Annotated in this window: 112 protein-coding genes, 5 tRNA genes and 5 pseudogenes (2 of these 122 running past the window's edge); 77 read left to right on the top strand and 45 right to left on the bottom strand. The window is 68.0% G+C overall.

Annotation, left to right across the window (positions count from 1 at the left end):
* The 6 genes in view from ABFX50_RS11095 to ABFX50_RS11070 are tightly spaced (at most 56 nt apart) and all read left to right on the top strand, a layout consistent with a single transcriptional unit that may run on beyond the window.
* Positions 1-138: the 3' end of a response regulator transcription factor gene (locus tag ABFX50_RS11095; RefSeq protein ID WP_346145582.1), read on the top strand. It extends 546 nt beyond the left edge of the window; only the last 138 of its 684 coding nucleotides appear in the window; its start codon lies off the left edge, out of view; its stop codon occupies positions 136-138.
* A 6-nt stretch (positions 139-144) separates the two neighbouring features.
* Positions 145-1,767 (top strand): sensor histidine kinase, encoded by a 1,623-nt coding sequence (locus tag ABFX50_RS11090; protein ID WP_346145581.1) that lies wholly within the window; start codon positions 145-147, stop codon positions 1,765-1,767.
* On the top strand, positions 1,703-2,920 hold the full coding sequence (locus tag ABFX50_RS11085; protein WP_346145579.1) for a PIN-like domain-containing protein: 1,218 nt from the start codon (positions 1,703-1,705) through the stop codon (positions 2,918-2,920). The genes ABFX50_RS11090 and ABFX50_RS11085 overlap by 65 nt, the downstream gene beginning before the upstream one ends.
* A gap of 56 nt (positions 2,921-2,976) precedes the next feature.
* Entirely contained in the window at positions 2,977-5,496 is a 2,520-nt protein-coding gene (locus tag ABFX50_RS11080) for an ATP-binding protein (RefSeq protein WP_346145577.1), read from the top strand.
* The gene (locus ABFX50_RS11075) at positions 5,493-7,241 is read left to right on the top strand and encodes a DEAD/DEAH box helicase family protein (protein ID WP_346145575.1); all 1,749 of its coding nucleotides are present in this window, start codon (positions 5,493-5,495) and stop codon (positions 7,239-7,241) included. The genes ABFX50_RS11080 and ABFX50_RS11075 overlap by 4 nt, the downstream gene beginning before the upstream one ends.
* Before the next feature lie 12 nt (positions 7,242-7,253).
* Positions 7,254-7,847, top strand: a complete 594-nt coding sequence (locus ABFX50_RS11070) for a hypothetical protein (protein ID WP_346145573.1) — start codon at positions 7,254-7,256, stop codon at positions 7,845-7,847.
* An 8-nt stretch (positions 7,848-7,855) separates the two neighbouring features.
* On the opposite strand, the gene ABFX50_RS11065 is transcribed toward ABFX50_RS11070, so the two are convergent.
* Together ABFX50_RS11065 and ABFX50_RS11060 are read right to left on the bottom strand one after the other, a co-directional pair.
* A complete protein-coding gene (locus ABFX50_RS11065; protein ID WP_346145704.1) occupies positions 7,856-8,743 on the bottom strand; it encodes an IS5 family transposase in 888 nt (295 codons plus the stop codon).
* A gap of 127 nt (positions 8,744-8,870) precedes the next feature.
* On the bottom strand, positions 8,871-10,979 hold the full coding sequence (locus ABFX50_RS11060; RefSeq protein ID WP_346145571.1) for an ATP-binding protein: 2,109 nt from the start codon (positions 10,977-10,979) through the stop codon (positions 8,871-8,873).
* A 175-nt stretch (positions 10,980-11,154) separates the two neighbouring features.
* On the opposite strand from ABFX50_RS11060, the pseudogene ABFX50_RS51310 reads away from it, so the two are divergent.
* Positions 11,155-11,394 (top strand): annotated as a pseudogene (locus ABFX50_RS51310) (transposase); the annotation flags it as partial.
* Positions 11,395-11,416: 22 nt separating this feature from the next.
* On the opposite strand, the gene ABFX50_RS11055 reads toward ABFX50_RS51310, so the two are convergent.
* Positions 11,417-11,968: an NUDIX domain-containing protein gene (locus ABFX50_RS11055; RefSeq protein ID WP_346145569.1), complete on the bottom strand. Its 552-nt coding sequence runs from the start codon at positions 11,966-11,968 to the stop codon at positions 11,417-11,419.
* Entirely contained in the window at positions 11,937-13,106 is a 1,170-nt protein-coding gene (locus tag ABFX50_RS11050; protein ID WP_346145568.1) for an NsdA family TPR-like regulatory protein, read from the bottom strand. The genes ABFX50_RS11055 and ABFX50_RS11050 overlap by 32 nt, the downstream gene beginning before the upstream one ends.
* A gap of 470 nt (positions 13,107-13,576) precedes the next feature.
* On the opposite strand from ABFX50_RS11050, the gene ABFX50_RS11045 reads away from it, so the two are divergent.
* From ABFX50_RS11045 to ABFX50_RS10980, 14 genes and pseudogenes are all read left to right on the top strand, one after another.
* The gene (locus tag ABFX50_RS11045; protein ID WP_346145567.1) at positions 13,577-13,864 is read left to right on the top strand and encodes a hypothetical protein; all 288 of its coding nucleotides are present in this window, start codon (positions 13,577-13,579) and stop codon (positions 13,862-13,864) included.
* A gap of 385 nt (positions 13,865-14,249) precedes the next feature.
* Complete coding sequence (locus ABFX50_RS11040) at positions 14,250-14,756, top strand: hypothetical protein (RefSeq protein ID WP_346145565.1); 507 nt, start codon at positions 14,250-14,252, stop codon at positions 14,754-14,756.
* Entirely contained in the window at positions 14,750-15,574 is an 825-nt protein-coding gene (locus ABFX50_RS11035; RefSeq protein ID WP_346145563.1) for a hypothetical protein, read from the top strand. The genes ABFX50_RS11040 and ABFX50_RS11035 overlap by 7 nt, the downstream gene beginning before the upstream one ends.
* Before the next feature lie 78 nt (positions 15,575-15,652).
* Positions 15,653-16,213 (top strand): SAF domain-containing protein, encoded by a 561-nt coding sequence (locus tag ABFX50_RS11030; protein ID WP_346145561.1) that lies wholly within the window; start codon positions 15,653-15,655, stop codon positions 16,211-16,213.
* Positions 16,210-16,890 carry a CpaE/TadZ family protein gene (locus tag ABFX50_RS11025; RefSeq protein WP_346145559.1) on the top strand — a complete coding sequence of 227 codons (681 nt, stop codon included), beginning with the start codon at positions 16,210-16,212 and terminating at the stop codon, positions 16,888-16,890. The genes ABFX50_RS11030 and ABFX50_RS11025 overlap by 4 nt, the downstream gene beginning before the upstream one ends.
* On the top strand, positions 16,887-18,176 hold the full coding sequence (locus tag ABFX50_RS11020; protein ID WP_346145557.1) for a TadA family conjugal transfer-associated ATPase: 1,290 nt from the start codon (positions 16,887-16,889) through the stop codon (positions 18,174-18,176). The genes ABFX50_RS11025 and ABFX50_RS11020 overlap by 4 nt, the downstream gene beginning before the upstream one ends.
* The gene (locus ABFX50_RS11015; protein WP_346145555.1) at positions 18,173-19,003 is read left to right on the top strand and encodes a type II secretion system F family protein; all 831 of its coding nucleotides are present in this window, start codon (positions 18,173-18,175) and stop codon (positions 19,001-19,003) included. The genes ABFX50_RS11020 and ABFX50_RS11015 overlap by 4 nt, the downstream gene beginning before the upstream one ends.
* 1 nt (position 19,004) lies before the next feature.
* The gene (locus ABFX50_RS11010; protein ID WP_346145553.1) at positions 19,005-19,877 is read left to right on the top strand and encodes a type II secretion system F family protein; all 873 of its coding nucleotides are present in this window, start codon (positions 19,005-19,007) and stop codon (positions 19,875-19,877) included.
* A gap of 18 nt (positions 19,878-19,895) precedes the next feature.
* Complete coding sequence (locus ABFX50_RS11005) at positions 19,896-20,090, top strand: hypothetical protein (RefSeq protein ID WP_346145706.1); 195 nt, start codon at positions 19,896-19,898, stop codon at positions 20,088-20,090.
* Between the two features lie 20 nt (positions 20,091-20,110).
* Positions 20,111-20,458 (top strand): annotated as a pseudogene (locus ABFX50_RS11000) (TadE/TadG family type IV pilus assembly protein); the annotation flags it as partial.
* A gap of 14 nt (positions 20,459-20,472) precedes the next feature.
* The gene (locus ABFX50_RS10995; protein WP_346145551.1) at positions 20,473-20,880 is read left to right on the top strand and encodes a TadE/TadG family type IV pilus assembly protein; all 408 of its coding nucleotides are present in this window, start codon (positions 20,473-20,475) and stop codon (positions 20,878-20,880) included.
* On the top strand, positions 20,877-21,266 hold the full coding sequence (locus tag ABFX50_RS10990; protein WP_346145549.1) for a pilus assembly protein TadG-related protein: 390 nt from the start codon (positions 20,877-20,879) through the stop codon (positions 21,264-21,266). Before ABFX50_RS10995 ends, ABFX50_RS10990 begins: the two co-directional genes overlap by 4 nt.
* Entirely contained in the window at positions 21,263-23,671 is a 2,409-nt protein-coding gene (locus ABFX50_RS10985) for an AfsR/SARP family transcriptional regulator (RefSeq protein WP_346145547.1), read from the top strand. Before ABFX50_RS10990 ends, ABFX50_RS10985 begins: the two co-directional genes overlap by 4 nt.
* A 156-nt stretch (positions 23,672-23,827) precedes the next feature.
* Positions 23,828-25,525, top strand: a complete 1,698-nt coding sequence (locus tag ABFX50_RS10980; protein ID WP_346145545.1) for a recombinase family protein — start codon at positions 23,828-23,830, stop codon at positions 25,523-25,525.
* On the opposite strand, the gene ABFX50_RS51815 is transcribed toward ABFX50_RS10980, so the two are convergent.
* A complete protein-coding gene (locus tag ABFX50_RS51815; RefSeq protein WP_487047380.1) occupies positions 25,500-25,628 on the bottom strand; it encodes a ScoMcrA-related endonuclease in 129 nt (42 codons plus the stop codon). The two genes, ABFX50_RS10980 and ABFX50_RS51815, sit on opposite strands and share 26 nt — an antisense overlap.
* A 12-nt stretch (positions 25,629-25,640) precedes the next feature.
* Here ABFX50_RS51815 and ABFX50_RS10975 point away from each other — a divergent pair, with 12 nt between their 5' ends.
* Positions 25,641-26,534, top strand: coding sequence for a phosphorothioated DNA-binding restriction endonuclease (locus tag ABFX50_RS10975; RefSeq protein WP_346145543.1), 894 nt, complete (start codon positions 25,641-25,643; stop codon positions 26,532-26,534).
* Positions 26,535-26,613: 79 nt separating this feature from the next.
* Here ABFX50_RS10975 and ABFX50_RS10970 read toward each other — a convergent pair whose 3' ends face one another.
* Positions 26,614-27,171, bottom strand: coding sequence for a DUF6461 domain-containing protein (locus ABFX50_RS10970; protein ID WP_346145541.1), 558 nt, complete (start codon positions 27,169-27,171; stop codon positions 26,614-26,616).
* 89 nt (positions 27,172-27,260) lie between these two features.
* On the opposite strand from ABFX50_RS10970, the gene ABFX50_RS10965 reads away from it, so the two are divergent.
* Positions 27,261-27,725, top strand: coding sequence for a macro domain-containing protein (locus ABFX50_RS10965; RefSeq protein ID WP_346145539.1), 465 nt, complete (start codon positions 27,261-27,263; stop codon positions 27,723-27,725).
* Here ABFX50_RS10965 and ABFX50_RS10960 read toward each other — a convergent pair whose 3' ends face one another.
* On the bottom strand, positions 27,726-28,649 hold the full coding sequence (locus tag ABFX50_RS10960) for an HNH endonuclease (RefSeq protein WP_346145538.1): 924 nt from the start codon (positions 28,647-28,649) through the stop codon (positions 27,726-27,728).
* A 39-nt stretch (positions 28,650-28,688) separates the two neighbouring features.
* Positions 28,689-29,294, bottom strand: a complete 606-nt coding sequence (locus ABFX50_RS10955; RefSeq protein WP_346145536.1) for a class I SAM-dependent methyltransferase — start codon at positions 29,292-29,294, stop codon at positions 28,689-28,691.
* A gap of 374 nt (positions 29,295-29,668) precedes the next feature.
* Between ABFX50_RS10955 and ABFX50_RS10950 the strand changes: the two genes are divergently transcribed.
* The 9 genes from ABFX50_RS10950 to ABFX50_RS10910 all read left to right on the top strand — a co-directional run bounded on the left by ABFX50_RS10950 (position 29,669) and on the right by ABFX50_RS10910 (position 35,787).
* The gene (locus ABFX50_RS10950; RefSeq protein ID WP_346145534.1) at positions 29,669-29,818 is read left to right on the top strand and encodes a hypothetical protein; all 150 of its coding nucleotides are present in this window, start codon (positions 29,669-29,671) and stop codon (positions 29,816-29,818) included.
* A gap of 418 nt (positions 29,819-30,236) precedes the next feature.
* Positions 30,237-31,049, top strand: coding sequence for a hypothetical protein (locus tag ABFX50_RS10945; protein WP_346145532.1), 813 nt, complete (start codon positions 30,237-30,239; stop codon positions 31,047-31,049).
* A gap of 397 nt (positions 31,050-31,446) precedes the next feature.
* Positions 31,447-31,785, top strand: coding sequence for a hypothetical protein (locus tag ABFX50_RS10940; RefSeq protein WP_346145530.1), 339 nt, complete (start codon positions 31,447-31,449; stop codon positions 31,783-31,785).
* A gap of 72 nt (positions 31,786-31,857) precedes the next feature.
* Positions 31,858-32,214, top strand: coding sequence for a hypothetical protein (locus ABFX50_RS10935; RefSeq protein ID WP_346145528.1), 357 nt, complete (start codon positions 31,858-31,860; stop codon positions 32,212-32,214).
* 16 nt (positions 32,215-32,230) lie between these two features.
* Positions 32,231-32,653, top strand: a complete 423-nt coding sequence (locus ABFX50_RS10930; protein WP_346145526.1) for a hypothetical protein — start codon at positions 32,231-32,233, stop codon at positions 32,651-32,653.
* Complete coding sequence (locus tag ABFX50_RS10925; protein WP_346145525.1) at positions 32,650-32,949, top strand: DUF8033 domain-containing protein; 300 nt, start codon at positions 32,650-32,652, stop codon at positions 32,947-32,949. Before ABFX50_RS10930 ends, ABFX50_RS10925 begins: the two co-directional genes overlap by 4 nt.
* A gap of 6 nt (positions 32,950-32,955) precedes the next feature.
* Positions 32,956-33,252 carry a hypothetical protein gene (locus ABFX50_RS10920; protein ID WP_346145523.1) on the top strand — a complete coding sequence of 99 codons (297 nt, stop codon included), beginning with the start codon at positions 32,956-32,958 and terminating at the stop codon, positions 33,250-33,252.
* A gap of 77 nt (positions 33,253-33,329) precedes the next feature.
* On the top strand, positions 33,330-34,364 hold the full coding sequence (locus tag ABFX50_RS10915; RefSeq protein WP_346145521.1) for a DUF4192 domain-containing protein: 1,035 nt from the start codon (positions 33,330-33,332) through the stop codon (positions 34,362-34,364).
* A gap of 4 nt (positions 34,365-34,368) precedes the next feature.
* Positions 34,369-35,787, top strand: a complete 1,419-nt coding sequence (locus tag ABFX50_RS10910) for a YifB family Mg chelatase-like AAA ATPase (RefSeq protein WP_346145519.1) — start codon at positions 34,369-34,371, stop codon at positions 35,785-35,787.
* A 128-nt stretch (positions 35,788-35,915) separates the two neighbouring features.
* On the opposite strand, the gene ABFX50_RS10905 is transcribed toward ABFX50_RS10910, so the two are convergent.
* Positions 35,916-37,982, bottom strand: a complete 2,067-nt coding sequence (locus ABFX50_RS10905; RefSeq protein ID WP_346145516.1) for a Shedu anti-phage system protein SduA domain-containing protein — start codon at positions 37,980-37,982, stop codon at positions 35,916-35,918.
* 159 nt (positions 37,983-38,141) lie between these two features.
* Here ABFX50_RS10905 and ABFX50_RS10900 point away from each other — a divergent pair, with 159 nt between their 5' ends.
* The 5 genes from ABFX50_RS10900 to ABFX50_RS10880 all read left to right on the top strand — a co-directional run bounded on the left by ABFX50_RS10900 (position 38,142) and on the right by ABFX50_RS10880 (position 40,279).
* On the top strand, positions 38,142-38,390 hold the full coding sequence (locus tag ABFX50_RS10900; protein WP_346145514.1) for a hypothetical protein: 249 nt from the start codon (positions 38,142-38,144) through the stop codon (positions 38,388-38,390).
* 13 nt (positions 38,391-38,403) lie between these two features.
* Positions 38,404-38,541 carry a hypothetical protein gene (locus ABFX50_RS10895; RefSeq protein ID WP_346145512.1) on the top strand — a complete coding sequence of 46 codons (138 nt, stop codon included), beginning with the start codon at positions 38,404-38,406 and terminating at the stop codon, positions 38,539-38,541.
* Positions 38,538-39,059 carry a hypothetical protein gene (locus tag ABFX50_RS10890; protein WP_346145511.1) on the top strand — a complete coding sequence of 174 codons (522 nt, stop codon included), beginning with the start codon at positions 38,538-38,540 and terminating at the stop codon, positions 39,057-39,059. Before ABFX50_RS10895 ends, ABFX50_RS10890 begins: the two co-directional genes overlap by 4 nt.
* Positions 39,060-39,088: 29 nt before the next feature.
* Positions 39,089-39,601 (top strand): hypothetical protein, encoded by a 513-nt coding sequence (locus ABFX50_RS10885; RefSeq protein ID WP_346145509.1) that lies wholly within the window; start codon positions 39,089-39,091, stop codon positions 39,599-39,601.
* Positions 39,602-39,814: 213 nt separating this feature from the next.
* Positions 39,815-40,279: an ATP-binding protein gene (locus tag ABFX50_RS10880; RefSeq protein ID WP_346145508.1), complete on the top strand. Its 465-nt coding sequence runs from the start codon at positions 39,815-39,817 to the stop codon at positions 40,277-40,279.
* On the opposite strand, the gene ABFX50_RS10875 is transcribed toward ABFX50_RS10880, so the two are convergent.
* The 8 genes from ABFX50_RS10875 to ABFX50_RS10840 all read right to left on the bottom strand — a co-directional run bounded on the left by ABFX50_RS10875 (position 40,272) and on the right by ABFX50_RS10840 (position 46,513).
* Positions 40,272-40,347: transfer RNA gene (locus ABFX50_RS10875), tRNA-His, on the bottom strand. The two genes, ABFX50_RS10880 and ABFX50_RS10875, sit on opposite strands and share 8 nt — an antisense overlap.
* Before the next feature lie 2 nt (positions 40,348-40,349).
* A tRNA-Arg gene (locus ABFX50_RS10870) sits at positions 40,350-40,422 on the bottom strand.
* A gap of 4 nt (positions 40,423-40,426) precedes the next feature.
* Positions 40,427-40,499, bottom strand: a tRNA-Met gene (locus tag ABFX50_RS10865).
* A gap of 146 nt (positions 40,500-40,645) precedes the next feature.
* Positions 40,646-40,927, bottom strand: a complete 282-nt coding sequence (locus ABFX50_RS10860; RefSeq protein ID WP_346145507.1) for a hypothetical protein — start codon at positions 40,925-40,927, stop codon at positions 40,646-40,648.
* Between the two features lie 14 nt (positions 40,928-40,941).
* Complete coding sequence (locus tag ABFX50_RS10855; protein ID WP_346145506.1) at positions 40,942-41,880, bottom strand: ankyrin repeat domain-containing protein; 939 nt, start codon at positions 41,878-41,880, stop codon at positions 40,942-40,944.
* A gap of 69 nt (positions 41,881-41,949) precedes the next feature.
* Positions 41,950-43,287 (bottom strand): C40 family peptidase, encoded by a 1,338-nt coding sequence (locus ABFX50_RS10850; RefSeq protein WP_346145504.1) that lies wholly within the window; start codon positions 43,285-43,287, stop codon positions 41,950-41,952.
* On the bottom strand, positions 43,287-44,138 hold the full coding sequence (locus ABFX50_RS10845; RefSeq protein ID WP_346145502.1) for a replication-relaxation family protein: 852 nt from the start codon (positions 44,136-44,138) through the stop codon (positions 43,287-43,289). Before ABFX50_RS10845 ends, ABFX50_RS10850 begins: the two co-directional genes overlap by 1 nt.
* Positions 44,135-46,513, bottom strand: coding sequence for a type IV secretory system conjugative DNA transfer family protein (locus ABFX50_RS10840; protein ID WP_346145500.1), 2,379 nt, complete (start codon positions 46,511-46,513; stop codon positions 44,135-44,137). Before ABFX50_RS10840 ends, ABFX50_RS10845 begins: the two co-directional genes overlap by 4 nt.
* 32 nt (positions 46,514-46,545) lie before the next feature.
* Between ABFX50_RS10840 and ABFX50_RS10835 the strand changes: the two genes are divergently transcribed.
* The gene (locus tag ABFX50_RS10835) at positions 46,546-47,157 is read left to right on the top strand and encodes a nucleotidyltransferase domain-containing protein (protein WP_346145498.1); all 612 of its coding nucleotides are present in this window, start codon (positions 46,546-46,548) and stop codon (positions 47,155-47,157) included.
* Between the two features lie 177 nt (positions 47,158-47,334).
* Positions 47,335-48,159: a hypothetical protein gene (locus ABFX50_RS10830; RefSeq protein WP_346145496.1), complete on the top strand. Its 825-nt coding sequence runs from the start codon at positions 47,335-47,337 to the stop codon at positions 48,157-48,159.
* Here the strand turns inward: ABFX50_RS10830 and ABFX50_RS10825 are convergent.
* The 4 genes from ABFX50_RS10825 to ABFX50_RS10810 form a co-directional block, all read right to left on the bottom strand.
* The gene (locus ABFX50_RS10825) at positions 48,138-49,877 is read right to left on the bottom strand and encodes a VirB4 family type IV secretion system protein (RefSeq protein WP_346145494.1); all 1,740 of its coding nucleotides are present in this window, start codon (positions 49,875-49,877) and stop codon (positions 48,138-48,140) included. The genes ABFX50_RS10830 and ABFX50_RS10825 overlap by 22 nt on opposite strands.
* Positions 49,874-50,803 carry a PrgI family protein gene (locus ABFX50_RS10820; RefSeq protein ID WP_346145492.1) on the bottom strand — a complete coding sequence of 310 codons (930 nt, stop codon included), beginning with the start codon at positions 50,801-50,803 and terminating at the stop codon, positions 49,874-49,876. The genes ABFX50_RS10825 and ABFX50_RS10820 overlap by 4 nt, the downstream gene beginning before the upstream one ends.
* The gene (locus ABFX50_RS10815) at positions 50,800-52,284 is read right to left on the bottom strand and encodes a conjugal transfer protein TrbL family protein (RefSeq protein WP_346145490.1); all 1,485 of its coding nucleotides are present in this window, start codon (positions 52,282-52,284) and stop codon (positions 50,800-50,802) included. The genes ABFX50_RS10820 and ABFX50_RS10815 overlap by 4 nt, the downstream gene beginning before the upstream one ends.
* A gap of 134 nt (positions 52,285-52,418) precedes the next feature.
* Entirely contained in the window at positions 52,419-53,717 is a 1,299-nt protein-coding gene (locus tag ABFX50_RS10810; protein ID WP_346145488.1) for a sigma-70 RNA polymerase sigma factor region 4 domain-containing protein, read from the bottom strand.
* Between the two features lie 224 nt (positions 53,718-53,941).
* Here ABFX50_RS10810 and ABFX50_RS10805 point away from each other — a divergent pair, with 224 nt between their 5' ends.
* From ABFX50_RS10805 to ABFX50_RS51305, 4 genes and pseudogenes are all read left to right on the top strand, one after another.
* A complete protein-coding gene (locus ABFX50_RS10805; protein ID WP_346145486.1) occupies positions 53,942-54,445 on the top strand; it encodes an XF1762 family protein in 504 nt (167 codons plus the stop codon).
* Positions 54,442-55,287 carry a hypothetical protein gene (locus tag ABFX50_RS10800; protein WP_346145485.1) on the top strand — a complete coding sequence of 282 codons (846 nt, stop codon included), beginning with the start codon at positions 54,442-54,444 and terminating at the stop codon, positions 55,285-55,287. Before ABFX50_RS10805 ends, ABFX50_RS10800 begins: the two co-directional genes overlap by 4 nt.
* Positions 55,284-55,763, top strand: a complete 480-nt coding sequence (locus ABFX50_RS10795) for a VUT family protein (protein ID WP_346145483.1) — start codon at positions 55,284-55,286, stop codon at positions 55,761-55,763. Before ABFX50_RS10800 ends, ABFX50_RS10795 begins: the two co-directional genes overlap by 4 nt.
* Positions 55,760-56,446: pseudogene (locus tag ABFX50_RS51305) on the top strand (deazapurine DNA modification protein DpdA family protein); the annotation flags it as partial. The gene ABFX50_RS10795 and the pseudogene ABFX50_RS51305, both read left to right, overlap by 4 nt.
* A gap of 21 nt (positions 56,447-56,467) precedes the next feature.
* On the opposite strand, the gene ABFX50_RS10790 reads toward ABFX50_RS51305, so the two are convergent.
* Positions 56,468-57,151, bottom strand: a complete 684-nt coding sequence (locus ABFX50_RS10790; protein ID WP_346145481.1) for an HAD family hydrolase — start codon at positions 57,149-57,151, stop codon at positions 56,468-56,470.
* Positions 57,152-57,205: 54 nt separating this feature from the next.
* Between ABFX50_RS10790 and ABFX50_RS10785 the strand changes: the two genes are divergently transcribed.
* The 4 genes and pseudogenes from ABFX50_RS10785 to ABFX50_RS51300 form a co-directional block, all read left to right on the top strand.
* Positions 57,206-58,093 (top strand): DNA cytosine methyltransferase, encoded by an 888-nt coding sequence (locus tag ABFX50_RS10785; RefSeq protein ID WP_346145479.1) that lies wholly within the window; start codon positions 57,206-57,208, stop codon positions 58,091-58,093.
* Complete coding sequence (locus tag ABFX50_RS10780; RefSeq protein ID WP_346145477.1) at positions 58,090-58,326, top strand: WhiB family transcriptional regulator; 237 nt, start codon at positions 58,090-58,092, stop codon at positions 58,324-58,326. Before ABFX50_RS10785 ends, ABFX50_RS10780 begins: the two co-directional genes overlap by 4 nt.
* On the top strand, positions 58,317-58,589 hold the full coding sequence (locus tag ABFX50_RS10775) for a hypothetical protein (RefSeq protein WP_346145475.1): 273 nt from the start codon (positions 58,317-58,319) through the stop codon (positions 58,587-58,589). Before ABFX50_RS10780 ends, ABFX50_RS10775 begins: the two co-directional genes overlap by 10 nt.
* Positions 58,549-59,493, top strand: a pseudogene (locus ABFX50_RS51300) (recombinase family protein); the annotation flags it as partial. The gene ABFX50_RS10775 and the pseudogene ABFX50_RS51300, both read left to right, overlap by 41 nt.
* Before the next feature lie 872 nt (positions 59,494-60,365).
* On the opposite strand, the gene ABFX50_RS10765 reads toward ABFX50_RS51300, so the two are convergent.
* Positions 60,366-60,438, bottom strand: a tRNA-Arg gene (locus ABFX50_RS10765).
* A gap of 1,667 nt (positions 60,439-62,105) precedes the next feature.
* Here ABFX50_RS10765 and ABFX50_RS10760 point away from each other — a divergent pair.
* Positions 62,106-63,275, top strand: coding sequence for a D-alanyl-D-alanine carboxypeptidase family protein (locus ABFX50_RS10760; RefSeq protein WP_346145471.1), 1,170 nt, complete (start codon positions 62,106-62,108; stop codon positions 63,273-63,275).
* Position 63,276: 1 nt separating this feature from the next.
* Here ABFX50_RS10760 and mscL read toward each other — a convergent pair whose 3' ends face one another.
* Genes mscL through ABFX50_RS10745 form a run of 3 tightly spaced genes read right to left on the bottom strand, consistent with a single transcriptional unit; the run spans position 63,277 to position 65,138 of the window.
* Complete coding sequence (mscL, locus tag ABFX50_RS10755; protein ID WP_346145469.1) at positions 63,277-63,675, bottom strand: large conductance mechanosensitive channel protein MscL; 399 nt, start codon at positions 63,673-63,675, stop codon at positions 63,277-63,279.
* A gap of 29 nt (positions 63,676-63,704) precedes the next feature.
* On the bottom strand, positions 63,705-64,292 hold the full coding sequence (cpaB, locus tag ABFX50_RS10750) for a Flp pilus assembly protein CpaB (protein WP_346145467.1): 588 nt from the start codon (positions 64,290-64,292) through the stop codon (positions 63,705-63,707).
* A gap of 39 nt (positions 64,293-64,331) precedes the next feature.
* On the bottom strand, positions 64,332-65,138 hold the full coding sequence (locus ABFX50_RS10745; protein ID WP_346145465.1) for an S-methyl-5'-thioadenosine phosphorylase: 807 nt from the start codon (positions 65,136-65,138) through the stop codon (positions 64,332-64,334).
* A 164-nt stretch (positions 65,139-65,302) separates the two neighbouring features.
* On the opposite strand from ABFX50_RS10745, the gene ABFX50_RS10740 reads away from it, so the two are divergent.
* Positions 65,303-67,276, top strand: a complete 1,974-nt coding sequence (locus tag ABFX50_RS10740) for an MDR family MFS transporter (RefSeq protein WP_346145463.1) — start codon at positions 65,303-65,305, stop codon at positions 67,274-67,276.
* On the opposite strand, the gene ABFX50_RS10735 is transcribed toward ABFX50_RS10740, so the two are convergent.
* Positions 67,269-67,565, bottom strand: coding sequence for an FmdB family zinc ribbon protein (locus ABFX50_RS10735; protein WP_346145461.1), 297 nt, complete (start codon positions 67,563-67,565; stop codon positions 67,269-67,271). The genes ABFX50_RS10740 and ABFX50_RS10735 overlap by 8 nt on opposite strands.
* Before the next feature lie 66 nt (positions 67,566-67,631).
* Positions 67,632-69,137: a potassium/proton antiporter gene (locus ABFX50_RS10730; protein ID WP_346145459.1), complete on the bottom strand. Its 1,506-nt coding sequence runs from the start codon at positions 69,135-69,137 to the stop codon at positions 67,632-67,634.
* 84 nt (positions 69,138-69,221) lie between these two features.
* Here ABFX50_RS10730 and ABFX50_RS10725 point away from each other — a divergent pair, with 84 nt between their 5' ends.
* Entirely contained in the window at positions 69,222-70,172 is a 951-nt protein-coding gene (locus tag ABFX50_RS10725) for an LCP family protein (RefSeq protein WP_183654951.1), read from the top strand.
* Here ABFX50_RS10725 and ABFX50_RS10720 read toward each other — a convergent pair.
* Positions 70,147-70,734, bottom strand: coding sequence for a 5-formyltetrahydrofolate cyclo-ligase (locus tag ABFX50_RS10720; protein ID WP_346145457.1), 588 nt, complete (start codon positions 70,732-70,734; stop codon positions 70,147-70,149). The genes ABFX50_RS10725 and ABFX50_RS10720 overlap by 26 nt on opposite strands.
* 25 nt (positions 70,735-70,759) lie before the next feature.
* On the opposite strand from ABFX50_RS10720, the gene galU reads away from it, so the two are divergent.
* The 8 genes from galU to ABFX50_RS10680 all read left to right on the top strand — a co-directional run bounded on the left by galU (position 70,760) and on the right by ABFX50_RS10680 (position 76,620).
* Positions 70,760-71,662, top strand: a complete 903-nt coding sequence (gene galU / locus ABFX50_RS10715; RefSeq protein ID WP_346145455.1) for a UTP--glucose-1-phosphate uridylyltransferase GalU — start codon at positions 70,760-70,762, stop codon at positions 71,660-71,662.
* Complete coding sequence (glp, locus tag ABFX50_RS10710; RefSeq protein ID WP_346145702.1) at positions 71,649-72,836, top strand: molybdotransferase-like divisome protein Glp; 1,188 nt, start codon at positions 71,649-71,651, stop codon at positions 72,834-72,836. The genes galU and glp overlap by 14 nt, the downstream gene beginning before the upstream one ends.
* A complete protein-coding gene (gene moaC / locus ABFX50_RS10705; protein ID WP_346145453.1) occupies positions 72,833-73,303 on the top strand; it encodes a cyclic pyranopterin monophosphate synthase MoaC in 471 nt (156 codons plus the stop codon). Before glp ends, moaC begins: the two co-directional genes overlap by 4 nt.
* Entirely contained in the window at positions 73,300-73,776 is a 477-nt protein-coding gene (locus tag ABFX50_RS10700; protein ID WP_221241310.1) for a MogA/MoaB family molybdenum cofactor biosynthesis protein, read from the top strand. The genes moaC and ABFX50_RS10700 overlap by 4 nt, the downstream gene beginning before the upstream one ends.
* A gap of 51 nt (positions 73,777-73,827) precedes the next feature.
* Entirely contained in the window at positions 73,828-74,451 is a 624-nt protein-coding gene (locus ABFX50_RS10695) for a GNAT family N-acetyltransferase (protein ID WP_183654962.1), read from the top strand.
* 178 nt (positions 74,452-74,629) lie between these two features.
* Positions 74,630-75,256 carry a divisome protein SepX/GlpR gene (gene sepX / locus ABFX50_RS10690; protein WP_346145450.1) on the top strand — a complete coding sequence of 209 codons (627 nt, stop codon included), beginning with the start codon at positions 74,630-74,632 and terminating at the stop codon, positions 75,254-75,256.
* A gap of 54 nt (positions 75,257-75,310) precedes the next feature.
* A tRNA-Ala gene (locus tag ABFX50_RS10685) sits at positions 75,311-75,387 on the top strand.
* 342 nt (positions 75,388-75,729) lie between these two features.
* On the top strand, positions 75,730-76,620 hold the full coding sequence (locus ABFX50_RS10680; RefSeq protein ID WP_346145448.1) for a hypothetical protein: 891 nt from the start codon (positions 75,730-75,732) through the stop codon (positions 76,618-76,620).
* Positions 76,621-77,431: 811 nt separating this feature from the next.
* Here the strand turns inward: ABFX50_RS10680 and ABFX50_RS10675 are convergent.
* Positions 77,432-77,671, bottom strand: a complete 240-nt coding sequence (locus tag ABFX50_RS10675) for a hypothetical protein (RefSeq protein WP_346145446.1) — start codon at positions 77,669-77,671, stop codon at positions 77,432-77,434.
* Positions 77,672-77,941: 270 nt separating this feature from the next.
* Between ABFX50_RS10675 and ABFX50_RS10670 the strand changes: the two genes are divergently transcribed.
* Positions 77,942-79,453 (top strand): serine hydrolase domain-containing protein, encoded by a 1,512-nt coding sequence (locus ABFX50_RS10670; RefSeq protein WP_346145444.1) that lies wholly within the window; start codon positions 77,942-77,944, stop codon positions 79,451-79,453.
* 113 nt (positions 79,454-79,566) lie between these two features.
* Here the strand turns inward: ABFX50_RS10670 and ABFX50_RS10665 are convergent, their stop codons facing one another.
* Positions 79,567-79,725: a hypothetical protein gene (locus tag ABFX50_RS10665; RefSeq protein ID WP_183654975.1), complete on the bottom strand. Its 159-nt coding sequence runs from the start codon at positions 79,723-79,725 to the stop codon at positions 79,567-79,569.
* 17 nt (positions 79,726-79,742) lie between these two features.
* Complete coding sequence (locus ABFX50_RS10660; protein ID WP_346145442.1) at positions 79,743-80,315, bottom strand: dihydrofolate reductase family protein; 573 nt, start codon at positions 80,313-80,315, stop codon at positions 79,743-79,745.
* A gap of 72 nt (positions 80,316-80,387) precedes the next feature.
* Here ABFX50_RS10660 and ABFX50_RS10655 point away from each other — a divergent pair, with 72 nt between their 5' ends.
* From ABFX50_RS10655 to ABFX50_RS10645, 3 genes and pseudogenes are all read left to right on the top strand, one after another.
* Positions 80,388-80,960: a TetR family transcriptional regulator gene (locus tag ABFX50_RS10655; RefSeq protein WP_183654980.1), complete on the top strand. Its 573-nt coding sequence runs from the start codon at positions 80,388-80,390 to the stop codon at positions 80,958-80,960.
* 196 nt (positions 80,961-81,156) lie between these two features.
* Complete coding sequence (locus ABFX50_RS10650; RefSeq protein WP_346145440.1) at positions 81,157-81,765, top strand: TetR/AcrR family transcriptional regulator; 609 nt, start codon at positions 81,157-81,159, stop codon at positions 81,763-81,765.
* A gap of 49 nt (positions 81,766-81,814) precedes the next feature.
* Positions 81,815-81,880: pseudogene (locus ABFX50_RS10645) on the top strand (hypothetical protein); the annotation flags it as partial.
* Positions 81,881-81,903: 23 nt separating this feature from the next.
* On the opposite strand, the gene ABFX50_RS10640 reads toward ABFX50_RS10645, so the two are convergent.
* Entirely contained in the window at positions 81,904-82,473 is a 570-nt protein-coding gene (locus tag ABFX50_RS10640; protein ID WP_346145438.1) for an ankyrin repeat domain-containing protein, read from the bottom strand.
* 458 nt (positions 82,474-82,931) lie between these two features.
* On the opposite strand from ABFX50_RS10640, the gene ABFX50_RS10635 reads away from it, so the two are divergent.
* Positions 82,932-83,858, top strand: a complete 927-nt coding sequence (locus ABFX50_RS10635; protein ID WP_346145436.1) for an SMI1/KNR4 family protein — start codon at positions 82,932-82,934, stop codon at positions 83,856-83,858.
* Positions 83,859-84,005: 147 nt separating this feature from the next.
* On the top strand, positions 84,006-84,152 hold the full coding sequence (locus tag ABFX50_RS10630) for a hypothetical protein (protein WP_183654990.1): 147 nt from the start codon (positions 84,006-84,008) through the stop codon (positions 84,150-84,152).
* Between the two features lie 315 nt (positions 84,153-84,467).
* On the opposite strand, the gene ABFX50_RS10625 is transcribed toward ABFX50_RS10630, so the two are convergent.
* Together ABFX50_RS10625 and ABFX50_RS10620 are read right to left on the bottom strand one after the other, a co-directional pair.
* On the bottom strand, positions 84,468-85,391 hold the full coding sequence (locus ABFX50_RS10625) for a hypothetical protein (RefSeq protein WP_346145434.1): 924 nt from the start codon (positions 85,389-85,391) through the stop codon (positions 84,468-84,470).
* 26 nt (positions 85,392-85,417) lie between these two features.
* The gene (locus tag ABFX50_RS10620; RefSeq protein WP_346145432.1) at positions 85,418-86,221 is read right to left on the bottom strand and encodes a tetratricopeptide repeat protein; all 804 of its coding nucleotides are present in this window, start codon (positions 86,219-86,221) and stop codon (positions 85,418-85,420) included.
* 273 nt (positions 86,222-86,494) lie between these two features.
* On the opposite strand from ABFX50_RS10620, the gene ABFX50_RS51810 reads away from it, so the two are divergent.
* Both ABFX50_RS51810 and ABFX50_RS10615 read left to right on the top strand, forming a co-directional pair.
* Positions 86,495-86,584, top strand: coding sequence for a DUF7737 domain-containing protein (locus tag ABFX50_RS51810; protein ID WP_452464799.1), 90 nt, complete (start codon positions 86,495-86,497; stop codon positions 86,582-86,584).
* Between the two features lie 61 nt (positions 86,585-86,645).
* The gene (locus tag ABFX50_RS10615) at positions 86,646-87,623 is read left to right on the top strand and encodes a class I SAM-dependent methyltransferase (protein WP_346145430.1); all 978 of its coding nucleotides are present in this window, start codon (positions 86,646-86,648) and stop codon (positions 87,621-87,623) included.
* Here the strand turns inward: ABFX50_RS10615 and ABFX50_RS10610 are convergent.
* Positions 87,589-88,785 (bottom strand): FAD-dependent monooxygenase, encoded by a 1,197-nt coding sequence (locus ABFX50_RS10610; RefSeq protein WP_346145428.1) that lies wholly within the window; start codon positions 88,783-88,785, stop codon positions 87,589-87,591. The two genes, ABFX50_RS10615 and ABFX50_RS10610, sit on opposite strands and share 35 nt — an antisense overlap.
* Before the next feature lie 113 nt (positions 88,786-88,898).
* Between ABFX50_RS10610 and ABFX50_RS10605 the strand changes: the two genes are divergently transcribed.
* Complete coding sequence (locus ABFX50_RS10605; RefSeq protein ID WP_346145426.1) at positions 88,899-89,783, top strand: DMT family transporter; 885 nt, start codon at positions 88,899-88,901, stop codon at positions 89,781-89,783.
* Here ABFX50_RS10605 and ABFX50_RS10600 read toward each other — a convergent pair.
* Positions 89,760-90,338 carry a hypothetical protein gene (locus tag ABFX50_RS10600; protein WP_346145424.1) on the bottom strand — a complete coding sequence of 193 codons (579 nt, stop codon included), beginning with the start codon at positions 90,336-90,338 and terminating at the stop codon, positions 89,760-89,762. The genes ABFX50_RS10605 and ABFX50_RS10600 overlap by 24 nt on opposite strands.
* 187 nt (positions 90,339-90,525) lie before the next feature.
* On the opposite strand from ABFX50_RS10600, the gene ABFX50_RS10595 reads away from it, so the two are divergent.
* Positions 90,526-90,999: a hypothetical protein gene (locus tag ABFX50_RS10595; protein WP_183655008.1), complete on the top strand. Its 474-nt coding sequence runs from the start codon at positions 90,526-90,528 to the stop codon at positions 90,997-90,999.
* Entirely contained in the window at positions 90,986-91,639 is a 654-nt protein-coding gene (locus ABFX50_RS10590; RefSeq protein WP_346145421.1) for a class F sortase, read from the top strand. Before ABFX50_RS10595 ends, ABFX50_RS10590 begins: the two co-directional genes overlap by 14 nt.
* Here ABFX50_RS10590 and ABFX50_RS10585 read toward each other — a convergent pair.
* From ABFX50_RS10585 to ABFX50_RS10575, 3 genes are all read right to left on the bottom strand, one after another.
* A complete protein-coding gene (locus ABFX50_RS10585) occupies positions 91,599-92,576 on the bottom strand; it encodes an AI-2E family transporter (protein WP_346145419.1) in 978 nt (325 codons plus the stop codon). The genes ABFX50_RS10590 and ABFX50_RS10585 overlap by 41 nt on opposite strands.
* A 202-nt stretch (positions 92,577-92,778) precedes the next feature.
* Positions 92,779-93,951 (bottom strand): hypothetical protein, encoded by a 1,173-nt coding sequence (locus tag ABFX50_RS10580; protein ID WP_346145417.1) that lies wholly within the window; start codon positions 93,949-93,951, stop codon positions 92,779-92,781.
* A 114-nt stretch (positions 93,952-94,065) separates the two neighbouring features.
* Positions 94,066-95,673: a dolichyl-phosphate-mannose--protein mannosyltransferase gene (locus ABFX50_RS10575; protein ID WP_346145415.1), complete on the bottom strand. Its 1,608-nt coding sequence runs from the start codon at positions 95,671-95,673 to the stop codon at positions 94,066-94,068.
* Positions 95,674-95,751: 78 nt separating this feature from the next.
* On the opposite strand from ABFX50_RS10575, the gene rsmI reads away from it, so the two are divergent.
* Together rsmI and ABFX50_RS10565 are read left to right on the top strand one after the other, a co-directional pair.
* Positions 95,752-96,600, top strand: coding sequence for a 16S rRNA (cytidine(1402)-2'-O)-methyltransferase (rsmI, locus tag ABFX50_RS10570; protein ID WP_346145413.1), 849 nt, complete (start codon positions 95,752-95,754; stop codon positions 96,598-96,600).
* Positions 96,601-96,664: 64 nt separating this feature from the next.
* The gene (locus tag ABFX50_RS10565) at positions 96,665-98,167 is read left to right on the top strand and encodes a dolichyl-phosphate-mannose--protein mannosyltransferase (RefSeq protein WP_346145411.1); all 1,503 of its coding nucleotides are present in this window, start codon (positions 96,665-96,667) and stop codon (positions 98,165-98,167) included.
* Here the strand turns inward: ABFX50_RS10565 and ABFX50_RS10560 are convergent.
* The gene (locus ABFX50_RS10560) at positions 98,118-99,599 is read right to left on the bottom strand and encodes a hypothetical protein (protein ID WP_346145409.1); all 1,482 of its coding nucleotides are present in this window, start codon (positions 99,597-99,599) and stop codon (positions 98,118-98,120) included. The genes ABFX50_RS10565 and ABFX50_RS10560 overlap by 50 nt on opposite strands.
* A 314-nt stretch (positions 99,600-99,913) precedes the next feature.
* On the opposite strand from ABFX50_RS10560, the gene ABFX50_RS10555 reads away from it, so the two are divergent.
* Together ABFX50_RS10555 and metG are read left to right on the top strand one after the other, a co-directional pair.
* Positions 99,914-101,137: a glycosyltransferase gene (locus tag ABFX50_RS10555; protein ID WP_183655049.1), complete on the top strand. Its 1,224-nt coding sequence runs from the start codon at positions 99,914-99,916 to the stop codon at positions 101,135-101,137.
* Between the two features lie 45 nt (positions 101,138-101,182).
* Positions 101,183-102,721, top strand: a complete 1,539-nt coding sequence (gene metG / locus ABFX50_RS10550; RefSeq protein WP_346145407.1) for a methionine--tRNA ligase — start codon at positions 101,183-101,185, stop codon at positions 102,719-102,721.
* Here metG and ABFX50_RS10545 read toward each other — a convergent pair.
* Positions 102,718-104,034: a BTAD domain-containing putative transcriptional regulator gene (locus ABFX50_RS10545; RefSeq protein WP_346145405.1), complete on the bottom strand. Its 1,317-nt coding sequence runs from the start codon at positions 104,032-104,034 to the stop codon at positions 102,718-102,720. The two genes, metG and ABFX50_RS10545, sit on opposite strands and share 4 nt — an antisense overlap.
* A 31-nt stretch (positions 104,035-104,065) precedes the next feature.
* On the opposite strand from ABFX50_RS10545, the gene ABFX50_RS10540 reads away from it, so the two are divergent.
* Together ABFX50_RS10540 and ABFX50_RS10535 are read left to right on the top strand one after the other, a co-directional pair.
* Positions 104,066-104,923, top strand: coding sequence for a TatD family hydrolase (locus tag ABFX50_RS10540; protein WP_346145403.1), 858 nt, complete (start codon positions 104,066-104,068; stop codon positions 104,921-104,923).
* A gap of 34 nt (positions 104,924-104,957) precedes the next feature.
* Complete coding sequence (locus ABFX50_RS10535) at positions 104,958-105,878, top strand: resuscitation-promoting factor (RefSeq protein ID WP_346145401.1); 921 nt, start codon at positions 104,958-104,960, stop codon at positions 105,876-105,878.
* On the opposite strand, the gene ABFX50_RS10530 is transcribed toward ABFX50_RS10535, so the two are convergent.
* The gene (locus tag ABFX50_RS10530; RefSeq protein ID WP_346145399.1) at positions 105,871-106,731 is read right to left on the bottom strand and encodes a hypothetical protein; all 861 of its coding nucleotides are present in this window, start codon (positions 106,729-106,731) and stop codon (positions 105,871-105,873) included. The two genes, ABFX50_RS10535 and ABFX50_RS10530, sit on opposite strands and share 8 nt — an antisense overlap.
* Positions 106,728-108,245 carry a serine/threonine-protein kinase gene (locus ABFX50_RS10525; RefSeq protein WP_346145397.1) on the bottom strand — a complete coding sequence of 506 codons (1,518 nt, stop codon included), beginning with the start codon at positions 108,243-108,245 and terminating at the stop codon, positions 106,728-106,730. Before ABFX50_RS10525 ends, ABFX50_RS10530 begins: the two co-directional genes overlap by 4 nt.
* Before the next feature lie 59 nt (positions 108,246-108,304).
* Between ABFX50_RS10525 and rsmA the strand changes: the two genes are divergently transcribed.
* A complete protein-coding gene (gene rsmA, locus ABFX50_RS10520) occupies positions 108,305-109,171 on the top strand; it encodes a 16S rRNA (adenine(1518)-N(6)/adenine(1519)-N(6))-dimethyltransferase RsmA (RefSeq protein WP_346145395.1) in 867 nt (288 codons plus the stop codon).
* On the opposite strand, the gene ABFX50_RS10515 is transcribed toward rsmA, so the two are convergent.
* Positions 109,168-109,539 carry an ATP-binding cassette domain-containing protein gene (locus ABFX50_RS10515; protein WP_346145393.1) on the bottom strand — a complete coding sequence of 124 codons (372 nt, stop codon included), beginning with the start codon at positions 109,537-109,539 and terminating at the stop codon, positions 109,168-109,170. The two genes, rsmA and ABFX50_RS10515, sit on opposite strands and share 4 nt — an antisense overlap.
* A gap of 244 nt (positions 109,540-109,783) precedes the next feature.
* Here ABFX50_RS10515 and ABFX50_RS10510 point away from each other — a divergent pair, with 244 nt between their 5' ends.
* On the top strand, positions 109,784-110,412 hold the 5' portion of the coding sequence (locus tag ABFX50_RS10510) for an NlpC/P60 family protein (RefSeq protein ID WP_346145391.1). Its footprint extends 625 nt past the window's final position; 629 of the gene's 1,254 nt are visible here — the first part of the coding sequence; its start codon is at positions 109,784-109,786; its stop codon lies beyond the right edge, outside the window.

The following is a 110,412-nucleotide window of genomic DNA, read 5'->3' as shown; positions in this document are numbered from 1 at the left end:
ACCTGGGAGTCCTCGAGCCGCACCCTGGACACCCACATCGCGGCGTTACGGCACAAGCTCGGGCCTGCCGTGCTCATCCGCACGATCCACGGGGTCGGCTATCGGCTCCTGGCCGACCGGCCGGAGCCGACCGGCTGACCCGCCGTGCACCGTCGCCTGCTCGCCATCCTGGTGCCCCTCGCGGTGCTGCTCGTCGTGGCGCTCGGGGTGCCGCTCAGCGTCACCGTGGCCGAGCGGGAGATGCAGGAGACCTACGTCGACCGGCTCAACGACGTCGGCCGGTTCGCGTCGCTGGCCGAGACCGCGCTGTCCACCGGGCGGACCGAGGCGCTCCACCAGGAGCTGGCGCGCTACCGCGAGCTGTACGGCATCCCGGCCGCGGTGATCGACACATCAGGAACGGTGCTGCTCGGACCCGCCGGCGCGTACCAGGAGGCGGCGCGCGCCGAGCCGGCGCTGCCCCGGATCGTGACCGCGGCCCTGGCAGGGGCGAGGTCCGAACCGTCAGGGGAATGGGCGCCGTGGGACGACTCCGCACTCGTGGTCGCCGAGCCGGTGGGCCGGGACAGCGAGGTCGTCGGCGCCGTCGTGACGATCTCCGACCTGTCGAAGACACGCTGTCGCATCCTCGTGCGATGGGCCAGGCTCGCCGGGCTCGGACTGCTGCCGCTGATCGCGCTGGTGGCCGTCGCCTGGCCGGTGTCGGCGTGGGTGCTGCGACCGGTGCGGGAGCTGGACGCCGCGAGCTCGCGGATCTCACAGGGCGACCTCACCACCCGGGCGGACGCCGAGGCAGGCCCTGTCGAGCTGCGGCGACTGGCGGAGTCCTTTAACACCATGATGGACGCGGTCGAGAACGCCGTGCAGCGGCAGCGGGCGTTCGTGTCCGACGCGTCGCACCAGTTGCGCAACCCGCTGACCAGCCTCAGGCTGGCGGTGGAGAGCCTGGAACCGCACCTGCGCGCGGCCGGCGACGGGCGGCAGGTGTACGACGTCGCCGTCGACGAGCTGAAGGCGATGCAGCGGATGCTGAACTCGCTGCAGGCCAGTGCGCGGATGGAGAGCATTAGGACGACGTCGCCGGTGGATCTCGACGCGGTGCTGGCGACCCGGGTGGACCGGTGGCGGGCGTTGACGGCGACGGCCGGGCAGACACTGAGGGTCGACGTGCCGCCGGGACTGCGGCTGCTGGAGCCGTCGGGCGGACTGGGCAGCATCCTGGACGAACTGATCAGCAACGCGCTACGACTATCGGACGCGCAGGTGGTGGAGGTGACCGCCCGAGTCGTGCCGGGTGGCGCGGGCGCCGGACACGTCGGTGGTGTTTGCGCCGGGCACGGCGGTGGTGCGGAGGCCGGGCACGTCGGTGGTGTTTGCGTAGGACATGGCGGTGGTGCAGGTGACGGACGCGGCGACGCCTCCGCGGCCGGAGGTGTGGTCACGATCGCTGTCCGTGACGATGGCCAGGGGATGGACGCGTCCGAGCGGGCCCAGGCAATCCAGCGGTTCTGGCGGTCGCCGCGGCACCAGAACGTGTCAGGGACGGGACTGGGGCTGGCGATCTGCGCGGATCTGGTCGGGGCGGCAGGGGGCGAACTGCGCCTGGAGGACGGCCTGCCACGCCCGGACGGGTCCGGCCACGGCTTCGCCGCGGTGGTCGCGTTACCGGTCGTTCCACGGGTGGCATCGCCGTCGGCTGTGGATGCCCCATCAGGTCGGATTGGAGTTCGTGCGGGGCCGGGCTGGCGCTATCAAGGGGCGGATTGACGAACTAACTCGGGCGCCCCGGGAGGTGACAGAAGCCTTTGAGGCGGCATGGCGGCAGGTATCCGGTGCTACTTCGCGAGTAAAGAAGCTCCTGGAAGACTATGCAGGTAGTGAAGGTGCAGCTGAACTTGACGAGCTGATCACGAAAGAGGAGTTCACAGCACTGACAGACTCGTGGCGCTCCACGCTTCTCGCGAAGGCAAGGGGAATCAAAGACGAGGACGACTTCGGGGCGGCGACCTTCTCTGAAGGGTCGGACACCCTGCTCCCGCAGATTGCCGCATTGTTCGGGGACGCAATCGGCGAGCCGCCAAGTGAGTCGGAGTTAAAGGAGCGCGTTGAGCATGCCACGGCGTTCCGATTCCCCAACAAGGTCCCGCCTGGCTTTTCTGACCTGGGCAAAGGCACGGAGCTGTCCGCGGCCGGGGACTACCTCCTCTGGGAAGAGCTGATTCAACATGCCCGATCGCTTCCTGATGGAGCAAGGGTCATCCTTGCGTCGAGGGACGGCAAGGAGGACTGGTATCAAGCGGAGGGCTTCGGCAACAGTCAACGGCCTTGGCCTGACTTGATCGACGAGTTCGAGCGGCGGACAAATAGCCGGCTGCTCTTGGTCGGCCCGGCGGGATTCTATGCAGGAATCAGGGAGTTTCTAGGTGCTGAAATCGCGAGCAGCACGATCGACGAACTTAATCGGCCCGCTCCTCAGGACGAGGAGGAGCAACTCTTCGTCTCGCCCAAGGACCTGGCGGGCCAGGACCCGCCCGAGGAACTCGTCCTCGATGCCTACCGCTCTGCGGGATTGTCCAGCAACGCAATCCGGCAGGCACTAGGGCGCCCCTCCGACAGGCTCTTCCAATGGTGGCTGATCGGGACTACTCGTGATCTGGGGATACGGCCGACCAGGGAAGGGGAGCCACTCTTTGATCTTCAGGCGGTCCTGAAGCCCGAGGCGAAACCCGGTCCTGGCTGGCTCCGGGCTTCGGACATTGTTCGCAGCGGCGAATTCCCATACCTCTCGATGTTCATCGCGCCATGGTTTGCCTCGATCCTCCAGATCAGCCCGCAAGTAGATCGAACGATCCTGCTGCGGCTGGCGCACCGCCATGGCAGTGCTACGGGCTTTGGAGCACCTGACCAGGCCCCAACGTGACCTGACCTCTAGGTACGCACAGACAGACCGGCAATCCGCTCAAGTAATGGGAACTCATGGCGTACAAGCTGCTCGATATCACTCCCACACCAGAGGTCCTGGTGGCTCTGACCCGGACACCGATCTCTCCGCTCGATGCCCTCAGCGAATTGATCGACAACGCCATCGACTCGTTTCGCGCCGCAGAGATAGAGGGGCATCCGTCGCCGGTCAGGCATGTGATCATCGAGATTCCGGGATTGACCGCGGTAGATCGGGGAGAAGGCCTCATCCGTGTGCGGGACACCGGGCCAGGCTTGACTGCGGAGCAGATAGCCAACGCGATGCGCGCGGGGTTTACTTCCAAGAACCATTTCGACACCCTCGGCCTGTTTGGCATGGGCTTCAACATCGCGACAGGCAAGCTCGGCAGGATCACCCAGGTGATATCGGTGCGAGCGGGAGAAGACCAGGGCCTGCGGGTAACCCTTGACCTACCACGGCTGATCAAGGAGCGGAAGTTCGAGGTAACTGCAGAGGTTATCGATCGGCCGCCAGGGCTACAGCACGGCACCATTGTAGAGGTCCGCGGATGGTGGCCTCAGGGGGACGCCAATCACGGATTCATCCGCGAAGTAGCCAGGATGCCCAAGAAGACCTTGCGCGAGCGGTTGGGCCGTCGTTACGCAACGTTGTTGCGTGGTGCTGCCGAGGTCGGAATCAAGATGACAGTGAATGACGAGCTATGCCGGGGATTCGAGCACTGTGTCTGGTCCGAGGAACGATATGTCGAACGCGCAGGGCACGGAAGAATTCCGGCCAGGATCAGCTTCGATGAGGAGCTGACCCGTGCCCGCCGCTGCCTGAAGGATGGAGCCGACTTCAACGGAGAGGCTGTATGCCCTCGATGTGGAGGAAATGAAAGCAGATCAGTTGCCGAGCGGATTCACGGGTGGGTGGGCATCCAACGTTTTGATGATGCGACGCAGTTTGGCATCGATCTCATCAGAAATGGACGAGCAATTCGGACTGATGAGAAGGATGCATTCTTCACCTACCATGACGAGGTCAAAGGAACCGCTGAGCGTGAGTATCCGATCGACCAGCAATATGGCAGAATTGTTGGAGAGGTCCATCTAGACCACGTCCCCGTCGACTTTCAGAAGCAAAACTTCCAGATCTCGACCGAAGAGTGGATTACTGCACTTAGATTCCTGCGGGGTGACTCACTGCTGCCCAGTCAGTGGCCTGAAGGTATGTCAAATACGACTCCGATCTCCAGGCTATTCCAAGGGTATCGGAAGGTCCGAAACTTTGGTCGTGCCGACATGTATATGGGCATTTATGACGAGGTCAAACGCAAGGCAGTACGTATCGGCCGCGATGTCGAGGAAGCCTACTACAACAGGTTCCTCAACCGGCAAGAAGGATATTACGATGATGCCAAGTGGTGGGAGCTGGTAGAGACTGCCAACGAGCCACCTGTAGAGGATCTCCCGGAATGCGAGCAGTGCGGCTTCCAGAATATCCGTGGCGTCGAGAGCTGCGGCAATTGCTCGGCGATTTTCGCCGGCAAAAACTGTTTGCGAGCAGACTGCGGTGCCCTCATCCTGAGGAACGCGGATGTCTGCCCGGAATGCGGTGCAGATCAGAAGCCTCAGGTTATGTTCCCTTGGAAGTGCCCATTCTGCGACTCCAGCAACAACGCTGGAGTCGAAGAGTGCACGTCGTGCGGTCAGCGCGAAGGGGACCCTCACCCGGCCAGTGTGGCGATCCTGGAAACAGAAGCCCAGGATAATTCAGAACTCAGTGTCTCTGGGCTCTCAATCGTGCTCTGCAACGGGAAGAATTCCACGCCGCTCGATATCGTAGTCCGTAACATTCATCGCCAGATTCTCATTAGCTTCGGGCAGCCGGCAGTCCCCCTAGTGGTGGAGCGTGCAACTGGTCGGATGACTGTCTATCTGCATCTGGGGCACCCTCTATTCGCCAACGGCATCCGGCCGGCGTACCTTGTAGCGTCCGAGGCGGCGCAGTATGTATATAGCGTTCACCAGGATCTGGCTGGCCGCCCGGGGCACTCAATGGCCATCCTCACCTCCGACCTGCTTATGCAAGGATGGGGAGATCTGGTAGCCGAGAACGCCGAAACTGTTCGTCAAGCAATAAGGGCTCTGTTCTCCAATATTGTTGATCGGGTGGTCGATATTGGACACACAGAGGATTTTTACGAGGAGCTTGACCCCGGCCAACAGTCCGCTATGGCGACTGAGATGATCAGTGCCGATATAGACTTGGCTGAGCTGGGACGGCTCAAGACCGGCGGCTACCTCAAATACTGCTCCCCAGAGACATTGGCGGCCTTCTTTGGCCGCTATCCCTCCTCTTGGTTCGACGGCAATATATGGAGCGATCCATGGCCAACCGAACCTCAAGTCCCCCGGGTAGCCGCTGAAGCATTGCAGGCTGAGCTGAAGACTAAGTATTTGCGTTGCCTTGAGGACTGCGCTTCGTATCTACGCTATCAGCAGCCCGAGCGACTGCTCATTGTCCGAGCTCGGGCAGCGGCAGAGTTTCTCGGTGACAAGCTCGCATGACTCAGCGAATCGTCACCGATAGGCTGCTTGACGACACAGGGTGGCAGGCATTTGAGCGAGTTGTAGAACGCCTGCTGCTGGGACTCGGGTATGAATCGATCCAGCGCGTCGGGGCATCCGGAGATGGTGGTGCGGACGTTATCGGCACCCTGCATGGGCGTCGATGGCTTTTCCAGGCAAAACGCTGGGCCCAACCAGTTGGCGCTGCTGTAGTCGCAGAGACCATTGCGGCATGCCACCGCTATGAAGCAGATATTCCGGTACTGGTCAGCCTCAATGGCTTCGAACCGGTCGTGCGTGCACAGCAGCAGGAGCTTGCGACGCAGGGGCTGCTCCTGCAGCTCTGGGACCGGAAGACCCTCAGGCGTCAAGCGGAGCGTATCCCCGAAGCGGCGGCGGCAAAGCGGTTTCCAGAAAGGTACGAGCTGCGGTCTTACCAAGCGCAAGCTGTGGATCGGATCACTGCCGAGTTTGTCAACAGCTCTCGGAGTGCCCTGGTGTCTCTCGCTACGGGGCTGGGTAAGACGGTCGTTGCCGCCGAGTTCCATCGCCGGTTCAGTGCACTTCGGCCGGGAGCCCGCACTCTTGTCCTTGCCCATCGCAACGAGCTCGTGTACCAGTTGGAGCGGGCATTTTGGCCGATGCTCCCAAGTTCCATGTCCACCGGGGTGTGGAACGGACACGAGCGCCCCAATCCGGCCACACTCGGCGAGCTCGATATTGTCTTTGCCTGCGTTGATAGCGTGGCCACAGCCGTGAAGGCGGGTCGGGAGCTGCCGCCCTTCAACCTTGTCGTCGTTGATGAGTGCCATCACCTTGGAACTCGTGCATATGACGCGGTCCTGGGCGAACTCTCTGCAGGTGATGGTGGAGCCTTCCTGGTAGGGATGACTGCCACTCCATGGCGTCCGGATGGCACGGACCTCAGACGCTGGTTCGACTACCCAGTTGCCGATGTTGATCTCGTCAGAGGGCTGCGTGAGGGGTACCTCTCCAACGTCGATTACCGGATGTACACCGATAACATCGACTGGGAGGCACTCGCTCGAGGACTCTCCGTGGAGCTGCCCGCGCTGTCTCCTCGGGGCATCAACCGGACCTTGTTCATTGACGAGTGGGATGACGCCGTCGTTGAACGGCTCGCTCAGGTCTGGCGGGAGCAGAAGAACCCTCGTGGCATCGTCTTCTGCGGCACGATCGACCACGCCGAGCGTATGGCGGGGCGGATTAACGCGCTTGGCTTCACAGCTGCGGCCGTGATCGCGTCCAGGCGCAGCGACGGCAAGGCGATGGACATGCCGACGCGCAGCCGCGCGCTGTGGGACTTCGCTGATGGTCGCACTGGGATTGTCTGCGCAGTCGACATTCTGAACGAGGGAGTAGACGTACCTGACGTCAACATCGTTGTCTTTCAGAGAGTTACGCACAGTCGGCGCATCTTCGTCCAACAGCTTGGCCGGGGGCTGCGGCTCTCACCCGGCAAGGACCGCGTCATCGTCCTCGACTTCGTCTCTGACATCCGGCGATTCGCAGCGGGGCTGGACCTCCAAGAGAAGCTAGGCAACGCCGACGCTAACTCACCACGAATCCGGCTCGGCAGCAAGGTGACCTTCCTCAGAGCTGGGCGTGAGGATGTCCAGGGAGCGCAGTTCCTGCGCGAATGGCTGGGGGACGTGGAAGCCATTCAGGATGCCGGTGAAGACGCCCATATTCTGCGGTACCCTCCGAATCTCCCCTCTCGTTGACTGGAGACATAGGTGCCCCCCACCCAAGCTGATTCCCATGACGCCTGGAGCCGCCTCCGCCCTGACGCCGTGCAAGGCGTCAAAGACCTGCTCGCACAGCTCGAACGAAACGGGCCTACGCAAGACTTGATCGACGTCTACCTCTATAGCAAGCGGATCCTCGCCGAGGCGATGGAAGCGCGGATGTCTATCGAGCTGGGTGGAGGCTGCGAGACGTTCCATCAACTGCGCGAGAGACTCGCAGAGCTGATGCAGGAGCAGTTCGGGGGCAAGGTGCCGGAGGAGTATCTGGGCGTCCCGTTCGGTTCGCACCTCCACGAGAAGCTCTTCCTCTTGCTGCTGCAACGGCAGGGAGAAGAGGTCCCAGGAACCCTGATCCGGGTGGTCGCGGGTGACTCCGTACATACTGAGCGGCGGGTACGGGAGCTCCGAGAACTGGGATTGGATATTGAGACCGGCAAGATCGGTAATGTAGATACCTACAAGCTCAACTCACTGCACCTTGATACGTCCTTCATTCCTACCATCATCTTCAACACTGCTCGCAATAAGAAGCATCGCTTCATGAAGCAATCAGAATTGAAGAGGATTCTGGGCCTCGACTAGGCCGTGTTTCATAAGGCGCGGAGCCATCCGTTGATCGCGGCGATGGTGAGTGTGGCCTCGAAGCGGACGGCGAGCTTGTCATACCGCGTGGCCATGGCACGGTTCTGTTTGAGCTGGTTGATGCCGCATTCCACAGCATGACGCTGACGGTAGAGGGCGACATCGAAGGCGGGAGGCCGCCCGCCCGTGGAACCCTTCGCGCGCCGGTGAGCGTCCTGGTCGGCCTTGCTCGGGATGCACGCCTTGATCCCACGCCGGCGTAGATGGCCGCGGTTGGCCTTGCTGGTGTAGGCCTTGTCGGCCAGGACCCGATCGGGACGAGTCCGGGGCCGGCCGCCACCTGGTCGGCTGATGCGGATCTTGTTCAGCACGGGGATGAACTGCGGGCTGTCACCCCGCTGACCGGCCGTCACCAGCAGAGCCAGGGGTTTGCGGCCCTGTTCGCAGACCAGGTGTGTCTTGGTGCTCAGCCCACCGCGTGAACGGCCCAGCGCATGATCGTCCGGTTCGTTGTGCACCCCGCCGGGCGGTTCCTTCTGCAGGTGAGCGTCCCGGCGCGCCCCAGCGGCATGCTGATGGGCCCGGCTGATGGTGGAGTCCACACTCACCGTCCAGCCGATCTTCCCGGCGGCGTCCGCGTGCGCCTGCAACGCGGCCAGGATCTTCGCCCAGGTGCCATCACGCTGCCAGCGGCGGAACCGGCCATACACCGTCGACCAGGGCGCATAAAGCTCAGGCACGTCCCGCCACGGCGCGCCGGTCCGGATCCGCCACCGGATTGCGTCGATCAACTGCCGCCTGCTCCACTTCGGCGGACGACCGCGGCCCGAAGGCGCGGGTAACAGCGGCTCCAACGCTGCCCATTGCCCATCGGTCAGGTCGTGCCGCCTCGTCACCGCTACGCTGGCCACGAGGTCTCCGGTACTTGCTTCTTCTTGGTCGTTGAACCAACTACCGGAGACCTCGTCGTTTATCGATGACCGCCACGCCGCAAGCCCTCAAAGACCCTTTTGAAAACACGGCCTAGGCGTCCACATTGTCTCGATGGGTCTCTGTTGCCGTAGCTGGGTCGGGCAGGAGGCCATTTGCGGCGAGGGAACCTGAGTCGGCCGGGCGTAGTGACTCTGGAATGTAGCGCTCATAGCTGGCTACCAGGTGCTGGGTCACCCTTTCGTCAGTGGCCTCGTAGTTGAGTTGGCGCTGGAAGAACGACAACTTCCGCTCGGCGGCGTCGAGGATTTCGCCCCAGCTCTTCACCCACACGTCGTACTCAGGTTGATGGTCTGCGAGGCCATCCGGTCTACCCTGCTGCCTGATATCGCGGAGGATCTGGTCGTGGAACTCATAGGTGACCAAGTAGAAGCTCCACCTAGTCTTCGTTCCTCTGTACTGGGGATTGTCGATGATGGCGCGAGCGTAGGACTTGACCTGATCCAGCTCCTTCCTGCCGACGATCACGGAAGGGCGTTTTAGCTCGATCACGAGCCTCTCGGTGGAACGCTCGTCGCCGATGCCGCGGAACAAGACAATGTCGACTCTGCCGCTTCGGCCGTCTTCGCGTCGCACAGTGTTGAGCTGAGTCTCCAGAGCGGCGTCCTCTCCGAGGAGACCAAGGTGGGCTCTGAGAACTCCTGTCAGGCCGACCTCGGGACGCGCAAGGGTCCACTCCTCGCCGAACAGCCACAGGTTCTGGGAGATCATGGGGTGGAGCTCGTCGACCTCTTTGAGCTCTTCGCGAAGTTGATCGCTGGCGAAGATCTTCCGGAGGCCGCCGATGAAGTCGAGGCGATTGGCCACCGTCGCGGCGGCCCCGATGACGTCGGACAGCTCGGTGCGATCGAGAAGTCGGGCTAGGTTGCCGCGGTCCTCGTCGTTCAGGGACAAGACGCTGTTGAGGATTTTCTGGAGATCTCCAGGTCCGCGCTCCAAGGCGGAGCGGATGAGGTTGACGGACAATCTTCTCGCGGTGCCGCGCTGAGGGAGAGCGTTGCGTGCAACGGTGACCACGACGTCGAAGGTGCGACGCTCGACTTCCTGGGTCGGGCTCGGGTTGTCGGCCCCGTACGGATAGATCCCCTCATCCTTGAGCTGGCGGACGACCTGCGTCTCGATCTCCTTATTCCGCTCGCGTAGGTGATCCCGGATCGCCTTCGTCGCTGCGTCGAGGAGGGGACTATGCGTCATCGTCAGCATGTGGAGGTCGGCGATCGCTAGATCGTTGAAGCGATTTGAGCGCAAATACGGTGTGAAGCTGACCACGGTGTCGGTCCAGTCGTCGCCGTATTCGGTGAGTGCTATGCCGTCGGAGTTGCAGACAAGCATCTTGCGATCCGTCATCCGCTCCTTCCACTCCACGAAGGTGATGTAGGGAGCGGGAGAGTCCTGGGCGTACTCCTCGGGTAGCTCCAGGGGCAGATCCCGTGATGCTTCCATGATCTCGTCGGGGTTCAGGCGAACTCTGTCGTACTCGACCACGGCTTCTGGATAGGCCTTGAGATAGAACGCGAGCTTGGCGGTAAGGTTGGCGGCGGCGTCGCTCGCCTCCAGAGGACGAAGTCTCCTGTCGTCAGGTACTCGGATACGGACGGTCGTGCCGGGCCCAGCGGTAGTTGCGGTCGGCTCGCCCACATGCCACTTCGTCGCGCGGTGGACATCAGCGGTGATGTGGGTCGCGACCGGTTTGCCGTCTACGAGAGCAACGCTGTCCCAGACGAACTCGTTGCCGAGCGCGAAGACGTACAGACGCCCTTCCCCCAGTCGGCCATGGAGGATCCGCTTGTTTCCCGCGGTATGGGTCTTGGTCGCTTTCCAGGATGCGCCGTACTCCCTGAACGATTCACGTGCGCGTTTCGGGGTGATCCCATGGCCGTTGTCCGTCACCACGATCTCCGTGATGGCGCCGGTCTCATTGCGGCGCAGTTCCACGACGACCGATGTCGCATTGGCGTCGAGAGAGTTCCATACGAGCTCAGCTATCGCGGTGATTTTCTTCTTCTGCTCGAATTGAAGGATCTTGCGCTCGCCGACTTCCAGGAGGAGTTCTGTGGCATGTGGAGGCGACGGCGCAGGGACCGGAAGGGCATCGCTATCGGCTCTCTGTGCGGTGTCCGCGTGCGCATGCTGGTCGGTCATGCGCCCGACCGTACAGCTCGGGACGCTCATCGACCACACAGACACAAAGGTTGCCAATAATCGGATCTCATCACTTTGGTGCAGCAAGGGAGGATGAGGCGCCCTGAGAATTCCGGACAGTCAGCAGCATAAGCTGACAATTAGTTTGAAAGGGTAAGGGTCCGCGGCAAGACCTCGTCATGGCTTCCCGCCTGAGTTCAAGCAGGAAGCCGTTCGTATGGTGCTGGAAGGCCGGTCGATCGCGTCGGTGGCCCAGGAGTTCGACATGAACACCAGCACGCTCAACAACTGGGCGACGCTGCACCGGGCATGCCCGGCCCGAGACCGATCAGCCGCTGGCAGGGCCCTGTTCGGGCGCGGCTGCGGGAGTTGGAGCGGGAGAACGCCGAGCTGCGGGAGAAGCTCGTCTTCCTGAAAGCAGCCTTAGATTCAGGCGGTCAGGCTTCAGATCGCAGGTCTGACCCGGTGGTCCTCCGATCCGGTGGTTCGTGACCGGTAACAAGATGGCCGTGTTCGAGATAGGCCGGGACGTCCAACGCTGCCTGAAGTCTGCGCCACACGTATGGGCGGAGAAGGTCCCGAGCCTCGGTGACGTGTACGAAGCGTGCCTCACCCACTTCGTCGTCGACCGGCCGCACGCCCTCCGTCACCGTCCCGCCCTCGAAGATGAACATGAGTGAGTCGTCCCAGGGACCATGGGGCGGAACCCAGTCCACCACCAGGAGGCGTCCGATCTCCAAGCCCAGGCCGAGTTCTTCCTGGATCTCTCGGCGGGCCGCTGCTGCGGGGGACTCGTTTGCCTCGGCCATTCCTCCCGGAAGATCCCAGTCGGGCTTATATCTAGGGTTTACGAGTAAGATGCGCCCGTGCTCGTCTTTGATCAGCACATCCGCGCCCACACGCTTTCGCGGCTGCTTCGCATTTCCCTCCGCCAGATAGGCGTTCCATGCCTCGGGGTCACGCTCGTAGAGCGGAGTCTCCGGGTTCACGACGAGCTCCTCCCCACTCGTACTGCCACCGCCGCTCCCTCAGTGCTCGATCTAGTACGGCGAGGCAGTCCACCGCCATCTCCACTCCACGGTACGCCTCCAGCTGCCCACGAACCTTGGCCAGTTGCCGGGTGACGACGAGCGAACTCAACGTCTGAGTCCCCTCAATCACTTCGCGCATCACGTTGCATGCCTCGTCGAGTTCGCCGGTCTCGAGCAGCACGTTCACGAGCACGAGCTGCCCCAGTGCGCGGCTTCGGGCAGTGCGGCTGGTTGGTCGTAGCGCGATGGCCTGCTCAACCTGACGGCGGGCTGCGGACAGCTGCCCTAGCGCGACCATGGACCGGGCGGCGTCGAGGGAGAGGGTGCCGTGGTCGAACGGTCCGGCCCACGGGGAGATGGCGGCCGGTTCGCGTTGGAGCGTGTGCTCGGCCTCCGTCAGGAGCCGGGAGCACTCGCCGGAATCTTGCAGCTCAGCGAAGCCTCGCGCGGCCATGCTCAGCAACCGGGCTCGCATGGCCGACGCGGCCGTACGGCTCTCGGTCAGCATTGTGGTTCCGCGCTGTGCGAGCCGTACGGCGTCACTGCCTTTCCCGAGGTGCCGGGAGAGGTGGCTCATGCTGCCGAGGATGTGAGCTTCGAGTTGCCGATCACCACCGACGCCCGCGAGGTCGAGCGCGCGGGCGAAGTGATGTCCTGCGAGGCCGTCCTGCCCGGCGTCGTGGGCCATCCATCCGGCCATCTCGGTGAACGCCGCCGCGGCTACGAAGGTCGAAGTGCCGTCCGAGCCGCCGAAGAGTCGAGGGGCGACGTCGCGTTCGAGGTATCCGAGCACCGTGGCGTACAGATGGCCGCCGCCGACCTGGCGATCGGCGCCGCGGAAGGATGCCATGGCCTCGAGGTCGTGACAGTCAGTCAAAGGCCGGGAGGAACGGGGCACAGCCACAGGCTCGGGGGCGTCTGGGTTGAAGAGGTCGGCTTCGCTCAGCCCGAAGGTGCGGCAGAACAGCAGCCTGTAGCGCTCGCTCAGCGCTGCGATCTTCCCGGACTCCCACCTCCGGATCGAGCGCACCAGCGCCTCGTGATCGGGAAGATCCCGCCCATTGTCGCCTGCGGCCTCGCGAAGGCGACGGGCCATGCTGTGCGTGTCCCAGAGCCGGTCCTTGCGTTCGGCGCGGATCCGGGCGGCCCATCGGGGTGACTCCACGGTTCGCCTCCGTACTCGCCCGAGTGCTTTGCGTGTCCGCCGGTGCTCCCCATTGTCACCCTCCGCCCGCCCGTGCGCAGGCCCTCTACTGGGAGTAACCCGATTCCCGGCGATACGAGGCCACCGATGAACGAGAACGACACGCGAATGCTCGCGGCGCGGCTCCCAGGCTGGACGATATGGTACGGCGAGCAGACCGGGAGCTTCTGGGCGCTTCCCAAGGCCCGCGGACTCCCGCACATCGAGGCGGCCACCGCCGTGGAGCTGGAACAACGGGCGAGGGCGGTCGAGCAGCGCCTTCACATTCTCCCCGTCACGGTCCCGAGGTCGGCGACAAGACCGTCCGCGACCAGGCCTGGGCGGCGCTCGCGGCGGCGGAGGCGTACGGCGGGAGTGTTGACATGACCGTCGATGAGGCGCTTGCCCGATTGCGCGAGGAACTGGAGACGGCAGGGGTGCCAACCGAGGACCGGGATGTCTGGTACCTGACCGAGGAGCCCTTCCTCAGCCTTGCGCCAGGCCTGGTGGTCTTCGTCGGGGTGCGGCGAGGCGTCCGGTGGCCGATGAAGAACGGCCAGTGGCGGGAACTCCCGCTCGACCGCCTGTCCGAAGCGGCGGCGCTGATCGCCCCGCTCTACCGGGAGCGCATGAGTGGCGCGGAGCGCGCTCCGCAGGCTGAGCCCGTGTGATCCGCGGGCTCCATTGACCGGCACGGCGATGTGATGTGGCGCAGGCTCACATCGCCGTGCCTTCCAGCCCCGGCGGGTCCATCAGGGAGCGGCACCGGGCCCGATCCCCGTCATCTCGTGCCGCATGCCACGAGGGGCTCGCCGGGCCGATGCTGTGCGGATCAGGTAGGAGGACCTGATCCGCACAGCTGTCGATTCCGGATGATTTGTCATTACATATGTGAATAAACGATAACGCGATCAAGCCCTTGACCTGCAATGATTCCATTGCGTTACTGGATTTCCGTTCACTGTCGCATTACCGTTGCCAGTCCACGCGGTTACCAACCTCTCGAAACTGCGAGGACGAGTCATGCGGCGACGGTGCGCCCAACATGGACGTCACTTGGCGGGGCTGATCGTGCTGGCCGCTCTCGCGGCCTGCCAACCCGCCGAGAGCGAGCCTGCTGCTGAAACGCGGCCATCCTTCACCGCGTCCGTCGACCCGTCGGCATCCGTCAAGGACGCCCTTATCACGGCCTACCGCGGAATGTGGCGGGACTTTGCCGATGCCGCTCGGACTGCGGACTGGAACGATCCCGACCTTGCCGATCACGCCACAGGCGATGCCGAGGCGAAGCTCCGCTACGGGCTCTTCCTGGCCAGTAAGAAGGGGCAGATCGTCAAGGGCGAGCCCCGGCTCCTCCGCCCCGAGATCACCAAACTCGAGCGCGAAAAGGCCGCGATCGCAGACTGCGTCGATGACACAGGCTTCCTCGTTTACGCCAAAGACGGGAAGCGCGCGAAGGACGCGGCTGGTGCAGGGCGCCACCTGGCCACGGCGACGTTGAAGCTCCGCGACGGCTCTTGGTACGTCACCTCCTACACCCTCAAGGAGGCGGGGACGTGCTGACCCAAATCCTGCTTGCCTGCGCGCTTGTCGCCGGAGTCCCGGCAGACGGTGACGGAGGAGGCACCGGCATCGCTGAGTGCGGCAGCTTCGGCAGTCCCGGCTGCGCCACCGAGGCCCGCCGCTGGTGGGGCGTCAACCGCGCTACCCCGGATGTGGGCGGGAGCGGGAGCCGTACCGGAGGCACGGGCGTCATCCAGCGTCCGAGCTGCACGACCGCCCCAGCGCAGGCTCCGGCCGGAGCACCTGCGAGCGGTCGATGGGTGCTGATCACCTGCCCAGGACAGGCACCGTTGCTGGTCCGCGACGGTGGCGCGCTCGAAGGCGAACCTGGCGACGACGCCCCGGCGATCACACCCATCATGGTCGCCCTGATGGCCAGGGACCGCTTCACGCTTCCCTCGCCCGCAATCGCCTCGTCGCCGAAGCCGTCCGATCCACAGCTCGTCCGCCTGCCCGTCTGGCTCGCCGTCGACTCGAGCATCTGGCATCCGTACACGTCGAGCGCATCCGCGGGCGGTATCACCGCGACAGCCACGGCGACGCCGACCACGGTCACCTGGAGCATGGGCGACGGCACCACCCGGACCTGTTCCGGCCCGGGCACCCTCTACAGGGAAGGCCGCGACGATCCGCGCGAGGAGTCGCCGACCTGCGGCCATACCTACCTGAGGTCCAGCGAGAAGTACCGGGTCGTCGCCACCATCACGTGGGCCGTGACCTGGAGCGCCGCCGGGCAGAGCGGTGTCTTCCCGCCGCTCGTCACCACCGCAGCCGCCGGTTTCCGGGTCGCCGAGAGCCAGGCCATCGTCACCACCTGAATGGGGGAGCCAACCTTGGTCGCCACAGTGGCGCGTCCCAAGGCCACCGCGCCGAAACGTCGCCGGAGCGTGGGAAGGATGTTGTTCGGCGCGCTCATAGTCCTGGGCTGCGCGTTCGCCTCGGCCGCCGTGACGCTGCGCATGGGCGCTGAGGAGCACGGGGCGCTCGCCGTGCAGACGGACCTGCAGGCCGGGCACGTCCTCACCGCGGCTGACCTGCGCGTGGTCAAGGGTTCGATGGACGCGGACCTCGTCCCGCCTGGCAAGGCGAAGTCGATCGTCGGCCGCCACACGAAGGTCCCCCTGCTCGCCGGCACGCTACTCACCGCGAACGCTGTCGGCGCTCCGGCTTTTCCGCCGCCGGGGCTCGCGGTGATCGGCGTCGCGGTCAAACCTGGCCAGTACCCGCCGGACCTCGCCCCCGGTGATCGGGTCTCGGTGACGCCCATCCCTGAGGTCGGGGCAGCGACGAAGACGAAACCGGTGGTCGGGGTCGTCACCAAGGTGGACCGGCCGGAGCAGCCGCAAAACCCTGCGGTGGTGACCGTCCTGCTGCCGCAGCCCGACGCGCAGGCCGTCTCGATTCCGGCAGCGCAGGGACTGGTGAGTCTGATGCAGATCTCTCCGGAGATGCCATGACCGTGATCGGCATCGCCTCGGTCAAAGGGGCCCCAGGAGTGACGGCCTTCGCGCTCGCGCTGGCCTCCACGTGGCCGGGGAACGTGGTGCTCGCCGAACTCGACGCTTCTGGAGGGGATCTCGCCGGACACCGCGGGCTGCAACCAGATCCTGGCATCGCCTCGCTCGCCACGGAGATCAGGCGCGAGCGCGACGTGGAGGTGCTGACCCGGCATGCCCAGATGTTGCCGAGCGGCCTCAAGGTCATTCCGGCTCCGTCACGGCCGGCACAGGCTCACGCCGCGATCAGCGCTCTGGCCGGAGTGTTGCCTGAGGTGTTCCCCAAGCTCCTGCGGGAGACGACACTGATCGCCGATCTCGGGCGGCTGACCGGAGCATCCGTGGAGCTTGCCGGATCGATGGACCGGCTGCTGGTTCTCACCCGGCCCAAGCTGACCGATCTCGCCCACCTCGACGGGCTGCCGCCGAACGCGGAACTGGTCCTCGTGGGTCGCGGGCCGTACCCGCCGAAGGAGGTCACCGACGCGCTCGATCTGAAGATCCGCGTGCACCTGCGCCACGACCCTGCCGCCCAAGCGTTCCTCGAAGGGCGGCGACGCCGTACTCGCCTGGTGCGCGCCGCACGACAGCTTGCGGCCACCCTGGCCGTGTCCGCCCAGTTGGAGCCGGTGCCGTGAACGACCTGATCAAGCAGGTACGCAACCAGGTCGCCGATCGGATCGCTGCGCGCAGCCGGGCCGACGAGGAGGCCGGGCGCCCGCCGATGTCCCCGAAGGAGCGGAGGGAGTACGGCAGGCGGCTCACCACGGAAGCGCTGGACGCGCACATCAGGCAGACCATCGACGCCGGACGCCCGCCGCTCGACCCGGCCAGCGAGGCGAAGATCGCCAAGGAAGTCGACAACCGGCTGTTCGGGCTGGCCGGATTCCAGCAGTACCTGGACAACCCGAAGATCGAGAACATCAACGCCAACGCCTTCGACGACGTTCACGTCACCTACGCCGACGGCACCTCCAAACAGGTCGGCCCGGTCGCGGAGTCGGACGAGGACCTGGCAGAGACGATCCGTACGGTGGCCGCTCTGCTCGGCGTAGGGGAGCGCAGGTTCGACCCCGGCTCGCCGATGCTGGAGATGGAGCTCCCCGACGGCGCCCGGCTGGTGGCCACGATGGCGATCTCCCGGCAGACCGCGGTCTCCATCCGCAGGCACCGCTACCCGGACGCCACCATGGGCGACCTGTCCAGGACCGGCACGTTCGACCGCTGGCTGCAGAGGTTCCTCACCGCCGCGGTCCTGGCACGCAAGAACATCGTGGTCGTCGGAGCGACAGGCGGCGGCAAGACGACTCTGGTCCGCGCGCTCGCCTCGGTGCTTCCGCGCGATGAGCGGATCATCACCGTGGAGCACCAGTTCGAGCTGGGGCTCGACCGCGATCGGGAGGCGCATTGCGACGTCCTGGCCTTCCAGGCGCGCAAGGCGAACATCGAGGGCCAGGGCGCGGTCACGCTGCCCGAGCTGGTCCGCATCGCGCTCGGCATGTCGCCGAGCCGTGTGATCGTCGGGGAGGTCAAGGGCGACGAGGTGATCCCGATGCTCAACGCGATGACCCAGGGCAACGACGGCTCCCTCAGTACAGTCCACGCCAGTTCCAGCGAGGGCGCGTTCAAACGGCTGTCATCCTTCGCCATGCAGGCCCCGGAACGGCTGTCCGCCGAGGCTGCGGCGATGCTCGTCGCCGAGGCGCTGCACTTCGTGGTCTACCTGACGCTCACCCGCGAGGGAACCCGCGTCGTCTCCAGTGTCCGCGAGATCGTCGGCTGCGACGGCATCAACGTCACCTCCAACGAGATCTACGCCCCAGGCCCGGACCGCCGCGCCGTACGAAACCACCCGCTGCGAACCGAGACCCTCGACGAGTTCGAGGCCGCCGGGCTGGATGTAGCAGGGTGGCTGGCGTCGTGACCGAGTACGCCCTGCTCTCTGCCCTGCTCGGCGCTGGAGCCGGTCTGGGGCTTATCGTCCTCGCTTCGGGCTGGAAGCGCCGCGCCGTCGAGCCTCGACGTCCACTCAACCCCCGGATCCTGGTACGGCTGGCCGCAACGATCGGCATCACCGTACTCGTGGGGGCGGTCACTCGCTGGCCAGTCGGCGCCGCGCTCGCCGGGCTGGCCGCCTGGTTCCTCCCCAAGGCGCTCGGGCCTGATCGCGAGCACGCCCGCCAGGTGGCCAGGATCGAAGCGGTCGCGGTCTGGGCGGAGATGCTCCGCGACACCCTGGCCGCCTCCGCAGGACTCCACCAGGCGGTCGGCAGCACCGCGGCGATCGCGCCCGAGCCGATCCGCGCCGAGGTCATGGAACTGTCCGCGCGCCTCGACCGGGGAGAACGCCTGCCGTACGCGCTGAAGCTCCTCGCCGACGACCTGGCCGACCCCACCGGCGACCTGGTCTGTGGCGCGCTCATCCTGGCCGCCAAACGGCAGGCCGGACAGCTCGGCGACCTGCTCGGACGGCTCGCAGAGGCCTCGCGGGCGCACGCGGTGATGCGGCTGCGGGTCGCGGCTGCCCGCGCCCAGACCCGCTCGTCGATGCGGACCATCATGGCTGTGACCGTGCTCATGGCGGGCGGGCTGATGCTGTTCAACCGCGACTTCCTGGCTCCGTACGGCACTGCCATCGGTCAGGTCGTCTTGCTTCTGGTCGGGCTGGTCTTCGGCGCCTCGTTCATGCTGATCCAGCGGCTCGGCCGGATCGGCGAGCCGCCACGCGTCCTCACGAATCTGGAGGACTGACATGGCGCTGTCACTTCTGCTCGGGGCCGGGATCGGCCTTGGCCTGGTGCTGGTGGCGTTCGGGCTGTGGCCGGCGCGCCCCTCACTGGCGCAGGAGCTCGTACGGCTACGCCATGGCGATCCGGCCAAGGCTCCAGCGGATCCCGATGCCGTCGCGCGGCTCGGCCGGCGGCTTGCCGTACGTACTCCTGTCAGCGAGGCCATGCGGCGCGACCTGGCAGTGTGTGACAAGAGCGTGGAGCGGTACTTCGGGGAGAAGCTCGGCGCCGCGCTCGTCTTCTCCTTGCTGGGACCCGGCTTCTACGGGCTGCTGGCGCTCGGCGACCTGTGGCTACCCTGGCAGATTCCGGTGTGGTGCATGCTCCTGCTTGGCGTCGCCGGCTTCTTCATGCCCGACACCGCGATCCGCGCTGAGGCCGCGAAGCGCAGGGCCGAATTCCGGCACACGTTGTCGGCCTTCCTGGACCTGGTCGTAGTCTCGCTCGCCGGAGGTCGTGGCGTGGACGGCGCGCTGACCGATGCCGCCGCCGGTGGAAGCGGTTGGGCCTTTGTGCGGCTGCGCGCCACCCTGCTGGCTGCCACCTCCGCTCGCCGCACACCATGGTCGGCGCTTGGTCAGATGGGCGAGGAATACGGCATCGGCGAGCTGCGCGAGCTGGCCGCCTCCGTGGCGCTGGCAGGGACCGAGGGCGCCCGGGTGCGGGCCTCGCTGGTGGCCAAGGCGACGTCGCTGCGCGCGCACCAGCTGGCCGAGATCGAGACGGCCGCACGGGCTTCGACCGAGCGGATGAGCGTGATGACCGTCGGGCTCTTCGTCGGGTTCCTGCTCTTTGTCGGCTACCCGGCCATCGCGGCCGTGCTCACGGGGTTCTAGATCAGATGGAGGCACGACATGTTGCTCCCGCTAATGGCTCGGTTCGATGCTCACCTCGAGCGGGCAAGACAGGCGGCCAAGAAGCGCCCGGACGCGGGCTACTCCACGGAGACCGTGGTCATGGTGGCGATCCTGGTCACGATAGCCATCGCGGTGGGTGCGATCCTGATGAGCAAGCTCATCGCGAAGGCGAACTCGCTCGACCTCGGGTAAGCGATCGGGGTGCGGCCACCGCGCAGGTGGTGGTCACCTTCCCGTTCGTCATGGTGCTGATCCTGCTGGTCGTGCAGTTCGCGATGTGGCAGCACGCGGTGCACGTCGCGGAGACGGCGGCGGCAGAAGGGCTGGCGGTGGCGCGCGCGGACGGGGGAAGCGCGGGGGTCGGCCAGGCCAAGGCGTCCACGCTGCTGTCGCAACTGGGCCGGTCGGTGCTGCGGTCGCCGTCGGTGTCGGCGTCCCGTACGGCTGACGCCGCCCGCGTGGAGATCTTCGGGGTGGCACCGGTCGTGGTGCCCTTCCTGGAATTGCCGGTGCACGCGGTGGCGGCCGGACCGGTGGAGCGGTTCCGAGGTGACCCGTGAGGGCTGACTCTGAGATGGCGCGCGAGCGGGGATCGGCGACGGCTGAATTGATCCTTCTGACGCTGTTGCTGTTCGTGCTGGCCTTGTTCGCGGTGGCGGCCGGGCGGTTGGTGAGCGCGCGGCTGCAGGTCAACAACGCCGCGCACCAGGCGGCACGGGCTGCGTCGATCGAGCGAACGCCTGGTGCGGCCGGTGCGGCGGCGCGGGCGGCTGCCGACGCGGCGCTGGCGGGTGAGCGAGTGACGTGCGCGAGCCGGCAGGTCAACGTTGGGCTTGGCTCGTTCCGGCCTGGCGGGAGCGTGACGGCGACGGTCACGTGCCGGGTGAAGCTCTCCGACGTCGCGCTGGTACGGATTCCGGGGAGTACGGCGCTGACCGCCTCTTTCGTGGTCCCGATCGATTACTGGAGGTCTTCGCGGTGACCGGGTTCGTGGTGGCCATCGTCGGGGCGTTGTTCCTATTGGCCGGGCTGGTGGTAGACGGCGGGCTGGCGCTGGGGGCGAGGGTTCGGGCGTTGAACGAGGCGCAGGAGGCTGCTCGGGCAGGGGCGCAGCAGCTTGATCTCGCGGTCTACCGGCGCGATGCCTCGGTGCGGCTGGACGCTGGGAGGGCACGGGCCGCCGCGCTGGCGTACATCGCGGCCACGCCGGACACGGCGAGCGTCTCGGTCTCGGGTGACCGGGTGACGGTGGTGGTGCGGGCGGTGCAGCGAACGCAGATCCTCGGGCTGGCGGGGCTGGGATCGATCGCGGTGTCCGGCCGGGCGACGGCCGAGGCGCAGCGTGGGGTGACGGAGGTGATCCGGTGAGAGCGCTGATGATGCTCGGCCGCGGGCTGCGGGTCCTGGGTGCCGGCGCGGTGCTCGTCGCGATCGAGGGCGGCGTGCCGTACATGCTCGTCCGGTTCGCGTGGATTCCATTGCCTTCGAAGGTGCCTTCGTGGGCCGAGATCGAGCGGCTGCTGGTGAACCCGATCTCGGACGAGCTGCTACTCGGGGTGCTTGCCGTACCGCTGTGGCTGCTGTGGGCGGCGTTCTCCGTAGCCCTCGCCGTCGAGATCGCCGGGTTGGCGCGTGGAATCGAGATCCACGTTCCGCTCCTGGGGCCGTTGCAGAGCATGGCGGCGGGTTTGCTGGGGTCGATGGCGATAGCCGTCCTGCCGATCGATCTGCGCGCGGCGAGCGTCCCGATCCCACCCGTGGTGGTCGAGCAGGCAGCACATGCGCGGGCTGTTCTACCTGTGGCTGACGAACCTCGCGAACGGGTTCACGTCGTCAGGCCTGGGGAGAGCCTGTGGAAGATCGCCGGGAAGCGGCTTGGCAGCGGGACCAAATGGCGGAAGCTGTGGCAACTGAACGCGCACCACAGGCAGGTCGACGGGCAACAGTTCACCGACCCTGACCTCATCCAGCCGGGCTGGCGGCTCCGGCTACCCGCCGTACTCCGCAAAAGCCCGCCCACGCCGGCCGTGGTGGCCGAGCCGCCCAAGCCCACGGCTGAACGGGCACAGCCAGCGGCGCCTTCGGCTACGGTGCTCGTCACCATCGATGTGCCGTCCGGCGGGGTGGTCGCGATGTCGGCGATCGCCGGGATGTGCGCTGCGCACGCTCTCGCACGGTTCCATCGTCGACGGCGCAGGGTGCCACCCGCAGCCACAGAGGACATCACGATCACTCCCGGGCCTGAGACGCCACCGGTCATTGAGGCTGCTCGCCGGGCCTTTCGAGAGTCGTTCCATGAACGGGACGAGACACCTCCCTCCGACCTGGACCTGATCCGCATGACCTCCGCGATCGAGGTACCTGACACCGTGGTCATCGGCGCCTCGGCGGACGGCTCACCGCTGCGCCTACCTCTCTCCGGTCTCGCGCTGGGCCTGACCGGGCCCGGGGCCGATGACGTGGTCCGGGCAGTGCTTCTGGATCTACTTCATCAGGCTGGCAACCTCCGCGTGGAGGTCGTCACCTGTACGGCGGACGCGACCCGGATTGGTATGACGCATGCCGTACCGGGGCTGACGATCCTGGGCTCTCCGGTCGCTGCGCTGGATCGGTTCGAGGAGATCCGGTTCACCCGGCGGCGCGTTCTCGCTGAGCGCGACGCAGAGCATGTTGCGGAGCTTCGACGCTCTGACCCTGGTGAGGTACTGCCCGCCGTGGTCCTCGTTCTTACGCCGGGGGACGACGTGACGTCCCGGCTGCCTGTCCTGCTGGAGGCACGATGCGGGCTGGGCGCCCTTGTCCTGGGCGAGTGGCCCGCCGGGGCGGCCTACCGGGTGGAAGCCGATCACCGGGTCGCCGCGGTGCCCGGCGATGGCATCAAGTCCTTCATAGGAGCCAGCCTCATCCGTCTGTCCTCCGGCGACCTGGCCGATGCGCTTCGCAACCTTGGCGACGCCCAAGAGGAGGAGCCAGCGACCCACTCGGAAGTCGCCTCGGGCGAGTGGACGCACTCGACTCCGGTCTGGGTGCGGGTCCTTGGACGGCCCGCGGTCTGGGTGAAGGGCCACGACCGTCCGCTGCGAGTTCGTGGGCTCAAGCTCTCACTGCTGCTCTACCTCGCCCTTCATCCGCAGGGTGCCGCCAAGGAGGCGATCTGCGAGGCCCTGTGGTCCGGGAAGCCTCCTGGGCACGAGTTCCACAGTCTCCTTCGACACCTGCGTGGGGTGCTGGAATCCGCCAGCGGCCAGAACGGCTTCGTACTGGCCATGGACAACGAGACGTATCGCGTCGACTCCGGCAAGGTGGGCTACGACCTGTGGGAGTTCCAGCAGGCCGTACGGGATGCCCGGACCGCTCCGGACGTTCCGGCGCGAATCCGAGCTCTCGAACGTGCTGCCGAGCTGTGTGGCGGGGAGCTTGGCAGCGGCCTCACCGAGGAATGGATCCTGGAGGAGCAGTATCCGCTGACCCTTGCTCAGGTGGATGTCCTCACCCAGCTGGCGGAGCTGGTTGACGACCCCGAGCGGAAAGTAGAGCTGCTTGACCAGGCCCGCCGCCTCGATCCGGACACGGAGGAGATCTGGTGCCGGATGATGCGGCTCCAGCTGAGTCTCGGGCTCCGGGATCGGGCCAGGCATACCGGCCAGCTTCTGACAGCCCACCTGCGTACGCTCCAAGCCGAGCCGCTGCCTGCTACCGCCGAAGTTCTCGCGGCAGCACTGGGGCTGAGGGCTCGGTCGAAGAAGCCCGAGCGGGGACGAACGAGTGGCTGAGCAACCGCATGACCACCGGAAGCCGACTCGCAGGCGTGCACTCAGGGTTCAGATCGAGATCATTACCGTCGACGGCCTTCAGGGTGAGGTGCTCGAAGTGCATCAAGCCGAGGTGGTCGCGGAGATCCTTGCGTCCGTGTCCAAGCGGCAGCGCCCATGAACTTCCCCTGGAACGACACCGATGTCACGGCTTCCAGCGGGGTTCCGCTCGCCGTGGCCTGGTTGGGTCGTACCTCAACGGACGACCGTCAGGACCCGACTCTCTCCCTTCCCCGTCAGCTCACGGCCGCCCGTAACGCCCTCCCCGGCGAATGCCTGATCGTCGCCCATTTCTACGACGTCGAGTCGGGCCGGATGGACCTCGACGCGCGGGGGCGTGGACAGGCACACGAACTACTCGACATCCCCATCGCCAGAGACGGCGGCATCCAGGATCTGCTGGCAGAGGCGGAGCGTCCCGACCGCCGATTCGCCGCCGTCATCTGCGAGTCCGTGGAACGGGTCGCCCGGCGGACCTACTTCGGCACCAAGATCGAGTACGAGCTGGAACAGGCCGGGGTGATGCTCCTGGCCGCTGATGAGCCCATGCCCCAACTCACCCCGCCTCGCGGCGGACGAGCGCGGAAACTGGCGACCCCGGTGCTCACGCGCCGGGTCAAGCAGGCCGTCGCAGAGTGGTACGTCCTGCAGATGCTGGAGCTGTCCTGGGACGCCTTCTGCGAGCACACCGAGCAGGGCTGGAACGTCGGCAAACCCTGCTACGGCTACCGCGCCAAGAAGGTCCCGCATCCGGTCGCCGCCAAACTAGCCGAAGGGCGGAGCAAGAGCCGTCTGGTGCCTCACCCGGTCGAGGGGCCGACGGTGACGCACATCTTCATGCTCCGTGCCGTTCAGAGGCTGGGATACGACGCCATTGCCGACCGGCTGAATCTGGAATCGGGGAAACACCCGCCGCCCACGCCAGCAGATCCGCGGCGGGCACTGGGCCGATGGAGTGGCTCAGCTGTACGGGAGATCCTGAAGAATCCCAAGTACACCGGCTACATGGTCTGGAACCGCCGGGCCACGAAGCAGGGCGGCAAGAACAATCCGCCCAGCGAGTGGATCTGGTCGCCCCGGCCGACTCACGAGCCGCTGGTCACCGAGGAGGTGTTCCAGGCGGTGACATCGACCAGCCGAAGCCGTCGGGGCTCGCGATCGACGGCGGGTATCAGCAACCATCCACAGGCTGCCCGCGTTTACGTGCTCCGCTCCTACATCTTCTGCGATTTCTGTGAGCGGCGGATGTACGGCAAGAGCCGCATGGGGATCCCCTACTACGCCTGCGAGCCGGATATGCGGTCCCAGAAGGATCGGGGTGACTGGCACGCCCGCCACCCCCGGAGCCTGTGGATACGAGAGGACGACCTGCTCGATCTTGTCCACAAGTTCTTCGCGGAACATATCTTCAGCGCGCAGCGGGTGAGGAAGTTCGTGCCAGACAACGTCGTCCCAGAGCGGTTGAGGAAGGAACTCCTCGATCTGGAGCGCCGGCTGGACAATGTCCTGGTTCAGGTCGAGGGGCACATCCCCACAGGGGATGAGGAGATCGATCGGGATTTCCGCGCGCAGCTCCAGGCGCGCTTCGCGGATCTGGCCCGAACCCGCAGGACGAAGGCTGAGGAGGCTGCAGCGTGGGCGGTGAATGGTGGCCTTGGTGGCGATCTGGAGCTGCTCAACAAGTCGTCGAACCTGGCCGCCTTGGACGAGGAGCTTCAGCGCAAGCTGTTCGACGCCTTCAACCTGGAGCTCCGCTATAGCGGCGACACCGACGAAGTCCTGATCAGGGTCACGCTCGGGAACTGTCCGGAGTAGTGACGCTGAAGCCCAGTTGGGACAGGACTCGGGCGACGGTCGCGTTGCCGCCGGAGAACTCCGAAGGCTTCAACGGGCGGCCGGTGACAGGGAAGATCGTCATACACTGCGAGTCGTGGACTGGATGGAGCGGATCGCCGGAATTCGGCGCTGGACGCGAGGCGGGGAGCGGGCGCCACACAAACCGCTCCTCCTGCTGTACGCCCTGGGCGCCTTCCAGCGCCACGGCAACCGGCCGATCCCTTTTAGCGTCGCGGAAGCGGAGCTCAAACGGCTGCTCAAGGAGTACGGCCCGGCCCGCGACACTAGCCCCGGGTATCCCTTCCACCATCTGACCAGCGACGGGCTGTGGCTGGTGGACACCACCACCGGTCCTGGCAGCCCCGGCCCTGAACTGGGCCGCCTGCGGGAGAGTCAGGCCGTGGGCCGTCTGCACCCGGATCTGGCGCGCGATTTGTCCGAAGAGCCGCAACTTCTGGCGCGGGTTGCCCGCTACCTCCTGGACGCCAACTTCGCGCCCTCCCTCCACGCCGAAATCTGCCTGCTGGTCGGCCTGGACTTGGAGACCCTCGAAACCGCTGCAACGACAGCCTCGAGCGGCGCCGCCGTACGACGGGATCCGGCGTTCCGTGAGCGGGTGCTGATGGCCTACGAGTACTGCTGCGCGTTCTGCGCCTATGACGGCTGGCTGGACGGTGCCGCGGTCGGGCTGGATGCCGCGCATGTGCGCTGGTGGGCCTTCGACGGGCCGGACATCCTGGGCAACGGGCTGTGCCTGTGCAGCATCCACCACAAGTTGTTCGACAAGGGCGTGCTCGGCCTGACCACCGACCGGACGATCACCGTTTCGGCCAGGTTCGTCGGCCGTACAGCCGCCGCTCGCGACATGGTGTTGTCCCTGGCCGGTCGGCCCGCCCGGGAACCGCAGTCCGGTCTGGAAGGTATCGAGGCCGCTCATATCGACTGGCACGGCCGTCAGGTCTTTCGCCTCCCGGCCCGCAACGGCTGAGCGCTACTCTTCGCCGAACGGAGTGTCGCTGATGATCTATTCAGCCCGACGCAGTCGCCGTGTCCGCTCCACGGTGTCCTCAGGCCAGGTGGGCGGTCGAGCCGATGAGGACGGGATGCTCGATGGCCTCAGGCGTCAGCCGTACCCCGGTGACCCGTTCGGCCAGTGCGAACGCCTGATGGATCGGATCACCCCAACCGTAAGCGTCGACATCCTCGGTGGGTATGCCGAGCTCAGCCATCCGCGCCAGGAGCCGGTCGGGGTCTGAGCCTGAGCGGGAGCCGGGGAAGTCGGGTTCGAACGCGGTCACCACCTGACCGTCGGCCGCGTAGACGAACTTGCGGTCCATGTTGATGCTGCCGAACACCGCCACCGTCACGGTCCCCGGGGACAGCAGCCCGCTCACCGTATCGCTGGTCCCGACGAAGCCGCTGAACTCCACCAGAATGGTGCCTCCGTCGACCACACTCGCGCAGATCGCCTCCTCGTCGAAGTTATCGCCGGCCGTGGAATCCGGGACGACGCCCAACCGATCGAACGTCTCCTGCGGCGTCAGGCCCCGGACGAACGTGACGCAGAACGTCTCGGCCAGACCCGAGTCGTGATCGTCGAACCATGCGTAGTCCTCGGCGGTCATCAGAGTCTCCTCTTCAGAGGGTGTCAGCGGGAGGATCCTGCCAGGCGGCTCCGACAGATCTGTCGGACCTCTCGCCTAGGGTTTCGCCCGTGCTCTCCTACGTGACCGGCGACGCGACCGCCCCACTCGGCGGCGGCCCGCGGATCATCTGCCATATCTGCAACGACATCGGAGGCTGGGGCCGCGGCTTCGTTGTCGCCCTGTCCCGCCGCTGGTCCGGGCCCGAGGCCGCCTATCGCGCCTGGCACCGCGAAGGCTTCGACCTCGGCGAGGTGCAGGTAGTCCAGGTCGAGACCGGTCTGTGGGTGGCCAACATGATCGCTCAACACGGCATCCGTCCCACCAGCGCGGGCCCGCCCATACGCTACGACGCCCTTGACCGCTGCCTGGCCGCCCTCGCCGTCCAGGCCGCCGAACTGGGCGCGAGCGTGCACATGCCCCGCATCGGCTCTGGTCTCGCGGGCGGCACCTGGGACCGGATCGAACCCTTGATCATCGACAATCTGGTACGGCATGGCATGTCAGTGACCGTTTATGACCTGGAGCACGTCTGATCAGGATCGTTGGAACACCTCGTCCAGGTGCCATTCCAACGCCTGACGGTCTGGCCGGTCCTGCGGCCGGTGCGGGACGGCGATCTCGCTTCCTGCCCGGCGGTAGAACTCCTCGCCGTTGCCGAACTCTTCGCGCAGCCGGGGGCTGACCAGCAGCCGATGCCGGGGATCGACGGCCAGGTAGCCGCGGTCGTACAGGGTGTGCACGTCCGAGCGCAGTAACAGTCCGTTGTCCAGGCGGTGTTCGCCGCCACTGGTGAGGGGGCGGATGTGCGCGGCCTGCAGCACGGGGCGGATCTTGTCACCGGTGATCGCGCAGCGCCGGTCGTAGGCGTGCAGCACCACGGCCTGGAAGGCCTGCTGGCCGAGACGCCGCGGGGCCAGGCGGGGGTCGCCGAAGACCGGGCCGTCGCGATGCCACGGCTCGGACAGGTCAATGCCGGCGCCGATGCCCATCCGGCCCAGGAGGCCGTGGAAGTACGGCGCGGCGGCATGGGCGGCCAGGTCGTAGCTCTTGCCCTGGACGATGTTGGAGGCGAAGGCCGGTGCGAGGCGGTCGTCGGGGAAGAACCAGACGTCGCGGATGATGACGCAGCCGATGACCGGGTCCTCGCCGGGCGCGATTGGCTGGGCGCGGTACTTGCTCAGCTGTTCGCGCATGAAGGCCAGGCTGTCGGAGCCGTTGCCCTGGCCGAAGAACTCCCACGCCTCCGACACCCGCAGCGGGGCAAACCCGCTGAAGAATCCGCCGCCGACCACCTGGTTGTGCGGGTGATGGGTCTTGAAGAAGAACGGCTCGCCGTGGGCGAGCACGCGGAACTCGCGATTGCCAGACGGACGCCAGAAGTTGACCTCGTTCAGGGCGGGCCGGGCGGCGAGGAAGCGGTACCAGCCATGATCCGTTACCCCGACATATGCCTTCACGCGCCTATTGTTCACGCAGATGATCTCTGCGGCCAGGGGTCAGGCGGACTTGCGCATGAGCAGCGCGCCGCCAGTACGCTGCCCGCCCGCCTCGGACTGGCGGATCACCCGGGCCACCTCGGCGAAGCCCGCTTGGCGGCCGAGGCCGGTCAGCCGGTCGACCGGCCAGCGGTAGGCACGCACGACCTTATGGTCGAAGGGTTCGACCTGCGGGCCTTCGAAGAAGCCCAGGAGTAGATGTCCGCCGGGGACCAGGATCCGGTGCATCTCGGCGAGCATGCCGGGGAGGTGCGCGGGTGGGGCGTGGATGATCGAGTACCAGCTCAGGACTCCGCCGAGGGAGGAGTCGGGCAGGTCGAGCGCGGTCATGTCGCCGACCTCGAAGCGCAGCTGTGGATGGGTGTGCCGGGCGATGTCGATCAGGCGTGGTGACACGTCGATGCCGAAGACGTTGACGCCCAGGCCGTGGAGGTGGGCGGCCATGCGGCCGGGGCCGCAGCCGAGTTCGACGACCGGGCCGTCCACGAGTTCGGCGAAGACACCGAGGAGCGCTCGATCCAGCGGATCTTCCTCCAGCTTGCCGCGGACGAAGTCGGCGTAGGCGTCGGCGAGGGTGTCGTAGGCGTCGCGGACCTGAGTGGGCATGGTTGAGGACGATAGCCGCACGATGTCGCTGGCGGCCAGGGTGGGAAGCAGGTGCTGCTCTTATGTGAGGTCGACGTGTCTCGGTGTGGTCCGTAGCCACGTCTTCGTCCTACGCCGGAGATGTCCCATCGAGTAGTGCGCGTGTCCCTACGTGTTCCTCGATGTCACCGTGACGTCCGCGCTGGCCGATCGTCTACTGGCAGCGGAAGACATTCGGCGACGTGGCGGAGAACGAGATGAAGGCGGTTGGCGCATTTCACGGGGCTCATGCCGCCGCGGCTCGGCCGGGACACGTCGCGATCAATTGGACCACGCCGACGCCAAGATGCAACAGGATCAGTGTCCGTAGGCACACCTGCGAGTGCGTTCCTGAGGTGTTCGAGCTCTGTCAGGCGGGTGGGCTGCGCTTCATTCGCCGCACTGTGCGGGAGGCGGGGGCCGTGGTCGTGCACGAGTCGGACTGGGCGGTCAGCGCGGTGGCCGGGCGGTTGTGGGAACTCCTCTTGGGCGGCCACGCCCGCTGACGGCTACCCGTCGGGAGCGCGTGCCGCAGCACGCGAGCCGGGGCGTGCGTCGGGCTGTCTTGGGCGGGAGGGGGCGCCGGGAGTGTTTCCCCAGGCCAGCTGGGCTGCTTACCCTCCGGGCAGAACCCCGACTGGTGGGCAGGAAGGATTCCCCACCTTAAAGGCGCGAGGTTCACGGGTAATTGCAGTCGGCTTTATCGATGCAGCGTTAGTATCTTCCATTCACTCCATATTCAAATTCCTCCATTTATCGCTCGATTCGTTACTCGCTCTGTCATTTCTTGTGCGGCTCTGACCTGCGGAAACTCATTAAAGAATGGCCGGAATTCCTTGATTTGATCTCCTCTTTGAGGTTCAATTGAATTAACAGAAGAAAAGGGCGGCGCGCGGCGCGTGTCGCGGGAGAACGGATCGAACCATGGGGAGAGGAACGCCCGGCAAGTACGTCCCGTCAAACGTTCCCGGCGCAACGCTTGAGCCGGAAGACATGGCGCGCGTTACGCCGGAAGACTGGGCGGAAATTCAGAAGCTGTCGCGCGGCTACTGCCGTACCGTCGACGCTACCCGTTCGCGCAAGCGGATGGATGGAAGCGCAACTGTCGTCAAGGGCGGATACGCCCCGTACGGCACAGACGACGTGTCGGACGACGTCACTCAAGACGCCGTGCTCATGTTCGCTCAGCGACTCCGGGACATCATGGCCAAATGCGCGCCTGCCCCGGAAAGCACGCCCACAGCTCAGGCGTGGATCTATGTACGGCGCGACGGCGGCGAAATGGTCATCACGCGTACGACTCTCAAGCGCTGGGCGGTGCGGGATGCCGCCGCGCGCAACGGCTACCGGGTGGACGTACCCCCGGAGGGGATCGACGCCACGCCGGGCGCACAGCTCATGTGCGGGCTTCCCCACGTGCAGAGAGTCACCCATGCGGCACTTGCGTTCTGCGCTGCTCAGAACAGCGCGACAGTCTTCCGTCAGGCTTTCGGCGACGGTTCGGACTTCCCCGTGCTCACACAGGTCTACGACGTAGCCGCTCAGGCGGATGATCTGGGGCGGGCGGGCGTGCTGGCGTCCACAGCTCAGCGGATCCACGGGGGTACGTACGGCTCGCGCCGCAACGTGATCCGGGTACGGGATGCCGCGAGGGAAGAGTGGCGAGAGCTGTCGGCGCGCCTTGACGGCGCCAGAGACGCTCTAGTCTACGTCAACGCAGAACCGATCGGCGACTGACCGAACGGCGCTTTACGGGGCCCTAGAGCCATTCTAGGGCCCCCTTTCGTTGCCCGGATAGTGGAGTTCGCGGACGAAATAGTCTTCAATTGATGGACGCTTGGGCGACATCATCGCCCGTATTTTAGTGAGAGAAGAAGGCGCCGAACATGCGGCACGGCGGCGCTCTCACCGGCGGTAAAGCTGTGCGCGTATTAGTGAAAAGCGCGGACGGTTGAGCCATTCCGGTGCCCGCATTTATGTGAGAGCAGATTCCGCTCTCACTGCCCGGTCGTCCATCGAAATGACCGGCGCGAAATATTTCTGATCGGCCTGTGAACGGTGTAGCGGACGCGCGCCCCTGAATGTGGCCCGGATCGTACGGATCCGGGCCGTGCCGTACACAGGGAGTCTCGTGATGGAGATCGGTCAGGCGCTCACCAACATGATCAAGTCCGAGCTGGAATCCAAGGTGTTCTCCACCGGATTACAGGGGTTTCACGGCTGCGGCAAGATCACCGTCGAAGGGGTCCGGTACCAGGCGTCGTGTCAGGCCGTGCTGGTGGGCTCGAAGGATGACCCGTCTATATCCCTGCTCGCGTCACTGGAGGAGATCTCCGCTGCGCTCGCGGGACTGGTGGTGGACGGGCTTCAGGCCCGGCGGTTCAGCACGGGCCGGACCGGATTCCGGGCCGACGGCAAAGTTCAGGCCGGTGGACAGAGATTCCAGGCGTCGGTTCAGGCCGTCCGGCTGTGAAGAAGTGCGTGCCGGGATGTCGCGCGTCTCCCGGCATGTATTACGGATATTTCGCCATAAAGGAGGATCGATATGCAGGTCGGAGACTTGGTGGTCTCCGGTGGTGGGCGTGTCATGCGGGTTGCGGCGATCGGCGAGGTATGCGAGGACTGCGCAACGCTGGAGCCTGCCGCCAATCCGGGCACCGATCAGGAGTACTGCCACATTCGAGCGCTGGAGCCCACGCCTACGGGGGCGGACACGATCCGTTGCGGGGGCTGCCTGTGGTTCACCCACCTGTGGACGGACGCCACACACACCAACCGCTGGTCGGGACACCGCATGCGCCTGATCCGGTGCGCCCGCTGCTACGTGGACCTACTCGGTCTGCGTGACATGGAGCTGCACGCCACCAGCTCCACCATCCAGCCCCATCACCTCATCAAATAGCCCGCTGGGAGTGGCGATGAACCATGCCCTTACCCTGCCCGCCGGGTGGATCATCAGCTCGCGCCTGATGCCCGCCTGGCCGATCGATGCCGATCACGTCCTTGAGCTGGAAGCCGCCGAACACACCGGGGACGGCCGGATCCGGTGGCGTTACCGGCTCTCCCGCAAGCGTCGGGTGATCTTCTCGGCGGATGACATCAGCTCCGGCGTCGGCGCGAGGCTGACCACTGAAGAACTGGCCAGCGCCGCGCGGACCGTGCTGGCGTTCCTGACCTTGCAGCCCGGCGACACGGACTCCGATGTGTTCTCGAACTACACCCAGGCTCAGCTCAGATGGCGTGATCGCTGGGCTGAGGAGCTGTCGCTCTATGCCCTGGACGATCGCTGCGGCTACTGCGGATCCGAAGGGCACCCATCGCCCGGATGTGATGCGCGATGAGCCGCGTGGCCACCTACCGTGTGGGGCCTTTGCTGGCCCGCCGTACCCCGTTCACCACGCATGGCGCGCTGTCCGCCGTGCCGTACGCCCGCTCTGAAACGGGACGTCTGCCCATTGATTGGGCGGCGTGCTACCGCGAGGACTCCCCGCGCATCGTGCTCACGGTCCTGTCTTACGCGACGCCGATCGCGTGGGTCCGCGACGACGGGCTCGCCGTGATCCCGAACGTCTTCTACAGCTTCACCAGCCTTCGCCACCAACGGCTTTGCCATGAGTGGCTCAACACAGAGGAGTGATGCGCCATGCGCGTCTACGGGCTGTGGTTCGGCGGCGCCAGCTACACAAACCCCGACGATTCCGATCTTGAGGAGTTCGCGTCCATCACGGACGCTCGAGAGAAGCTGCTCGACCGGTACTGGCGCGGGTGCTGGCAACGCTCCCGCTTCAACTTCGTGGCGCGTACCCCGACCGACACGCTCACCCCGGGCGTCGCCCTGTCGAGCGAGATTTTGCTCTACCGCTCCCGCGACAGCCTGGACTGCCCGGGCTGGCGGTTGAGCTTCGGGCCCCGAGGTGGAGCCCGCCTCGAACGACTCTGAACCACCCGAACCGCGCGCCGTACGGGCCGCTCCCTCCGTGCGGCGCGCTCCTCTCTTCCCAACACCGGAGGTTGATCATGTCCAGCGAGACGACCATGCAGCTCAGCGACCCGGCCGATTTCCTCGCGGCTGTGCCGTACCTGCTGGGCTTCCACCCATCCAACTCCGTCGTGGCCATGGCCTTCGACGACGGACCTACCCGCCTGATCGGCGTACTCCGCTTCGACCTTCCCGAACGGTCACCCGACCTGGTCAGCCTGGTCATCCAACTGCGTGGCATGCTGGCCCGCAACGGCTGCCGCCGGGTGCTCCTGATCGGGTACGGCCCCGGCGCGCTGGTCACGCCCGTCGTCGACGGCGTCACCGGCACGCTGGACGGCATCGGACTCATGGACGCGCTGCGCGTCGAGGACGGCCGCTACTGGTCCTACACCTGCCCAGACCCGGAATGCTGCCCACCCGAGGGCATGCCGTACGCGATCACCGAAAGCGCGGTCGCAGTCGGCGCGGTGCTCGCCGGACTGGTGGCCCGGCCCGACCGGGAGACGTTCGTCCGCACACTCGCGCCGATCAGCGGCACCGACCGGGAGGAGATTACCGCCGCCACCCGGCAAGCGTGCGCGCACGCCCGCGACCTGCTGGGCACCGCGAACGGCTCCTACTGGTACCAGGAAGGGCTGGACCGCGTCACCGAAGCATTCGAGGCAGAGCGGCTCACCGCCGATCAGGTGGCGTGGCTCGGTGTGCTGCTGACCGGGCTGTTCGTCCGCGACGGCGCGATGACATTCATCGGACGCTACGACGACGACACCCACATCCGGATTTGGTCGGACCTGGCCCGCCGGGTCGATCCGGCGTTCGCCGCCGCTCCCGCCGCGCTGCTGGCGTTCGTCGCCTACCGCTCCGGAAACGGCACTCTCGCGCAGATCGCCGTAGAGCGGTCGCTCGGAGCCGACTCGGAGTACCGGCTCGCGCTGCTGATCCGATGCGCGGTAGAGCACGGCGTGTCGGCCGCGCGTGAGATGGACTGCGCGGGCATGGCCGACGGCATCGCGGCCAAGGTGGCCGAGTTCCCGCACCTTGCCTGCCCGGTCATTCCGGAAGGGTGGTGACGTCGTGGGATACGCCCGTGCCCGGTCCGTCGTCGTGGACGGCGTGACCGGGCGGCTGGTCACCGTGGAAGCCGAAATCTCCCCCGGACTGTCGACGGTCTTCGGCTCACGCGAGCAGTGCGACCGGGTACGCGCTGCCATCCTCAACAGTGGTTATGCCTGGCCGGACGCCCGCATCACATTGCCAGCAGAGGCGTCGGGGTCGATGACCGACCTCGCGGTCGCGGTCGCGCTGCTGACCGCTGCCGGGCACCTTCCGGCGGAACGGCTTGATGGTGTGGTGCTGCTGGGAGAGCTCGGACTTGACGGTCGGCTCCGCCCGGTGCGCGGCATCCTGCCCGCCGTGTCAGCCGCCGCCACGAACACGGTGATCGTGCCCGCCGGGTGCGCGGATGAAGCCGCCGCACCCGGCGCTGTGGTGGTCCCAGCGGTACGGCTGAGCGAGGTGGTCGAACGCCTGGCAAACGACTCCCTGGCACGGCACACGCGTCCGGCGGAACGCGCGGTATCTCTGCTGGACCTGGCCGACGTTCCCGGCAACCACCATGCGCGGTTCGCGCTGGAGGTGGGCGCGGCCGGTGGGCATCACCTGTTCCTGGTCGGCCACGGCCCGGCGCTAATGCTCGCCGAACGGCTGCCTGGCATCCTGCCGCCGCTGGACGACGCCGCAGCACTGGAAGTCGAGACGGTGTATTCGGTGGCCGGGCAGTACGACGGTGCACCGGGGCGCACGCCGCCGATGTCGGCGCCGCACCACACGACCACGCTGGCTGGGATCACCGGCAACCTGCATCGGCCCGGGGCTCTGTCCCTCGCCCATCGCGGTGTCCTGCATCTGCATGAAGCCCCCGAATTCAACCGGCAGATCCTGGACGCACTGCCGGGACCGATGGAGACCGGCGAGGTGCGGCTCTTCCGGCGTGAGCGGCTTGTGCACTACCCGGCGCGCTTTCAGCTCGTGTTGTCGGCCGTGCCCTGCCCGTGTGTGCGGGACTGCACGTGCACGGCGATGGTACGGCGGCGTTATCTGGAACGGCTCGCGCGGCCGTTGCAGCATGTGGAGTTGCGCGCCCGGCTGGAGCGCGGTTCATGGGCCGTCGGACCGGGCGAGTCGAGCGCGGTGGTGGTCGCGCGGGTGCGTGAGGCTCGCGAACGCGCTGCCGTACGGCTGGCCGGAACGCCCTGGAGGGTCAACGCCGAGGTGCCCGTACGATCCCTGCGCCGCTACCTCCCGGCAGCCGCTGAGGTGATCGCGCTGCTGGACAGTCCCGTGAACACCGGGCTGATCACCCCGGTGACCTTTCCGCAGTTGGTCCGAGTCAGCTGGACGCTCGCCGATCTGCGGGGCGCGTCACACCCGGCGAAGGAGGACGCCGCGCGGGCCCTGGAGCTGTGGCAAGGAGCGCGCGATGCGTCCCGGTGACCGGGTCCTGGTACGCCCGTACTTGGCCCTGGCAAGATTTCCGTGAAGCCGGGATGTGCCCCCGTGCGCCGGTGACGTTCCGTCACGGGCAGCGGCAGTGTCGGCGAGCGCCCTGACAGCGGTCCGCCTCAGTGATCCTCGACGATGAAACAGGCCCGCTCGTAGAGTTCGTCGAACGTGATTACCTCGACGTCCTGGATGGATGTCCGATACAGCTCGAAGGAGCTCATCTTCTCCGGGTTCACGGCGCCGTTGTGGGTGAACTCGCGCAGGCTCCCGATCACCACGACCTGTCGCGGGCGGGTGGTGGATAGTTCGGTGTCTGTCGGGGTGCCGTCTTCCTCGTAGATCCGGGTGAGGAACTGGCTGGAGATGAGCTGTTGGGCCTTGCTGGCCGTCTTTTGCACCTGCGCCACACCCCCGCCGAGTTCCTTGGATGCCTGATAGACGCCCGCGCGGTACGGGGTCTTGGAGAGCAGTTCGGTGTCGTGGGTCTTGATCTCGCAGAAGAGCATGCTGCTGATCAGGCCCTTGGATCGCATGATGGCGTCGATGCGTTTCCCGGCTCCGCCGAAGATGTTGGCGCCGGTGGTGATGCGTTCCAGTTTGCCGTCGTTGATGGATTCGCAGGCGATGAGGTTGAGGCCGTAGCCGAATATCCACTGGTTCGCCTCGAAGAAGGCCTGCCAGACCGCCTCCGCCCCGCGTGTCGTTGCCAGACTCTCCTCCTGCCGGAAGTAGTCCGGATCGGTCAGCAGTCGCTCGAACCTCTGGAGCTGTTCCTTGCGGTTGCTGATCAGCCGGATGTCCTCCTCTGTGAGCCCGCCGCCGATGGCTGTCCTGACCGCACCGAGAACCGTCGTCCGGTCCTGGCCGGTCAGCAGCTGGGCCAGTTGGGCCTCGTCGCCGGCCACGAGCTGCAGGGAACTGCCGGGAGTGCTCAGGCCGGTGCAGCCCTGGAGGAAGTTGATGACCTTCCAGAAGTTCTCGTGGACGTCCCCGGTGTCGACGAGCGCCTTGACGGCCCGGGTGGTCCCGGTCTCAGGCACTGTCTGCGTGGCGGAGACTTCCCCAGCCTTCTTGTCCTTCTTCCAGAGCTTGATCCTCGGCGTGAAGGTGTCGCCCTTCTTGATGATGGTGACGCTGCACAAGGTCGCTACCTGCGGCCGGTCGTCGAGGACGAAGTCGGTGATCATCCGGCGTACGCGGGTGTCGTAGAGGTAGTGGAACCCGCCGCTGTCCTGCGAACCACGGATTTCTAGGTCGGTGAAGTCCCTGCGGGTGACATCGAACTCGGTGGTGGAGAAGGGGAGTCGGAAGCCTAGAACGATGGGGGCAGCGGGCGCTGCGGCTTGGGTCCGCCAGTCCGGTGGGATGTTGGGCAGCGGCCGGGTGTCGCCTTCGACCACAAGGTCCTGGACGTCGATGCGCCCGAGCTGGATGAGCACGGACTGCAACGTCCGCCAGATCACCTCCTTCGCCCCCGGGGTGCAGGTGGGCAGAAGTTCGCGCTCCACCGTCAGGACCGCCTCGTAGGTGTCAGCCGTCCAACCGTCACCAGGTATGGGATGGAAGAAGCCGCCATCACGGCGGAGGGTCAGGACCGCGGTGCGGAGCAGGTCGCGTGGAGTCTCCTCGCCAGCGCAGTCCAGGAGACTGAAAGCCTGGCCGAGGACCAGGTCGAGCTTGCCCGTGTCCTCGTCCTCCAGCGGCAGCGGGATCAACGGGCCTCGAAGCGGAAGTCGTACCGGCTTATACAGGGGGCGACCCGAGAGGAACTCGTGCGGACGGAGACCCCATCCGTCTGGCGCCAGCAGCAAGTTCAGTTCCTCGACGTGCTTTGTAGCCTCCTCGACGTCGGCCGCCACTTCAGGATGGACCATCCGTGCCAGAAAGGTGAGCAGTACCTCGTCCGGTCCGTGGGAGAGCTCCAAGCGGGAGTCCTCGAAGATCCAGTCGTCGGGCAGGTCTTCGTTGTTGAACCGGTGCTGCTGGATATCGGCGCGGACAGTCGGAAGCTGGCTGTTGCCGACTGGAGGTCGGTCCAGGTCGTAGAGGCCCTCCAGGAACGCGACTTCGTCCATTTTGCCCCACCAGGGGCGCGATATCCCGCGCAGGTACGTGAAGATGTCACGTCGTGTCACCGCCGTGATTGTCGGCGGCTCGTTCGCCCTGGCGGGATCGGCGGAAGTCATGCGTCCAGGATGGACGGTTCGGCAGTAGGGCGCCGGACAATTGAGACTTCACCTTGTCGAACACGTTGCTACCCACACTCGCTCCACCCGCACCGCCTCCAGGTGTGGGGACACAATCCGTACGAAGTCGTCACACACCCGACGAGGGTCCCGCTACCGGTGACGGAGCGTTACCGGCGCACGGTGGCGCATCACGGCTTCACGAAAATCTTGCCAGGGCCCCGTACTTCCACATCCCGGTACGGCCGTATCTGGCTGAACCGTTCCGCTCGCGTACCCGTATCGGGCACGGTCACCGAGAGCACCGCCAGCGGCTGGCTGCGTGTGGAGCCGGACGACTGCCGTTTCCGGGTGCCGTGGGAGCACCAGACCCAAATCTTCCATCCCGCCGAGGTCTATCTCTTCTGAAGGAGCGTGTCTGATGGTCGACTTCGACGATCTGGCGGTGAAGATCGCCGCGCTGCTGGACGGCGTCTGCCAGGGGGGCTGCGGCGCGGATCGCGCAAGCCCTACGAGATCAGGAAATGTCGGCATCCATGCCTATGATCTCGGCTCATGACAGACGCCAACGCTCAGATCCTCTCCCTTGACTTGCGGGTGTCCTACCGGCAGGCATACCTCGTCGACGACACCGATGATGCCGAATGCCCGGGGATGGTGGACGACCATCCGGATCACCCGGTCGGGATCCTCCGGGTGGAGGAGGGGAGCGCCTTCCTGGTCACGGGCACGCACACCGGGACGGTCCGGTTCGATGTCGCGGTGGCTGAGTCCGAGCCTGCCCCCGATCGGGACGGGCACGAGGACATCGTGGAGATCAGTATTGAGTCAAAGTCCGGGAGCTTCACCTTGCACGAGTGGGGTGGCGAAGCACATGAGATTCCGGCACTGGCCGCAGGGCCTGGTTGGTACCGTCTGCGCTACCACGCTGCCGGGATGGACGACGGGCCTGACGGTGTCGCGGAAGGGCTCGCGCCCGATCGGTACCTGTTGCAGATCTGGCCTGCGCCAGAATCGGATCCGGTCGTGGTCAAGAGCGCGAGCGGCACGCATCAGCACTGGATGACCGCCGGATAGCGGCATCGGAGCCCGAGGAGAGGGGCGAGATGAACGCGGAGACGGCGGACTTGCTCTTCGACGTGGTCAGACGGTTGGAGCAGAGCATCGTGGCGCGCGACTGCCCGGCGATCGTGGCCATCGAAGGTGCGCGCAAGTTGGTGCTCAGTGACTACGACTATCTTCGCGATCGGGAAACGGCTGTCGCGTTCGAGAGCCGGGCTGCGGCCAAGGGCAGGGAGATAGGGGCGGATCGGTGGGTGCTGGCCGTACCTCAGGTGTGGTTCTTCGAGCCGCCGAGCACGGTCAGCGTCCGGGCGGTGTCGAACCATCCGCTTCGCGAGGGCGAGCAGGAAGCGATCACCTGGATGAGCTTCGACCGGGACGACGGGGTCGACTACGGCCGTGTTGCCTACGCTCGCCGTCCGAGTGGCGAGCCGATCTTCGAGGAGCCTGAGATCTTCGAGGTCGGGATTCGGCCCAGGGCTGAAGCGCCCGGGTACACCCTGCTTCAGGCATCGCTTCGCGATGGGGAGCCGACCCCCGGGGGAGTCGGCTCCTAACCTGTCCCAACTTGCCTTTAACAGAAGAAAAGGTGGAGACGGTCAGCTTCGATTCTATCGGCGGGGTGCCGCGTCCGGCCGATGGCTCCGCCAGGAATCTCAGGTGTGCGCGTATGCGCCGTGTTCTGCGCTGACATCAATTGTCACCCTCCGCTGATCCGCGCCCAGACCTCTACTTGGGTACGGACTCGATTCAGCGAGGTGAACACGGGTATGGCCGACACAATCTTGGCGACGGACCCTTCGCAGCTCCGGCAGGGGACGGTCTGGTTGCTCCGCGACGACGCCCAGGCCGTCAGCGAGGCGCGTGCCCTCGTCCGGGGCGTGCTCAACGAGATCGATCTCCGACGGGGCCTCGTCGAGGATGCAGCCCTCATGGTCAGCGAACTGGTCACCAACGCCATCGTGCACGGCCGTGCGCCGTACGAGCTGGTGGTGCGCGTGGATCGGATGGAGGTCGTCTGCATGGTGATCGATGCCAGTGAAGACGTTCCGACGCCATGCGCCTCCGACATGCAGGCTGAGCATGGCCGGGGCTGCGGATCGTGGCTGAGCTGTCCGGCGGTCGGTGCGGCTGGTTCCCTCAGCGGTACGCCGCCCAGTCTGGGCTGGCGGGAAAGGCGGCCTGGTTCGCGCTGCCTCGCCCTACGGCGGAGTCGTCGTGAACTGGTGGGGTGACCGGCGGGACTCGAACCCGCTTGCACCAGGATCACAACCTGGCCCTGGTCCGCTTCGGGATCGGTCACAGTGTCTCTGGCTGGATTCGAACCAGCGTCCTCCTGCTCCGCAAGCAGGCGCGCTCTCCACTGCGCCACAGAGACCCGGTAGCGGGTGCGGGAATCGAACCCGCCCATCACGGCTTATGAAACCGTCGAGCACCCCAGCGCCCTCACCCGCCCAGAAACGACGAAAGCCGCCTCGGAACACCCGAGACGGCTCACCTTGATCGATGTCAGGCGTGAGCCTCCCGGGGCATGCGCATACGGCGCGGCATGTGGTGATGGCGTCGCATGGCTTCCTCCCGGTCAGGTGCGGCTGGCGTGGTTATGAGGATGCCTTGTGTGGGTGACCTGGCGCAACGGGATTTCCGGTGAGCTTTTCCAACCGGTCGGCCACCGCGTCGACGGGTATGCGGGTGTCGATCTCGGCTGGGGCGGTGGCGCGCAGGAGCGGTTCCACCTCGCGCAGGTCGTCCAGGATGGCGGCGCGTTCCTCTGGGCGCTTGCCGTACGGATTGGTGGTCCTGGCCTCGACGCGGCCCAGGATCACCTCGGCGGGCGCGCCTGCTCCAACTTGCCCTTGGCAGAAGAAGTTGGAGAAGGTCACAGCAATGCTCCGGCTCAGTCGGGCACTCGTACCCAGATGTCGGCCGGACCGACGATGGCCCGGTTGTCGGTCAAGCGCAGGCCCGCGCCATTGGCGCAGTAGGCCAGTGCTTCACCTTGGTAGAGGTACTCGCGGAGGATCTCCTCCGTCGGCTGGCCGTGAAACGCATTGCCGCCACCGGGATGGGTATCCGACTCGACTAGGACACCGTTGATCGCCACGCTGCCCTGGTTACCGCTCTTCGGGTTGGCGTACATGCCGTAGCAGACGGTGCCCACTGACAGCTGAGCGCTGTGCGAGTTGGCCCCGAACCCCCACGGCTGGGTGATGACACACCCGCCGGGGACGTTGGTGATCCCAACAACCGACTCACCGTCGTCTTCGGCAGACCAGGGGTCTTCCATAAGTTCTTGGACCTGGGCCTCGTCAACTGGCGTGGCGTTCAGGCGTTGTGCAGCGTCGGCCGCGTTCATGCCTGACACGCATTCGATGCTCAGGCCGTCGTAGTCGAAGTCTCCCAACGCGTTGATCAGACGCTGCGCCTCTGCCACGGCGGCGGTTTCGGGCTCGGACAGCCCGATCTCTCCGGGTGGCGAGCCGAATAGCTCCGGTGCAGGGCCGGCCAGGTTGAGCCGACCCGGTGACCATCCGCCCATTCCCGGATGCCACGGGTCGGCTCCTGCCGAAACGAGGACTCGGACGTTGTCGAGCTTTTTCATGAAGACCGCTACCCACAAGGCGGTACGACCCTCATGCTCGGCGTCAACATCAGCACCACGTCTGATCAATTCCGTGATGACCGCCGGCGATCCCCATTCGGCCACATTGTGAAGTGGCGGCACGTCGCCGTCGAGGCCCGAGTTCGGGGCGGCACCTCCGTCGAGACGCGCACGGACCTGGTCGAGGTCGTTCCACGAAAACCCGTACATGCCGGACCAGCCGTAGGGGGACATGGCACTCCTTAAGATCGGGACAGGTGCGTCATAATGGCGGACAAGGCCGACATTTTGTCGATCGGGCGATTAGTTGGGGCGGATGGCGGTCGAATATCCGTTCCTGTCAATGGAATCGACACGGACGACTGCGCCGGTGTGTGGGGCGTTGACCATCTCCTTGTTGTTGATGGCCAGGCCTACGTGGTCGGGGCCAGGGATGCCCGAGTTGGTCTCGTAGAAGACGAGGTCGCCGGCCTTCACCTGGGACCGAGGGATGTGGGAGCCGGACTTCACTTGCTCGTACGTGGTGCCGCCGATGCCGAGCCCGGCTTTGGCCCAGGCGTATTCAGTCAGTCCGGAGCAGTCGAAGCCCTTGGTGCTCGCGCCGCGGCCGATGCCGTAGGAAGGACCGGACGGGCCGCCGCCTCCCCATGAGTATTTGACTCCCCGCTGGTCGAGTGCTGCGGTGACGGCCTTCAGTGCGCGGCCGGTGATTGTGGCGACGTCTCTGACGATCTCGCCAGGGAGGTCCTTGGTCTTGGTGGCGAGGGCGGACAGCTTGGCGCACAGCTTCTTGGTGAGGCTGGTCACGAGCTGCTCGGCCTGGTGTTTGTGGTCGCCGGAGTCGAGCCCTTCGCCTTCCGCCTGCGGCGCGGCACGGCGGAGGGTGGCGGCGAGGTCGTCGACGACGGCTTCGCGAGGGATGCCTAGCGAGGCGGCGGCTTCGATGCTGTCGCTGATCGTTGCCCGGTCGTGGGACGTCAGCCTCGGAGGGTCATCGCCGGTGATGGGTCTGCCGTCCTTCGGAGAGGTGGGGCGGGACGTGCTGCTGGCCTCTGGGGTCATGGTGAGAGCAGCGACGATCTTCTCGGCGTGAGGTTCGTGCTTGGCATAGGCGTCGGGGAAGGCTGATCGTTGTACGGCTTGCGCGGCCTCGGTGAGTGGCCGTGTGTCCCACTTCCCTACCTTGATGAGCCGCTTGTAGAAGGTGCGGGCGGCGTAGTTGGGATCGGTGACCTGGGCGTGGGTGCCCCAGCCGTGCTGGGGGTGCTGCTGGAAGATGCCGTGGGCCTGGCCGTTGTCGCCGACCACACCGTCTTTGAGGTCGGATTCCTGCAGGGCGGTGGCGATACCGATGACTGCGGCCCGGCGGGGCAGGTTCAGATCGGTGGCGACGTCGACGATCGCCTGGGCGTTGGCGGCTTGCTCGCGGGACAGGCCGACCTTGCTGACGATCTTGGGCTGGTGATCCCGCCGTACGGTCCCATCAGGGACGTAGGAGCAGACTGCGGCGGCGCGCTGGTCGGGCTGAGCGGAGACGGCAGCATGCTGGGCGCCGCCTGTCATGCCGGCCAGGAGCGCGATGCCGGAGACCATGCCGCCTCCGGCGGCGATGAGTTTGGCGAGGCCGAGTTCGGCGATCATCAGGTGTTCGCCTCCGATCGGCCGAGGTGGGGCCAGTGCTGGGCGAGCTGGGCCAGGCGGAGACGTGGGCCGGTGGAGTCGAGTGGGAGCCAGATCCGGCCTGCCGGGCCGTCGTCGAGGAGGGCGGAGCGGGAGGCGGTGGCGACGGGGGCGAGGTCGGTCTGGAGCCGGGCGCGGAGGTTGGCTTCGCGGCGGTCGCTGTGGACGTAGAACAGGACCGGGGTGACGATCGTGGTGCTCAGCGAGAGCCGCGCGTAGTCGTGGAGCTTGGCGGCGACCTTGTCGAGCGTTTCGGTGCCGGTGTCGTATTCGAGGAAGAAGTCCAGCGTTTGGTCGTCTTCGGTCCAGCGGCCGTAGCCGTCGGGGCGGGCGGCTTCGCCCCACATGGCGGTACAGCGGTGTTCGGGCCACCACTTGAGCAGCTGGGCATTGTCGTGCCGCCGGTCGTGCCAGGCGAGCTCGGAGTAGAAGGTGTTGACGCCGACGTGGTGGCCGAGGCGCTGGTTGTGGGCGATGCCGAGGATGCGGTCGCGGCGGTAGCCGAAGTTGGCGTAGTCGATGCCGTCCTCGGAGGCCAGGACTGTTGCTCCGGCGGCACCGAGGACGTAGTGGTAGTGGATGGCACCGCAGCCGATCGGCTGGTGGGGGCGGAAGCGCTCAAGTACGCCCATATGCGTGAGGATGAGCAGGCGCTTGCGGGTGGCGGCGTCGCTGTCGAAGTACAGCCTCTCCAGATGGCGGGAGGTCAGCACCCGGTGGGTCCAGACGGCGCGCAGGATCCTGCGGTCACGTGGCGTGAGCCGTACCGCCAAAGAAGCGAGTACGGCGGCGGTGAAGCGGGCTTGGGTCATAGGAGTTCTCCTTCGGTGTCGAGCCGGGGGTCTTCCGGCTTGGGGGTGTGCGGTACGGCGCGGCGGCCGTGTCTTTGTGCGGCGGCGGCCCGGATCTGCCGGGCGACGTCTGGATCGGGTTCCGGTAGGGGCCGGGTGCGAAGGGTGAAGGTGGGGGCTTCGGCGCTCTTCACGACCAGGCGGGTTGCGGCTTGGAAGGCGTCAAGGTTGGCCAGGTCGTGCGCGGTGAGGTGCGGGGTGAAGTGGTGTTCGACCTCGCGGGCGTCGCTGGGCGAGAGCGAGAAGTAGATCTTGTTACGGGCGTCGGAGGAGACCGCGTGGCGCAGCTCTCGTGGAAGCTGGGCCAGGTGCTGGTGGGCCAGGACGAGGGACATGCGGTAGGCGCGAGCCTCGGCGAGCATGTCGCTCAGAGCGTGCGGCAGGGTGAGGAAGTTGTGGCACTCGTCTACGTAGAGGGCGGCGTGTCCGCGTGAGCGGCCGAGCTTCGCGCGGCGCGCGGCGGCCTGCCAGACCTGAGCCAGGATGACCGAGCCGAGCAAGCGGGCGGTGTCGTCGCCAAGCACGCCCTTGGGGAGCCGGACGAGCAGGATGCCACCGTCGAGGACCTCGTCCAGGTCGAAGGTGGAGGTGGCCGAGCCGAGGATGTCGCGGACGAACGGGCGCAGCAGGAACGCGCGCAGCTTGTTCATGATTGGCGCGGTCACGGTGGCCTGGGAAGCTTCGGGGAGCGTGTCGTACCAGCTCCAGAAGCTGCGCAGGATCGGATCGCGGATGTCGGCGATCAGGCGGTTGCGGTGAATCGGGTCGGTGAGCAGGGTGGGGATGTCGGCGAGAGTGCCACCCGCGCGGGCGAGGGTCAGGGCGCAGCCGCGCAGGATGTCGTCGGTGCGGGGTCCCCAGTAGTCGGCGTAGATCTTGTGGAAGATGCCGACGAGGTTGTCGACGGTCATGTCCACGTCGCCGCCACCGAGGGCGTTGAGCGACGGCTTCTCGTGTCGGTCGTCGGGGTCGATCAGGACGACCTTGTTCGCCTTGTCGGGCGGGATGAGGCCGAGCAGGTCGCGGACCAGGTCGCCCTTGGCTTCGATGACGACGGTGCCGCGTCCGGCGTCGATATCAGAAAGGATCATCTGGGCCAGCAGGGTGGATTTGCCCGTGCCGTTGGGGCCGAGGACGTGCACGTGGTGGCAGGAATCGGCCACCCGGAGGGCTACAGGTCGGGCAGGACCCGCGTCGGACAGGCCGAGGACCTTGCCGGTTCGGCTGATGGCTGGTGAAGGCGAGACCGTGTTGGCTCCGGCGCGGATCAGGCCGGGAACGGCCGCGTCGAGCGGCAGGTGGGCCAGCGCGACCAGCTCGGGGACGGACAGGAGGAATCCGCGGCTCAGGCGTCGTGTGGCCAGGCGGTGGGCCGGAAGCCGGAGGCGGTGGCGTTCGAGCCGGTTGTGGCCGGAGAACAGGGCGAACGCGGAGGCCAGGGCGTGGGCGCGGCCTTTGAGCGCGTGCTGCCGGACTGCGGCGGCGTGCTTGTCGGCTCTGGGATCACCGAATCGGGGGTGATCGGCTTGTACGGCGTAGCGGATCGTGACCTCGTAGCGCGGGTGGTGGGCCTTGTCGCGGATCGCGCGGGCCTCCGCGGACTCCTCCAGCTGCGTCGCTCGATCTTGACTGGTGAAGTTGCGGGGGTTCTGCGAGCTTGGGCCGATGAGGTCGAGGACGGCTCGCGTCAGCCGTACCAAAGGGCCGTTGGCGAAGGAGAGGCGGTGGCCGGTGGCGGGGCGGGCCAGGATCTGGACGGCGGCGTGCTGCCAGGTCGGCATACCGACGGTCGCGCCGATAAGGGCGCGGAGCGGGTCGGTGCGGTGGTCGTGATTGAGGGGGAGGCGTTCGTCTCTGGCCAGGGTGAACTGGCCGCCGATCGTCTCGCCGGTGCATGGGACGGGGGTGCCGGGAGCGGCGACAGTGGTGCGGGCGGCGGGCCAGGCGGCTTCGATGGCGTGCTCGACCAGGCGCTGCGGGAAGACACCGGGAACCCACAGGCGGAGGCGGACTCCGTCTGCGCTGAAGAGGTATTCGAAGGCCAGATGGGGCTGGCCGAACAGGACCCGCTTCCAAGCGGGCCGGAGCAGGCCGATCAGGTTGCCCCATAGGGCTTCTGCGCCTGGCAGGTCGGCGACGGGTGGGGCGAGGATCTCGATGCAGCGGGCGTTCCGGGCCAGGTGGGCGTGGCGCAGCCGCATCAGGAGCAGCTGGGCCAGGACGAGGGAGAGCTCGGTGCCGATCAGCCAGGCCGCGAGCTGCCAGGCGTGTGCGAGGAGCCAGGCGGTCAGGCTGTCCAGGAAGGCATCAGGGTTCTCCAGAAAGTCGTAGATCACCGCTCTGCACCGCCATCCGGGAAGATGGCGAGATGCCGAGAACCGAGACACCGTGGGGTCCGTGGGAGCCGTTGCCGCTGGGCGAGGTTGTCGCCCTGTTCCAAGGACTTGAGGTGCCGTGGTGGGTGAGCGGTGGGTACGCGATCGAGCTGGCCGTCGGCCGTGTTTATCGCGAGCACGGAGACGTCGACATCTCGCTGCTGCGCCGAGACCAGATGGAAGCGCGGCGCCTGCTGCAACGCTGGGACTGCCACGTGGCCGATCCGCCGGGCACGCTGCGGCCGTGGGCGGTTGACGAGGTGCTGCCGGAGCACGCGCATGACATCTGGGTGCGCGAGCACGCCGAGGGGCCGTGGCGGTTCCAGCTGATGCTGGACGAGACCGATGGCGAGGAGTGGATCTACCGGCGTGATGCCCGGATCCGCCGTCCGCTCGCTTCCCTGGGCGTCGCCTCCGGTAAGGGGTTCCTGCGGTTGTCTCCCGAGGTGCAGCTGCTGTACAAGTCCAAAGGGCTGCGTCCCAAAGATGAACTCGACTTCACCGAGGTGCTGCCGGTCTTGACCGGTCCTCAGCGGCTGTGGCTGGATCAGATGCTGGCACTCGAGTACGGCACGCACCCATGGCGCGATCGGCTGCGCAGGTAGAGGACGGTGATGCGGACCCGGATCGTGTGGGAATGCCAGTCCTGCGGATCGGCTGATGTGCAGGTCACCCTGCCCCCACGGCTGACAGCGTTGGGGCGGTGGCTGAAGCACGGCGGGCCTTCGCGGCGCGGCGAGGGAGTCTGCCGCGCGTGCGGGGCGGAGGTCAGCCCTGGGGTGATGTTCGGCTTCGACGGGCCGTTGCCCTGGTGGCGCAGGGCGGCGCGGATCCCGGTCGGAGTCCTGAAGGTGCTGCATCGCAGGCGAGGCATCACGCCGACGCCGATCGCCTACCTGCTGCCCGCGCTGGCGGCCACCATGGTCGGACTGGTCGCTCAGTGGCTGTGGGGCTGGAGCTGGTGGCTGTTCCCGCTGACGGTGGTGGCCGGGTTGTGGCTGCTGTACCTGTCCAGCGAGTTCCGGCGCCAGTGGGCGTCCCGCCCGCTGCGGCACGAGCTGCTGGACGTGATCGCGCCGGGCGGGAGCGTCCGCCGGCATCAGGAAGAGGAAGAGCTGGCGTTCCGGACGGCGCCGTTCCCGCTGTACGGCCTGCCGCCCGCCTGGCCGGGGCAGCGCTGGACGGCGGAACGGTCCGAGAGCTGGAGCGCGGGGGAGCCGGCGCGGCTGGAGCTCGTCCTGGGGCACGGCCACCCAGAGGACGGCCCGCAACTGACCGTCGCAGTGACCGATCAGCCCAGTGACGCTTTTCAGGTACGGCAGGCGGTCGAGGAACTGTGGGAAGTCACGCGGCGAGATGGTGGTGAACAACCCGACCCGGCATGGGCTCAGGTGACGATCCTCATCGATGGTGAGCAGCAGACCTTCGCCTATCTGGCCGATGGTCTGGCCTGGCTGGCGCGGGCAGAACTGCCGGATGACACGGTTACGGTCCGAGGGCGTGAATGGCCGGTGGAGACTGTCGAGCTCGTCCGCGTTCAGGCATTGGAGCCCTACTTCGCCGGCAGGCAGCAGCTGGACGCGGCTCACAGGTCGGCCTCCTCGTAGTCGAGGAGCTCCTGTGGGCTGCTGGTCGCCACGGCGGTGTGCTCCCAGGGGCTGCTGATCACCTGGAAGGCGACGCGTTGCTGGCCGGCGGCGAGCAGGCCCATGCCGCGTTCGGCCGAGAGCAGGAGCTGGCGTTCGCCGTCGGACAGGCGGAAGGCGTCAGAGACCTTGTCGATGGCCTGGGGTGCCTGTTTGAGCAGGATCTGGGTGGTGGAGTTGGCGATGACGGCCTGGCCCATGTCGGAGCCGAGCAGGTCGGCGGCGTCCTGGGTGATCACGCTGAGTCCGGCCCAGTGCTTGCGGGCGGCTTTGGCCATGCGCAGCAGGAACTTGGCGCCCTCGGGGTCCTTCATCAGCAGCCAGGCCTCGTCGACCACTATGAGGCGGGGCTTTCTCTCCTGGGGGTTGCTGACGCGTCGCCAGACGGTGTCCAAGGTCAGCAGGGTGCCGACGGCTTTGAGCTCGTCGGGCAGGTCGCGCAGGGAGAAGACGATGAGGTGGGAGTCGGGGCGGGTGGTGGTGGGGCCGTCGAAGAGCTGGCGGTGGCTTCCGGTGACGTACGGCGCGAGCCCGGCGGCCAGGTCCTTGCCCTGCGGGTCGTCGGCGAGAACCTTGGCGAGGTCGCGGAGCGCAGGCGGGCGGCGCTTCCAGGTGCGGGGCTCGCTGGTGATCCCGGCCTGCTTGTAGGTGGTGAGGATGGCCCTGTCGAGTACGGCTTTAGCCGCGTTGTTGAGGGGTTCGCCGAGCATGACCGCGATCAGGGTGTGGAGGAACAGGGCGCGGCGGGTGAGCGGGTCGTCGCCGGGCTTGGACCTGGGCGGCAGGTCGAAAGGGTTGAGCCGGACGCCGGAGGCTCCCAGGTGGAGGTAAGCGCCGCCGACCGCTGAGGCGAGGCGGGCGTATTCGTCTTCGGGGTCGATGACGGCGACTTCGACTCCGGCGTACAGGGAGCGGAGGGCTTCGAGCTTGGCGAGGTAGGACTTGCCGGCGCCGCTGCTGGCCAGGATGACGGAGTTGTGGTTGGGCTGCTCGAAGCGATCCCAGGCGACCAGCGAGGCGGACGACAGGTTCGCGCCGTACAGGACCGCGGTGGGGCCCAGTTCGGCAGTGAGATCCGGCGAAGTGAACGGAAAGGCGGCGGCGAGGGCGGGGGTGTCGAAGGTGCGGCGCATGGCCAGGTTGTCGTAGGCCAGCGGGAGCGAGGAGATCCAGCCCTGGAGCTGGCGGTAGGTGACCTGGCGGGCGTCCAGCAAGAGGGAGGCGGCCAGGGCGCGGACCTGGGCGCAGGCGTCGTCGAGCTCGGTGGCTGACGTGGCGTGGACGGTGAGGTAGATCGAGGCGCGGAACAGCTTGGCCTGCCCGCGGGCGATCCGAGAGGCGAGATCCTGGGCGTCCTCGGCGGCTGCTTCGGTGCCGGGGTCGAGGAGGCGTCCGTGCTGGTGGTCGTTGCGGAGGCCGGATTCTAGGCGGGCGAGCTGCTTGCGGAGCCGCTCGGAGGCGATCAGTGATGGCACGGGCTCGATGTGGACGGACACGTCGAGGCGTCCGGGGTAGGTGAGCAGGGGTTCGAGCCAGCCGGGGCTGACCTCGCGGGGGAAGCCGGTGATCGCGAGGGTGGCGCAGACGCTTCCGGCGACCTGGAGGCGGCGAGGTTCGACTTCGATCGCATCGGGCCCGAATCCGCCGACGGCGGGAGCCGTACGTTTCCAGAGTTTCACCAGTTGCCTCCGATCACGTCGCCCGGGAGCGCGAAGTCGTCGCCGAGCGGTGGGGCGGTGGGGTCGAAGCAGGCGAGCAGGAGGCCGGTGACGGCCGTCTGGTCGAGGAGCTTGATGGTCAGGCCGCAGGCGCCGAGTACGCGGGAGGCCTCGTCCAGTCGGCGCAGGGCGCGGGAGGCAGCGGCTGTGCGGCCCTGGGAGCCGACGATTGGCTCACGGATGATGAGCAGGACCTGACGGCGGAGCAGGTCGTGGCGGGCGGACAGGTCGGTCAGGAAGGCGGCGTGTTCGCGGGCGGCGTGGGAGAGGGCCGGGTGCGGAAGCTGGGGTGCGCTGCGGTGCAGGTCGGCGATGGCCTCGGAGAGGTTGACGCGTTCGGCGCGGACCAGGATCTGGATCGGGCCGGACAGCGAGTTGAGGCAGCGGCCGAACACGGCCACCAGGGAGTCCTGCTCCTCAGGGGTGCGTAGGGCGAAGCTGACGGTGGAGACCTCGGCGACGGCGGCAACGCCGTCCGGTCCGAGGTCGATCAACCCGTCCGGGCCGATGCCCTTGGCGGGCAGGCGAAGCGGGGCGGGGAGCGGTCCGGGCGAGGCGTTGACCCAGGCGGGAATCTCTGGGATCTCCTCAGAGGCGGATACCAGTTGCCTTGGGGCGTGGCGGTGGCGCAAGGCGAAGAGCAGGTACTGGTCCAGGGGGATGCCGTCGTGCTGGACGATCGCCAGCAGGATGCCGAGCACACCGATCGGCAGGGCGAAGGCGGCGAACGCCCACAGCGGGATCCGCTCGCCGAAGCCGAGGTAGGCGCCGTAGAGCAGAGCACCGGTGGCGCCGAGGATCAGCACCTGGCGAGCGGTGAACGAAGCGATGATCTTGTCGGGGGCTTCCACGTTGGCGGGGATACGTACTGCGTCAGTCCAGGTCATCGCCCGTCACCTCCTCGGGGTCTGCGGGTACGGCGGCGCGGTGGCGTCTTCTTCGGGGTTCCGGAGCTCTCCGGCCACTCGGGGGTGCCGGGGATGGGTGCGTTCGGCGCGACGATCGGGCGTGCCGCAGGGCGCGAGGGCGGCGGGGGATCGATGGCTCGGCGCTGGGAGGCGGCGCGCAGGCTCTGCATCTGGCCGAGCCCGGCAGGTCCGGCGGCGTAGAAGTTCTCGCGTGGCCTGCCGTACACAGGGGTGGTGGCAGGTGTGGGACTCTGCGGCCGCGGGGTCGGCTTGTACTTGCCGGCGATGGCAGGGGCGGTCGGCGCGTGCTTGACCGGTGCGGGCTCCCAGTCCTCCGCTCGTACCGGTCGGCGGGCGCCGACTGGGGCGTGCTTGGCAGGGCCGGGTCCGCCCATGGCAGCGGCGGCAGCCGTACCGGCGGAGGCGGCACCAGTCAGCGCGGTGGCGGCAGCCGTACCGGCAGGGCCTCCGGCGAGGGCGGGCAGTACCTTGCCCGCGACCGACTTGAGAGCGGTGGATGGGGCCGCTCCGGTGGTAGCCGGCTTGCCGCCTCCTCTGCCTCCTCTGCCGAGGTTCAGGGCGCGCAGGACGGGCGCGGTCAGTTTGTAGGTGACGGCGTACTTGAGGATCCGGCCGATCGTCGAGCCCCGGCCGGGGAGGAAGACGGCTCTGGAGATCCAGCCGGGGATGCGGACCAGGATGACCAGCAGGCAGAGGGCGAGTAGCAGGTTGTACAGCTGCCCGACCGGGTGCAGTCCGGCTGTCTCGCGGCCGTCCTGGTTGAAGAAGATCCGCACTGCGGTGACGAGGGTGAGGGATTGGGCGACCTGGATGAGCAGCAGCCCGGAGAAGGCACGCCACCACAACCGGGTCAGGCCGTCGGTCTGCGGCAGCGCCAGGCAGGCCAGCGCGAGCGGGGCGGCGATCACCAGCAGGGTCGTCATCGCGACGCGGAAGACGAACGTGATGAGCAGCAGCACCAGCAGGACGACCGCGACCAGGGCGAGCAGGATGTAGAAGATCTCGCTGTTGGCGGGTGGCACGATCATGAAGCGGATCGCGGTGGTGGCCCGCTTGGCGTCGAATCCCTGGCCCAGCAGAGCGGTGGAGACGCCGTTGGCCAGGTCGATCAGCTGGGTGGCGAGGAAGAAACTGAAGTTGGCCGCGCCGAACGCGACCGCGAGCCGTGGCGCGATCTCCTTGAAGGCGTGCCGGGTCTGGACAGACTCGTGGCCCATCACCAGAATCCCGGCGAGTACGACCAGCAGGGCGAATGCGCCGTTGGCGATCGCGGCAGTGGCCTGCCACAGGTCCTGGACGCGGTCCTGGGTGGCGACGCTCGGGGTGGACAGCAAGGTGGAGGCCAGCAGCTCCAGCAGCGGCTTCATGGCCAGGCCGACGAGGTTGGCGAACCAGGCGTTGATCTGGCCGGTGATCCAGCCGCCGATGCCGACGTTCACACCGGTGCTTGGCTGCGGCGGCCACGGCAACTGATCTGGCAAGGGCGTGGGTGTTGGAGTGGGTTCTGCCGCTGCGGCAGGGGTGGCAAGAGCGAGGGTCACGATTGCCGCGACGGACAGGAGCTTCAGGGGTGTCATCCGCCTACCACCCGCTTGAGCACGCTGACGAACAGCGGGGCGAGGATGGCGAGCGCATAGCCGAAGGCGGCGGCCTTGAGTGCGCCCTTGGCCTTCTGGACTTCGCCGGGGTCGCCGCCTGCCACGAGGTAGCGGAGGCCGCCGATGGTGAGCATCAGTGTGGCCAGGGTGGCGAGCAGGCCGATCAGCCAGTTCCGGAGGTTGTCGAAGACCCTGCCGAGATCACTCGGTACGGCAAGCACTCGAGGGGTCTCGGCGAGTACGGCAGTCGCGATGGTGGCAACGACGGCGGCAGCAATGAGCACCACCGCTGCCACCCGGCAGAACCGCCGCCTCCACCGGTAGGGGTCCTTGTCCTCGGGGGGCGGGCTTCCGGTGTTCTTGCCATTCAGCTGCAGGGCCGGAGCGTCTTGAGGTCGCCGTCGGTTGGTGCTCCGCGTGGAGCCGGGGGTGGTGCCCCGGCCTCCCTTCGGGATGTCGAGCTCGGATGGGGTATCTGAGGAATCCCGGCTCCACGCGGAAATCTGGTCCTCTACCTCTCTAGTGCAGGCGGAGGTGATCGTTAGGGACAGCCCGGCGGTGACCTCTCCGGCCTCGACCGCCGCACACAGCGCCGGCTCAGCTCGTTGCCGCCGCTTCTTGGCCGCCTCCTCAGTCATTCCGAGTTCGGCTGCCGCGTCGGCGATCGTGCGCTCCTCCAACCGGGTGCGGCCGATCAGCTCGGCGTCGAGCTCGCTGACCACGCCCTTGGTGACCGCATCGAACAGCACGAAGTCCGGGTGACCCCACGGTGGCTTCGGCGGCACCGAGACGGTGACCGGCAGCGGCCTTCCGGCAGTGGATTCGGCCAGCTTGCGTACCCGCTCCCCGGCTCGGCGGGCTTCGTTGCACAGCCGAGGCCTGACGTTCGGCGCTTCGATGTCGGCGGCGCGGACGGCTTCGATGAAGCGGGCCAGGACCTCGTTGTCGACGTCTTCGGGGTCGCCAGCAAGGTAGCCGCTGGTGATGCGCCCGGCGATGCCGCGCAACGCGGGCAGCGCCATCCCGACCGCGCCGACCAGCCACATCGGCCCGAGCAGACGGGCGCGTTGCACCAATTCGCGCCAGACGGCGTCTCGCGTGGCATCGCTGATGCTGCGGCGGGTCAGCATGCCGCGCAGCTCGGTGAGCGGGATGTACCGCTGCGGCAGCTCGGGGGCGAGCGCGGCGCCGTCCAGGGTCAGTCCGTACGGCTCGCCAGCGACGAGCTGGAAGATGTGCTCGGCGGCGTCCAGGGGTGAACGGTGATTTTCCATCGGAAGGCTCCAAAGGCGCGATGAATTTCCTTTCTCGCCTCCGGTATAGAAAGCCCTTCAGGCAAATCGCTGGCACCTCCGCTGGCACCTTCCATCGAATTTCCCGAGCGAAGTTGCCAGCGGTGTTGCCGCAGGCCAAGCCCTAGTTGCCAGCGCTTCTGCCTGCGGATTGCCAGTCGTCGGACGTCCACTGAGGGCATCTGAGGAAATCGCCCCCACCCGCCATGAACCGATTCCGGTACGGCACTCCCACCGCCTCGAATGAAAAAGCGCTGACGGTCGTTCCGATCACGCTGCAGACCGCCCGGGCATTCATCGCCTGGTCCCACCGGCACCTGATGCCGCCGCAGGGCGCCAAGTACGCCATCGGCCTCAACTCCGGCACCACCCTGGTCGGCGTCGTTGTCGCGGGTCGCCCTGTCGCCCGGGCCTTCGACGACGGCCTCACCATCGAGGTCACCCGGCTTTCCACCGACGGCGCCCCGAACGCCTGCTCCATGCTGCTCGGGGCCGCCTGGCGGACCGCCCGCGCTATGGGCTACCGCCGCCTGATCACCTACACCCTGGCCACCGAGCCCGGCACCAGCCTGCGCGCAGCAGGCCTGGTGAAGGTCGCCGAAAGACCGGCACGCACCGGCTGGGACGCCCCCAGCCGCCCCCGAACCGACAACGGCTCCGACGGCGTGGACCGCGTCCTGTGGGAGATCGTCCGGCAGGCCCGGTCATGACCGCCCGCCCAGCACTGCGCGTGCTCTCCCTCGGCGCGGGCGTGCAGTCCAGCGCCCTGCTGCTACTCGCCATCGAACGCCGAATCCCCCGCTTCGACGTCGCCATCTTCGCCGACACCCGATGGGAACCCACCGAGGTGTACACCCACCTGGACCGACTGGAGAAGCTGTCGGCCGACGCGGGCATCCCCGTCCGCCGCGTCTCCAACGGCGACCTGCGCAAGGACGCCCTCGACCCCGAGCACCGCTTCGTGTCCATGCCGCTGTTCGTCCTGGGCAAGGACGGCTCCCGAGGCCTGCTGCGCCGGCAATGCACCCAGGAATACAAGATCACTTGCCTGAAGGCCGAAGTTCGCCGCCTGCTCGGCTACCCCCACCCCAACCGCGTCCCGCAGGACGTCTACGCCGAACAAGCCATCGGCATCAGCGTCGACGAATTCCACCGCGCCAAGGACGCCACCGTCCGCTACCTGCGCAACGTCTTCCCGCTGCTCGATCTCGGCTGGACCCGCGCCGACTGCCGCACCTACCTGACCTCGCTCGGCTTGGGAAACACCCCAAGATCAGCCTGCGTCGGGTGTCCCTTCCACCGTGACAGCGAGTGGATCAGGCTGCGCGATCACGACCCGGTGGGCTGGGCGGAAGCGGTCGCCTTCGACGAGGCCATCCGCCATGGCCACCCCCGCGCGCCCGGCATCGGTGCCACGTACTACCTGCACCGCTCCCGCCAACCGCTCGCCGAGGTCGTCCTGAAACCCGGGCCCAACGACGACCAGATCGAGGGCTGCTCTCCCTGGTCTTGCCGCTCCGGTTCCGCCGTGCAGGAAGGCAGGCCACGGTGATACTCCCGATCCTGTTCATGGTCACGGTGGCCGCCGCCAACCTGCTGAGCATCTCGCTGACCGTCCCGGTCGGCTTCGGGCTTGTCGCCCCCGGTGGGGTCTACCTCGCCGGGGTCCTGTTCACCCTTCGCGACCTCATCCACGAACGGTCAGGCCCGCTCACCGTCCTCTACACCCTGTACGGCGGCTTGATTCTTTCCGGCTTCATGGGCTCGGGGCTGGTCTCGACCGCAAGCATCGCCGCCTTCGCCTTCGCCGAACTGATCGACACCGGCGTCTACGTCCTCACCCGCCGCTACGGCCTGGTCGCTGCGGTCACCGCCTCCAACCTCGTCGCGCTCGCCGCCGACAGCGTGGTCTTCCTGTTCCTCGCCTTCGGCTCCCTGAGGATGCTCCCCGGCCAGATCGTCGGCAAGCTCTGGATGACAACGCTCGCCGTGCTCCTGCTCTGGGCTTGGCGGAGGTGGGTCCGATGAGGTTCTACCTCGGCACCCACCAGCCCAGCTGGCTCACCCGCACCCTCGGTGTACCGCTCATGCTTTCCCACCGGCGGCTGGCCCCGATGCGACGCCTGCCGATCGCCGTCACCCGCTGGGCCCTGGACTCGGGCGGCTTCACCGAACTGTCCCTGCACGGCGGCTGGACCACCAACCCCTCGGCATATGGCAAAGCCATACGTCGCTACCAGCAGGAGATCGGCAACCTCGACTGGGCCGCACCCCAGGACTGGATGTGCGAACCACGCATGCTCCGCAGCACCGGCCGGACAATCGCCGATCACCAGCGCCTCACCGTCGACAACTACCTGCGCCTGCGCGAGGAGAACCTGCCGGTCATCCCCGTCCTGCAGGGCTGGCACCTGAACGATTACCTGCACTGCCTGGACCTGTACGGCAAGGCCGGAATCGACCTCGCCGAACTGCCGCTGGTGGGCCTGGGCAGCGTCTGCCGCCGCCAGCACACCGGGGACATCGCCACCCTCACCACCGTCTTGGCCGAACGCGGCCTGATCCTGCACGGCTTCGGCGTCAAGACCGGCGGACTGGGCCACTACGGGCCTGCCCTTGCCTCGGCCGATTCCATGGCCTGGAGTCTTCGGGGCCGCTACCTGCCCGGCTGCACGCCCAGCCACCAGAGCGAATCCAACTGCCTGCGCTTCGCGCTGGCCTGGCGTGAGCGGCTACTGGCCCAGCAACACCTTGATCGCCCCGACGGTGTCGGTGACGACATGATCGGGCCGCAGTCCTGGCGGTGCCGGCAGTCCTGGCAGGTCGGGCAGTCCTTGCCACGGTCGGATGCCCCGGTCGATCCAGATCGTTCTCAGCCCGGCGAAAAACCCGCCCACGATGTCATCGAGGGGATCATCCCCGATCATCCAGCCGCCGTCGCGCAGGCTCGCGTCGCACCGCCGCGCAGCGATCTGGAACAGCTGCGGACCCGGCTTCCCGCTCCGCTCCTCACCGGAGATCGCCCACCCGTCCACGACATCGACCAACCCACTCTGGTAGATCTTCCCCCTCTGGTGAGCGGCCGTCCCATTGGTCACGATCCCGACCCGCCACCCGGCCTTGCGCAACTGCCTCAACCCGCGCAGTACCGGCCGAGGGCAGGTCACCAACTCCGGCATCCGCACCCGGTAGGCATCCCACAGCATGTCAACCGGCTCGGGCAGCCCGAACCGCTCATGCACAGCGGCGAAGAACTCCTCCGTGGGCAGCGACCCGTCGGCATCCAGCTCGATCATCCAGGCGGCATCCTGCTTGCTCAGCCCCCGCCGCCCGGTGAACTCGGCCACCCAGCGGCGGAAGGCATCCAGCCGATCGACGAGCGTGTCGTCCAGGTCGAAGAGCGCCAGTTTCTGCATGATCACCCAGCTTATGGCGATCTTCTCGGTTATGCCCGTCCGTGGATCGGCAGTATGTGCACCGGTGCTGGGGGACTCGACCTGGCCGTCATGGACGTCCACGACGCGCGCCTGGCATGGTGCGCCGATAACGACCCGCAAGCCTCCAAGATCATCGAAGCCCGCTTCCCCGTCATCCCGAACCTCGGCGACCTGACCGCCGTCGACTGGACCGCTGTGCCGCGCGTGGACATCGTCACCGCCGGATTCCCCTGCACTGACATCAGCTACGCCGGCAAAGGAGCCGGGCTCACCAAGGAGACGCGCAGTGGACTCTGGTTCACCATCGCAGCAGCCCTTCGCCACCTACGACCCGGCTTCGTCGTCCTGGAAAACGTTGCCGCCCTGCGCCGACGAGGACTCGACCGCGTACTCGGGGACCTGGCCGCGCTCGGGTACGACACGGCATGGACATGCCTACGCGCTTCCGACGCCGGTGCCCCTCATCGGAGGGAGCGCCTGTTCATCCTTGCTGCCAACCCCAGCGGCCTGCAGTCCGAACGACGGCGAACGACTGGAGTCCTGGTTGGACCGCCGCATCCGACAGAAGCCAGGCAGAGCCATGCCGCTGGCGATCGCGATCAAGCTCCTGCTGTCTACGGCGAAAGCCCCCAGTGGGAGCACCCTGTCCAGGATTGGGGCCCCTACGAGCCCGGCATCCGACATTGGGAGTCCATCCTTGGCCGCCTCGCTCCCAACCCCGCCGAACTCGGAACCCGAGGCCAGCCCAGACTCGCAGCAGCTTTCGTAGAGTGGCTTCTCGGCCTGCCCGAGGGCCACGTCACCGCGGTCCCCAGCCTTTCCCGCGCCGCGCAGCTCAGGGTGTTGGGCAACGGCGTCGTGCCCCAGCAAGCCGCACTCGCTCTCAGGCTCCTTCACGACCGCCTGGATGGTGCATCGTGAAGGGCGGCCCGCCGTGGTGGAGCCTGGCCGCCTGTGCCGGATCTGATCCCGATCTCTTTTATCCGCCACATGGCGCCGCCTCGCCCGAAGCAATGAGGATCTGCCGCGCCTGTCCGGTGCGGACCGAGTGCCTGATCCATTGCCTCCTACACGGCGAGACCTACGGGATCTGGGGCGGCACCACCGAAGCCGAACGGCGCAAGATCTGCCGGGCGGTCACAAAGTGTCCGTAGCCGAGAACAGCCCTCCCACCAGGCCACACTTCCCCTCCCAGGGACCTCCCAAGCCGGAACCCCCTCCCTACGCTCGACAAGAGGAGGCCGAACCGCTCGGAATCGAGATCGAGATCGTCCCGCTCTCCGGAGCGGAGGGCCGGACGTTGCGCGCGACCCAGGCGAGCGTGATCTACGAGCTGCTGTGCTGGTTCGCCAAACACGACACCGGTGAGGAGAACGATGAGCGGATGGGGGACAGAGGTCAGCCAGGACCCGTTTGACGGTCTGCGCGTCGCCTGGTGCGGCCGGACCTCGACCGAGGACCTGCAAGACCCCACGCTGTCCCTGCCTCGCCAGCTCGACAACAGCCGGGCGGCCCTGCCGCCCGGCGCCGTCATCGTGGCCCACTTCTACGACATCGAGTCCGGCCGCAAGAACCTCGAAGACCGCGGGTACGGCATAGCCCACGAACACTTCACCATCCCCATCCCGCGAGACGGTGGCATCCAAGATCTACTGGCCGAGGCAGCCAGTGACAAGCGCCGCTTCGACGCGGTGATCTGCGAGTCGATCGACCGCATCTCGCGCCGCACCTTCTACGGCACCAAGATCGAGCACGACCTGGAGCAACTCGGAGTCGCGCTCTTTGCGGCCGACGAACCCATCACCCTCAACGGCAAGCGCGCCACCGCCATCCTCACCCGCCGCGTCAAGCAGGGCATCGCCGAGTGGTACGCCGTGCAAATGATGGAGGCCTCCTGGGACGGCCTGCGCACCCACACCCAGCAAGGCTGGAACGTCGGCCGCCCGCCGTACGGCTATCTCGCCGACAAGGTCCCGCACCCAGTGCCTGCGAAAGCGGCCGACGGCAAGTGCAAGACCAGGCTGATCCCCGACCCCGTTCGCGGCCCAGCCATCACCCAGATCTTCGCCTGGCGCGTGACCGAACGCCTCGGCTACGGCGATATCGCCGACCGGCTCAACGCTGACCACGAACGCTATCCGCCGCCCGAGTCGTTGAATCCGAACTTTCGGGGCCGCAACGCCTGGGGCCGCTCAGGCATCAGAGAGATGCTGCTCAACCCCAAGTACACCGGCTACATGGTGTGGAACCGGAAGGCCACAACCAGTCGGCGGGGGAGCAGCCGCAGCATGCTCAACCCGCCCAGTACGTGGGTCTGGTCCGCGCACCCGACCCATGAGCCGTTGACCACACGCGAGATGTACGAGGCGGCGCAGAAGGTCGGGCGCACCCGAAACACCTCCCGCGCCGGATCGGATGCCAACAGCCACCCGCGGACCCGCCACACCTACCTGCTGCGCTCGTTCGTCTTCTGCGAGCTGTGTGGCCTCCGGATGAACGGCCAGACCGAGACCCGGCGGAAGGTGGGGGAGTACGCCTATCACTTCTGCCAGCCGAGCATCAATAACAAGGGCAGGGAAGACCGCTTCCCCGATCACCCCAAGGTCGTACGAGTGCGGGAAGACACCCTCATCGCCGCCGTCCACGACCTGTTCCAGCGCCGGATCTTCGGCCCGCACCGCCACGAGCTGCTGGCCGCTGATCTCCCTGTGAGCAGCGACAAGGCGCAACAAGAGTGGGAATCGCGCTGCAAGGCGTTGAAGAGGAGCATCGCGGACACTGTCAGGAAACAGGACCGTCTCATCGCTCAGATCGAGGACAACGACGCCGACCCAGAATTCTCACGCCGCTTGCAGGCGCGCTTCACCGAGCTGGAGAACGACCGCCGAGCAAAAGCTCAGGAGCTCGCCGAGGCCCAGGCGGACCCTCCCGCCCGAGACCATCAGGTCGAGCTACTCCACATGCTCCCCATGCTCCAGACCAGACTCGCGGATGTGCCCGCCGCCCTGCAACGCAAGCTCTTCGCGGCCTTCCACCTAGAGGTTCGCTACGACCACAGGACCCAGATCGCACTGATCAGGGTCACTCTCGACGCCGAAACCATCGAAGGAGTCACCGCCATGTCAGAACAAGTCCCCGAGAACCAAAACAGCCGCCCGCTGGATGCGGACGGCGGTGCCGAAGTTTTTCTGCGTGCCCCCGGCATGATTCGAACATGCGACACCCGCTTTAGGAGAGCGGTGCTCTATCCCCTGAGCTACGGAGGCGGACACGCATAAGCCTAGCGAAGTTCTGGCAGTGCGTGTGCCGCTGGGCGGGTGTGAGTTTTGTGGTGTCGGTCATGGCTGCTCTGAGCTGCGGTAAAGGCATGACAAGCGATCGCCTGCTCACTCCAGGCCCCTGGCTAACGTCGCCCCCGTGAAGAGAAGTCGACGTAAACAGTTGCGTAGGCGAGGGGCAGGACGTCCGGTGGTGCTGTGCGGGGCGTTGCTGGCGCCCGCGATTCTGGCCGGGGGGCTCCTGGTCGCGCAGCTCACCGGGTACGACGCCGCCACGCTGGCGGCTGGCGCCCCGGACGGGGCGGTCGACGGTGACTCCGTCCGCCGGGCGCGGGCTGGCCAATACGCGGGGGCGGGCCAGAACGCGCCGGTGGGCGAGAGCGCAAACCAGGGCAAGAGTGCGAGCCGAGGTGGGAGTGCGGGTCAGGGCGTGGGTGCGCATCAAGGTGCATACCAGGGCGAAGGCGTGCACCAGGGTGGAAGCGCGGACCCGGGTCACGGTGCGTACCTGAGCCACAGCGCGACCCTAGGGCATCGCCTGTCCGAGGGGGATGGCACCCGGGTGGGTCACCTGGCCCGGGCTGAGCGTGGGATGTCGTTCGCGCCGGTGTTGGCGCCGGCGCCGCCTCATCCGGACTCCAGGTACGGAGGGCCGATTCCGTCCTCGAATCAGGCGAGGGAGCCCGCGCGGGTGGCGGTGGCCGTGCCGCGGGAGGTGGAGCGGGTAAGCACGCCCGAGCCGGACGTCGAGGAGCGGCGGCCCGGGTCAGAGGCGCGGGAGCCCAGGCAGCCGGGGGAACCGGGGGAACCGGGGGAGTCGAGGTGGGAGCGGCCGCCGGAGCCGGAGGGGTGTCCGGGGGAGTGGGAGGAGACCTGGCTCTGGGAGGTGTGTCAGGAGCATCAGCGGCGGCTCGCGTAGAAACCGGTCCCACAAATCCCGCAAACGGCGCGTTGGGAACATAACGGCTCTCGGGAGTTCGGTCCGGGCACCGAGAGGGCTGTAGTAACGTGCGTGCCTGACCCAGGTAACGAGTTCGCAAACGGAGGAATCGAACGTGTCAGCCCCTCGATCAGCGGGTCTGATCGCGGTCGTCACGACGATCTCTTCGATGCTCGTGGGGCCCGCGTCGGCCGTCCACGACCGTTCGTCAACGTCCGAGGTCGCCGCGACGGTCCCTGATCGCTCGTCGATGGCCGACATCGCGACGGCTCACGACCGTTTGTCAGCGGCTGAGGCCGTCACGACGGTTCGCGCGGGATCGTCCACGCGTGACGCTGCCGCGGTCCCTGCCGGGTCGTCTGACTTCGTCGCCGCTGTGATGGCCCCCTACCGCTCGTCAGCGGCCGACGTTGCTCCGGCGGTTTGGGTGAAGTCGCACGCGTCCGAGGTCGCCACCGTTGGTGCCGAGTCGTCTGGGTCCGGCCCCGCTGCTACGGCGCCCTACCTCTCGTCCACGACTCAGGTCACCGCGACAGCCCGCGCAAGGTCGTTTGCGGCGCAGGTTCCCGGCGCCCCCGCCGGGTCGTCCGAGTCCGGCTCCGCTGCTACGGCCCGCGACCGCTCCTCTACCGCTCAGGCCACCACGACGGCTCACGCAAGGTTGTCCGCCGGCGCTCCCGCCGGGTCGTCCCTGCCCAAGCACACCATGCAGGCCGTGGACGCGGGCGGCCCCGCAAGCGGGTCTACGGTCAAGGTCGCCGCCGCTGTTCACGCTCGCCAGTTCGTGGCCCAAGTCGCCCGAGCAGGGTCGCCCGTTGACGAGCTCACCGGCGCCGTCGACCCAGACGCCACCGTCGACGGGCTCGTCTCGACCGTGGAGCCTCCTGCCGAGGCCAACGGCGCCGCAGCGGCGGTCGTGCCTGATCCCGCTGGGCTCACGGCGCTGCGCAAGGAGGCCGAGAAGTCGGCCAGCGAGCTGGCCGCCGCGCAGAAGGTGCTCGACAAGCGGACCAGCGACCTCAAGGCCTCCAACGACGCGCTCACCAAGAAGCTCAAGGACCTGGCGGCGGCCGAGACGGAGCTCACGCGCATGCGGCGGCCCATCTCGGACCTGGTCGAGCTGGTGTACCAGCAGCCCGTGGGTGACGGCGTGATCTCGTATCTGACGGGGGACGTGACCGAGGAGATGCTGCGCGCGCAGAGCGACGCGAGCGTGCTGGCCCAGGCCAATCAGATCCAGATGGACGCCGTCGCCAAGGTCTACGCCGACAAGCAGCGCCTGGCCGCGGAGGCGCAGGAGTTGAGGGCCACGAACCTGCTGGCGGCGGCCCAGGTGGAGGCCGAGGTCAGTACGCTGACCAAGCGCTCGGAGAAGGTCGTGCATTCGCTGACCAAGGCGCTGGTGAAGCTCGGCATCAAGATCGACAAGGTGGGACGGGCAGCCTTCGCGTGCAACCCACTGCGGATCGACGCGACCAAGGACTATCCCAACGGCCTCATCCCCAAGAACATCCTCTGCCCGATCCAGCAGCGCGGCCATCTGCTGAGGGCCGACGCGGCCATCGCGTTCGTCTCGCTCAACGAGGCATACACGCGGCATTTCGGCAAGCCGATCTGCGTCACGGACGCCTACAGGACGCTGGGGGAGCAGCAGTCGGTCTACTACCGCAGGCCCGGCTTCGCCGCGGTGCCAGGACGCAGCAACCACGGGCTCGGGATGGCCGTGGACCTGTGTGGAGGGGTGCAGTCGGGAGGGACGCCGCAGTTCCGGTGGATGGAGGCCAACTCCAAGAGGTATGGCTGGTTCCATCCCGACTGGGCCTACAGCAACCCCTACGAGCCGTGGCACTGGGAGTACGACCCGGAGATCGACTCCCTGCGCTGAGCTAGACCGGCACCACCTCGACGCAGCAGTGGCTGCAGCGGGAGGCGGCCCTGGGGATCTCCGACAGGCACGCAGGGCACTCGCGGTGGGTGACCTCCCCCCTGACCTCGCGCGCCTCCTTGTAGCGGGTGTAGGGCCTGATGACCAGGAAGTACATCACCGCGGCGATGATCAGGAACGACGCCAGCGTGTTGAGGAAGTTGCCGTACTTGAACCGCGCCTCGCCCACCGTGAGCGTCAGCGAGCTGAAGTCGGGCAGCCCGCCGAAGGCGGAGATCAGCGGCGTCAGCAGGTCGGCGACGAAGGACGTGACGATGGCGCCGAACGCCGCGCCGATGACGACCGCGACGGCCAGGTCGATGACGTTTCCCTGGACGAGAAACTTCTTGAATCCGCTCATGACCACAAAGGGTAGCCAGGCGCATACGTTCAGTGCGGATGAAGGGTGACCGACAGGCGTCCGCCTGCCTGGGCGGCCGCGAGCATCCTGGCCTGGTCGGGGCTGGCGGCGAGCACGACGAGGGCGCCCGCCTCGCTGTGGCTCGAGGGGATGGCGATGACGGGCACGCGCTCGGCGACGGTCAGCGCGGGCTGGCCGCCGTCCCATGCGGCGAGCACGCCGATGGCGTCGCCGGGAGCGAGCAGGCGGGCGGCGTCGGGATCGGCGATGCGGACGGGTGTCGCGACCGTGCCCGGTGGAAGGGTGGCCAGCAGGCCGGGGCCGAGCAGCCGTACGTCGGTGACGGGCTCGCCTCTGCGCAGCGGAGAGGCGAGGATCTTTCCCGCCGCGCCCGTGCGCAGCGCCCCGTCGGGTACGGCCTGCGAAGGAAGCCGGACGGCCCGCAGGTCACCGGCCCGGAGCGGCCCGGGCTTGAGATCCTTGGCGGCGACCAGAACGGTGGTCGTCGGGCCGGGACCCGGGCGCAGGACGGTGAGCCCGCACGCCAACGCCAGGGCGGCCAGCGCCGCGGCGAGGAGGCGGCGTCGCCGCCTGAAGGCTCGGATCCAGGCACGCATTGAGGACTCCAGGGGGTGCGTGGTCGGCCGGGCCGTACGTCAGGGGAGGTCGAAGGGGAGCTTGATGCCGTCGAGCGCCGAGCCGCAGGCGCAGGTGCGCTCCTTTGGCAGGGCCTCGACCGCGTCGGCCACCAGGGAGCGCATCTTGGTCACGTTGGTCGCGAAGAACCGCAGGACCTCTTCGTGGGTGACGCCCTCGCCCGCCTCGACCCCGGCGTCGTGGTCGGTGACCAGGGAGAGCGAGGTGTAGCAGAGGGCCAACTCCCTGGCCAGCACGGCCTCGGGGAAGCCGGTCATGCCGACGATCGTCCAGCCGTTGCGGGCGAACCACTGCGACTCGGCGCGGGTGGAGAAGCGCGGGCCTTCGATGACGACGAGGGTGCCGCCGTCGACGATGTCCCAGCCGCCCGAGCGGGCCGCGGAGACGGCCACCGCGCGCCCTGTGGGGCAGTAGGGGTCGGCGAAGGAGACGTGGACGGCGCCGCCCGCGTCGTAGTAGGTCTGCACGCGGCCGGAGGTGCGGTCGACGAGCTGGTCGGGGACGACGATGGCGCCGGGCCCGTGCTCGGCCTTCAGGGAGCCGACCGCGCTGGGGGCCAGGACCTGGCGCACCCCGAGCGAACGCAGCGCCCACAGGTTGGCGCGGTAGGGGATGCGGTGAGGGGGGTGGCGGTGGTCACGGCCGTGCCGGGGGAGGAAGGCCACGGATCGCGCGCCGATGCGCCCGACCGTGATCACGTCGCTGGGCGGCCCGTAGGGCGTCGTGAGCTCGACTTCCTGGGCGTCGTCGAGCAAGGAGTAGAGCCCTGACCCGCCGATGACGCCGATATCTGCGCGATTGACCATGGGCGAGAGATTAGCGGCAAGGGCCGGATCGGAGCAGGAGCAGAACGCGGTTCTGTGGACAACGGTGGCGGGGGAGCGGGGGCCTGTGGACGCCACTCCGGAGAGTAGTCAAATGATCGCGATGGGTATGCTTGGACCAGTACGTCCGAGAAGGAGCTGATTCGATGCAAGAGCGGCAGAAAGGCCTCGGTCTGATCCTCGTCGCGCTCATGCTCGGCATGCTCCTGGCCGCCCTCGACCAGACCATCGTCTCCACCGCCCTGCCCACCATCGTCAGCGACCTCGGCGGCCTCGAGCAGCTCTCCTGGGTCGTCACCGGCTACCTGCTGGCCTCCACGGTCTCCACCCCGCTCTGGGGCAAACTGGGCGACCAGTACGGTCGCAAGAGCCTCTTCATCGCCGCGATCGTCGTCTTCCTCATCGGCTCTGCCCTCTGCGGCCTCAGCCAGTCGATGGGTCAGCTCATCGCCTTCCGCTCCCTGCAGGGGCTCGGCGGCGGCGGCCTGATGGTCCTCGCGCAGGCCATCGTCGGCGACGTGGTCCCGCCCCGCGAGCGCGGCAAGTACCAGGGCTTCTTCGGCGCCGTCTTCGCCGTCTCCAGCATCGTCGGCCCGCTCCTCGGCGGCTTCTTCGTCGACAACCTCTCCTGGCACTGGGTCTTCTACATCAACCTGCCCATCGCCGCCGTCGCGCTGATCGTGATCGTCGCGGTGCTGCCCGGCAGGTCCACCCGCACCCACCACACGATCGACTACGCGGGAATGGCGCTGCTCGGCAGCGCGACCTCCTGCCTGGTCCTGCTGGCGACCTGGGGCGGCACCGTCTACCCGTGGTCCGACCCGATGATCTGGGGGCTGGGCCTGGCGGCGCTGGCCATGCTGGTGGGCTGGTGGTTCGTGGCGAGGGCGGCGGACGAGCCCGTCATGCCGCTGCGGCTGTTCACGCTGCGCAGCTTCACCATGTCGTCCCTGGTGGGCTTCGTCGTCGGCTTCGGCATGCTCGGAGCGCTGACGTACCTGCCGCTGTTCATCCAGGTCGTGTACGGCGTGAGCGCCACCCTGTCAGGGGTCCACCTGCTGCCCATGATGGCGGGAATGCTCACCATGTCCATCGTGAGCGGCCAGGTCGTCTCGCGCACGGGTCGCTACAGGTTCTTCCCGATCATCGGCACGGCCGTGGCGACGCTGGGGATGTTCCTGCTGTCCCGCCTGACCGAGCACAGCTCCACCCTCACGATGAGCATCGACCTGCTCGTGCTGGGGGCCGGGCTCGGCATGGTGATGCAGGTGCTCGTCATCGTCGTGCAGAACGCCGTGGGCTACGAGGACCTCGGCGTCGCCACCTCGGGCGCCATCTTCTTCCGCTCGATCGGCGGCTCGTTCGGCGTCGCCGTCCTCGGGGCGGTCTTCACCGGCCGGCTCAACGACGACCTGCGGGCGGTGGTCGCCACCGTACGGCTGCCCGCAGGGTTCGACCCCGCGCGGGTGCAGGAGGACCCGACCGTCATCAGGAGGCTTCCCCCCGCGCTCGGCGCCGAGTTCCTGCACGTCTACGCCGACGCGATCTCCAGGGTGTTCGCCGTGGCGGCCCCGATCATGTTCGTGGCGTTCGTGCTGTCATGGTTCATCCCCGAACAGCCGCTCAGGAAGACCGTGAAGGCCGTCGACCTCGGCGAGGGCCTGGGCGCCACCTCCGCCGAGCGCTCGTCGCTGGCCGAGGTCGAGCGAGGCCTGGTACGGCTGGCCGACAGCGACCTGCGTAAGGACTACTACGCCAGGCTCGGAGCGCTCGCGGGGCTCGACGACGTGCCCCCCGCCGGGGTCTGGATCATCGCCAGACTCGGGGGTGAAGGCTGGGTCGGCGCCCAGGAGCTTGCCGACAGGGGCAGGGTCACCAGGGCGGAGGGCAGGCCGTACGCCGAGCAGCTGATCGAGGCCGGACTGGTCATGCGGTCGACGGACGGAGAGTCGCTGCGGCTGACGGCCTACGGCGAGCACATGGCTGAGACCCTGCTCGCGCACGCAAGGCAGGGACTCAAGGAACTCATCGACGACTGGGGCCCGCACCCCGAGCTCCAGCACCTGCTGGACCGCCTGTGCCCCGAACTGCTGGGCGCCGAGGTGGACAGGCCTAGCTAGAGGCGGCGCTGGAGGCAGCGGGAGCGGGCGAGGGGGTCGCGGCCGCGGCGGGGGCGGAGGTGCTCTCAGCGGGCTTGGCGGGGGTCGTCGTCGGCGTGCTGGTCGCGGACGAGGACCGGTTGTCGGTGCGGTAGAAGCCCGAGCCCTTGAAAACGATGCCGACGGCCGAGAAAACCTTGCGCAGCTGTCCCTCGCAGTTGGGGCAGACGGTCAAAGCGTCGTCCGAGAACTTCTGGACGACCTCGAGCGGTTCACCGCAGTCGTTGCAGACGTACTGGTACGTGGGCACGCGCTCCTCCTCAGGTTGGCACTCGACGCACGCGACTGCTAATCATAAACGCTCCTTGGGTGCGACTCATTCCATACCGCGCTCGCCGTACCATCCGGCCAGCTTGCCCCTGCGGCTGACCGCCCGCAGCCGCCGTTCGACCTGCTCCCGGCAGGAGGCGGTGGTGACGACCAGCAGCTGGTCCTCGGACCTCAGCCTGGTGGTGCCCGTCGGCACGAACGTGCGGCCCTCGCGGACGATCAGCGTGACGGCCGCGTCGACGGGCAGCCGCAGCTCGAATACCTCCACGCCGTGCAGGAGCGAGCCCTGAGGCACCTTGACCTGGAGCAGGTCGGCGTTCAGCTGCTCCAGCGGCGCGGACTCCACGTCGAGGTCGCGCGCCTCGCCCTCGACGGCCACGCCGAGCACCCTGGCGACGTAGGGCAGCGTGGGGCCCTGCAGCAGCGTGAACACGATCACGATGACGAAGACCTGGTTGAACAGGTGCTCGGCATGGCCCACGCCCGCGGCCCACGGAATCGTGGCCAGCACGATCGGCACCGCGCCGCGCAGCCCCGCCCACGACAGGAACGCCTGTTCTCGCCAGTCGATGTCGTCGAGGCGGGCCAGCTTGACCAGGAAGGCGCAGGCGATCACCGACAGCGGTCTGGCCAGCAGGACCAGGACCGTGCCCGCGATGAGCCCCGGCACGACGTCCACCGGCATCTCGAGTGGACTGGCCAGCAGGCCGAGCATCACGAACAGGCCGATCTGCGCCAGCCACGCCGCACCCTCGGCGAAACCGCGGGTGGCCGCCCTGTGCGGGAGCCTGGCGTTGCCGAGGATCAGCGCCGTCAGGTATACGGCCAGGAAGCCCGAACCGTGCAGGAGCACGGCGCCGCCGTACGCCACGAAGGTGAGCGCCAGCACCGCGATCGGGTACAGGCCCGAGGCCGGCAGGGCCACGCGGCGCAGGGCGTAGGCGCCCGCGGGGCCCAGCAGCCCCGCCACCGCCGCGCCGATGGCCAGCTCCATCGCCGCGTGCATGACGAACTCGCCCACGTTCGGCACGGGCTTGCCCACCTGGCTGAGCAGCACCACCACGATGACCGTGGGCGCGTCGTTGAACCCGGACTCCGCCTCGAGGATGCCCGACAGCCTGGTGGGCAGCGGGAGGCGACGCAGCACGGAGAAGACCGCGGCGGCGTCGGTGGAGGCGAGGACCGCGCCGAGTATCAGCGCGGTGCGCCAGTCGGCTCCGAGCAGCCCCTGGACGGCAAGCGCCACCACCACGATGCTGACGGCCACGCCGAGCGTGGCCAGGGCCATCGCGGTGGGCACGGATTTTCGGACGTGGCTCCATGTCGTGGTCAGGCCGCCTTCGGCGAGGATCAGCGCCAGCGCGCCGAGGCCGACCTGCTGAGCGATCATCGGATCGTCGAAGGGGATGCCGAAGCCGCTCTCGCCGAGCAGGAAACCGAAGCCGAGGAAGAGCAGGAGGCTGGGCAGACCGCTGCGGTGCGCGACCCTGACCGAGGCGATGGCCGCGATGACGACGACCGCTCCGAGAAGAAGCCAGACGTCGAGCTTCATCCGGCCCCCTCTCTGTTTCCTGAGGGCTATTGTCGCGTACATAAGCCGCTAGTCCGGACTGCCGGCCAGCGCTATGCTCGCGCGATGTTACGCCGTTTTATGATCATCGGCGGTTTGCTGGTCGCGATGGTGCTCGCGGGTGGATTCGCCCTGCTGATGCAGCGACAGTACGTCTATGACGGGAACATCCGGCGGATCGCCGAGCCCTTTCCCGTCGAGTCCGAGCGCCCCGGCAAGACGGTGGGCGAGGCGCAGAACTGGCTGCTCATCGGCTCGGACCGGCGTCCGGGCGAGCAGGGCGCGCAACGCGCCGACACGATCATGATTCTTCATCTTCCCGCCGACCGACGGCGGATCTACGTCGTCGGCATCCCACGTGACGCCTACGTCCCGATCAAGGGCCACGGGAACGACAAGATCAACGCCAGTTACGCCTATGGCGGCCCCCGACTGCTGATCTCGACGGTGGAACGTTTCACGGGCGTGCGGATCGACCACTTCGCCGCCGTCGACTTCGCCGGGTTCGTCGCCATGACCAGAGCGCTCGGCGGCGTGGACGTGTACGTGGCCCGCACGACCTACGATCCGATGAACAAGGTGACCTGGAAGCAGGGCAAGGTCCACCTGGACGGCGAGCAGAGCCTCCTGTTCGTACGGCAGCGCTACAACCTGCCGGGCGGCGACTTCGACAGGATCAGGCGGCAGCAGGCCGTGATCAAGGCCATGGGGCGGAAGCTGCGTGACAGCAGCCTGTTCGCCATCGACGCGTTCCTGCAGGAGTCGACCAAGTCGCTCAGCGTGGACCCGGGCGTGACCATGAGCCTCCTTCGCGGCCTGGCGTTCGACCTTCGAGGGGTCGAGGACCTGACCGCGCTCACCACGCCGCACCTCGGCTCGGCGACCATCAGGGGCGCCAGCGTGGTGAAGATCGACGAAAAGAAGGCGGAGAAGCTGTTCGCGGCCGTCAGGCAGGACGCCCTCGCCGACTACGTGGAGGCGAACGGCGGGATCAACGATACGGAGTTGCTGTACTGAGGTTGACCAGGCCGCCGGGGTGGACCGCCCAGCGGACGGGCTGGTCGTGGGGCTCGGAGGGGACGCCGTCGATCAGCTCGTCGTCGTGCAGGAGGGCGACGGTCGGCACGTTGGGGCCCACCCTGGCCAGCGCGCGGTCGTAGGAGCCGCCGCCGCGGCCCAGCCGTACGCCCGTGGTTCTGTCGACGGCCAGGGCAGGGACGATCACCAGCGCGGCGGTGCGGATCGTCTCGACGCCCCTGCGCGTGTCGACAGGCTCCATGATCCCGAACCGCCCGGGCGTGAGCGTGTCCGGGCCGTCGTAGACCGCCCAGTCGAGATCGTCGTCGTCGCGCAGCACCGGCAGCATCACGGTCGCGCCGTGCTTCCACAGGGCGAACACCAGGCCGTGTGTCTCGGGTTCGTCGCCGATCGACCAGTAGCAGGCGACCAGCCCGGCCATCTGGACCCATGGCTGGTCGAGCAGCGTTTCGCGGATCCGACGCGCGTTCTCCCGCCTCTTCTGCTCGGGGATGGCGGCGCGCTGCCTCGTCAGCTTGAGGCGCAGGTTCAGCTTGTCCACAGATACCTCCAGTAGGGTCGCCTGTATGGCTGACTTCGACCCTGTGACGAAAGCCGTCGTGCCCGCCGCGGGTCTGGGCACCCGGTTCCTCCCGGCGACCAAGGCAACTCCCAAGGAGATGCTGCCGATCGTCGACAAGCCCGCGATCCAGTATGTCGTCGAAGAGGCCGCCTCTGCCGGGCTCCTCGACCTGCTGATGGTGACCGGCAAGAACAAGCGCTCCATCGAAGACCACTTCGACCGCGCGTTCGAGCTCGAAGGCGCCCTTGAGGCCAAGGGCGACGAGGAACGGCTCTCCCAGGTCCTCGAGCCTGCCTCCCTGGCCACCCTGCACTACGTGCGGCAGGGCGAGCCCAAGGGCCTCGGGCACGCCGTGCTCTGCGCCAAGCAGCACGTCGGTGACCACCCCTTCGCCTGCCTGCTCGGCGACGACCTGATCGACTATCGCGACCACCTGCTCAAGCGCATGATCAAGGTGCGCGACACCTACGGCGGCAGCGTCGTGGCGCTGATGGAGGTGCCCAAGGAGCAGGTCTCCCTGTACGGCGTGGCCACCATCTCGCCGACCTCCGAGGACGACGTCGTGCGCGTCACCGACCTGGTGGAGAAGCCGGCTGTCGACGAGGCGCCGTCCAACTGGGCGGTCATCGGGCGCTACGTGATCGACCCGGCCGTCTTCGAGGTGCTGGAGAACACCCCGCCGGGCAGAGGCGGCGAGATTCAGCTCACCGACGCGCTGCGCACGCTGGCGACGCGCGGGAGCGACGAGGGCGGCCCTGTGCACGGCGTGCTGTTCCGCGGCCGCCGCTACGACACGGGCGACAAGCTCGAATACCTGCGTACGGTGGTGAAGTTCGCCGCCGATCGTGAGGATCTCGCCCCGGACTTTGTACCGTGGCTGCGTGAGTTCCTCGATGAAATCAGTTGACGCGCACCTGGCCGACATCCTCGCCACGGTTCGCACGCTGGCCCCGCTCGAGCTCGAGCTCGAGCGGGCGCTCGGCACGACACTGGCCGAGGAGGTCTCCTCGCCGGTGCCGCTGCCGCCCTTCGACAACTCCGCGATGGACGGCTACGCCGTCAAGGCGGCCGACGTCGCCGCCGCGCCGGTGTCGCTTCCCGTCATCGACGACATCGCGGCGGGGTCGGGCGAGCTCAGGGCGATCGGCCAGGGGCATGCCGTACGCATCATGACCGGCGCGCCGCTGCCCGCGGGCGCCGACGCGGTCGTGCCGGTGGAGTGGACCGACGGCGGCACCGTCACCGTGCGCATCGACCGCCCCGTGCGGGAGGGCAACGCCGTACGGCGGGCGGGGGAGGACGTGCAGGCCGGCGAGGTCGTGCTCAAGCCCGGCACCACGATCGGCGCCGCCCAGCTCGGCATCATCGCGGGCACCGGACGCCGTCGCGTCTGGGTGCGTCCGCGTCCGCGCGTCGTCGTGCTCTCGACGGGCGCCGAGCTCGTCGAGCCCGGCACGCAGCTGGGCCCGGGTCAGATCTGGGACTCCAACAGCTTCACTCTCACCGCCGCCGTCCGCGAGGCCGGTGGCGACGGCTTCCGCGCGGGCACGGTGACCGACGACCCCGCCGTCTTCCTCGACCAGCTCGACGCCCAGCTCGTGCGCGCCGACGCCGTCATCACCAGCGGCGGGGTCTCCATGGGCGCCTACGAGCCGGTCAAGGAGGCGCTCGGCCCGCTCGGCACCGTCAGGTTCGAGAAGGTCGCCATGCAGCCGGGCATGCCGCAGGGCTTCGGCGTGGTCGGCGACGACCAGGTCCCGATCTTCACCCTGCCCGGCAACCCGGTGTCGTCGTACGTCTCCTTCCAGCTGTTCGTACGGCCGGCGCTGCGCAAGATGCGCGGCCTGCCCGCAGGACCTCCCGCCACGCGCCCGGCGCACCTCCTCGCGCCCCTGCACTCGCCCGAGGGCAAGCGGTCGTTCCTGCGCGGGGTGCTGGCCGACGACGGCACGGTCACGCCGGTCCACGGGCAGGGCTCGCACCAGCTGGCCGCGCTCGCCCTGGCCAACTGCCTCATCATGGTGCCCGAGCAGGTCACCGAGGTGCCTTCAGGAGCTTCTGTACAGGTGATTCGGATATGAGTGGTTTCACGCATCTCGACGAGACAGGCGCGGCGCGCATGGTCGACGTCGCGGGCAAGGACGTCTCCGTCCGTACGGCCACCGCCACGGGGCGGGTCGTGCTCTCGCAGGAGGTCGTCGCGCTGCTGCGCTCGGGCGAGGTCCCCAAGGGCGACGCCCTCGGCGTGGCCCGCATCGCGGGCATCATGGGGGCCAAGCGCACCCCCGACCTCATCCCGCTGTGCCACCCGATCGCGCTGCACGGCGTGTCGGTGACGCTCGCCGTGGTCGACTCGGGGGTGGAGATCACCTGCGTGGTGAAGACCGCCGACAGGACCGGCGTCGAGATGGAGGCGCTGACCGCGGTCACCGTGGCGGGCCTCGCACTCATCGACATGGTGAAGGCGGTGGACCCCGCGGCCGTGATCACCGACGTGCGCGTGGAGGAGAAGACCGGCGGCAAGACCGGACTCTGGAGACGTCCTTGATCCGCGCGCTGGTCATCACCGTCTCGAACCGCGCCTCGGCGGGCGTCTACGCCGACAAGTCGGGGCCGCTCCTCGCCTCGCTCCTGTCCGAAGCGGGCTGCGCGGTGACCGGGCCCGTCGTGGTGCCCGACGGGCCGCCGGTGGAGGAGGAGCTGCGGGCAGGGGTCGCCAGGGGCTACGAGGTGATCGTCACGACCGGCGGCACCGGGCTGACGCCCCAGGACCTCACCCCGGAGATGACGGCCAAGGTCATTTCTCGGGAAATTCCTGGCATCGCCGAGGCCATCAGACAGGCGAACAGGGCCCAAGTGCCGACCTCGGTCCTGTCTCGCGGACTGGCGGGACAGGCGGGCGGCACGCTCATCGTCAATCTGCCCGGCTCCTCGGGAGGCGTCAGGGACGGCGTCGCCGTCCTCGCGCCCATCCTGGCGCACGCCGTCGACCAGATCCGCGGCGGCGACCACCCACGCTGACCTCCTGCCGATCCATGGCGGCTTCCTGCGTCTTGGGGGGATGATGAGGATGTGGATCGACTTCGTGGCTGGCCGGTGACCCTGACAGAGGGGCCGGTGGGGTTGCGCCCGCTACGCCTTGGCGACGTGCGCGTCTGGCGCGACACCCGCCTGCGCAACGCCGACTGGCTACGTCCATGGGAGCCGAGCAACCCCGAGACGCCGCTGTTCAGGACCGGGCTCGGGCCGTACCTGTCGATGGTGACCACCCTGCGCAGAGAGGCCCGTCAGGGGCTGTCCATGCCGTGGGTCGTCACCCACGAAGGCCGCTTCGCCGGCCAGCTCACCGTCGGCGCCATCGTCTGGGGCTCGGCGCGCTCCGCGCAGGTCGGCTACTGGATCGACGGCGCGCTGGCCGGACGCGGCATCACACCCACCGCCCTGGCCATGGCGGTGGACCACTGTTTCTTCACCACGGGCCTGCACAGACTCGAGGCCAACATCCGTCCTGAGAACCACGCCAGCCGCAGAGTGGTTGAGAAGCTGGGGTTCAGGGAAGAAGGCATCCGTCGGCGTCAACTCCACATCGACGGGGCCTGGCGGGACCACATCTGCTACGCGTTGACCGTGGAGGACGTCCCTCGCGGGCTGCTCGTCCAGTGGCGTCGCGCCGGTTCATCACATGAAGAGGTTTGACGATCTCGCGACACACCGCACCGAATGCTCGTCAATTAGTGACACGCGGTCTTACGGTGCGTGACGTGAGCACATCGAAGACGCCAAGAGCACGTATGCGTCTTCGTGCTGCCCTCAGGGCGGCTCCCGCGATCTCCGGGGCGCTTGGTGCGGCTCTGCTCGGCGCTCGGAGGTGGCCGTGAGCAGCGTGTTGCTTTACCTCGCCATCGTGGTCATGTGGTTGTGCGTCCTGGTGCCGATGTGGTTGCGCAGGGACCGCAGCAACCTGGCCGAGCTGGAGGAGTTCTACGCCGCCGAGGTGACGGGGCCCGTCCCCGTGCTGTCGGTCGCCACTCCCGCCGAGCCGCACGAGGTCGCCGAGCCCGTCGAGACGGACTACGCGCCGCTCTCCGACGACACGATCAGCGAGCTCAACCGGCAGTCGGTGGACCTGCGCAGGCTCAAGGGCCGGCGCCGGGCGATCATCGTAGCGCGCCGCAGGCGGATGTTGTTCTTCTCCATCCTGCTGGTCCTCGCCTCCGTGGTGACCGCCGCCGTCCAGGTCATCCCCTGGTGGGGCGTGGCCCCCGCGGGGGTGCTCATGACGGGCTACCTCACCGTGCTGCGCATGGCCGTACGGGTGGACAGGGAGCGCAGGCAGCGCGCCGTGGAGGCTCGCGCGGCCCGTCTGCGCAGGCTGAGGGAGCGGCAGCGGGCGGAGGCGCTGGCGGCCGAGCAGGCGGAGGCGGAGATCCTGGAGTTCAGGCAGCCGGACGTCCTGTTCGACCAGTACGCCGACCCACCTCGGCGCGCGGTGGGGGACTGAGCGAGACTCTGGCGCAAGGACTCCTGGAAGTTTGCTAATCTAATCGAGGTCGTTGGGGATGTAGCGCAGTCCGGTAGCGCACTTCGTTCGCATCGAAGGGGTCAGGGGTTCGAATCCCCTCATCTCCACCACGAAGTACCAGGTGACAAGGGGTTTCGGAGCTGATCCGAGGCCCCTTTTCGCTGTCTGAGGGCCAATGGGTGCCGCCTCATGCGGACTCTTGCTTCCTTCTTCTGTTATCGCCGAACACGGCGTTCATGGTCTCGGCACCCTTGGTGATCACGGGCTTGAGCTGCTTGCGGTACACAGCTTCCGTGACTCGGGTACCTGCGTTCAGGCTCCCCGGCAGACCGATCCGAATGGCCTATCTCGCCGACCTGCTGGTCGAGTCCGTCCCCAGGGGGGATCGTCAGAACCCGGAAAGCCAAGCGGAGGCGTCGGACGTTGGCTGATCATAGGACGGAGGAGGCCTCATGCGAAGAATGATCGCCTGCCTGTCTTTGGTGCTTCTCCTGTCCTCCTGCGGCGGGGACCATGAGGCCTCGCCCGGCGGGTCCCATGGCGCATCGCGTGACGAGTTCGAGACGCGTGCCAGGGAGGTAGCAGCGCGCTGGCAGGGCTCTGCCGACGACCACGCCTGGCGCAATGGGTTCGTTGCGCTGGAAGTCCTGAACCCGCAGGGATGGAATCACGTGAGCCAAATCCCGGCCTGGGTGAACAGAAGCTCGCACAACGGTGCCTGGCGGCTGGCCGCCAAGCTGCCTGCGAACTCCCCTCACCGCGCCGACGTGCGATGGCCGGACGGCGAGGTCTCGCAGGTGCCGCTCATCTCGGCGGCTAGCGCGTACGAGGAGTTCAGCAAACCGGCGGACCTCATCGAAGAGGAGTGCCCGGCCAAGGGATGCCGCCCGCTCCGGGTCACCGGCGCCAGATTGGGCAAGGTCCCGCTGGAGACCAGCCGCGGCACAATCCAGGTGCCCGCCTGGGTGTTCACCGTCGAAGGAGTCGAGCAGAAGAAGGTCCACGTGGCGGTAGACCCCTCGGCCGTCACCGCCCGTCCCGAACGGATACAGGGAGGGTTCGAAGAGGTGATGGCGTTCGACCTCGTCGCCGGCAAGCCTGACGAGCTGCTTATCCGCTACGGGTTCGGCGCCTGCGACACCGTTCACGGGCCGCGCGCTTACGAGACCGACCAACTGGTGGTGATCGACATGGACGAGGAGGACTCCAGCTCTGGCAAGCTCTGCCCGGCGATTCTCAAGACGGCGACGGCTACCGTCACGCTCACCCGACCGCTCGGCGACCGCCTCGTACTTGACTCCGGCACTGGGCTGCCGGTGCTGCAGGGACTGAACAGGCGCTGACGGCCCGTGGTGCTTGATCTACACCGAACCGGGACTGGGTTCGTTCGTGGCAAAGCGAGACGGGGAAGCTCTCGACCAGCAATAGCTGACAGGGAGCTCCATGCTTCGTTAGGGCCTGTCCTTTGGATCTTGCCGACAGGAAACCTGTCGATCTCGGCCCGTGACAGGCCTACGCTGATCGCATGGCCCATGCAAAGACATCCTTTGTCTGTCTGCCTTGCCGCGCTTCGTACAAGCAGCCCTATCCCGGCGCTGGCCACTACGACCGGTCCTGCCCGCGTTGCGCCGAGCCGCTGATCCACGTCGGTTCAGCCTTTGCGGCCCCGCGTCGGCGGGACAATGCGGCCTGGCGGGTGCTCTCGCTGTTGCTGCACTCGGGTGTCCGCTTCCACAAGAGTTGTTGCGGTGGCCCGGGCTACCGCCCGCGCACGCTCAGCGAAGCACGCGCTCGGATGGCATACGCCCGCACGAACGGGGAGCCGTTCGCTGAGGCTCTGGTGCGCTACGAACTCCCTTGATAGGGAGTTGGCAGCGCGACTGCCGGTCGGAAGGCGAAACGTGCGTCGAATGGAGTCCAGCCATTTTCGTAGCGTTCGTCTTCGATTTGCTGCCAGGCGGCGGCAGTCACGTGATGACCATGACGGTGGGTGCCCTGTGATCACAGTGACTCGCTGAGTGCTAACGTCAGCGCTTCTACCTGCGGCGCGGTGTTCGAGTAAGCGCACATTGGGTCCACCCAGCTCAAAGGCCGCTTCTGAAAGATCAGAGGCGGCCTTTTGCGTTGCCGAGTGACTAACTGAGTGACTACGACTCACGGAGTGGCTGCGGCTTCCCAGCCGTCGTACTCGGCGTTGTACTGAGCTGCCAGGGCGTCGAACAGGTTGCCTGTTTCCCGCACGAAGTCTGGTGAGATCACGGCATCTGCTTCACAGGTCCTTGATCCCAAGCTGGGGCGACCGCTCTTCCAGATCGACGTGCTCACGCTTGGCCCCTGCGGGGTGCTTCGCATGGCGCCGGCCGCTCCGAATCTGCTCCAGGCGATGGCGGTCACGGGACGACCATAACGGTGGGAGTGATGTGGGCCTGCTTTCAGCATGGGACCTGGGTGGGGATGTCGTGGCGAGGTGCTTCCGCCTGATCCTCTTGATCGGGTGGGATCTCGTGGGGCCTGCGATCTCTGAGCCGTTTCTGGCGGGGGCTGACCTCGGGACGTGTCCACCTGACGAAAGTCGGGGTGAGAGCCAGACGATCGTGCACTGTGCCGTACCTGGACGAATTCCTACGTTGGTTCTCGGCAGAAAGAACCTCGGAAGGAAGCCTGATGAAGATGCGCAAGGTCGCGGCGATGACCGGCCTGGCTGGCGTGCTGCTGGCGATGGGGATGACGGCGGCGCAGGCTTCGGCGGTGACGCCGTCGGCTGAGGATCTGAGCGCGAGCGTGATCGACGACTACATGCGCGACTATGTCGAACGGACCGGGTTGCCTGGTGCCACGGTCGCCGTCACCAAGGGTGACCAGGTCGTCCACGTCGCGGGCTATGGCCACACGGCCGGGGGTGAGACGATCACGAAGGGCACCCCGATGCCGCTCGCCTCACTCTCCAAGTCGTTCACGGCCTTGGCGGTGCTGCGTCTCGCCGATGAGCGCAAGATCAGCTTGGATGCTGCCGTACAGACGTATCTCCCCGAATTCACCATGGCTGACCCTCGCGCCGCGAAGATCACTGTGCGCCAGTTGCTTCAGCAGACCTCGGGGATGAGTGACCAGAGCTTCCCGGAGCTGACGCTCGCCGCACCAGACACGCTCAAGGACGCCGTCGGGATGCTGCGAACCGCTCCGCTCGCCAGCGAGCCCGGCACCAAGATGGCCTATCACAACCCCAACTACGCCGTCGCGGCGCGGCTGGTCGAGGTGGTGGCCGGGGTGCCGTTCGCCGACCATATGGCCGCGAACGTGTTCCGCCTGCTCGGCATGACATCGACCGCGACCGTGAACACCACCAGCGACCTGCCCGGCCAGGGTGCGGGTTACATTCGAGCCTATGGCCAGGTCGTCGAGCGCTCGCAGCCGAAGTGGTTCATCAATGGCGGCGCCGGCGTCGTCAGCACCGCCGACGATCTGGCGAGATGGCTGATTGCGCAGAACGGCGCCGGCGGTGTCCTGCCCGAAAAGATCCTGAAGACCGCTCAGAGCGCGTCGGGCGTAGCCGGCAGTACCTACGGGATGGGCTGGTCGGAGGGGAAGACCGAGGGCGGAGCGCCCCGGCTTCAGCACACCGGCTGGCTGCTCACCCACAACTCCGTCCAGACGCTCCTACCTGAGAGCAAGTACGGCATCGCGGTCGTCACCAACACTGGGATGATCTCCGGCGACGACGCGCTTCTCATCACCGACGGCCTGATCGACGTCGTTGAGGGCCGCCCTGTCGCCGGAGCGGCGCCCTTCACCATGTCCGCGGACCTCTGGCTGGCCGGCCTGAGCGTGCTCAACCTCGGACTCGGCATCCTGGGGGTCTACCGTGCCGGCAGTTGGGCCCGCCGCCGCGAGGGCCGGGCCGCCTGGCGTGTGATCGTGAGACTGATTCCGTACGCGGCGCCGATCGTGTTCTTCTTCGGTCTCGCGGACCTGATCGGCTTCGTGATGAACAGGGCGGGCACGCTGGACCAGATCACATATGTGTGGCTCGCGCTGTATGTCTGGGCTGCCACAGCCGCACTCGCCGCTGCCGCCGTCGTCGTCTCTCGTGTCGTCCACCTTGTTCGTGCCCGTGGCGCTCGTGGACGTGCCGGCGAGACGTCCGGACCGCGGGAAACGATCACGTCTCGTGCGTGAAGCAATCAAGGAAGCGCTTTTTGAGCCGTTCTTGAGACGGCTGGACTGAAGTTGACGGGATCCCGTCCGATCGATTGATCGGACGGGATCTTGGTCGTTGTGGTGGGTGGAGCTCAGTACCCGCTGCGGCGAGGGGCGGCGGTCGGGCGGCGGGAGAGATTGGTCCTGCCCGTGGGCTTGAGGTCGCGCGCCGGCTGGTCGTGCCGGTGCGGCGATCGGGCCTGGTGCTCGGTCTTGGCCTGGGTGATGGTGGCGGGGAGTTTGATATGCATGCTTCCTCCTTGGGGTACTAAGCCCTGGTGAGCCAGGTGACCTGGGTGCCGTTGTCGAAGGACTCGCGCCGGGTGGGGGTGAACAGGGTGGGGTTGAACTGTCCGGAGAACATGGGGATGCCCGCGCCCGCCACCACGGGGTAGCTCTTGAGGATGATCTCGTCGATCTCCGGGAGCAGGGAGGCGGCGAGCCTGCCGCCGCCGCAGAGGTAGATGTCCATGCCGGTGTCCTCGGCCTTCAGCCGCCGGACGAGCTCGATCGGGTCGCCGGCCTCCACCTGCACCGTGGGGTCGTCGATCGTCAGCGTGCTGGAGACGACGTACTGGCGCAGGTGGGAGTACGGGCTGGTGGTGGGGACGTCCAGGGCCGGCTCGTAGGTGCCGCGGCCCATCACCAGCGTGTCGAAGACCTTGTTGGGCACGCCCTCGAGGCCGACAAGCTTGCGGACGTGGGTGGGGAGCGTCTCGGGGTAACGGGCGTTGATCCAGGCGGCCATCTGGTCCGACACGGGGTAGAAGTCGAACTCGGCGTTGGGGCCCGCGATGTAGCCGTCGAGCGAGACGGCGATGTAGTAGACAAGCTTTCGCATATCGATCAACTCCCGATGTAGTACTCTGTTTGGAGTGGTCAAAACGTAGTACTACAGACGGAGTGGTGTCAAGTGCGAAGAAATCCCGAACGGCGGCAGGCGCTGATCGACGCGGCCATCGAGGTGCTGGCCAGGGAAGGAGCGCGGGGGCTGACCTTCAGGGCCGTCGATACGGAGGCGGCTGTGCCCCCGGGCACGGCCTCCAACTACTTCGCCAACCGCGACGACCTGTTCACCCAGGTCGGCGGACGGATCTATGAGCGGTTGCTGCCCGACGAGGCCACGATCGCCCGCAGTCAGGAGGGCGTGCAGGACGAAACCCGCTATGCCGAGCTCATGCACGAACTGGTGGACCGGGTCTCGGCCTTCAACTCCGGATACCTGGCCCTGCTCGAGCTCCGGCTGGAGTCCACCCGGCGCCCTGAGCTGCGCGCCGTGCTGACCAAGCGCATCCGCGAGGACATCGACGCCAACATCGGCTACCACGCCACTTCGGGCCTGCCCGGCGACTCGACCTCGGTGGTGCTCCTCTACCTCACCCTGAACTGGCTCATCGTGGAGCGGCTGACACTGCCCGACATCTTCACCGAGCAGGAGATCCACGAGCTGGTGGACGCCGCCGTACAGAGATCGCTGAATGCCTGACCTGTAGGGCCACCCTACGGTCCTGGGAAACGGACGCCAGGCGTCACGGGCCGCTTTCGAGAGATCGGGAGCGGCCAGCCGAGTGACTGCGCCCCCACGGAGTGGCTGCGGCTCCGCAGCCGTCGTATGCGGCGTTGTATCGAGCGCTGTGCCCTTGCCCGCTTGTAATCATGCGATTGATTGATAATATGCGTCCATGCCCGAAGATCAGCTCCAGGCGACGAGCAAAGCGGCGCGTACCAGGGAGCGCATCCTTGATGCGGCCCTCGACGAGTTCTCCGCCAAGGGGTACAGCGGCGCGCGCACCGCGGCCATCGCCAAGCGCGCCGGCGTCAACGTGCAGCTGATCTCTTACTACTTCGGCGGCAAGGAAGGCCTGCTGGAGGAGTTGCTGTCGAGCTGGCAGGAGCGGCGCTCGAAGTTGGTGCCGGCCAGCAAGGCCGAGCCGTTCCTGGAGAGCTTCCGCATGGTGTTGAACGCCACCTTGCGTGATCCCCGGCGGGCCCGTCTCGTGGTGTGGCAGGCGCTGGGTGACTATCCCGGCGACACCGAAGCGCTGGCGCGAGAGTGGCGCACAGTGGCCGCCGCCGCCGTCGAGCAGACGCGCGCCCGCCAGGCGGCGGGAGAGATCAGCGAGGGTCACCCGCCCGAGTTCGTGACGCTGCTTTCGTTCCTGCTCGCCTTCGCCCCGGTCGCGCTACCGCAGGTGATCGAGGAGATCTACGACGTGGATCCGCTGTCAGAGGAGTACCGGCAACGCGTGAGCGAGGCCCTCGCCGCCTTTCTCGATGTACGGCACGCATGAGGCTCGTCTCATGCGTGAAATCATTCAATTGATTGATTAGGGAGTGCCCATGATCCGCGTCCTCGTCACAGGAGCCACCGGCCGGCAGGGCGGAGCCGTGGTCGCACGCCTGCTCAAGCACGGCCATGAGCCAGTCGCCTACGTCCGCGACCCCACGACATCATCTACGTCATCGGCCGGTACGGCCTCCAGCCGCCGTGCCGCCTCGGCCGCGGTGATGTCGGCCACGCAGGCGATGCTGAAGCCGTCGTCGTCGAAGCGCTCCAGCGTGGCGATCAGGCGTCCGGCCTCGGACACGGCGGCGCTCTCGGCGGCGGACAGGCCGGGCTCGCCGTCGGGGAGAGCGAACAGATCTGGGGTGGGGGTGGCAAGGCTGAGTCGTCCGGGGGACCAGCCGTCCATCATCGGCCGCCACGGGTCCGCTCCGGCGGTGACCAGGGCGCGGGCGTTGTCTGGGCGGTTGTTGAAGACGGCCTCCCAGAGGGCGGTACGACCTTCGCGCTCCGCATCGACGTCATCGACGCGCCGGGCCAGTTCAGCGACCACCTCGGGCGAACCGCACCTGGCCGCCGCATGAAGCGGCCGTTCGTGGAAGAACGCTCCTGCATTCGGGTCGGCGCCCGCGTCGAGCCGGGCGCGGATCAGGCTGAGGTCCGACCAGCCGTCCCAGCCGATGCCGGACCATCTGGATCCGTCGTTGACGGCCATGGCACTCCTTGAGGGGATGTACGGAAGATGTCAACGCCGATCATGGCGGCCGAGGCCGACAGATTCGGGGCCGCGGTCCGTCAACGAGAGGGCGGCGTCCTGCGCCGTGCGAGACCACTGGTGCCCGCGTGATCGAATGTGATCTCCGTGTGGGGCGATTCCGGGTACGTCTGCCGGACGTGCGGCGATTGATCATGTCCCGCGGGTTATGGCTCGCGTTGTCGGCGGCCATGGTGGCAGCGACGATCGTGGTGATCGCGCGTTCTCGCCGACGCCCGCCAGGACCACGTCCGGTCCGGCAGGAGGAGGCGGTTTCCGACGCCTCGCTCCCGGCCCGGACGGAGAGCGCACCCGCGTCGCCATGGCCTCCCGTCCCGGTCCTTGGCACCCCCACCGCGGACGATCTCCAGCGCTACACCGCCAGGCCGTCCGTCCTCGACGGTCCCGCGTTCGCGAAGATGTTCGAAGAAAGAGAGCCGAGGCAGCCGCTGGACGAAGCCGTCCGACGCCGCCTGACCCGGTGGGGCATGGCAGGACTGGCCCTTCTCCTGCTGGCTGGGGGCGCTCACGTCCTGGAGTCTGCGGTCTTCTCCAAGGAATCGGGCGGAGCGGCCAGCGTCGCGTCCCCATGCGCCGAGGTTCCTCCGGAAATCCGTGGCGGTTGCTCGCTCGCCGAGATCGCGACGCTGGAGGGTCCGGACAGCGACAGTGGAGAGGCGTACGGGCAGGGCGCTACCTATCAATCGGGTCCCGACGCGGACTGCCGGCCCGAGAACGCCACCCCGCGAGTGAGGAAGCTCAACGCGAAGGTGGTCAGAGCAGTGGACCGGCAGTGGCGAAGGATCGAGGCCTGGCTGAAGACCAACGCTCCGAGGAGCCATCGCACGCTCGGCAAGCCGGGAGAGCCTGAGGTCATCGCGGCGGCGGAGGCGGAGATGGGCTCCCTGTTCCCCGATGACCTGCGGGCCTCGCTGCTGCGGCACGATGGGATCGTCCACCTGGACGACATCGGGGCTTTCGGCTTCCTGGGCCACTCGAACGCGAGTGTCCGCGAGATCCGGGACACCTGGCGACAGCTGTGCCTGATCGACGATGAGGACGACGGCACCCAGGGGTTCACCGATCCCCGAACGGAATGGTGGGACGGGCGCATGCTGCCCTTCGGCTCCGACGGGCTGGGTAACCACCTCGTGGTCGACTCGGTGAAGCGCGACGTCGGCGACACCGATCACGAGGGCATCATGAGCTTCACGCCCGGAGGGGTCCGGATCCGCTCGTACTACGCCCTGCTGAAGGCCACCGCCGACGCCATGGAGGACGGCGGCACCATCGGCTACTGGAAGCCCGAGGCAGTCGCCGGCGCGCTCCGCTGGAAGGCCCTCTGAGCTCCTGGACGCCAGGAGCGCACCGAGACCGCTGCGACCCGGCCTCAGGTCACAATCAGGGACACATGATCCGTGTCCACGCCTACACCCCATGATCACGGGTAGCGCTGAGCAACCATCCCACACCCCCGATGGAAAGGAAGCTCAGTGATCACCCTCATTCTGCTCATCTTCGCGCTGGTCTGCTTCGTCCTCGCCGCCCTCAACGTCGGCGGAGGCCGCGTCAACCTGATCGCACTGGGCCTGGCCCTATGGGTCCTCACCGAGATCATCCCGAAGATCGGGGAGCTGTAACCGGTAGGAGCACGCGTTGCGGTGTCGAGTTCGACGCCACTGCTGCGAGCGCGCGCGGCAGTTCCATCCCGCCCGCTCCGGCGCGGGAGGCGACCGGCAGGAGCCGCGGGTCGCCGACGACGGGGCGGGCGGTGGCGACGCGCTGCCGCTCGCCTCCCGGCCTCTCGTGCGGACGGTGGCCGAGCCGATGTCCGAGCCCCATCCGCTCCGGCGTCCCGGCGGCCCGCGGACGGCGCCCGCACAGCGAGAGCCCGAGCGGAGCAGCCGTCCGCCACGTTGTCCGACGCCGGTACCCCGGGTGGTCACTCGCTGGAATCACTGTGCGGGAGGGCAGGCCGGGTGCGTGGTGACCCGGAAGAATTCCAGACGGATCGAGGGGTCGTCTGGGAGGGCTATCGCCCTGGCCTGCGGGGTCGTGGCCCAGCAGGCGGGCAGGAGGAAGTAGCGCTGGTTGGAACGGATCAGCAGGCGCAGCCCTGCGTAGCGATAGTGGAACTTCGCGGCCGCGTCGGGGAGTGGGCTCTCCGTGATGCCGAGACCCTCCAGGTACAGGCGTTGTGGCGCGTAGATGACCACCCCTGGTAGACGTGTCGGATCGCTTCGCAGCTGCTCGGCCGCTGCCGCTCCGCGAAGCTGGGCGTATACGGCGACCGACCACAGCAGCAGGAGGGCGAGAAGAGCCACGAAGACGGCCCGCCGGACGGTTCGGACGGTGGCGGGCTCAGCGCTGTGTCCCGCAGGCCGGGGATTGATCATCGCGTGGAGGGAGGCGCTGTAGCCGAGCGCCAGCACACCGAGCGCGACGCAGATCGGAGCGACGGGGGCTCTCACCCTCAGCTCCACCCAGCCCACCGTTCCGAGGACACCGACCAGGACGGCGGCGAACCCGAACAAGCCCAGTTCGATCACGAGCCACCGCATGACGGCCTGGTGAGCGGCCATATGGCGAACCAGCAACGCGTGCGCAGGGAGTGCGATCAAAAGTGCGAGGAGGACCATGGCCAGCGGCTCGATGGTCGATCCCACGCTGCGCAGCGCGTAGTCCTGGATGGACAGGCCGAGCAGGCTCTGATCCACGCCGAGGCTGCTGAAGGTGGTGTTGGTGCGCACCGATCCGAAATAGACCAGGAGCGCCGCGATGATCGTGGTCGGCGTGACGACATGGGCGAGGAGGCTCCACAGGCCGGCCACGTCCTGGCCGACGTCGCCGCTGTTGTCGCGAGGGTCAGACTTCTTCATGATCGGCGGCTCCGGGCGAGCGGCGTCTACGATTCGTCCGGCGCGGGCTGGTCAGTATCGTTCTCCTCGGGCTCCGGCTCCGGCTCGGGCTCGGGCTCGGGGTCGTCCGTATCGCCGGGATCCGGCCCCGTCTCGTCGTCAGTGGACGGGGTGTCGCTCGGGGTGGGTTCGAGGCTGGTGCTCGGAGGAGTCGTCGGCGTCTCCTCGTCGGATGGGGACACGGTCGAGCCGGGCGTCGCGCCTACGCACTCTGGGATGGATTCGGGCGCCGGTGCCGTCGCGCATGCCTCCTTGAGGTAGCGATCCGTGTTCTTCCCGAGCTTCGAGAGCAGGGCGAGGGTCTCTCGAGCCTTGTCGTGCTCCCCGGTCGCCGTATAGCTGATCAACTTGGCGTGGTACATGAGCTCGAGCAGCTGGGGGCGCGTCTCCGCGGGCAGGTCTTCGCGGATTCGGTCGGCTGCGGCGAGGCTTTTGAGCGCTTGCTTGTACTGTCCGAGGCTGGCTTTGGCCGCTCCTGCGCACACCAGTGCGACGGCCGTCGCGCTGGAGTCGCCTTCGCCGTCCTCAGGGGTCGGTTGCTGGTGTGCGAACTGGTCCATCCTGTCCGCCGCCACCTGGTACTGACCGCTCGCGAGCAGCTTCTGGCATTCCCTGCACACGGCGAGGGTCGCGTCGGGAACGTCTCCGCCTCCCGTCTGCGGCACGATCTCACCCTCCGGCTTGATGGCCGGCTTGGTCGACGGTCGCGACGCCGGCGACGGGTCCGGACGGCCTGCGCACCCACTCACCAGCGCCATGCCGGCGGTGAGCATCACGACGGCCGCTGACAAGGCCCTCCCCATGGACTCCCCCTGATCCCTGCCCGCATCGCCCGCGCCCTCGGCCGCAGACGGGCGAGTGTTCATCGCCCGCAGGCCTTCGCCGCCGCGCCCACCGCCCACCGCCCCGCGTGGCCCGAGGCGGTGTCGTGCTGCCGCCTCACGGACACATGCCCAGGTCATACCGCGTCGAGACCTGAGCCACTCTCGTGAGGGCCCAAAATCCTCTTGCCCCGTCCGTCCCCTCCTGGAGCCCTTGGCGATCCTGGATGCGGACGGGGCGGCATGCTCTCGGTCATCCTGTCCAAGGCGTTCCTGCTGGCCGCGGACGCCGCCATCACCGATCCCTCCATCACCCGCCAGCTCCACAACTAGCCGGCCCCGCAGGGGCGGGGGTTAGCCTGGCAGGAGCACCACCTCGGGAGGTGTCATGCGCATGGGCCTGACGCGTGGCGTGCTCGTACCCGTCGTCTTCCGCATCGTGCAGGTGGTCCTGCTGCCGCCCGCGGTTCTCGGCTACCTGCTCTGGGTGGTCAGGTTGCTGCTCCACACCCGCAGGACCGGCGTGTCGGCCACGGTGCTCGCCTCCGTCTACACCCGGTGGATGCAGCACAGGCTGGGCACCAGGCCCGACGGGCCGTGCGACAGGCTGATGGCCGTGCTGCCCAACGTCTCTCCGTGGGGGCTCAGGCTGGCGACCAATCCCACGCTGGTCGCGCACCGGCTGACGGGGTACGTCCCGAGGATCTATCGCTACCCCTACCCCGGCGTGCCGCCGATCCATCACCAGCCCGCCGCCAGGACGACCTTCTTCGACCAGGCGCTCGCACCGCGCCTCGGCGATCAGGTGGTCGTTCTCGGTGCGGGGCTCGACACTCGCGGGTACCTGCGGCCGATGCGGTGCTTCGAGATCGACACGCCGAGGTCCCAGGCGTTCAAGCGGGAGGCGCTGAGGAGGGCGGGGGTCGACACGGCGGGTGTCGTGTTCGTGCCCGCGGACTTCGAGAAGGACGACTGGCTCGAGCGGCTGGTCGAGGCGGGCTTCGATCCGGGCAGACCGAGCTTCTTCCTGTGGGAGTCGGTGACGATGTACCTGGACAGGCAGGCGGTCGAGAAGACGTTGCGGGGGATCGCGGGGCTCGGCGGCACCGTCGCCTTCGACTACTTCTCCTCGGCGGCGCTCGAGGACGGCGCGCTCATCATGCGCTACGCCAGGACCGCGGTCAGGATCGTCGGCGAGCCGTTCACCTTCGGGATCGACACCACTCCGCCGGCGCGGACCAGGGCCGCGGCCTTCCTCGAGTCGTGCGGCCTGACGCTGGTGGAGCACCGCGCCTTCGGGCGCGAGTCGGCCCGCAGGGCCGTGCCGGCCGCCTTCGTCATCGCTCGTAGCTCTTCAGGGAGATCGCGGTAGCGGCTCGGTGGATCGGCTCGACGACCTTGGCGGCCAAGCGGTCCTTGCCGGGCAGGCGCGCCATGAGCGACAGCATCGTCATCGCGAACCAGACCTGCGCCCTGCTTCGCATCACCATCTGCCTGATGTTCTTGGGGCCGAGCTTCTGGTTCTCCTCGGCGAAGTGCCGCAGCTCGCTCTCGTATCGGTCGAAGCCCTTCGCGTGGTCGCCGTCCGCCGAGGCGAGCTCGCCCGCCAGGACGTACGCGCCGACCAGCGCCAGACTGGTGCCCTGACCCGATGCCGGTGAGGCGCAGTAGGCGGCGTCGCCGACCAGGGTGACCCTGCCGGAGGACCAGCGGTCCATGCGCACCTGGCTGAGGGTGTCGAAGTAGAAGTCCTCGGCGTCGGCCATGCCGCGCAGCAGCTCGGGGACCTCCCACCCTTCGTCCTTGTAGGCCTCGGCCAGCCGCCGCTGCTGCTGGGCGCGGTCACGGCGGTCGAAGGCCTCGCGGTCCGCGGCGAACAGGAACATCGCCTTCGCCCCCGTGTCCTTGGCGGTGCTGTAGGTCAGGGCCGTACGGCCGGCGCCCACGTAGGTGAGCTCCCACCGGTCGAGGCCGAGGTGGTTGGGGACGCTGAAGATCGAGACGTGGTACCCCATGTCGCGGACGAACCGCTCCTCGGGCCCGAAGGCCAGCGCGCGGGTGTGGGAGTGCAGCCCGTCCGCGCCGACCACCACGTCGTAGCGGGCCTTCCTGCCGCTGTCGAAGACGACGTCGACCCCGTCGGGGCCGTCGGCGAGCGAGGCGATGGCGTCGTCGAAGAGGTAGTCGACCTCGTCCCTGGTGAGGTCGTAGATGAGGCGGTTGAGGTCGCCCCGCAGGATCTCCGCGTCCTCGCCCGTCCTGCCGCCGAAGGTGTCGCCGTCCATGCTGGCCACCCGCCTGCCCGCCGCGTTGACGATCGAGCCGCCCCGCACGTCGGTGCGCTCGCGGCGGACCGCCTCGAGGAGGCCCATGCGCGTGATCACCTCCAGCGCCGCTCCTCGAATGTCGATCTTGTAGCCGCCTTCGCGGATCGCGGGCGCCCGCTCGACGACGGTCGGGGTGCAGCCGTGACGGCGCAGCCAGTAGGCCAGGGCGGTGCCTGCGATGCCGGCGCCGGAGATCAGGACGTTCATGCGCACTCCTTGGTGAGGTATCCACGACCATACACACGTCTCACACAGTTGTGCAATACATATGTCTGAGACGGTAGTGCGGTATGTCTGTGCTGGACACTAAGGTGGGCGGCATGGAAACGAAGGCTCTGGCGGCAGCCGGAATCACGGTGGTGCTCTGGGCTTCGGCCTTCGTGGCGATCCGCAGCGCGGGGGCGGAATACAGTCCTGGCGCGCTCGCGCTCGGGCGGCTCCTGGCCGGGTCGGCCGTCCTCGTGGTCATCTGGCTGGCGCGAGGCGGAGGGTTCCCGCCGAGAGCGGCATGGCCGGGCATCCTCGGCTCCGGCGTGCTGTGGTTCGGGCTCTACATGGTGGCCCTCAACTGGGGTGAGCAGCTCGTCGACGCGGGCACCGCGGCCATGGTGGTCAACATCGGCCCCATCGTCATCGCCCTCCTCGGCGGCTGGCTGCTCAAGGAGGGCTTCCCTCGGGCCCTCTTCGCCGGCCTCGCGATGTCGTTCGCGGGCGCGGCGGTCGTGGGGCTGTCGATGTCCGAGGGCGGGAGCTCGTCGGTGGCGGGGGTGCTGCTGTGCCTGCTGGCGGCCGTCTCGTACGGCGTCGGCGTCGTCTTCCAGAAGCCCGCTCTGCGCCACGCCAGCGCCTTGCAGGTGACGACGTTCGGCTGCGTGGTCGGCACGGTGGCGTGCCTGCCGTTCGCCGGCCAGCTGGTCGCGGAGGCCTCCACGGCCTCGCTGGGAGCCACGCTGAACGTGGTCTATCTGGGCGTCTTCCCGACCGCCCTGGCCTTCACCACCTGGGCCTATGCCCTGGCCAGGACGACGTCGGGGAAGATGGGCGCCACCACGTACGTGACTCCCGCACTCGTGGTGCTGATGTCATGGGTGGCGCTGGGGGAGGTGCCTGGGTGGCTGACCCTGCTGGGCGGCCTGCTCTGCCTGGTCGGGGTGGGCGTCTCACGGATGAGGCCCAGGAGGCTAAGCGGCCAGAGCGTGGGCTGACCTGCGGCCGGCCTGGCGGGCCAGCGGGTAGAAGGAGATCAGCAGGCAGATGGCGCCGAGCGGGATGAAGTCACGCTCGATGGTCGGCAGGGCGAAGTCGAGCACGACGAGCACGGGGGTCCAGGCCCTGACCTTGCGCTGCGCGGCCAGCTGAACGATCAGGGAGACCTGGGCGAGGTAGAACAGGAACGGCAGGCCGGTGTAGATCGCGATCTCGATGCCAGGGATCGACTGGATCCTGTCGAAGTGCTCGCCCATCGCCGCGTGGTCGGCGGAGATGAAGCCGACGACGATGTCGATGACGAACTGGATGGCCACGGCGGTGACGCCGACGAAGCCGAGCACGACGCCGGTGGTGGCGAGCGCTCCCTTGCCCGCCATGCGGCGCAGCTCCAGGAAGATCGGGACGAACAGCGCAAGGGCGGCGAGGAAGGCCAGGTGGCCGGCGGTCCAGGCGAATCCCGGGCCACGCTCGCCGTCCAGGCCGTCGAGGAAGCGGAGGATGCCGTAGGCGAGAACGAACAGGGGGGCGGCGATGAACGCGAACTTCTTCATGCCGAGAATCCTCGCGAAACGGCGCCCCTGTGTGATCGCCGGAGCGGGCGATCCTCCGACTCACTCTTGAGAGGGATCCGCCTCCCTCGCGCGGCCCCGGGGCAAGCAAGCATGGGCGAACGTTGGCGCTGCGCTGGAAGATCGCGGGGAACGTACCGGGCGTAATTGATCAAGGAGGCGGAAAGACGTGCGTTCGGTACTCGCGACGGCCGTGTGCGCCGGTGCCCTGCTCCTGGCCGCGCCCGCGACGGCCACACCCATCCTGCCCTTCGGCGGCGACATCACCGTCACGCCGCAGTGGGTGGAGCCGGGCGGCGAGGTCAGCATCACCCTCGACTGCGACGACCACGAGCACGCCTTCGTCGAGTCGGAGGCCTTCGGCGAGGTGGAGCTGGACGGTGAGGAGGGCGTCGACCTGCTGGTCGACGAGGAGCCTGGCAGGTACGCCGTCCACGGGCAGTGCGGCCCCGACGGGCCCCCGCTCAACGACACCTGGCTGGTCGTCGAGGACGACTACCCCTACGGCGGGGTGGAGACGGGAGCGGGAGGCACCGCGATGCGCGTGGTGAGCCCCGCGGTGAGCGCGGGCGTGGGCGTGCTGGCCGCCGCCGCCATCGGCGGGGGCGCGCTGTTCCTTCGTCGCCGCCGTGCCGGCCACTAGCCCGGCGAGGCCGGTCGCCTACGTGTTCCTGGCGGTCGCCGTGGCGCTGGCCTTCGACTCCTGCGCCAACAGGCGCCACGCGCCTCCGCCCATGCCCGACGGGAGCGCGGCCGAAGGCGTGGGGTCGCGGTCGAGGCAGTCGAACGTCATCATGCGGCGCAGCGTCCCCGAGCGCATCCAGATCCCTGCCATCGGCGTCGACGCCGAACTCACCAGGCTCGACCTGCAGAGCGACGGCAAGGTCGAGGTCCCGCCACTCGACCGCCCCGAGCTGGCCGGTTGGTACGCCGACGGCGTCACCCCCGGCGAGCGCGGCCCTGCGACGATCTACGGCCACGTCGACACGAAGGAGGGCACCGCCGTCTTCTACCGTCTCGGTGAGCTGAAGCCCGGCGACGAGATCCGGTTGCACCGCAGCGACGGCTCGGCCGCCGTCTTCGCCGTCGACAGCGTCGAGGTCTTCGCCAAGCGCTCCTTCCCCACCAGAAGGGTGTACGGCCCGACGGAGGCGCCCGAGCTCCGCCTGATCACCTGCGGAGGGGAGTTCGACCCCGACGCGGACGGCTATCTCGCCAACGTGGTGGCCTTCGCCGGCTTCGTCAGGCCCGTTCTTGCCGGGGATGCACCACCTCGCGGATGATGATCAGCAGCGCGGCGGCGAGCGGGATGGCCAGCAGCGCCCCGATCACGCCGAGCAGGGCGCCGCCGATGAGCGCGCCGACGATGGTGACGACAGGCGGCACGTCCACCGACGACAGCATGATGCGCGGCGCGATCACGTAGTTCTCGATCTGCTGGTAGAGGATGAAGAAGATCACACACCCGATGCCCACGGGGACGGAGACGAAGAAGCCGACCGCCGAGGCGACCACCGCGCCGATGAACGCCCCGACCAGCGGGATCAGGTCTGTCACCGCCACGATCATGGCCAGCGCGAGCGCGTAGGGAACGCGCAGCATCATCAGGAAGAAGAACGTGGTGAGCCCCGCGATCAGCGAGATGATCAGGTTGCCCGCGACGTAGCCGCCGATCTTCTCGATGATCGCGTCGCCCAGCAGCATGGTGCGCTCCCTGCGTGACCTGGGGACCAGCCGGTAGCCGGCCTCCTTCATCGTCGCCATCGACCCGAGGAAGTACAGGGTCAGGACCAGCACGGTCAGCGCGTTGAAGATCGCCCCGATGACGACCTGACCGAAGCCGAGCAGCCCGCCGAACAGCTGGGAGCCGAATGCGCCGCTGCTCACGTACTCCACCACCCGCTGGAGGAGCTGGAAGCGTTCGTCCAGGTCGCGAATGGTCGGGTTGGACTGTAACTGGCGGACGTAGCCGGGGATGCGCTGCGCGAACTCGCCGCTCTGCTCGGTCAGTGGAGGCACCAGCGCGACCCCCGAGCCGATGAAGACCAGGATCACGCCGAGGAACACGACGGTGATCGCCAGGGGCTTGGAGAAGCTGTGCGCCCTCAGGAACTCCACCGCGGGGTTGAGCCCGATCGCTAGGAACAGCGACACGATGATCAGCAGCAGCATGGAGCCGGCCGTCGCGATCGCCTGGACCAGCAGCCACGCGGTGAGCACGCCCAGGGCTCCGACGAACCCGAAGACGAACGGGTTGGGCCATGGGGTTCGGGGATCCCGTCGCGGAGCACCCGCCGAAGCGGGAAGACGGGGCGCGCTGTCCGCCGGGTGGGGGGCGGCGGCGGTGGGCGGGTCCGGCAGGGGCGCGGCGCCTGGGGGAGTGGGATCCGACACGGGACCCCACTGCCCACAGAAAGGACAATTAGACGCTGACGTACTTGCGTGGGCGCAGCGCGTGCGCCCTCAGGGCGGCCAGCGCCGCCGACTGCCCGACCGGCGTCAGCCGGATGGTTCCTTCGAGGTTGACGCCCAGCCCCAACGCGGTGATCTGGCGCAGGAGCGTCGCCAGGGTGCCTGCGACGTCGTCGGGCCGCCATCCCTCGCCGCCGATCACCTCGGAGACCCGCGCGCAGAGCGTGGGCCACGGCATCGGGTCGCCGGAGGCCAGCAGCAGCAGCGCCGCCTCGCCCGCCGACACCGACAGCTCGTGATCTCCCGGTGCCAGCAGCAACCCTGTCGCCGTCTCCCACAGCAGATCGGGCGAGCCGAGCAGCTTCCTGCCCTCCGCGGTGATCACCAGGCGGGTGCCGAACCCGCGGATCGCTCCCAGCGAGTGCTCGGCCAGCTCCCGCAGCGCGACCGCCTCGGACGAGGGAGGCAGGCGCAGCGGCACGCCCTCCTCGGAGGCAGCCAGCGCGAGCAGGCCCTGCAGCGCTGGCAGCGGCTCGGCGGGCACGGGGGCGTGCAGCCGTACCTCGAAGGGCTGGGCCAGCTCGCGCCTGGCCGGCCCCCTGCCCAGCACCCAGCGGTTGAGCCGCTCGCCCTGCACCCTGTGCAGCCAGCTGTCGCCGCCCAGCTCAGGCCTGGCCTCGGTCAGCCAGCGCCTGGTGAGGCCGACCTGGCCGTCGAACTCGGCGCCCGTCAGCATGGCCAGCTCCAGCGCCGCTGAGCAGGCCACGTGCGCGCCCAGCTCCTCCGGGCCCATGATCGTGCTCCACTGCAGCTCGGGCACGTCAGGAGGGAGTACGCCCGTGGCCTCGAGCGCCCGCTGGTAGGCGGCGGTGCCCGCCTCCTCGCCCTCGCGCTCGTAGGTGCGCAGGATCTCGTGCGTCGTCGAGGAGACGCACAAAGCGGCATATCGGTCGAGGCCGCCAAGGCGAAGCAGCCGCCCGAGCGCGTCGGCGATCCGTTCCCACGAACCGTCGACCTTGATCGGCAGGGTGTACCAGAGGAATTCGCACACGTCGAGTTGAGTGACGGTCTCCAGCGGCTCGCCGCCGGTCAGCCACTCCACCGCGGTTCTGGCCTCGTCGGCCACCTCGGGCTCGGAGCGCTCCAATTCCAGGAGGAGTGCGGCCACGTCCGGTGCAGGCATGCCTCGAAGTTTGCCGTATGGACCCCAGCCCTGACGATGACCGAAACCGGTGCGTATTGGGTCTTGCACAGCGCCTACCCTACGAAACCGTGGCTAAGCGGCCGGTAACCCGGCTCATATCCACCGTGACTTGAACAGCATGCGGGCGTTCCAATCGACATAGGGGATCACCTCGCCCGCCAGGACGGGGTACAGCCAGCCGAAATTGATCAGTGCGAGCAGTGCGAAGGCGCCGGTGATGGCCGCCCCGACCATCCGCCGGGACGGCGAGGCGGTCGAGGGGCCGATGATCAGCCCCGCCGCCAGCGTAAGGGCCAGCACCATGAACGGCACCATCGGGGCGGCGTAGAACAGGAACATCGTCCTGTTGTCGGCGATCGCCCAATAGAACCAGGGGAGCCAGCCCATCAGGTAGGCCAGCAGGACGGCGCCCGCCCGCCAGTCGCGGGTCGAGACGTACCAGGCCACCATCGCGATCAGGGCGGCCAGCGCGCCGTACCAGATGACGGGGGTGCCGACCCCGAGCACCGCCTCCGAGCAGTCCTTCACGCCGCAGACGTTCTGCCTGCCCTCGTAGAAGAAGGCGACGGGCCGCAGAAGCAGCGGCCAGGACCAGGGCTCGGACAGGTAGGGGTGGGTGGAGTCGAGCTGGTTGTGGAAGCCCAGCACCTGGAGGTGGTAGTCGATCCACGAGCCGATCGACTTGACCACGAAGTAGGCGGGCCCCTGTGAGGTCGCCTCGCTCCAGTTGCGGCCGTAGCCGGTGGCGGTGGCGAACCAGCCCGTCCACGAGGCCACGTAGGTGATCGCGGGCACCAGCGCCATCGCCAGCAGCCCGGTGGGCACGTCCTTCTCGAAGGCCCCCGCGTACGGCTTGCGCAGCCCGACCGCCTTGCGCGCCCCCATGTCCCAGACCATCGACATGATCGCGAAGGCGACGAGGAAGAAGACGCCCGACCACTTGACCGCGCAGGCCGCGCCCAGGCACAGGCTCGCCGCCAGCCGCCACGGCCTGGCGCCGAGATAGGGCCCCCTGGCCGACAGCGTCGAGGTCTCGTACCAGTCGACCAGTCGCGACCTGGCTCTGTCCCTGTCGACGATCAGGCAGGCGAACCCGGCCAGCACCCAGAACATCAGGAAGATGTCGAGCAGCGCCGTACGGGAGAGCACGAACGCCAGCCCGTCGAGCGCGAGCATCAGCCCGGCGAAGCAGCCCAGGAGCGTGGAGCGGGTCATCCTGCGCGCGACCCTGGCGATGATCAGGATGGACAGCGCGCCGACGAAGGCGGCGGCGGCCCGCCAGCCGAACGGGTTGAGCCCGAACATCCACTCGCCCGCCGCGATCATCCACTTGCCCAGCGGCGGGTGGACGACGTAGGAGGCGCACTCGCCGATCTTGTCGGCCGCGCACTGCTTCCAGATGCCGCCGCTGTCGCCGGCCAGGATGAGCTTGTCGGCGTCCTTGACCGTGACGCGCTCGACCCCCCAGGTGAGCAGGGAGTAGGCGTCCTTCATGTAGTAGGTCTCGTCGAAGACGACGGCCTTGGGCCTGCCGAGGTCGACGAAGCGCAGCACCGCCCCGAACAGGGCCACGAACAGCGGTCCGACCCATCCCCACAAAGCGCTGCCGGGCATGGCGGGGATCAGCCTGTCGCGTAGGGAACGCTCGGGCTCGCCCTCCGGCTCGGAGAAGGCCTTGTGCGAGAAGTCGGTCACGGCCATTCGGACATCGTAGGGGCCCCAACGCGGTAGTTACGTAAGAAACACCGCCCATTTAGGGCCGCCTGACACAATGGTCAGGTGAGAGAACAGGGCAGGCTGGTGCTGGCGGGCGCGCCGATCGGGCAGGTCGGCGACGTGTCACCGAGACTACGCGAGGCGCTCGAGAGCGCCGACGTGGTGGCGGCCGAGGACACCAGGCGGCTGCGGAGGCTGGCCAACGATCTCGGCGCCGAGATCGGCGGCCGCGTCGTTTCCTACTACGACCAGAACGAGGCCGCCCGCGCCGTCGAGCTGCTCGAGTCGCTCAAGGACGGCAGGACGGTCCTGGTGATCACCGACGCGGGCATGCCCGGCGTCTCCGACCCCGGCTACCGGCTGACCAGCCTGGCCGTCGAGGCGGGCATAACGGTCACCGCGCTGCCTGGCCCCTCGGCTGTCACCACCGCGCTGGCCGTCTCGGGCCTGGCCAGTGACCGCTTCTGCTTCGAGGGCTTCCCTCCGCGCAAGGCGGGTGAGCGCTCCCGCAGGCTCGGCGCGCTGGCCGCCGAGGAGCGCACGATGGTCTTCTTCGAGGCCCCGCACCGCCTGGAGGCGGCGCTGCGCGCGATGGCCGAGGCCTTCGGCCCCGACCGGCAGGCCGCCGTCTGCCGCGAGCTGACCAAGACCTACGAGGAGGTGCGGCGCGGCGGGCTCGCCGAGCTGGCCGACTGGGCCGCAGACGGCGTCAAGGGCGAGATCACCGTGGTCGTCGCCGGTCACGTGCCCGATGAGGGGCCCCCTGACATCGACGAACTCGTCGCCGAGGTCGACAGGAGAGTGGCCGGCGGAGTGCAGCGCAAGCAGGCCGTCGTCGACGTCGCCAAGGAGTCGGGCATGGCCAAACGAGAACTGTATGACGCGGTTCACAGGAGATCGCCAACGCCATAAAGTGCCGAAGGTGCTCAATAGGCGACTAGTTCCCCCCATGCCGGTTGACACGTTATGGGGATGGGTGGGGCCCTTGCTGGTCACCGCCTTCGGGGCGTTCCTTCGTTTCTTCCGGCTGGGCGAACCGCACGCCGTCGTCTTCGACGAGACGTTCTACATCAAGGACGCCTACGCGCTGCTCACGTTCGGGGTGGAGCGGGTGGCGCTCGGCAACGAGAAGAATCCCATCGCCGACAGAATGATCATCGCGGGCGACCTCGACTTCTGGAAGAAGTGCCCGGCGGTGGAGGACTGCGCGGAGTACGTCGCGCACCCGCCGCTGGGCAAGTGGATGATCGCGGCGGGCGAGTGGCTGTTCGGCATGAACCCCTTCGGCTGGCGCTTCGCCGGCGCGCTGGTGGGCGCCCTGTCGATCCTGATCCTCGCCAGGGTCGCCCGCAGGATGACCCGCTCCACGATGCTGGGTTGCCTGGCGGGCCTGCTGCTCGCGATGGACGGGCTGCACTTCGTGCTCTCCCGCAACGCGCTGCTCGACATCTTCCTGATGTTCTGGGTGCTGGCCGCCTTCGCCTGTCTGGTGGTCGACAGGGATCAGGCCAGGCAGCGGCTGTCCGACTGGTACGAGCGCTCCCTGCCCACGCCGACGGGTCCGGGGCTGGGCCTCAGGCCGTGGCGGCTGGCGGCGGGGGCATGCCTGGGGGCGGCGTGCGCGGTCAAGTGGTCGGGCGTCTTCTTCCTGATCGCCTTCGCCGTCATGTCGCTGCTGTGGGACGCGGGGGCGCGAAGGGCGCTCGGGCTGCGGGAGCCGTACAGGGGGGTGGTCCTGCGGGACCTGACCGGCGCCCTCGGCGCGCTGACGCTGGCCCCCTCGGTGGTCCACATGGCCAGCTGGACCGGCTGGTTCGTGAAGGCGGAGGGCTGGGGACGCAACTGGGAGCAGGCCACGAGCGCGGGGCCCGCCTTCTTCGTCTTCGACTCGCTGCGGTCGTGGCTGAGCTACCAGATCCAGGTACTGAGCTTCCACACCGGCATGGAGAAGACACATCCCTACCAGTCGGAGCCGTGGCAGTGGCCGCTCCTGCAGCGGCCCGTGTCCTTCTACTACCCCTCGAGCCCGCCGCCGACGGGCTGCGGGGCGGACAAGTGCTCCTCGGCGGTGCTCGGGGTCGGCACGCCCGCCCTGTGGTACCTGGCGGTGCTCGCGCTGCTGGCGATCGTCGCGTGGTACGTCGCCAGCCGCGACTGGCGCGCGGGGGCGGTGCTGCTGGCCTACGGCGCGGGCTGGCTGCCGTGGTTCTACTACGCGATCGCCGACAACAGGACGATGTATCTGTTCTACATGGCCCCCATCGTGCCGTTCATGGTGCTGGCGATCGTGCTCGCGGCCGGGCTCATCCTCGGCCCCGCCGACGCCCCTCCGGTCAGGAGGGCCGCGGGCGCGGCCGTCGTCGGGGCGTCCGCGCTGGTCGTGCTGATCAACTTCGGCTGGCTCTACCCGGTGCTGAGCGCCGAGACGATCACGTACTCACAGTGGTGGGCTCGGATGCTGATGCGCTCGTGGGTGTGACCGCCGCGCGGCGGCGCAGCCTGACGCCGTGCCTGAGCGTGATCGCCGCCGCCATGCACGCCAGAGGTACGGCGGGCAGCAGATAGCGGTAGTCGAACTCGGCCGTGGCGGCCGGCGCCAGTATCAGCCCGAACGCCCCCAGCCACGGCAGCAGCACGGGGCCGCCCAGCCTGCGCCACCTGACGACCACCCCGGCCAGGCCGACGAGCAGGATGCCGCCGAGCATGACGCCCTGGAGGTAGAACACCTTCTGGTAGGCGCTCATGATGTCGGCCCACGGGTGGACGATCCTGGTCTCGGCGGGGCCCTGCTCGTACATGAACGCGTCGGTGTCGGCCCTGCCCCCCACGGTCGCCCACTTCGGCAGCCGCTTGGGCTTCCCCTCGGCGTCGAGGTCGTAGTAGGGCTTGAACTGGTACTGCTGGAAGGTGGCCTCGTCGGGGAAGCGCGGCCTGCCCCAGGTGAAGGCGCGCATGAAGTCGCGCGCGACGACCTGAAGGTAGTCGCCAGGCTGGGCCAGGATCGCCCGCTTGGCGAACGCGCTGGCCACCTCGTTCTTGAAGTCGTCGAACTTCACCTTGCCAGGCAGGCGGTGCAGCACCTCGCCACCGGCGTTGCCGTTGCCGCTGCCGGTGCCCCACAGGTACCACTGGGCGTAGCTGACCCGCTTGTTGACGGGCTCCTCGATGCACATGAACGCCAGCGGCAGCTCGCGGGGCAGATCGAGGTCCATCTTGGCGCAGTCGGCGAAGATCGACACGCGCATGTAGAGGATGAGCCCGTCGCTGTTGGTCATGGCGAATTTGCCAAAAGTTACGTAGAACCAGCTCATGTAGGCGAGGACCGGGAGCGCGCAGGCGGTGACCATCGCGACGATCGGCTTCCAGCCGGTGCGCTTGATCAGCATGTAGACGACCACGAGCCCGAGGATCGGCAGGCCGATCGAGCGGGTCAGCGCGGTGAGCGCCAGCAGGAACCCGACGACCGCGCCGACCTTCCACGACATGCGCCGGTGCCAGAGCACGAGCGTGATGACGCCCACCACCAGCAGCGTGAACATCGTGTCGGACATCACCAGCTGCTCGAGCTGGATCTGGTAGGCGTCGAACAGCACGGGGACGGCCGCCAGCGTCGCGCCCCACTTGGGCAGCGCGAACTTCCTGCGCAGCAGCGCGTAGATCAGCACACCGGTGGCCAGGCCCATGAGGTGCTGGGTGAAGACGACCAGGGTGAAGCTGTGGAAGGGCTGCAGAAGCATCAGCCAGAAGCTGTAGCCGTCGGGTCTGACAGCGCTCGGCCTGGGATGCAGCGCCACCGAGACGTACTCGTAGGAGTCGTTGAACCACATGGCGGGGCTGTAGCCGAGCATGGCGATCAACCGCAGCAACGCGCCCAGCGCGAAGGCGGTGACGAAAACGCGGTGCCTGCTCACATAGGACAGCAAACGAGCCTTTCGCCCGGGGACGGAAGGCTCGACACGCGTTCTCTCTGCAACGCTCACCATGCTTTGACCTCCACCGATCGCGCTGCAGAGGACCGGATCTTCCTGTGCGCCCCAGGCGTCACATCCCGCCAGCCCGGCGGTAGGCCCAGCGTCGACAGTGCCGAGCAGCTCGATCATATCATCGAGCCTTTGGACGACTATTCCCCTCCAGAATGCCACTCGTTTCGAGGACTTGACCCGACCACGTCGGGGCACAGGGCATGATGGTTGGCTGGGAAGTGCCGTGACTGAAGGGTCGAGACGTGGAACTGACGGTGGTCATGCCCTGCCTCAACGAGGCGGAGACCGTGGAAGTCTGCGTGCGCAAAGCTGTTGCGTGCATGGAAGAGCACGGCATCGAGGGCGAGGTCCTGATCGCCGACAACGGCAGCACGGACGGCTCGCAGCAGCTGGCGCGCGACGCGGGCGCCCGCGTGGTGCACATCGAGGAGAAGGGCTACGGCAACGCCCTGATGGGCGGCATCCGCGCGGCCCGCGGCAAGTACGTCATCATGGGCGACGCCGACGACTCCTACGACTTCACCGCGCTGCTGCCCTTCGTCGAGCAGCTGCGTGAGGGCGCCGACCTGGTGATGGGCAACCGCTTCAAGGGCGGCATCGCCCCTGGCGCCATGCCCCCGCTGCACCGCTACCTCGGCAACCCTGTCCTGTCGTTCGTCGGCAGGCTCTTCTTCCCGAGCGCGATCGGCGACTTCCACTGCGGCCTGCGTGGCTTCCGCCGCGAGTCCATCCTGCGGCTCGGGCTGCAGACCGGCGGCATGGAGTTCGCCAGCGAGATGGTGGTGAAGTCCACCCTGCAGGGCCTCGACGTGCGCGAGGTGCCCACCACGCTCTCGCCCGACGGCCGCTCCCGTCCTCCGCACCTGCGCTCCTGGCGCGACGGCTGGCGCCACCTGCGCTTCCTGCTGCTCTACAGCCCCAAGTGGCTGTTCTTCATCCCCGGCCTGGTGCTCATGGCGCTCGGCCTGGTCGCGGGCGCGGCCCTGACGTTCGGGCCCGTGAAGATCGGCGAGCTGGCCTTCGACGTCGACACCTTGGTCGGCGCGTCCGCCGCGGTGGTGATCGGCTTCCAGGCGGCGCTGTTCGCGCTCTTCACCAAGGTCTACGCGGCAGAAGAGGGCTTCCTGCCGGAGTCGCCACGCATCCGCAAGCTGATCAGCATCGTCACCCTGGAGAAGGGCCTGGTCGTCGGCGGCCTGCTGGCCCTGGCCGGTCTGGTCGGCCTGGTGATGTCGCTGGTGCACTGGCAGGTACGCAGCTTCGGCGCGCTCGACCCGCGCGAGTCGCTGCGCATCGTCGTCCCCTCGGCGACCGCGCTCATCATGAGCTTCCAGACGATCTTCGCCGCGCTGTTCATCAGCATCCTGGGCATCAGGCGCACCAGGGAGACAGCCATCGACGTGGCCGCCAAGGCGGCGGAGGAGGCGGCGGAGGCCGTCTCCAGAGAAGAGTCCTCCACAGCCTAGGGGTAATGGGGTTCCCGGCCCTCGGCGAGCCTTAGTCTTGATGTCATGTTCTACGTCTCCACGCCGATCTACTACGTCAACGACGCTCCGCACCTGGGCCACGCCTACACGACCGTCGCGGGCGACGTTCTGACGCGCTGGCACCGCCAGCGCGGCGAGCAGGTGTGGTACCTCACGGGCACCGACGAGCACGGCCAGAAGATCATGCGAACCGCCGAGGCCAACGGCGTCACCCCGCAGGAGTGGTCCGACAAGCTCGTCGAGGAGGCGTGGAAGCCGCTCTGGCAGCACCTCGAGATCGCCAACGACGACTTCATCCGCACCACGGAGAAGCGTCACACCGAGCGGGTCCAGGAGTTCGTCCAGGACCTCTACGACAAGGGCGAGATCTACAAGGGCGGCTACGAGGGCCCCTACTGCGTGGGCTGCGAGGAGTTCAAGACCCCCGGCGACCTGCTCGAGGGCGACCTCTGTCCGATCCACAAGCGGCCCGTCGAGTGGCTGCGCGAGGACAACTACTTCTTCAAGCTCTCCGAGTACGGCGAGCGCCTGCTGGAGTTCTACGAGGCCAACCCCGACTTCATCCAGCCCGCCTCCGCGCGCAACGAGGTCCTGCAGTTCGTCAGGACGGGCCTGCAGGACCTGTCGATCTCCCGTTCCACCTTCGACTGGGGCATCCCGATCCCGTGGGACGACAAGCACGTCATCTACGTGTGGGTCGACGCCCTGCTCAACTACGCCACGGCGGTCGGCTACGGCTCCGACCCCGAGCGCTTCGAGCGCATCTGGCCCGCCGACGTCCACCTGGTCGGCAAGGACATCCTGCGCTTCCACGCGGTCATCTGGCCGGCGATGCTGATGGCCAACGGTCTCCCGCTGCCCGGCAAGGTCTTCGCCAACGGCTGGCTGATGGTCGGCGGCGAGAAGATGAGCAAGTCCAACCTGACCGGCATCTCGCCCCAGCAGCTCACCGAGCACTTCGGCGTCGACGCCTACCGCTACTACTTCCTGCGGGCGATCCCGTTCGGCCAGGACGGCTCGTTCTCGTGGGAGGACTTCTCCGCCCGCTACACCTCCGAGCTGGCCAACGACTTCGGCAACCTGGCCTCCAGGGTCGCCGCGATGATCGGCAAGTACTTCGACGGCGAGCTGCCCGCCTCCGCCGAGCGGGAGGAGGCGGTGGCCGGCGCGCTGGCCGAGACCGTCGCCAAGGCCGACAGGGCGATCGGTGACGAGCTCGACTTCGCCGGCGGCCTCGGCGCGATCTTCGACTTCGTGAAGCTGGTCAACGGCTACCTCAGCGAGCAGGAGCCGTGGAAGGTGGCCAAGGACACCTCCGAGGAGGGCCGCGCCAGGCTGGCGACCATCCTCTACACCGCCGCCGAGTCGCTGCGCGCCGTCGCGGTGCTGCTCAACCCGGTCATGCCGGGCACGGCCGAGAAGCTGTGGGCCTCGCTGGGCGCAGAGGAGCACCTGGGCGCCCTGGCCGAGCAGCGCGTGGCTGAGGCGGGTCAGTGGGGCAGGCTGCCCGCGGGGGCCCGCGTCGTCAAGGGCGAGATCCTCTTCCCCCGCCTGGAGAGCTAGTAGTCCTTCAGGGAGACGGCTCCCGCCGTCTTCCTGACCGACTTGGCGATCAAGCCCTTCCACGGCAGGTAGGGGAGCAGCCGGTAGTTCTGGTTGAGGAACCACGCCATGAACCTGCTCTCGGGCACCATCCACCTGCCCGCGCTCTCGCCCGACTTCTGGCAGCCGCGCACGTAGTCGCGCATGGCCTGCTCGTACCGGTCGAGAGCGCCGTCGGGGCCCTGGGCTAGCTCGCCTGCCAGCACGTACGCGCCGACCACGGCCAGGCCCGTGCCCATGCCCGACAGCGGCGAGGGGCACCACGCGGCGTCGCCGAGCAGCACCACGTCGCCGCGTGACCAGCGCTCCATGCGGACCTGGCTGATGGCGTCGTAGTAGAGGTCGTCGGCCGATCTCATCCGCTTCAGCAGCTCGGGCGCCTCCCAGCCGACGCCTTCGAAGGCCTCGGCGACCAGGTCCATCGGGTCGCCGTCGCGTGTGGGCGAGTCCTGCGCGTGGTGACGGCCCATCGAAGCGCGGCCATGAGGTTGTCGTGCTCGGCAGCCAGGCGGTCGAGCCATCCGAGCTGGTCTGCCGGCTCCCTGCCGACGAGGCCGGTCAGCGGCGCGGGCGGCGCCGAAGGCCTGGCCCCGCGCAGCAGGCTCAGGTGGATGGCGGTCAGCTCGTCCGAGGGGTCGGCGCCCAGCCTGCTCCGCCAGCACCCGCCTGGTCTCCTCGTAGGCGACCAGCGCCTCGGCCTGCCTGCCCTCGGCGTGCAGGGCCCGCATGAGCTGGCCGCGCAGGCGTTCGCGCAGCGGGTGGCGCTCGATCTCCGCTCGCAGCGCGGCGGCCAGGTCGCGGGCGCCCGTGCGCAGCTCCGCCTCGAAGAGGTCCTCGAGCGCGGACAGCCTGCGCTCCTCCAGCCTGACGGCCTCGGCCGCCGCGGGGCCTCGCCACAGCGCCAGCGCCTCGCGCAGCAGCTCGGCGGCGCGAGCGGGCGCACCGGCCTCCAGCGCGGCGCGACCCTCGTCGGCCGTGCGGAGGAAGACGTGTGCGTCGACCGACGAGGGGTCGACGTCGAGGCGGTAGCCGCCGGGCAGCAGCTCGATCGTGAAGGAGCGGCGCAGGCGGGAGATCTGCGACTGGAGGGCGTGCGTGGCGTCGGCGGGAGGCCGCTCGCCGTAGACGGAGTCGATCAGGAAGTCGGCGGAGACGACCTGGCCCGCGCGCGCCAGCAGCAGCGCGAGCAGGGCACGCGGGGTCGGGCCGCCGAGCGGCACTCGCGTGCCGTCGGCACGCCATGCCGTGGTGGCGCCCAGGATCCCGAACCGCATGACGCTGATTCTCCCCGGTACCTTGGGGTGCGTGAGCAAGCTTCCCGTCGCGCCAGAGCCGCTGAGCACGCCCGTCTTCGACAGCCACTGCCACCTCGACATCATGGTGGGCAACAGGCAGGCCTCCTCGGGCGACCCCGTGGCCCAGGCCGCGCAGGCCGCCTCGGCCAGCGTGGAGAGCATCCTGGCCGACTCACGCGCGGCAGGGGTGACCAGGCTCGTCACGATCGGCTACGACCTGCCGTCGTCGGTGTGGGGCGCGCGGGTGGCCGCGGACCACGGCGACGTCTACGCGGGCGTGGCGATCCACCCGAACGAGGCGCACGCGGCCACACCCGAGGTGCTGGCCGAGATCGAGGCGCTGGCCTGCGAGCCCGACGTGCGGGCGATCGGCGAGACGGGGCTCGACTACTACCGCGACTGGGCCTCGAAGGACGACCAGCACGCCAGCTTCCGCGCGCACATCGAGATCGCCAAGCGCACGGGCAAGGCGCTGGTCATCCACGACCGCGACGCGCACGACGACGTGTTCAGGGTGCTGGCCGCCGAAGGAGCGCCCGACCGCGTGGTCTTCCACAGCTACTCGGGCGACGCCGAGATGGCGAAGAAGTGCGTCGAGGCCGGATACTTCATGTCCTTCTCCGGGCCTGTGACCTACAAGAACGCCGCATACCTGCGCGAGGCGGCCAGGGTCGCGCCCAAGGAGCTGATCCTGGTCGAGACCGACGCGCCGTACCTGCCGCCGGTCCCGCACAGGGGCAAGCCCAACGCGCCCTCCCTCATGCCGCTCACCCTGCGGTGCCTGGCGGAGGTCAAGGACGTGCCAGCCGACGAGCTGTGCGAGGCCGTCAACACCAACGGAGAGGCTGTCTTCGGCATCTCGCGATGAGCCCGCGCCCGCCTGGGCTAGCCTCGCGCGGGTGATGGCTAGAGGACGACGCCGCGCGCCCAGGTCCTTCTGGGGCTCGGGGTGGGCGATGGCTGCTTACGGCGCCGCCGCGTTCGCGCTGGTCGGCAGGATCGTCGTCGACATGGGCACCGACGTCGCGCTGGACGTGGACGGCAGGACCATGGCGCTGCGCAGCTCGGCGGACACGGTGGCGGAGGTGCTCCAGGAGGCGCGGGTCGCCGTGGGCGCCGACGACTACCTCCATCCGGACGCCCGCGCCCCGATCAGCGACGGCGCGCGGATCGTGGTCCGCCACGCCCGCCCGATCACCCTGACCGTCGACGGCCGCACCGCCAGGCACGTCGTGACCGCCATGAGCGTCGGCGGCGCGCTCGACGAGCTGGACATCGAGCACACGGGCAGCAGGCTGTCGGTTGCCAGGGAGGGCGCGGTGCCGCTGTCGGGGATGGCGGTGACGATGCTGACGCCGCGTAGGGTCCACGTGATCGCGGGAGGCCGCCGGCTGAGCACCACGACCACCAGCGCCACCGTGAGGGGCGTGCTCAAGGAGAAGCGGGTGCGGCACGGCGACGGCTACCGTGTCACGCCGCCGCTGGGCAGCTTCCCGCGCCACGGCACCGTCATCAAGGTCGAACCTCCGGGACCCGTCGCGCCGCCGCGCACGGTGCCGATCACGGCCGAGGTGGCGGCGCTCAACTGGGCGGGCCTGGCCGCGTGCGAGTCGGGAGGCGACCCGCGCGCATTCAACCCTTCGGGGCCCTACTACGGGCTCTACCAGTTCAGCCTGCCGATGTGGCAGGCCGTCGGCGGGACGAGCACGCCGAACCTCTGGCCCGCCGAGGAGCAGACCTACCGGGCGCAGCTGCTCTACCAGCGGGTGGCGGGGCGCTGGCAGGGACAGTGGCCGCACTGCGGCGCCAGGCTGTTCAGCTAGCCATCGAGGCGCCGAACTCGGCGCCCTTCGTGGGGGCGACCGCCTCGTCGAACAGCTGCACGAACCCGGCCTGCGGAGCGCCCACCGCGATGCCGGAGCCCTCGGCGTAGGCGACCGCGTAGCCGAACCTGTCGCCCGTCGCGCGGTCGGGCGGCTCCCACTTGGTGCCCGACAGCCGCTGCGCGGTGACGTCGGCCAGCACGGTCATCGAGCCCGAGTCGATCTTGCCCTCCTCGACCTGGACGCCCGTGCCGTCGTCGTTCTCGTACGGCACGCCCACGACCAGGCTGTTGCCGGCGCCGAAGGCCAGCGCCCAGCCGTACTGGTCGCCCACCTCGGGGTTGCCCGGCACGTCAGGGGTGTCCTGGCCGATCCTGCGCAGCGGCGCCTCGCCCCGCCGGACGTAGACCGAGCCCGCGTCCTTGACCTCCGCCAGGTCCTCGTACGGCGCCGCCACCGCCACCAGGTCGCCCTTCGCGGCCACCGTCCAGCCGAAGTGGGCGTCCTGCTGCGGCTCGGGGGCGGTGAGCCGCACCGTGGCCCCCTTGCTGGTCAGCAGGTAGGCGGCCCCCGCGTCCTTGCGGCCATCGACATCGGCGTACGGCGCGCCGACGAGCAGGTCGCCGCAGCCGTCTCCGTCGACCTCGGCCATCGCCACCGACCAGCCGAAGGCGTCGCCCTCACCCAGCTCGGGCGCCTCGACAGGGACGAGCGCGCCGCCCGACAGGCGATGGACCGCGCCAGGCCCGTCGAAGGGGTCGCCCACCACGACGTCGCCCGTGCACGCTCCCGTGACCTCGTGCCCGTAGAGGCCACCCGCCAGGAGCACCAGGACCAGCAGCGTGCGCGTCATGAAAGGCGTACCTCGATCCGCTGTCCGCCCTCCATCAGGGTGCCCTCCAGAACCGAGGGCAGCCGCTGGGGAGGAAGGTCGAAGACGAAGACCCCGTCGATGCGCTCGCCGGGGGCGATGGTGGCGGGCAGCTTGGTGGAGGCGGGCGCGCTCTCGTGCCTGCCGCCCCTGTCGTCCACGAGCGCGATGCCCGAGGCGGCGAGCGCGCGGGCCGTGCCGCCGGGGTTCAGCAGCGCCCACCTGAGCACGCAGTACCTGCCGTCGGAGGATTTCGCGCCCTTGTAGTCGGTCAGGCCGCAGCGGGGCCGTCCCGTGAGGAGGAACTGCGGATCGTCGAACGCGGAACCGAGGCCGACGCGCCTGCCCGCGTCGGGGGCGGTGAGGGCGCCGGCGCCGCCCGCCTGCTGCGCGGGGGGAGTGACCGAGGGGCCGCGCGCGAGCAGGACGGCGACCGTGACCAGCAGCGCGCCCGCCACGGCGGCCGCCGCGACCAGCCAGCGCCTGCCCTTGGACCTCGGCTCCTCCTGCGGCGCCCCACCCCCGGCCACCGACGGCTCCTCGCCCCGCCGGACCTGCTCCTGCGGAGGGATCGTCGCCGACAGCACCGCGGTGTCGGCGACGTTGGGCGGCGGCTCCCAGTTCCTGTCGAGGAGGTCGGTGGCGATCACCGTGGGCGGATCGGGCGTCGGCAGGCGCCCGCCCACCAGCGCCAGGAGCAGATCCTGGGCGGTGGGACGGAGCAGCGGGTCCATCGTGGTCGCCCGCTGCACGAGGTCGTTGAGCGGGGCGGGCAGCGCGCCGAGGTCGGGGGCCTGGTGCAGCACCCTGGTCGCCATGGTGATCGCGTCGCCGCGCCCGAACGGGTGGCGCCCGTTGCCCGCGAACGCCACCAGGCAGCCCCACGCGAACACGTCCGCCGCGGGCGTGACCTGCTGACCCCGCACCTGCTCAGGCGCCCACCAGCCAGGACTGCCCAGCAGCTCCCCCGAGAGCGTGAAGTTGCTCTCGCGGTCGAGGGCGCGGGAGATGCCGAAGTCGATCACGCGAGGACCCGACATCGACAGGATGACGTTGGCCGGCTTCAGGTCGCGGTGCACCAGCCCCGCCACGTGGATCGCCGCCAGCGCGGCGGCCACGCCGAGCGCCACCCCGTGCAGCGCGGCGGGCTCCAGCGCGCCGTACTCGCTGATCTGGTCCGACAGGGGGACGCCTGCGATGTACTCGGTGACCATGTACGGCCTGCCCACGCTGTCGTTGCCGTTGTCGAGCACCTGCGCGGTGCAGAACGACGCGACCCTGCGCGCGTTGTCCACCTCCGCGTGGAAGCGGGCGTTGAACCCCTCCTGGTTGGCGAACTCCGCCTTCACCACCTTGACCGCGACAGGCCGTCCCGTCGGCGCGATGGCCAGGAACACCGTGCCCATACCCCCCTCTCCGATGCGCCCGAGCAGGCGGTACGGCCCGATCTCGCGCGCGTCGGTCGGACGCAGGGGTGCGGCGCCCATCGGCTTCATCAGCCCATCCTCTCTCCTACTCCCCGGTTCTTCGATGCCTCGCCGATGCGCGAGACTGAATGGGTGATAGGGGGAGTGCCATTGTGAGCCTGTTGGGGCCAATTGAAATACGTAATTTGGCGGAAAAGCTCGATCTTCGCCCGACAAAGAAGTTCGGTCAGAACTTCGTGATCGACGGCGGCACCGTCCGCCGCATCGTGCGCACGGCCGGGCTGTCGCCGGACGACGTGGTGATCGAGGTGGGTCCGGGGCTGGGCTCGCTCACTCTGGCGTTGCTGCCCGAGGTCGCCCACGTGGTCGCGGTCGAGATCGATCCCGTGCTGGCCCGGCAGCTTCCCCTGACCGTCGAGTCGCGCGGGCTCGGCGACAGCCTGACGGTCGTGGGCGGCGACGCCATGAAGGTGGGCCCCGACGACTTCTCAGGCCACCTCCCGACGGCCCTGGTCGCCAACCTGCCGTACAACGTCTCCGTGCCGGTCGTCCTGCACCTGCTGGAGGCGCTGCCCTCGCTGCGCAAGGGCCTGGTCATGGTGCAGGCCGAGGTCGCCGACCGGCTCGCCGCCCCTCCGGGCTCCAAGGTGTACGGCGTGCCGTCCGCCAAGGCCGCCTGGTACGCCGACGTCAGGCGGGCGGGCCCGGTGGGCAGGACGGTCTTCTGGCCCGTCCCCAACGTGGACTCGGGGCTGGTGTCACTGGAACGGCGCGATCCGCCGGTGACCAGCGCTTCGAGGAAGCAGGTGTTCTCGGTGGTCGACGCCGCGTTCGCGCAGCGGAGGAAGACGTTGAGGGCGGCGCTGGGTGTCCTGTTCGGATCTCCGGCGCGGGCGGAGGAGGCGCTGAGGGCGGCCGGGGTGGATCCGTCGACCCGGGGTGAGCAGCTGGACATCACCGCCTTCGCCAGGATCGCGGAGCACCTGGAGGACTAGGGGCGCTCGCCCGGAGCGGGCGCGCGTTCCTCCTGCCCGCCGATCAGCGCCACGCTGTCGGCGTACCTCTCCACCAGGCGGAGGTCGTGGGAGGCGAACACCACGGCCATCTCACGCGTCTCGCGCAGCCGGGTCAGCAGCTCCATCATCGCCTGGGCGGTGTCGCCGTCCAGGGCCGAGGTGATCTCGTCGCAGACCAGCACGTCGGGCTCGGCGGCCAGGGCGCGGGCAATGGAGACCCGCTGCCGCTGGCCGCCGCGCGGCGTGCTCGGGGCCCGGACCACCAGTTGCAGCAGCTCCGTGACCCGCTCCGGTACGGCGGCGGCGGTGGTGCAGGCGCGGCGGGCGGGCCAGGTTGCGGACACCATGGTCGAGGGGTTCAGCGCGCATCGGCCCATGACGGCTGACCCGGTCGTTGGAGTCTCGCTCCTCGCCAGAAGCGTGCGCGCCTTCCTGGGCGCCTCCCTCCACAGTCGGCCTGTCGCTCTGCGGCCTCCGTCCACAGTGGGCCTGTCGCCCTGCGGCCTCCGTCCACAGAACAACGCTCGGTCCTCTCCCGCAGACCCTCTCCACACGATCCTGGGCCTCCCTTCCACGGCTCAGGAGGCCCAGATGTGGCTCACCATCGGTTTTCTGGCAACGCTGAGCGCCGCCTCTCCCGGCCCGGCGACCGACCCCAGCCAGGCGCCATGCCTGCGCACCATCACCCTGCCCGCCGCCTACGCGCCCCTGCTGGAGGCCTGGCAGCACGAGGGCGACACCCCCGCGTCCGACGCCGTACGGCCCGCCCTCAAGGGCGCGGGTTCTTCCGTCAGGCTGACGGTCGCCCTCCCCTCGGCGGCCTGCCCACCCGGACGAAAATCACCAGCCGGATCCCGGCCCTGGCACACCCTCACGCCCGGCGCGGCACCTCCATCACCGGGCCCCGACCAGCCTTCGGCCCACCCGCCCGTGCGGTGGTCGGTGATGCGCATGAGCGACGTGGACCCCGGTTCGCGCTCCGCCGTCCGCGACACCGTTTCGACCTGGCTCACCACCTGGCACGACCGCTTCCGCCACCGCCCGTCATGGCTGAACACATTCACCTGGCCGACCGAGAGACCTTCCACGGCCCCGCCTCACCCGGCCACGGCTTTTGCGGATCGGTCTCATCGCGGTGAGCCGGCTCCCGCGGATCGGTCCCATGCGGAGGAGTGGCTCGCGCCGACCCTGTCTCGCCTGGTGGAGGTGCAGCCGGGGGG

Source organism: Nonomuraea recticatena (assembly GCF_039533245.1).
Lineage (GTDB): Bacteria > Actinomycetota > Actinomycetes > Streptosporangiales > Streptosporangiaceae > Nonomuraea > Nonomuraea roseola.
The sequence above is the reverse complement of the archived record's forward strand: the minus strand, read 5'-3'. Positions and strand labels throughout refer to the sequence as shown.

What these genes read in the sequence shown, in the direction of transcription:
- ABFX50_RS11085 (WP_346145579.1), top strand. Translation starts at nt 1,703, where the DNA reads ATGCCCCATCAGGTCGGATTGGAGTTCGTGCGGGGCCGGGCTGGCGCT.
- ABFX50_RS11080 (WP_346145577.1), top strand. Translation starts at nt 2,977, where the DNA reads ATGGCGTACAAGCTGCTCGATATCACTCCCACACCAGAGGTCCTGGTG.
- ABFX50_RS11075 (WP_346145575.1), top strand. Translation starts at nt 5,493, where the DNA reads ATGACTCAGCGAATCGTCACCGATAGGCTGCTTGACGACACAGGGTGG.
- ABFX50_RS11060 (WP_346145571.1), bottom strand. Translation starts at nt 10,979, where the DNA reads ATGACCGACCAGCATGCGCACGCGGACACCGCACAGAGAGCCGATAGC.
- ABFX50_RS11050 (WP_346145568.1), bottom strand. Translation starts at nt 13,106, where the DNA reads ATGGCCCGTCGCCTTCGCGAGGCCGCAGGCGACAATGGGCGGGATCTT.
- ABFX50_RS11045 (WP_346145567.1), top strand. Translation starts at nt 13,577, where the DNA reads ATGACCGTCGATGAGGCGCTTGCCCGATTGCGCGAGGAACTGGAGACG.
- ABFX50_RS11030 (WP_346145561.1), top strand. Translation starts at nt 15,653, where the DNA reads ATGTTGTTCGGCGCGCTCATAGTCCTGGGCTGCGCGTTCGCCTCGGCC.
- ABFX50_RS11025 (WP_346145559.1), top strand. Translation starts at nt 16,210, where the DNA reads ATGACCGTGATCGGCATCGCCTCGGTCAAAGGGGCCCCAGGAGTGACG.
- ABFX50_RS11010 (WP_346145553.1), top strand. Translation starts at nt 19,005, where the DNA reads ATGGCGCTGTCACTTCTGCTCGGGGCCGGGATCGGCCTTGGCCTGGTG.
- ABFX50_RS11005 (WP_346145706.1), top strand. Translation starts at nt 19,896, where the DNA reads ATGTTGCTCCCGCTAATGGCTCGGTTCGATGCTCACCTCGAGCGGGCA.
- ABFX50_RS10995 (WP_346145551.1), top strand. Translation starts at nt 20,473, where the DNA reads ATGGCGCGCGAGCGGGGATCGGCGACGGCTGAATTGATCCTTCTGACG.
- ABFX50_RS10980 (WP_346145545.1), top strand. Translation starts at nt 23,828, where the DNA reads ATGAACTTCCCCTGGAACGACACCGATGTCACGGCTTCCAGCGGGGTT.
- ABFX50_RS51815 (WP_487047380.1), bottom strand. Translation starts at nt 25,628, where the DNA reads ATGACGATCTTCCCTGTCACCGGCCGCCCGTTGAAGCCTTCGGAGTTC.
- ABFX50_RS10970 (WP_346145541.1), bottom strand. Translation starts at nt 27,171, where the DNA reads ATGACCGCCGAGGACTACGCATGGTTCGACGATCACGACTCGGGTCTG.
- ABFX50_RS10955 (WP_346145536.1), bottom strand. Translation starts at nt 29,294, where the DNA reads ATGCCCACTCAGGTCCGCGACGCCTACGACACCCTCGCCGACGCCTAC.
- ABFX50_RS10945 (WP_346145532.1), top strand. Translation starts at nt 30,237, where the DNA reads ATGGGGAGAGGAACGCCCGGCAAGTACGTCCCGTCAAACGTTCCCGGC.
- ABFX50_RS10940 (WP_346145530.1), top strand. Translation starts at nt 31,447, where the DNA reads ATGGAGATCGGTCAGGCGCTCACCAACATGATCAAGTCCGAGCTGGAA.
- ABFX50_RS10935 (WP_346145528.1), top strand. Translation starts at nt 31,858, where the DNA reads ATGCAGGTCGGAGACTTGGTGGTCTCCGGTGGTGGGCGTGTCATGCGG.
- ABFX50_RS10930 (WP_346145526.1), top strand. Translation starts at nt 32,231, where the DNA reads ATGAACCATGCCCTTACCCTGCCCGCCGGGTGGATCATCAGCTCGCGC.
- ABFX50_RS10925 (WP_346145525.1), top strand. Translation starts at nt 32,650, where the DNA reads ATGAGCCGCGTGGCCACCTACCGTGTGGGGCCTTTGCTGGCCCGCCGT.
- ABFX50_RS10920 (WP_346145523.1), top strand. Translation starts at nt 32,956, where the DNA reads ATGCGCGTCTACGGGCTGTGGTTCGGCGGCGCCAGCTACACAAACCCC.
- ABFX50_RS10915 (WP_346145521.1), top strand. Translation starts at nt 33,330, where the DNA reads ATGTCCAGCGAGACGACCATGCAGCTCAGCGACCCGGCCGATTTCCTC.
- ABFX50_RS10905 (WP_346145516.1), bottom strand. Translation starts at nt 37,982, where the DNA reads ATGACTTCCGCCGATCCCGCCAGGGCGAACGAGCCGCCGACAATCACG.
- ABFX50_RS10895 (WP_346145512.1), top strand. Translation starts at nt 38,404, where the DNA reads ATGGTCGACTTCGACGATCTGGCGGTGAAGATCGCCGCGCTGCTGGAC.
- ABFX50_RS10890 (WP_346145511.1), top strand. Translation starts at nt 38,538, where the DNA reads ATGACAGACGCCAACGCTCAGATCCTCTCCCTTGACTTGCGGGTGTCC.
- ABFX50_RS10885 (WP_346145509.1), top strand. Translation starts at nt 39,089, where the DNA reads ATGAACGCGGAGACGGCGGACTTGCTCTTCGACGTGGTCAGACGGTTG.
- ABFX50_RS10880 (WP_346145508.1), top strand. Translation starts at nt 39,815, where the DNA reads ATGGCCGACACAATCTTGGCGACGGACCCTTCGCAGCTCCGGCAGGGG.
- ABFX50_RS10855 (WP_346145506.1), bottom strand. Translation starts at nt 41,880, where the DNA reads ATGTCCCCCTACGGCTGGTCCGGCATGTACGGGTTTTCGTGGAACGAC.
- ABFX50_RS10850 (WP_346145504.1), bottom strand. Translation starts at nt 43,287, where the DNA reads ATGATCGCCGAACTCGGCCTCGCCAAACTCATCGCCGCCGGAGGCGGC.
- ABFX50_RS10845 (WP_346145502.1), bottom strand. Translation starts at nt 44,138, where the DNA reads ATGACCCAAGCCCGCTTCACCGCCGCCGTACTCGCTTCTTTGGCGGTA.
- ABFX50_RS10835 (WP_346145498.1), top strand. Translation starts at nt 46,546, where the DNA reads ATGCCGAGAACCGAGACACCGTGGGGTCCGTGGGAGCCGTTGCCGCTG.
- ABFX50_RS10830 (WP_346145496.1), top strand. Translation starts at nt 47,335, where the DNA reads ATGTTCGGCTTCGACGGGCCGTTGCCCTGGTGGCGCAGGGCGGCGCGG.
- ABFX50_RS10820 (WP_346145492.1), bottom strand. Translation starts at nt 50,803, where the DNA reads ATGACCTGGACTGACGCAGTACGTATCCCCGCCAACGTGGAAGCCCCC.
- ABFX50_RS10810 (WP_346145488.1), bottom strand. Translation starts at nt 53,717, where the DNA reads ATGGAAAATCACCGTTCACCCCTGGACGCCGCCGAGCACATCTTCCAG.
- ABFX50_RS10805 (WP_346145486.1), top strand. Translation starts at nt 53,942, where the DNA reads ATGAACCGATTCCGGTACGGCACTCCCACCGCCTCGAATGAAAAAGCG.
- ABFX50_RS10800 (WP_346145485.1), top strand. Translation starts at nt 54,442, where the DNA reads ATGACCGCCCGCCCAGCACTGCGCGTGCTCTCCCTCGGCGCGGGCGTG.
- ABFX50_RS10790 (WP_346145481.1), bottom strand. Translation starts at nt 57,151, where the DNA reads ATGCAGAAACTGGCGCTCTTCGACCTGGACGACACGCTCGTCGATCGG.
- ABFX50_RS10785 (WP_346145479.1), top strand. Translation starts at nt 57,206, where the DNA reads ATGTGCACCGGTGCTGGGGGACTCGACCTGGCCGTCATGGACGTCCAC.
- mscL (WP_346145469.1), bottom strand. Translation starts at nt 63,675, where the DNA reads ATGAGCGGATTCAAGAAGTTTCTCGTCCAGGGAAACGTCATCGACCTG.
- cpaB (WP_346145467.1), bottom strand. Translation starts at nt 64,292, where the DNA reads ATGCGTGCCTGGATCCGAGCCTTCAGGCGGCGACGCCGCCTCCTCGCC.
- ABFX50_RS10745 (WP_346145465.1), bottom strand. Translation starts at nt 65,138, where the DNA reads ATGGTCAATCGCGCAGATATCGGCGTCATCGGCGGGTCAGGGCTCTAC.
- ABFX50_RS10740 (WP_346145463.1), top strand. Translation starts at nt 65,303, where the DNA reads ATGCAAGAGCGGCAGAAAGGCCTCGGTCTGATCCTCGTCGCGCTCATG.
- ABFX50_RS10730 (WP_346145459.1), bottom strand. Translation starts at nt 69,137, where the DNA reads ATGAAGCTCGACGTCTGGCTTCTTCTCGGAGCGGTCGTCGTCATCGCG.
- ABFX50_RS10725 (WP_183654951.1), top strand. Translation starts at nt 69,222, where the DNA reads ATGTTACGCCGTTTTATGATCATCGGCGGTTTGCTGGTCGCGATGGTG.
- galU (WP_346145455.1), top strand. Translation starts at nt 70,760, where the DNA reads ATGGCTGACTTCGACCCTGTGACGAAAGCCGTCGTGCCCGCCGCGGGT.
- glp (WP_346145702.1), top strand. Translation starts at nt 71,649, where the DNA reads ATGAAATCAGTTGACGCGCACCTGGCCGACATCCTCGCCACGGTTCGC.
- moaC (WP_346145453.1), top strand. Translation starts at nt 72,833, where the DNA reads ATGAGTGGTTTCACGCATCTCGACGAGACAGGCGCGGCGCGCATGGTC.
- ABFX50_RS10680 (WP_346145448.1), top strand. Translation starts at nt 75,730, where the DNA reads ATGCGAAGAATGATCGCCTGCCTGTCTTTGGTGCTTCTCCTGTCCTCC.
- ABFX50_RS10670 (WP_346145444.1), top strand. Translation starts at nt 77,942, where the DNA reads ATGAAGATGCGCAAGGTCGCGGCGATGACCGGCCTGGCTGGCGTGCTG.
- ABFX50_RS10665 (WP_183654975.1), bottom strand. Translation starts at nt 79,725, where the DNA reads ATGCATATCAAACTCCCCGCCACCATCACCCAGGCCAAGACCGAGCAC.
- ABFX50_RS10660 (WP_346145442.1), bottom strand. Translation starts at nt 80,315, where the DNA reads ATGCGAAAGCTTGTCTACTACATCGCCGTCTCGCTCGACGGCTACATC.
- ABFX50_RS10650 (WP_346145440.1), top strand. Translation starts at nt 81,157, where the DNA reads ATGCCCGAAGATCAGCTCCAGGCGACGAGCAAAGCGGCGCGTACCAGG.
- ABFX50_RS10640 (WP_346145438.1), bottom strand. Translation starts at nt 82,473, where the DNA reads ATGGCCGTCAACGACGGATCCAGATGGTCCGGCATCGGCTGGGACGGC.
- ABFX50_RS10635 (WP_346145436.1), top strand. Translation starts at nt 82,932, where the DNA reads ATGTTCGAAGAAAGAGAGCCGAGGCAGCCGCTGGACGAAGCCGTCCGA.
- ABFX50_RS10625 (WP_346145434.1), bottom strand. Translation starts at nt 85,391, where the DNA reads ATGAAGAAGTCTGACCCTCGCGACAACAGCGGCGACGTCGGCCAGGAC.
- ABFX50_RS51810 (WP_452464799.1), top strand. Translation starts at nt 86,495, where the DNA reads ATGCTCTCGGTCATCCTGTCCAAGGCGTTCCTGCTGGCCGCGGACGCC.
- ABFX50_RS10615 (WP_346145430.1), top strand. Translation starts at nt 86,646, where the DNA reads ATGGGCCTGACGCGTGGCGTGCTCGTACCCGTCGTCTTCCGCATCGTG.
- ABFX50_RS10610 (WP_346145428.1), bottom strand. Translation starts at nt 88,785, where the DNA reads ATGAACGTCCTGATCTCCGGCGCCGGCATCGCAGGCACCGCCCTGGCC.
- ABFX50_RS10605 (WP_346145426.1), top strand. Translation starts at nt 88,899, where the DNA reads ATGGAAACGAAGGCTCTGGCGGCAGCCGGAATCACGGTGGTGCTCTGG.
- ABFX50_RS10600 (WP_346145424.1), bottom strand. Translation starts at nt 90,338, where the DNA reads ATGAAGAAGTTCGCGTTCATCGCCGCCCCCCTGTTCGTTCTCGCCTAC.
- ABFX50_RS10580 (WP_346145417.1), bottom strand. Translation starts at nt 93,951, where the DNA reads ATGCCTGCACCGGACGTGGCCGCACTCCTCCTGGAATTGGAGCGCTCC.
- ABFX50_RS10575 (WP_346145415.1), bottom strand. Translation starts at nt 95,673, where the DNA reads ATGGCCGTGACCGACTTCTCGCACAAGGCCTTCTCCGAGCCGGAGGGC.
- metG (WP_346145407.1), top strand. Translation starts at nt 101,183, where the DNA reads ATGTTCTACGTCTCCACGCCGATCTACTACGTCAACGACGCTCCGCAC.
- ABFX50_RS10545 (WP_346145405.1), bottom strand. Translation starts at nt 104,034, where the DNA reads ATGCGGTTCGGGATCCTGGGCGCCACCACGGCATGGCGTGCCGACGGC.
- ABFX50_RS10535 (WP_346145401.1), top strand. Translation starts at nt 104,958, where the DNA reads ATGGCTAGAGGACGACGCCGCGCGCCCAGGTCCTTCTGGGGCTCGGGG.
- ABFX50_RS10530 (WP_346145399.1), bottom strand. Translation starts at nt 106,731, where the DNA reads ATGACGCGCACGCTGCTGGTCCTGGTGCTCCTGGCGGGTGGCCTCTAC.
- ABFX50_RS10525 (WP_346145397.1), bottom strand. Translation starts at nt 108,245, where the DNA reads ATGAAGCCGATGGGCGCCGCACCCCTGCGTCCGACCGACGCGCGCGAG.
- rsmA (WP_346145395.1), top strand. Translation starts at nt 108,305, where the DNA reads ATGGGTGATAGGGGGAGTGCCATTGTGAGCCTGTTGGGGCCAATTGAA.
- ABFX50_RS10515 (WP_346145393.1), bottom strand. Translation starts at nt 109,539, where the DNA reads ATGGTGTCCGCAACCTGGCCCGCCCGCCGCGCCTGCACCACCGCCGCC.